The following is a 115,343-nucleotide window of genomic DNA, read 5'->3' as shown; positions in this document are numbered from 1 at the left end:
GCGCTTGGTAAGAACAAACCCGCTTTGTGGTTCGTTAAAAGCAATGTTCGGATTCATCAACTGCTTTTGAAAGGGAACTACTGCTAATCAAATGAACAGTACTGGGACAAAAGTATTTTCATAAGTGAGATACCGAACAAATCTAGAGTGGAGCACATTCACCGCTCCTGAAATATACTTCGCTACGTTATCTAAATGTTCAGATTCTCAGCTAAACACTTTTGTTTTGTCCCAGCCTCTTCACCATAAGTAAAGGATCTCTAACGTTTCATTAACGTAAGGGATCCTTTACTCATTTTACTGCCCGTATAATTGACGTAACACATCTTCTCTTTGACGAAACATTCGCTCTAGAAAGACGTTAACAATCGTCTTCGATAAAACCGACTGATAGATAACTGTATCAACCATCTTCGTCCTATCACCATCACGTATAAACTGATGCTCATGGCGCCAATCGGTAAATAGAAATGGTAATGTTGTCGCGTGATCAATGAAACAAATAGGCTCTTCAACTTTTTCGAATAAAACACCCCACCTGAACGGAAAGCCGCACACACGTATTTTCAACGTCATAGAGCCACCTTCAACCATCTTTGTTGCTGAATCGACCTCAAGCTTTGGAAATTTACTTAATTTGGCTAAATTAATCGGCTCAGAAAAGAACTCCCAGACTACTTGAATTGGTGCATCTATTACCGTTTCATACGTAAAGACGTTCCCTCGTTCATTTTCAGGCATAAATATTCACGAGTAAGCCTTTAATTTCACCAACCATATTCAATATATCTAATCCTTTTTTTTGTTTATCAAGAACGGCATCTGTTAAATCAAGGAGCTTTCGATCAACTTCCTTAACGATTTTATAAATCTTCGTCCGACCTCGACGATTAAAGCCCCGTCGTTCCTCTAAACTTAAACCAAACTCCACAGCATCTTCCATAAATTCTTTCACAAGCTTTTTATATTTTCGTAATTCGTCAACTGTACGTGTTTCCGACAATACTTTCCCTTGGTCATCAATCTTTTGCATTAATGCCGAAAGTCGAGCATAGGCCTTTTCATTACGCTGCTTACCGATTACTTCCTTAAATGATACACTCGCTTCCGGTCCTTTAGGCTTCATGTCTGTTTTATTGATACCTGCTTTGCTGACTCGTTGAACATCCACGCTGTCCACCACCTTGTTCCCTTTTCATTAGTACGATTATACCAAATGATTCGTTATTCGTCTGTATATTAGAAAAACGCGATATTATCTTTTCTAAAAAGCGTTGCGCGGAGCCGTTAAAACGGTTTGAAGTTTTTATGAAAGTGGAGTTCTTTCATAAAACTTGCGAAGCCAACGCCACTTGCGAATTCGCCTACATCTTCCTCAAATCTTTCCTAACTTACTTCTGTGACATTTATAAAATCTGATTCTACGAAAAAGAAAGAGACATTCCTAGAACTTGACTCTAGGAGATGCCTCCTTTACTCGTTGTATTATTGTAAAAGCTGAAGTACACCTTGTGGTAATTGGTTCGCTTGTGCTAACATCGCTGTCGCAGATTGGTTCAAAATATTATTACGTGTGAATTCTGTCATTTCAAGCGCCATATCCGCATCACGAATACGAGACTCAGATGCTGTTAAATTCTCATGAGTGACTTGTAAATTGTTAATGGTATGCTCAAGACGGTTTTGAACAGCACCAAGCTTAGCACGTGCATCAGACAAGCGATTCACAGCTTGGTCTAATGCAAAAATCGCTTGATTAGCTGCTTCGTTCGTTAATACATTAACGTTTTCGATATTTAATGTAACAACATCCATTTTTGGAATATCAATCATAACGTTTTGATTCGTATTCGGGCCAATTTGGAATGATAAGGCATTGTTTGTAATCGTGAATTCAAGTGTTTCATTTTCTACGATAGACGTGTTAAATTGATATTCAACCCCACCATGCTTAAACAATCCATTCGTAGATGTTAATTCACGTGGTGATTTAATCGGATTACCATCCGCATCATTTAATGTAATCGTCGCCGTAGCCTCCATTTTTACTTTTACCGTTCCAGCAGAATCGATTTTTTCAGTGTTGATCGTGATACCGAAAATGTCCATTTCTTCATCGCCAGAATCTCCAATACCGACTACCTTCGTTCCGATTGGTAAGCCATCTGGATCAAGAATTTCAATCTCCGCATCTTCATTTGGACGAACGTCTCGAATACGAATCGTATACTCACCGAACTTCATTTCTTCATCAGCATCTGTAGCAGGAAAGTTTGTAAACTTAATGTCAGGCTGCGGGGCTGTTGTCCCTAAACCTGCTGCTGGTTGAGTAATTTCATAATACTCTTCAACATCTCCTACTGCCACTTGGTAATTTCCTGATTTAAAATTAGCATCTGTCACGACCGGATAACCTTGTAAATTAATATTGTTTCCTGTTTGGTCATACGTCGTCATTACCGCACTATAACCATTCAATAGCTTTCTCGTATTAAACTCTGTCTTCTCAGAAATATCATCAATCTCTAGCTTCAATTGATCGATTTCCTTTTGGATCTGCTCGCGATCGTATTCCGTATTTGTGTCGTTTGCTGCTTGTACCGCTAGTTCACGCATGCGTTGTAACATTGTATGTACTTCTTGCATCGCACCTTCAGACGTTTGCATTAAAGAAATCCCGTCCATCGCATTACGCTCAGCCATTTTTAAACCACGAATTTGTGAACGCATTTTTTCGGAAATCGCTAGCCCTGCCGCATCGTCAGCAGCACGGTTAATTCGTAGGCCGGAAGATAGCTTTTCTAAGTTTTTCGATGTGCTAAATTGGTTTGCATGAAGATTACGATACGCATTTAACGCTTGAATATTGTTGTTAATTTTCATTGTCCATTCTCCTTTTTATGACTCATACATCGAAGTCGATTCATAGGCTTGAGCTTTTTGCTTAACAAGTGATGATTGTGGATCTTTCTTCACCTTCATCGCCTCATTCCAAGCTGACATAATCGATTCCACAATTTGGATCACTTCACGTATGATTTCATTGTCTTTTTTATAATTGGCTTCTATAATCTTGTCTGCAATATAATTGTAAACTTGATCAAGTTGATCGGCTACGATTCCAGCCTCATAGTTTAAGCCTGCTCCTAACCGATAGACGATATCGCCTGCTTTTTTTAATTTTTCATTTGCTTCAATAAATTCTTTCCGTTCATTATGTGCAAGCGCCTCTTCTAAGTTCGTTAAAGCCGCTTCATATAATAAGGCCGTAATTTGCTCCGGTGACTTTTGATGAAGCGCTTCGTTCGTGAGGAATGCAGTCAATGTTTCCACCTCCGCTCTCTCATTATTACTATCGGTAAGTTTTTTCATAATGTTTAATAGTTTTTCTCCATTTCTTCTATTAATAATAAAACCTCTGCCATAATCGAATAGAGTTGTGGAGGAATATTATCTCCTAGATCCATATCTAGTAAATTTTCAACTAGTAATGGGTCCTCTTGCATATGAATGTCGTTTTGCTTAGCAATATCAATTATTTGACTGGCGACTTGACCTTTCCCATGAGCGACAACCTTTGGTGTATCCTCATCATGATCGTAGCGAATCACTGCTGCTGAAGGTCCATTTATCAGCTTTCGTTGCTTATGATTAATATGCTTGGAAATAATCATACTTTATAATCAAATCCTTTCTCCGTAAATGTCGCTCTTTGCTGTGGTTCATCGACTTCTTTGTTTTTTTCTTTGTCCTTTTCCTCTTGTAAATGCGAAAAGTGTATCCCCTTAATATTAAAACCAAGCTCCCCAAGCTTATCAATCGATTGTTGGACAAAAGGCTCCATTCTCGCCTGAAAGTCCTGTTGATCATTTTTTAACGTGACAGATAATTGACGATCCTTTACCGAAACGAGAATACCAATATCCCCCATCTTAGGTGTTTGCATTAAGAAATAGATACTACAATTCTCCCAATCTACTTGCTCGCCTTCATTACGAGAGTTAACAAATACTTTTAAGTTCTCCACTTTCTCTTCCAATAAAAAGGGTAACTGAAAGAATAAGCTTTGCATATTCTGCTGATCAGACCGACTTAATAGCTGTTGTCCAGTAAGGTTATTTAACGCTTGGCTTGCAAGCTGATTGGCACGTGTCCCCTCTTCTTCTCCACGCGCAAGCTGCATTAACAATGATTTGAGATTCTGTTGTTGTTCATGCGTATGCTCACGGTTACCTGAGGCAAATTGTTGTGCTAATTCACTATCACGATTTAAACCAAGACTACGAATTAATTCAAGCATAGCTCGAGGTGATGGTTCAGTCGGTATCGGCCTTATCGTTTCAGAGAGCTGCCTCGGGCCGTTTTGCTCAGGCAATTGCATATTTCGAATCGCTTCTTCCCTAGCAGCCGTATAATGCTTAACCTTTGTTTCAGAAGGTTGAAAATGAACTTTTTCAATGAGCTGACTTACTTCTCTAACGATTTGATTTGCTTCTCGATAAGAGCCTTTCGCTAATAATTGCTTGGCTTCGGCTAAACGATTACTCGCTTGCATTAATTCTCTTTCTGTTTTCATATCTGTAAAGAGCATCATTTCACTTTTTAAGATCGCATTGTCTAACCTTTTAATCGTCTTTTCAAGCATTGGTTTCGCCTGTTGCTGTGCTTGGCTGCGAAACTGTTCAATCAATCTAGCTGTTTGATCTAACGTTCGATGTAGGTCTCTTTGAAATTGTTTAAAATCTGCCGTTAATTGCGCCATTCTTTCTGTCACTGTCGTAACTGCTATCATTTTGTTTGCAAATTGCTGACTCGTTTGAAATTGCTCATTTTGAACATAGATCGATTCTCTACTCGACGGTGTTGGTTGAGATGGTTGTTCGAGTTGCTGCAAAGACTGAGCGACCTCTTGCCTTGCCTTCATCTCTCTTCCTAACTGTTCTGTTTGTTGCGCTGCAACTATTTGTTGCTTAATATCATTCTTTACCGCTTCGGGTAACGGGTTATTTTCTACCTGAGTCTGGATTTGCTCAATCGCTCGTTGAAAATTCGGTTCTGTTTGCAATGAACGTAACGCTTGCTCAACAAATTGCTGAATGACATTGGATAATGTTCCTTGCGAGTTCATTTGAGTATTCAACATCGCCGCTTCAGCAGCATTTGATTGTGAGAGGATCATCGCAATTTGCTGGATCGCTTGTTCAGGTCTTCCTTGACTCAAATAATGACGTACACCTTCAACTAATTGCTGCACTTGTTGTATCGTGAATGAGGTACGATTCTCGTTCGTGAGTAAAGCGTGTAATCTTTCTCCAGCTCGACCTGTATCCGATGTCGATTCGATCAATCGCAATACTTGTTGGGTAATATCTTGGTTTGTTGCTGCATGAGATTGATTATGAGAACTAGATCGATCCGCTTGAGACAAAGCTTGCATGACACGTTCATTTGCTACCTGCTGTAGCTGTATGGATTGTCGAATATCTCGATTAAGTTGATCACGATTTGGTAACTCCATTTGAGTTAGCCTCTGACGTACTTCCTCGGTTATGCCACGTTCTTGTATTTGTTGTCGTATTGAACTAAATTCCTTTGATTGTGGCAAGGCTTGAAGAATTCGATCGATTGCAGCTTGCTGCAGCTGTCTTGCTTCTTTCGATAAACGCTCCGCTGCTTGTGAACCTTCAGAAGATTGACTCGTTTGTTGTTGCATTCGTATAAGTCTTTCAATCGCTTGTCTAGGATCAGATTGAAGGAGTTGACGTATTTCTTCAACGTGAGCTCTCTGCCCTTGTACTGATTGTGAAGAATGCTCTCTAGCAGGAGGTTTCATTTCTTGGTTTAGTTCTCGCGCAAGATCGGTTAAGACTTGGTTTAAAGGTCTCCCGTGTAGAGCTTCATCAACAGCACGCAAATGACTTGGCGTTATGTCAAGCCTTTTATTTGCTATAGCTTGAATCGTTTGCAAGCGGTCATCCGCATTCCCTGTTTGTATAAATTGTTGTAAGTCACGAACAGCAGTTCTATTTAACGAAGCACCTTGTTCATGTAAAATCATAGCAGCCCTTGTCAATTCGCGACTAGGTTGCTGTACACCTAATTGCTGCAACCTTTGTTGCATTTCACCTTGTCTACTTGTTAATGGACGATTTTGTCCCGATTGTCTAGTTTGCTCTTCTGCAACCTTCACCCGAATCGATTCTCCTCGATTCTCCGTTACCTGCACATGAACACGCTCTTTTGCCGGAAAGGAGCCTTCAAATGTTACAGAAACATCACGTCCTCTAATGGAAACAATGGCGTCACGTTCTCCTGTTCGCTCCTTTATTGTTGCTCTATAAACATCTCCCTCTCTTAATTGATTTTGACTTTCAAACTGTTTCGAAGAAGACGTCATTTGCTGTTGAATTTGCATGTGCTTTCACCTCCGCACTCTTTCCTACTTACTATATCGGCAGATGTTAAGAAACTATTAATGCTTATCGTCATCATTCACTTTCTTCCTATATCCCTTTTGAACACTTGCATCTCCAAATTTTTTCTGAAGATCGATTAAGGTTTGCTGTAACCTTTCCTTTTTTTCGTCTTCCTTATAAGAGAATAAATCGAGTTGTTTATACGCATATTGTTGATCGATTAAATCATACGTACTAATGCCTAATAATCGAACTCGTTCCCCATTCCAAGCTTGCTCAAACATCCGTTTAGCTTCTTTTAATAGATCTTGCTCACTATGAATAGGGTCATCAAGCTTTTTACTCCTTGTAATCATTTTCCAATCAAAATAGCGAATTGTAATTTGAACTCCGTATGCACACACTTTTTTCTCATGTAATCTATGTTGTACTCGAACAGCTAATGTTGAAAATGTATCATGAATCACTTCACGATTTGCGGTATCGACGTGTAAGGTTTTAGAATGTCCAATTGATTTAAAGCGGCTATACGCATTAGGATCTACTTTTCGGTGATCAATCCCATTGGCCCTCTCCTGAAGCTTCAAACCGCGATCACCAAATTTTTTTAACAACAACTCTTTATCAGCCATTGCTAAATCACCGATTGTATAAATCGAAGTCTTTTTCCATTTTTCAACTGTTCGTCGTCCGATTCCGTGCATCTCCTCGATCGGCATTGGCCAAAGCACCTGAGGAACATCGCGTTTTCGTACGATCGTTATGCCATTTGGCTTCTTCATATCACTGGCCATCTTCGCTAGAAATTTATTTGGAGCGATTCCAATACTACAAGGTAATCTTAGCTCTTCGAATATTCGTTTTTGAATTTGTTTAGCTAAATGAACAGGGTGAATATCAGTCATATCCGTTACATCCATATATCCTTCGTCTATAGAAACTTGCTGTACGTTTGGTGTATACGATAATAAAATATCAAAAATCGCCTGTGATGCTTTGCGATAGGAATCACCATTTGGCGGGAGAACAATGAGCTCTGGACAAAGCTTCTTCGCCTGCCAAATCGGCATCGTTGTTTTTATTCCTTTAGCACGTGCTTCATATGTACTCGTCACAATAATTCCTTTACGCTCTTTTGGATTTCCAGCAATGGCTAACGGTTTTCCTGACAGCGATGGATCTTTAGCAACTTCAACAGATGCAAAGAAGCTGTTCATGTCTAAGTGAAAAATGACTCTAGCAAGCAAATCGTTCTCCTCCTTTCTTTTTCAATAACGAATGATATTCAAAAAGTTGATGTTTTCCTTAAACTTCTATAAGCTGAGAAAAGAGAGTATGTTTATACAAATTGAGAGGTGAGTGTTCACATGACGAAACAAACTTCATACAATCATCTTTTTCAACAAGTATATCAAATCCAAACTCATTCAGCCTCAAAGCAAAAAAAATCACCAACAATAGCTGAACTAGCTGCGATTGTCGGTGATACTGAAGAACATATATTAGAATGCCTTGAGTTTGGGAAAGACGTTCTTTATCATTAATTCTTGCTTGTATTCGTTGCAACTTCTTTAATAATAGCCACTACAGCTTCTGATAATTTTACTAACTCACCGATCGGCATTCGTTCATTCTTTGTATGTATTTCTTCATAGCCGACAGCTAAATTAACCGTTGGGACGCCATGACCAGCAAAAACATTCGCGTCGCTACCACCACCACTTTGTAACAAATGAACGTCTCTACCTATTTCAGCCATCGCTTTTTTGGCAACCTTTACGACTATGTCATCGTCACTAAGCTTAAACCCTGGATACATTACGTCTATATCTACTTCAGCCTTAGCACCGTATTTTGCAGCCGTTTCTTCAAATGCCTGCTTCATTTTTTCAACTTGCTTTTCCATTTTTTCTTGAATGAGCGAACGTGCTTCTGCCACAATTGTTACGTGATCACATACAATGTTTGTTTGCGTACCACCTTCAAACCGACCAATATTAGCTGTCGTCTCTTCATCTATTCTGCCCAGTGGCATTTTTGAAATAGCTTTTGCAGCAACCGTTATAGCTGATATCCCTTTTTCTGGTGCTACCCCGGCATGAGCGGTTTTCCCTAAAATCGTTGCACTTATTTTTGCTTGCGTAGGAGCTGCCACAATAATGTTTCCTACTTGACCATCACTATCTAGAGCAAACCCAAACTTTGCCTTCATATCGTTTGGATTCATTTCCTTCGCTCCAACTAGACCTGATTCTTCTCCAGCAGTAATGATAAATTGAATAAGTCCATGTTCAATTTTATGTTCCTTTAGTACTCGTAACGCCTCAAACATAGCCGCAATACCCGCTTTATCATCTGCCCCTAAAATTGTCGTCCCATCAGTGACAACATACCCATTTTCTATTTTAGGCTTAATTCCTTTACCGGGCACAACGGTGTCCATATGAGAGGTAAAATAGATCGGTGTCGCTTCCTTTTTTGAGCCTCTAGTGTGCAAATTAAGTTACCAGCTCCATGCCCCGTTCTACTTGCTGAGTCATCCTCCACGACAGAGACACCTAATTGTTGAAATTTCTTTTTTAATACTGGTGCAATGAATTGTTCCTCTTTTGTTTCTGAATCAATTTGAACAAGCTCTAAAAACTCTTTAACTAATCGTTGTTCATTTACCATAGGTCGTGAACCTCCTTTTTTTCCTTTATTATCGTAACGCTGTCGCTTTAAAACAGCAAGTTATAACCGTTTTTCTCCATTTCCAACAGCTACTACTTTAAACCCTCTTGTCCTTTCAACGAGTAACAAGTAAAATAGACGTATAGACTTGATAGCGATTATGCCATAAGTATGTTTAAGAGGAGGGGTCAGTATGCCACGTAAATTCCAGAAGCTCATTATATATATTATGATCATTACGATGGTTCTAGGAACACTTTTAATGGGAGTATCGATCTTCTAATTATTATCATCATATCGCAAAAGGGGGAGTCCTTATTAGGGCATCCCCTTTTCCATTGTTGAGTATTAAATAGCTCCATGCTCTTTCGCTAATTCCACTACTTCTATCCCTCGTTGATCGGTAATTAACAACTTGGTTCCTAATGGTATTTGTTGAAATAGTTCCTCTACATGTTCATTGGCCATTCTAATACAACCTGCAGTAACAGCCTGTCCAATTAGATCAGGTCGATTTGTACCGTGAATGCCAAATATACGTCCATCCGTATCATTCGCATCAAAACCGATCCAGCGTGATCCTAGTGGATTTTCAGGTGACCCACCTTCTATATTTAACTTACGATAATACGGATCTTTCGCTTTTACAATAATTTGAAAAAGGCCAATGGGTGTCTCATCGCCATCTTTTCCAATTGCAATTGGGTACGTTGACTGAACTTTACTTTCATGTATATAAGAAATTTCCTTCTCTGAAATATTCACTACTAAAAACGGGTCTCCCACTGTCGGATTCTCTCCTAAAGGCCATATAGGCGAAACTGCAAGTACCGTTAAGAAAAAGAAGCAAAATGATCTCACTATAAACAACCCCTTTTTTTCTATAGTGTAATCATTACAGTTTCTTCTTATCCAACTCATTCCACAAACGATCTTTAATATGCAAATATTCAGCTAGTTCATTCATAATATAAAATAACGATGCGCGAATTTCGAATTCCTCACGCGTTTTTGGGAGATCTGTTTTTTGAAATCCTTTCTTAATGTCCTCAAGCCTATCTAAGAAATAAGGAACTTGATTAGCTGGACTAATTGCTGCACCTAATTCCTCCAGAAAATCTGCAAGTACGACATTTTGTTCATACGTCTGATCAATAGAGGATATATAAGGCATAAGCCTCTCAAGTAACTCAAATTGCTTTTCCCTCATTTTAAAATAATAGTAATAACGATCTTCATATCGAAGGAAATGGTTATGTATATTAACAAGTGCTTCATTTTGTCCTGCTTTTAATAATTCATCAGTTTCGTATATTTCTTTCCCGTCCCAGTCACTCTCCCCATATCTTAAATAAACAGCCAATTCAAAAAAGATTTTCTTAAAGTGCGTTTCGATTTCTTTATGATAATGACGAAGCTTCCTTTCACTACTTGGCATATAAGCATTCATAATTAAAGCGACCCCAACACCGATTATAATTAGTAGCAATTCATTTATAATTAAAGAAACCGTTACTTCTTGAGCTGTATACATATGCAAAATAATGACGGCGCTCGTGACAATCCCTTCTTCTACTTTCCACATGACTGCTAATGGGATAAACAGTACTAATACAACAGCTAAAGCCCACGGCGCGTAACCAATGAAACTAAAAACGATTGAGCTAACAACAAGCCCAATTAAACAAGCTGCAATTCGATACCATGATGCCTTTACAGAATCACGTTTCGTTGTCGAAATACAAAGTAAAGTCAAAATCGCCGCAGATCCATAAAAGTCTAAATTCAGCATTTGTGCTATGGCTACAGCTACTCCAGCTCCAATAGCCGTCTTTAATGTACGATATCCAATTCGGAATGGCATTCATTCGACTCCTTTACTGTTCAAACATGTGTCTCTATTATTACTTATATTTTATCATACGAAGCCATGATACATTCCAGCATGTATATATAATTTACGAAAACCGTACAACGATCTTTTTTTAATTCAATGAAAAAACTCGAATAATACGGTCTTTTAAAGACCTTTATTCGAGTTTTTATAATGATTCACAAAACTTTATCAAGGAATTCCTTTGCTCGATCGGAAGTAGGCGCTTCAAAAAACTGTTTTGGCGGTGTATCTTCAACTAGCATTCCTTGGTCAAGAAAGAGAACTCGATCGGCAACTTCTCGAGCAAAGCCCATTTCATGTGTAACAATAACCATCGTCATACCAGATTGAGCTAGCTGTTTCATGACATTCAGCACTTCCTTAACCATCTCAGGATCTAATGCAGACGTCGGCTCATCGAATAACATCACTTCAGGCTCCATCGCTAATGCCCGTGCAATCGCTACTCTCTGCTTCTGACCACCAGACAAACGACTAGGATATTCGCCACTTTTCTCCAATAACCCTACATCCTGAAGTAATTGTTTTGCTCTAGTTACAGCACTTTCTTTTTTTTCACCTTTTACGTTTTGAGGAGCATACGTAATGTTCTCAAGAACGGTCATATGAGGAAAAAGATGAAAATGCTGAAACACCATTCCGATTTGCTGTCTAACGATTCGGACGTCCGCTTTAGGGTTTGTCAATTCCATTTCTCCGATCCAAACTTGACCTGAGGTAGGCTTTTCTAATAAATTCAAGCAACGCAAAAAGGTAGACTTCCCTGAGCCTGAAGGACCAATCACAGCAACGACATCACCTTGTTCTATTTCTGTTGAGATCCCTTTTAACACTTCCATTTGCTGAAACGATTTATATAAATTCTCAACTTTAATCACTGCGTTGCAACCTCCTCTCAATAAACCGGCCAATTAAAGTCAATCCCATCACAAGAATGTAATAGACTAGTCCAATTAATAGGAACGTTTCGAAATACGTATAGAGTTGAGCATTTACAATTTGAGCTCTTCTCATGAGGTCCATAACCCCAATAACAGACACAATGGCGGATTCCTTCGTTAAATTAATAAACTCATTAAAGAGAGCAGGTAATATGTTACGAAAGGCTTGAGGTAAAATAATGTGAAGCATCGTTTGTCTATAAGGAACGCCTAATGCATCAGCTGCTTCTTGCTGTCCCTTATCAACCGCTTGAATTCCTGCACGAATAATTTCTGAAACGTACGCAGCCGAATTTAAACCAAAAGCAAGAACTCCTGCTACATATGCACTAATATCAATTCCGAATTGAGGGACACCAAAATAAATGATTGACAACTGTAATATAAGAGGAGTACCACGAAAAATAGATGTATAAGCATTTGCTAAAAAGCGTAAAATCCCAAAACGTCCAATCTTAAAAATAGCTAATATGATTCCTAGCAATAAACCAATAATCAATGAAACACTAACAAATTGTAGTGTAACCCATATCCCTTCTAGGATAAAAGGAATATGGGGCACGATTCGATCAAAGCTCAAATCCATGCCCTCACCCCTTCCTTTAATCAATAATTGGTTTATTCATCTTCTGCATCAAACCATTCTAAAATAAGTTCATCCATCTTGCCATTTTCCATCATTTCAATTAGTTTTTCATTAAAAGGTTCTACTAATTCACTTTCTTTCGGAAAAGCAATAGCAGCTCCTAATTCCTCATCATCTTCTACTGGCACTTCAAAACTCATTAATCCTTCTTGAGCTCCTAGAAATCCTTCTGCAACTTTATCTTCCATTAGAATGGCATCAATACGTCCAGCTAATAACTCTTGAACAATTTCTGGAATACGATTTAATTTAACCACTTCAAACCCAAAATCATCAGCAATCGTTTCTGCTTCTTGCTCTTGAATTGACCCGAGCTGTACTGCCACAGTCTTTCCTTCTAAATCTTCCATCGTATGAATATCAGAATCTTCTGTTGTGACAATTAAATTTTTCGCTAAATAATAAATATCAGAGAAGTCAACACTTTGACTACGTTCATCATCTGGAGTCATCCCCGCCAATACAAAATCAATTCTTCCTGATTCTAAAGCTGGAATTAACGAATTAAAATCCATATCTTCAATTTCAAGTTCATATCCAAGCTCATCTGTAATATAACGAGCAATATCAATATCAAACCCAACAATTTCTCCTGTTGATGTATCAAACGATTCATATGGTGGATAATCAGCTGACGTTCCCATTACTAATGTTTCTGAATCATCCGAGCCACATGCAACTAACGCAAAACTAACGATCATTGTCATAACTAAGTACATGAATATTTTTTTCACTTTAAATCCCCCAACTTTTTCAATATAATAATTATACTTGTATATGCATATTAACACACAGCCTTTCAATTGCAAATACTTTTATAAACTCTTAATAAATACACGAAATATTTTATACTATTTTTATTTTCGGAATAATCAATTTAATTATTTTAATATATTTTTAACTATGTAAAAAGATGCTAATCTAAAACAAAAAAAGGTTGGGACAAAAGTATTTTCATAAATGAGAAACCGAACAAACACACAGTGGAGCACATTCACCGCTCCTGCAATATACTTCGCTTCATTTGCATATTGTTCAGATTCTCAGCTAAACACTTTGTTATGTCCCAACCTCTTATCTTATACAATCATGATGAAAACTATTATCTTCTATTCTAATCCACCTTCATCCATTGGCTCTTCCATTCCTGGGTCATTCATCCCTGGGTCATCTACTCCTGGCTCTCCTTCTACATCTCCACATGCTGCTAATACACTTACAGCTAACGCTCCTGCCGCTAATCCTGATAATAACTTTTTCATTATTTTTCTCCTCCTTTATATTCATCCATTTTGACTATAAGACTTCCTACTTTTACTCTAATCCACCTTCATCCATCGGCTCTTCCATTCCTGGATCATTCATCCCTGGGTCATCTACTCCTGGCTCTCCTTCTACATCTCCACATGCTGCCAATACACTTACAGCTAACGCTCCTGCCGCTAATCCTGATAATAACTTTTTCATATTCATCATGATTTCCTCCTTAAAATTTTATTTAATTGATTTGTGTTCATCTATCTATACCCACTATTTAATATTTAAAACAAAAGCTACCTAAAAAGTTAAGAATAAACTTATTAGGTAGCTTTTCTAGTTACTAGATTGGTAACATTCGATTATATTATTCTAATTCTAAATCTTCATCACCAATCGGCTCTTCATCTAGTCCTGGCTCTTCATCTAGTCCTGGCTCTTCATCTAGTCCTGGCTCTTCATCTAGTGCTGGTTCTTCACCTAAAGGATCTTCACCAACTGGATCTTCAATAGGCTCTTCATCTCCTACTGGATCGCCACCATCTACATCTTCTGGTGCTGGCTCGTCTCCACAAGCTGCTAAAACGCTAACTGAAAGCGCCCCCGCTAATAGTGTATAAAGAAATTTCTTGCTCATCTAAAATTCCTCCTTAAAATTGTTCGTGTTGGAATTTAATTTGATGTGCTTCCAACTAGTGCTCATTGTACAGAACAAATTTCTCGCTTTAAAGGGAATTGGGTCTATTTACAACCTTTCCCTTTTTCATTTGATATTTTTTCAATTTCTATCATGATTTTATAGGCAGATATGTAATTATGCCATTTTATACTTCTCTTTGGCGCTCAAACATAAAAAAGATACCACGCTGAGGTGATATCTTTTTGACTTATTCATCATCACAGCAACTTTTAAACACCTTTTAGAACATAGGTGGAAGGTGAGGTGGATTCGGTAAAGCCGTATTGTGCATATACGGTGGAGCTGGTTGTAGCCTCGGTTTCTTGCCAAGTGGCTTAGGGTTAGCAATATACGTAAACTCACCCAATCCATCCATACTTGGCCCTTGCGCCCAACGACCATGCTTACTTTCTGTTCCTCCTGATAAATCATAATAATCATATGCAACTTCATGCTTTTCTAACGAACGCGGAAACGTACTTGGTACAACAATGTTTTCTTTTTCTTCTAATTCGCATATTGCAGCATACCATTGGTTTTGATGCATCGTATCTCGTGCAATAAGCCATGATAGCATATCTTTGACACCATCATCGGTTGTCATCTCATATAATCGAACTGCTTGAAGACGCCCTTGAGATTCAGCTGTTAAATTCAGACGAAAATCAGCTAGTAAATTTCCACTTGCATTGATGTAACTAGCTGTCCAAGGATTCCCAACACTATCTACAGGCATAGCTCCAAGTCCAGCAACAATAGCGTGCTGAGGATTCATTCCGCCTAATATTGCTCCAACAACAGGGTCTTTAGCTGCTACTTCTTGATCTCCGACAGGAGCATTGTCTAACAAACGCGCGATCATCGTTGCTAACATTTCAACATGCGCTAGCTCCTCTGTACCTGTCGCAAGTAACAAATCTCTATATTTTTCTTCTCCTCTTGTATTCCATCCTTGAAATAAGTATTGTAAAGCAACGGAAATTTCACCAAATTGCCCTCCAAGTATTTCTTGCAACTTTTTTGCAAATATAGGGTCTGGCCTTATAGGCTTTGCATGATATTGAAGATTCTTTACATGATAAAACATTGTATCGACTCCTCTTCTTATTAGTCCCCTTTACACTATTCATACAAACGCCTATAGGTTACAACGTAGACTCTTACTGTATAACATACTAAGATCCTTGCAGTGTGCAAGGATCTTTTCGTATTTAATCATTGTATCGTTTTTGAACATATTAACACCGTATTCCTATTTAAAAATCTTTACTTTATTAATATCATTTTTGCTTTCGACAAAAGGTTGTGTTAAATGTGAGTCCGTTTGTAAAGAATCTTCAGGAGAATTAGTCTTTCTTAATGCATCAACTTTTCTATTTATATGATTATGAGATTCTTTGTACCGCTTCTCCTCTTCTTCAATAAATTTTTCTACTACCTTTTTAAATTTCGTGACCAATTCCTTGATTGCCTCCTTATCATTTTTTATAAATTGAAAAGGATACTTTTTTACCACCTTCTTAATAAACTTATCCACTACTTCTTGTTCAACTTTCATTTGATCACCTTCAATCAAGTTTTATGTTATCTTATTTTAGCTTATGTTATAGGTTAATAAACCGTATAGTCATATGACTTACCTGCTCTAATAATGTTTATACTTAATAAAGAAAACAACTGATTAGCATTAAGGGCTTAATCAGTTGTCTTCTTTATTTCATTGAATCCGAATCTTCATTTAATTCTTCATATAGCTCTTCTTTCACTTGTTCGTAAATATCCTCACGAACTTCTTCCTTCACCTGCTCATAAACATCTTCTCTTACTTCTTCCTTTACTTGTTCATATACATCTTCTTTTAAGTCATCATACAAATCATCTTTAATTTCCTCACTCATTTTCTTTTGACGCCGTCTTCTTCTCTTAACATTTTCCTTACTATAATCACGACCTATCATAATCAATACGGAAATAATCATGAATGCCATAATAATAGCAAATGGTAATGCAGCAATAATCGATGCTGTTTGTAAAGCCCCTAGTCCCCCATCTCCACTAATCAATAGGACGCTTGCTGTACCAGCAATTAAAATCCCCCACAACATTTTCACCATTAACCCTGGGTTAAGGCTACCTTTAGAAGTCATTGTTCCTAACACATAAGAGGCAGAATCAGCAGAAGTAATAAAGAAAATTAATATTAATATAACAGCTAGAAAGCTTGTAATCATACTTAATGGTAGTTCACCTAATGTAGCAAATAAGGCAATTTCGACATTATCCGTGACCATTTCCCCAATTGGAACCGATCCAGCAATTTCAATATTTAATGCCGTGCCTCCAAATGAAGTGAACCAAATAACAGCTAATAAGGAAGGGACTAAGAGAACTCCTGCCATAAATTCACGAATCGTACGTCCACGAGAAATACGCGCTATAAATATTCCCATAAATGGCGCCCACGCAATATGCCATGCCCAGAAAAATATCGTATTTCTTCCTAACCAACCACTCTCCGCAAAAGGGGTCATCGTCAAGCTCATCTCTGCGACATTCGTAATATAACCTCCCAATGTAGTGACAATGCTTTCTGCAATAAATAACGTTGGCCCTACAACTATGACAAATAGTAGTAACAAGCCAGCAACTGCTAAATTAATATTACTAAGTCTTTTAATTCCTTTATCTAAACCTTTCGCAGCAGAGAACATAAATAGAACCGTTACGATTGCAATGATTGTAATTTGCGTCCATACATTGTTTGGAATAGCTGAAATGTAAGACAAACCACCTGTAATTTGCAAGGCACTTAAGCCAAATGTAGTCGCAACTCCAGTACATGTCGCAATCACTGCCAGTATATCAATAGAACGACCAAACCACCCATTCACTCGATCTCCAATTAATGGATAGAAAGCAGAGCTAATAAGCGCAGGCCGATTCTTTCGAAATTGAACGTAAGCAAGTGTTAACCCTACAATTGAAAAAATAGCCCATGGATGTAACGCCCAGTGATAAACTGCATAACGTAAGCCAGCCACAGCTGCAGCAGATGTTTCTGCTGTATACCCCATAGGTGGATCTAAATAATATAAAACTGGTTCAGCCACTCCCCAGAAGACAAACCCTACTCCAATTCCAGCCGCAAATAACATGCCAATCCATGAATACCAGGAATACTCTGGTTTCTCATTCGGGTCTCCTAAACGAACCTTCCCGTATGGACTAATAGCTAATATTATGACAAACACAACAAAGAAAGCTGTAACAAGCATATAAAACCAACCAAAATTAACGAGCATCCAATCTAAACCCTCATTAGCAGCCCTATTTAGGGTATTTGGGGATAATGCTCCCCATAGTACAAATAAACCAACGATAATAGCTGAAATAAGTAAGACACTGCTAACCTTTTCTTTATCGACTATTCTTTGATCATTCATTGCCAAACCTCATTTCTATTCAAATTATAAGTCCATTTCCAATGATGAAGGAACAACCTTAATTGAAAAATAAAGACAAAGAAGTATACCCGCAACAAATTACATTCAAACGTTTATTATTACTTTCTCAATGATCACTAAAAAGTATGCAACAAATCGATATAGAGTATGAAGGAGGTGATCATATGAATGAACAACAAAACAGCCGTTTATCGATTCTATTTATTGTCGGTGTTGATGATGAAGGAGCTAACGTGACAAAGGCGAAAACATTCTCGAATATTAAAGGCACAACAACAGATGAAAGCTTGCTTCAGTTCACTAACGCTATCGTATCATTGCAGCAGTACCCTGTTGCCGATTCCATTCGAAACAATCAATATTCTATTATGTAACATTAGGAGGATAAAAGAATGAGTAAACGATTAGAATTACAATTTGAAAATGAAGAAGGACGTCTTGTCACCATTTCTGTTGATGATCCAATTGAACCAGTTGATGGTGAATTAATTTCACAATCGATGAATCAAATTTTAGCAGAAGATGCAATCGAATCTAATGGTGGTAACCTTGTCGCAATCCGTGGAGCACGAATTGTCGAACGCAACGTTACTGACATTGAATTGCCTTAATGGATTCGACCATTGATCTTTTCGTTCCTCTTATTGGTGAATATGGATTTCCACTTGTTATTACACTCTATCTTCTGCATCGATTAGAACAAAAAATCGATCGAGTTACAATGGCGGTGGAACGTTTGCCAGAACAGTTAGAACAAAACAGATCACCTGCTCGACTCGCTAAATAAAGCAGTTAATCTTCCTACTTATGTCGTGAGGAGTTGTCTATCAGAATGGGCAGCTCTTCTTTTCATTTTGGGAATTCTCCAATTTCAAACTTTTTATATTCTTGGTTAAAAATTGGAAATGAGGAAACACTAACAAAACCCTATAGGATATAGGTACATCATAATTATTAGGTTAGCGCAGGTGGAGAACATGGGAATTGAAAAACGTGCAGAGGTATTATTTTGGAGCATTGCCTTCCCCGGTTTTGGACAGTTTCTCAATAAAAAGTATGTAAAAGGATTCTTTTTTATTATTTTAGAATTCACCATTAATGTTCAAGCTAGATTAAATTTTGCTATTATTCCTAGCTTTTACGGAAAAGGAGAACTTGCTAATGCTAGTGTTGATTATCAATGGATTATGTTCTATCCTTGTGTCTATATATTTTCCATGTATGATGCATATCGTGATGCAGGTGGAAAAGCTATCCGTTATGCTTTCATCCCATTTGTCACATCAGCATATTTCGGTACCGTAGGAATCATTTTTTCTCAAAGTATAACAATCTCTAATCATTTGATCGGAGTCATTTGGTCTCCTATTCTCTTTCACCTAAGTGGATATGTAGTCGGACTATTCATTAGAAAATTAATTATGATTATTTTTCGTAAGCAAGTACACAGTCAATAAATGAAAATCATGGTATACTTCTTTACAGAAGGAGGGAGCAATCATGGTAGCTAATTCCGTTGAAACAGCAACATTTGCTGGTGGATGTTTTTGGTGTATGGTTAAGCCTTTTGACCAATTTGAAGGAATCGAACGTGTTATATCTGGCTATACAGGTGGGCATACAGAAAATCCAACATACGAAGAAGTTTGTTCAGAAACAACTGGACATTTTGAAGCTGTTCAAATTACGTATGACCCAATGATTATTTCCTACGACCAGCTGCTTACTATCTTTTGGTCTCAAATTGATCCAACTGATCCAGGAGGACAATTTTACGATCGCGGTGATTCGTATCGTACCGCTATTTTCTATCACAATGAAACACAAAAACAAAAAGCAGAATTCTCTAAGCAGGAATTAGAGAAAAGCAATCGCTTTTCCAAAACGGTTGCCACACATATCTTACCTGCAAAAACCTTTTATCCTGCTGAAGATTATCACCAAGACTATTACAAAAAAAACCCAGCTCATTATACAAGGTATCAAATCGGTTCAGGGCGAAAAGCATTTATTGAACGCCACTGGTATGGAGGAGAGAAATAATGACTAACGATCGTAAAAAATCATTAAAAGAACGACTATCACCCATTCAGTTTCATGTTACACAGGAAAATGGAACCGAGCCTCCGTTTCAAAATGAGTATTACAATCATGAGGAAGAAGGAATTTATGTCGATCTTATTTCAGGTGAAGCTCTGTTTAGCTCGAAGGATAAATTTGACGCCGGTTGTGGATGGCCAAGCTTCACAAAACCAATTAATGAGAATGAAATTAAAGAAAAAAAGGATATGAGTCACGGGATGATTCGAACCGAAGTTAGAAGTACAAAGGCGGACTCTCATCTCGGTCACATTTTCCCAGACGGCCCCGCACCAACTGGGCTTCGATACTGTATCAATTCAGCTGCACTACGTTTTATTCCGAAAAAGGATTTAGAAAAAGAAGGATACGGTAAATATTTACAGATTTTCTCTTAATAACTGTTCTCTAAAGACTCTCCTTTGATAATGGCAGGAGATTTGAGGCCACTGAAAAAGTATAAATCAACTTTTTCAGTGGCCTTCATTTGATTAGCAACTGCTTCACTCAAATTAAGATTATTACATAAGAAACGGTTCAAACATTGCTTAAAGGGCCCAAAAAAGTTAGAACTCATACTTTTTCGTTTTGATTTAACTTTCATCATATGTATACCTCACAACATATCGCTTGGATTTTAATCGCTTGATTTCGACAATTGGACCAATTTCATGACCATTGATCCAATTATCTTCTATTTTGGCTTTAACGCAGCCAGCTTGAAATTTTGAATAAAAAACTTTACTATAATAAATCCATTTTGGTGGTTGCTTCAATTTAAACACCTGCTTTTCATGTTTTATTTATTTTACATAATCATTTTAAAATACACAAAGACTTCTTCTTGGCATTCATTATAGTATTTTTGTACACTAGTATAAGTATACATAGAAAGGAACTTAACTTATGGCAAAGAAACCGTTACAAGGAACGATTCGTGATGATCGTATTACAAGTAAAGAATTAAAAGAGGATATTCCACTTATCATTTATACCCCTCCTGATTACACCCCTCTCCAATCTTACGAAGTTCTTATTTGTCAGGATGGAAGCGACTATTTTCAAATCGGCCGAATTCCACGAGTCGTTGAGAAACTTTTAGATGATGGAGAAATCAGTGAAACGATTATTGTCGGAATTCCTTATCCTTCTGTCGACATTAGAAGAGAGCGATACTACCCAAAGGACGTGCAAAATGAAGCATATATTCGCTTTTTAGCAAACGAGCTTCTTCCTTATTTAGACGAACACTATCCGCTTGAACCACTTGCACATGCAAGAACATTAGCAGGTGATTCACTAGGAGGAACAGTTTCGTTAGTAACAGCTGTTCGATACCCAAGTCTATTTGGGAAAGTGATGATGCACTCTCCATTTGTGAACGATGAAGTGATGAATGAAGTGAAAAAATGTAAACAGCCAGAGGAACTCTCCGTCTATCATGTCATCGGACTACAGGAGACTGCTGTCAACACAACTGACGGTAACATTGTTAATTTTCTCCCTCCTAACCGAGAATTACGAAAAGTTATGGAGCAAATGTCATTCACTTATGAATACCATGAATTTGATGGTGATCATAAGTGGGTTCATTGGCAAAAAGACTTGCCTAGAGGAATAAAACATTTATTGTCATAGAATAAACATCTTGAGAAGGAGAAACGATTATGGAAATAATTCAAGTAACGAATAAAGACCAACGACAAGATGCCTACGATGTACGTACTAAGGTATTTGTCTCGGAACAACAAGTTCCTCTTAATGAGGAAATTGATCAATACGAAGAGGAAGCCATTCATTTTGTCATGTACAACAACGGTTTACCGGTAGGTGCAGGTCGCCTACGTTTCATTGAAGACTTCGGTAAAATAGAACGTATTTGTCTTCTCAAGGAAGCTCGTGGAACGGGAGCCGGACAGGCTTTAATGAAAAAAATTCAAGAAACAGCCTACTCAAATGGTTACAATAAACTAAAATTAAATGCTCAATGTCAGGCTGAAGGCTTTTATAAAAAGCTCGGATATGTGACCGTATCCAATGAGCCTTTTCTAGATGCAGGAATACCTCACGTTACGATGGAGAAGAACCTTTAAGAAGTATTTATTAAAACGCTTGTCTTTCAATCGACACCACCGGGATCGCGGCACGCTCCTGTAGGAATACGCTGAACTAACTTGCTACATCAGCAAATTTCAGCTTGCCCTATCCTCCTGCGGAAATCTGCCACACCAAAGTATGTCACGTAAAGCAACCTGCGCAGACAACGCTTCAATGGGAAATTTCTTTGGGATTTTAAAGCAAGAAATGTACTATGGGGAAGAATTAGTAAGCTATGAAGAATTAAAAAGACGGATTGAAGAATATATCTATTGGTACAACCATGAAAGATCAAAAGACAAACTAGCTGGATTGAGCCCAGTTGAATATCGAACTCAATCCAGCCAATCAGCTGCATAATAAAACTCTAACTTTTAGGGGTAAACAACTAAGCACCTTTTCAGTGGCCTCTTTTTATCCAATCTTTTTTCAAAACACGTTCTTTCTTTTTGTTCGTTTATCAAAAGTTTCCACAAATAGTGTTAATCTCACTCCCACTTAAATACCCAACTAGCCACGGCAAACCCACCAACTAGCCATGCACCTAGGATAAGTGTCTCCATCTTTAACTCCAAAAACGGAGTCCCAATATTCATCGTTTCCCTTAAAGCCGAACTCAAATGAGCAATCGGCAATACCTTCACAATCAGCTGAATGGGATCCGGCATATTGCTGATGGGGAAGAATACTCCCCCTAGAAACAGCATCGGAAACGTGACAAATCCTGCAATCGGACCTGCGCTTTCCGGGTTTTTCGCAAGTCCGGCGATGATGAAGCCGAGTGCCATGAAGGCAAGGGTTCCAAGTACGATGAAGAAGATCATGGCAAGCCAGGAACCGACAACGTTAATGTCAAAGATGAGATCGGCGATCAGTACGACGAGTAGTGCCTGGGTTCCGTTGAGCAGTAGTCGAGCCGTAATCTGGGCCGCTATGAATGTTGAGGCTTTCAGTCTCGTCCCTTGCATTCTACGGAGGATCCCCCGCTCACGCCAGGCTGAGATTTGACCAGCAACTCCATTCATGTTGTTGCTCATGATCATCATGGCGACGATGCCTGGTACAAGGAAATCAACATATCGAAGGTTTAGAGTCTCGATTCCTACCCTCTCAATCGTCACTAGTGGCTTGTAGTCAACAAGGTCCTTGCTATATTCATCGATGATTCCGTTCACTACCGTCAATCCAAGCTCTGACGTAGTCAGGTTTTTTTCGTTATAGTATACTGGTAGTGAGAAAGCTTGGTTCTCCCCCTTCAAGTTTTCTTCATATCCTTTGGGGATTTCGATGAGAAGCTGGATATCTCCATTTTTGACGGCTTCTTTTCCCGTTTTGATGTTCTCATATTTAGTTGTCTCGATTCCCTCATTTTTATTAAACAATTCCTTTAAGTCCTTCGAGGCATCGGTTTGGTCCACATCGATCATCCCTACTGTTAAAGAGAGTGAATCTCCCCCACCTGCAAAAGATCCAATGGCCACCATAAGGATAACCGGGAAAAGTAACGTGAAGAATAATACTTGCTTGTTACGGGCAAAGATACGTAATTGTGCTAGGGTTAACTGCCAATAAGCTTTCATGATTCACGCAGCCTCCTTCCTGTCATATGGATGAATACATCCTCTAAAGTCGACTGGCGCGTTTGGAGATCGCTGATGTTTAGATTGTGCTCTTCCGACACACCGATAAGGGATGTCAGGGCCAGCTTAAGGTCGTCTGTATAAAGCTGGATGAAGGTATCCTTGATGGACACTTCTTCGACACCGTTCATCTTCATGAACCATTCCTTTTCAGGCGGGTTATTCAAATGGAATTCGATGGTGCTCGTGGACTGTAATGTTTTCACAAGGTTCGCTGGCGTGTCGAGGGCGATCAGGTCCCCTTGGTCCATGATGCCGATGCGGTCGCAGAGCACATGTGCTTCATCCATATAATGAGTGGAGAGGAGCACCGTCTTCCCCTGTTCCTTCAAGCGCAGGATAATGTCCCACAGTGTCCTTCTCGCCTGCGGATCGAGTCCTGTCGTCGGCTCATCCAGAAACACGATATCCGGATCGTGAATCAATGCTAGTGCAATAGACAGCCGCTGCTTTTGTCCACCCGAGAGCCCCTTGATCCGGTCCTTCCGCTTCTCAGTCAGGAGCATCTCCTCGATCAACCTCTCAATGTCCACATGACTAGGATAAAAACTCGCATATAAATGAAGGATCTCTTCTACCTTCAACAGCTCAAACAGCGAAGTCGACTGAAGCTGCACCCCGATCACTTCTTTGACCTTATTCACTTCCTTTTTCACATCATGGTGCGCAAGCGTCGCCGTCCCTTTATCCGGCCTCCGGAGCGACTAGCATTTCGATCGTCGTCGTCTTTCCGGCTCCATTCGGACCAAGCAAACCGAAGATTTCTCCCTTTTCCACTTGAAATACGACTCCTTTAACTGCAGTAACCGAGCCGTACTTTTTCTCAAGACCTTTTACATCTACCATTATTTCATTAGGCATAACGAGCCTCCTTTTCTAAAAAAGTAACCTCCCTGGGTGAGTTGGTCCGTTCTGTGTTGTTTATACTCGATGATGATCTGCACGCCAGTTTTGTACTGCTTTTTTAATGTCTTGTGGTGATAGATTTTCTGATAGTGTCCGTTCCACTAAACCTGGAAATTCTTCATCAGACGAAAACCGGAGAGCAATGATTTGTTTTAATGATAATGTGGAATCTAACTGCTTCCCCGTTAATCGATAGCAACGGAAATTTTCTTCATTACGGATAATCCGATCCTGAAGTTGGAGGGCATATCCTCTTAGTTTTAGGATTATAAATAAAAATTTGAACGAGGCGAATAATACCACAAAACTAAGCACCGTCTGTGTATCCACATTTTTAAAGAAGAATACAACCGATAAAATCAATGTGACCAGAGATAACAGTGTAATTCCAAAGTGAAAAACCGGGTCGACCTTACTGTGATTTTCGTAGTTTTGTTGTTTCATATGTACCTCCTAAGGTTTATAGGTTTATTATATACCAGAAGTTGGGTAGTTGGGGTTATAGGATAAAAAACACACTTAAGATTGTATTCCTAAGTGTGTTGTCTTTTGTGACTCCTGATTTAATCAATTGCCTCAATTTTTAAAGAAAGCTTTTCTTGGTGATAAAGAAATAACCGTAAAAGCAGCATAAGCATTTCAGTGTTCTTCAAGCATATCAAGGGTTGAGTGCTATTTTGAAGGTGCGAAAGTTGAGAAATAATAACTTGTATTCCGAAAAGAGCTAATTAATGAAGCCAGCTGATAGAAGCTCCTTTGATATTCCGTTATAGGGCGTGATTGTTGAGCAACACTAGTAAAAAATGATCAAACTTTTTTATAACCCAACACCCTCTCTTCGCATTCCTATTCTTTTTCTTTTAGCTTTGTTTGTACAGATGCTAGCTTACTAGACATAGTTGCTATTTTATCTCTTCGATCATCGATGCGAATATTGGTTGCTACTCGATTGATTCCTTGATTAAATGGTGCTTCGTGAATCGCTTGAATGACTTCAAACAAAATCGATAGCTCCCCTTCGATAATCGTATTCATTGGCGTCAATTGAAAATTGATTTTCCCTTCCTGCTTATAAGATTGAAGGATCGTATGTATGTCTGCTACATACTGACTAACGCTAGCTGTCTCCGTTCCGATCGGTATAACTGTAACATCTACAATCGCCATACGTCTCACCTCACTTTGAACCGGATTTCTTTTCACTTTCAATTTATCAGGAAATTCTTTTACTGCAAGCTTTCGATAGGATTGAATGGAGGCAACTAAGTGTATACGCTCAGGATCAGTTGTGGTCACATATTTCTGTAGCCAATAAGAAATCGCTAAGATCGGCTTGCGGACCAATAAGAAAGCTTTTATTCTCATCAAACGAATCACAACAGGAACTACAATGACACTTGTATATGATGCGAACATTAATGACTGATTCCACTCATTGAAAACAAGCCAAAAACAAACCGTCATGATGATCACGCTTAAAAAATACACAACAACACTATTTGTTGAACAGTTACGATTCGTAATAGCAGCTTTTTCGATCAGCTTTAACCTTCCACGACTAATAAGCCCTTTATGACTAAACACTTTATGCTCAGCCCCGTGGTATTTTTTTAATTGTGTTGGAAAGATAAAGTGAGTTCCGAATAAACAATAAAATAACGCATAATAAGGTAACCCATTCCACTGAACATTTGGTATCACTTTTGGAACTATGATCAGGGCAACAACAAGCATGATAAGCCCTTTGAACCATAGTGGCATAGATACAATCACTTGTGCAATCATTTTCATTAGTGTTTGACCGTTTATTGGTTTAACCCAACTCCGTAATCTGCCTTTTTCATGATAAGCACATGAAACATGATTCTTGCCTATATAAAATATCCCATTTTGAAAAGACATCCCTCGAATGCGCACCGAGCATCACCTAATCTATTGATTTATCATTTGCTCTCCGTTCACTTTTCGTGAAATCATCCAGTATGGTACTTCCAATGCTTCTCCAAAAGTTGGAGACTCAAAAGCTGCATCTTCAAGATCCATAGGTACGTGGTTGGTCCACGTATGTAAATAATGCACATTTAGTTCTTTGTCTACTATTTCATTGTGTTCCAACTCAATTTGAAAACGTCCGCTATTTCCATAGCTTACTTGTTCAACTAGCTCATTAGGAAACACAAAGATAATGCCATTTTCAACATCGACACCTTCGATTTGTTCAATCACTTGGTCTCCATATGTCAGTTCAAGTATCGCATTCGTATAATTTAATTGATCATTAGAAACTGAAACACCAATATAATCATTACCATATAAGCCTTCAGAAGGCATAACATTCCAATTCCATTCACCATTTATAACGATAGAAGTCTCTTGTGCAGTATACTCAATATCGAAGTCAATATGATCTTCTAATTGTTCATTCGTAATGGATTCTACCCCATTTAAAAAATAATATCCACCTACAAACATAATCACCATTAGTAAAATAGGTAAAATCAATACGGTTTTATTACTGTTTAACATTTACGATAATCCTTTTCTTTCTCGCATTTGTCGGTAAGCTGCATGGTTCGTTGGTCCGATACCTCTTCCTATTTCCAATGAATACGTAATAGCTGCTGTTATATAAGCCTTAGCCTCTTCAACAGCCTTAACAATCTCTCTTCCTTTTGCAAGCTCTGCTGCGATTGCCGCTGCAAATGTACAACCCGTTCCATGCGTATGTTTCGTATCCACACGTTCAGTTGTAAGCTCGTGCATCTTGTGACCATCATAAAGAAGGTCGGTTGCTGAATGGTCTACAAGATGTCCACCTTTCAATACAACATACTTCGGACCTAATTGGTACAGCGCTTCAGCTGCCTCTTTCATCTCATTCACTGTCTTAATATCATCTAGCCGTAACAATTTCGCAGCTTCTGGGAGGTTAGGCGTAATCACAGTTGAAATAGGTAACAACTCCTCTACTACTGCTTGAACGGCTTCATTTTGAAGAAGAGTTGCACCACCTTTAGCAACCATAACTGGGTCTACAACGATGTTCTGCACATCATACTCTTTCAGCTTATGAGCGACAAGCTTAATAATATCAGCAGAAAAAAGCATCCCTGTTTTGACAGCATCGGCTCCAATATCAGACAATACTGCATCCATTTGTGCTTCAATCGCTTCAAGTGTTTGCGGGTATACTCCGTGAACGCCTAATGTATTCTGAGCAGTTAAAGCTGTAATCACACTCATGCCAAACGTTTCTCTCTCTTGAAACGTTTTTAAATCAGCCTGAATACCTGCGCCACCACCACTATCTGAACCAGCAATTGTTAATGCTTTTGCAATTGACATATTTCTCTCCTCCTATGAAAATCGTTCAGGTATACACGATTGTAACGGTGAATAAATTGACTTATGACCATCTAACAAATCAGCTACTGCAACGGCAGTTATTGGGCTTAACAATATTCCATTGCGATAATGTCCTGTTGCAAAGGTAATATGTTCGGCTTCTTGTAGCTTCCCAATCAATGGGAAACCATCCTGCGTTGCCGGCCTTAAACCGGCCCACGTATGAAAGGGGTTCTTTTGCGATAAATGCGGAAATACTCGCTTATTCCAATTCGTTAGTCGTTCAATCCCTTTTTCGGTTACAGATGTTTGAAATCCAGCTATATCTTCTGATGCCCCATTCACTAATGTCCCATTTGCCTTTGGAACAAAGTATCCTTGACTTGTATAAATAATATGATTCACCGCATTCTCTTGCATGTCATACGCACAAATTTGTCCTCTAATTGGATAGACAGGTATGCGAATATGAAAAACATGCTCAAGCTCACTAGCCCACGCTCCAGAGCAAATAATCAGTTGATCTGCACGGAAATCCTTGCCTGACTTAGAACGTAGATGAATCGCTTCCTTCCATTCAATAATCTCAACGGATTCTAATTGGTCACAAATGATTACACCATTTTCACGACAGGCTTGTTCTAAAGCGAGAACATAATCAGGAGCAAAGACATGACTTTCTTCTGGATAATACATAGCCGCTTTTAAATCCTTTGACAGCAACGGTTCCATCTTTCTTAGCTGATCACCAGTAAGAAGCTCAGCTTCTGTCCCCCATTGCTCCTGCCATGACTTACGTGTTTCAAGTGCCAGCACATCTGCGTCATGATACACAGCATGCAAACTACCACTTTCGCTATATTCAAAATCTAGCTTTGAAACTCGCTTTACTTCTTGCTGCCATTTCTTGTACATTCGTAAACTATCTAAACATAATTGAAAAAAATCATCAGGATCCTCTCCAATTTCTGAAAAGGGAGCAAGCATTCCTGCTGCTGCACCCGATGCTTGCCCTCCACATACTGTCTTCTCAAGAATTGTTACGGCATAGCCTCTTTGACTTAATTCAAAGGCAGTAGCTAGACCTATAACGCCTCCTCCTAAGACTAGAACACGTTCCCCCAAAGTTGTTCCTCCTTAAATCAATTCGAAATAAAAGATGGTAGTCCACTACTAGCAGTAGCATACTTTTTCTTTTGAATTCGACCTGCTTCATATGAAAGTCTTCCTGCATCTATTGCATACTTCATCGCCTGTGCCATTTTGACTGGATCCTTTGCCTTTGCCACTGGTGTATTCATTAGAACTCCGTCCGCACCTAATTCCATTGCTTGTGCTACGTCCATCGCTGAGCCTAAACCTGCATCGACAATGATCGGTACTTCCGCTTGCTCAACAATAAGCTGAAGGTTATAAGCATTCAAAATCCCAAGACCCGTTCCTATCGGGGCACCACCAGGCATGACTGCTGCAGCTCCTGCTTGCTCTAACTTCTTACACAAAACGGGATCATCTGACGTATATGGTAATACGACAAACCCTTCATCAACAAGGATTTCTGTTGCTTTTAACGTTTCAATCGGATCAGGTAATAAAGTCTTCTCATCTACACTAATTTCAACTTTAATCCAATCACTTAAACCAGATGCTTTAGCAAGACGAGCAATTCGTACAGCCTCCTCCGCTGTTTTCGCACCAGATGTGTTAGGCAAATACGTAAAAGTCATTCCTTCTAAATGCTGCAAAATCGCATCTTCAGAAGGAGCTTCTAAATTAACACGTCGTATCGCGAACGTTAAAACTTCAGCCTCTGACGCTTTAATCGCTTCATTCTGGACATAAGGGTTTGGGTACCTACCTGTCCCTAAGAAAAACCGTGATGATAATTCCTTTCCTGCAATTGTAAGACGTTTATTCATCGAGATCATCCTCCTCCAACAAATTGAACGAGTTCAATTTTCATTCCTTCTTTTATCGTTGTCGTTGTCCAATTCGAACGGTCAATAATCTCACCGTCAACTTCTGTTACAACTAATTGTGATTCCAATTCAAAATGTGATACCACTTCATCTAGTGTACTAACGTTTAACTGATGTTCCTCACCATTAATTAGCAGTTGCATCACACACACTCCCCTTTACTTCGATAGTTTCCTTACAAATTGTTGACAAACTGACTGAATATCCTCAGCTCCAACAATTTCACTAATCATACAAATTCTAGTTGCTCCGGCCTCTAACACTTGATCTACATTATGCAACTTAATCCCGCCGATTGCGACAAAAGGAATCTTTATTTCCGCTACAACCTGTTTAATGTATTCAGTTGTGACAGGATCAACGACATCAACCTTGCTTTTAGTGGGAAATATCGGACCGACACCAATATAATCAGCGCCAGCCTTCACAGCTGCACGAGCCTCTTCGATATGATGGGTCGATAATCCAATAATTTTGTCACCGACGATTTTCCTTGCTTCTTCAATTGGCAAATCGTCTTGACCAATGTGAATACCGTCAGCATCAACAGCTAATGCCACATCGATATGATCATTCACTATAAAAGGCACATTATATTGCCATGTTAATTGACGTAGTTTTTTCGCTTTTTCAAAAACCTCTTTTTTACTGCTCGTTTTATCACGAAGTTGAATCATATCAACTCCACCTTTGATCGCTTCTTCCATCACGTCCATTAAATCACGACCTTGATGGAACTCCTCACCCGTAATAGCATATAACTGAAATTCTTTCATTTCTACTCCCACCCTTTAAAAGAAAAAAATAGACACAAAACGCTAAAAACCGTACCCGATCAACGGAATACGGCTACATATGAACATATCATGTGCATCGACTTTCCTACGCTGGTATCAGCCAGATCAGGTACAAGGGTATAAGATAACATCTTATTCTCAGTCTCTTAAGAGACACCCCTAGTCTTTTTATTACTATTCTTTGACTCCATTATGACAGAGTTCTATTCGAAAATGCAAGCTACTCATCCTCTAATAAATAAATCATATTTCCTCGATCAACATCGTATATGCGCTCATATCGATTACCAATTAACACGGCATCTCCTGATGGTGATACACTTAACGGCTCATGTTGATCAAACGTCGTAATTTTTCTTTCTGAATCTTCTTTTACATCATAAGCTACTAATTCATAGCCATCTTCATAGCTAAAATAATCACTGCTATATTTAGGACGCAAATAATAGAAGACATTATTTACTGAGTCATACGTGTAAAAGGGAACCCACCATTGCTCTGAATACGTATTTAATATCGGCATTTCTATTTTTCGATATGGTTCTTGATTTTGATAGAACGTATACGTTGAGTAGAGTGAATCTGGAGATTGAACCGTAACAGCTAACGACAGCTCATTTGTAAAACTTGCAAAAGCAATAACTTCCTCTTGCCACTCTGTCGTTTCCTTTGTATCAGTATGATAAATGACTAAAGGAGCATGGTAACTTGGTTCAAACTCATCCCAATCCAAATAAGCAAACGTTGATTCAGATAGCCATTGAACATACGGATGTGTCAAATCAACTTCCGTTAACTGATCTTCTGTTACATCTAAATGATAAGCTACAAACTTCCAATCAGGTAAAAAAGAGATGAGAACCATCGACGTTGGATCATAAGAATTCCAAAATACAGAATATTCCTCACCAAGATCTTCTATGATTCTTTTTGTTTGCCCTTCTTCATTAATCACCACTAATGACGTCTTGTTATCAGTACTATATGTTTGAATAGCAAACAACGATTGATCAACATTACTTTTCAAATCAACAATCCATCCATCGGTCTCAAACAGCAACTCAGATGTTCCCGTGAAAAGATGATACATATAGACGTAGGATCGTTCATCAGACTCCTCTAAATAAAGAATATGGTCTTCGTTATACCAATCAATGATTTCAACAAAGGAGAACGATACATTTGGAAAAGGAAGAATGTTAGTCCGCTCTAAAAATGATGGTGGCAACTCTTTGGGTACACTTGAATCCATTGTTCGAGTGGGGTTAGGATTAGCCTCAAGCTCAGCCATAGAACAAGCATTTAATACAAAAACCATAACGAAAAAAAAGAAATATTTCTTCAAAATTCTCCCCCCACTCCATAAGATGTCTCTCACTATCATATACGACTTTTATCCTCTTTACTATATAGACGTTTCAAATTCAAAAAATGTTTCATTATTTTCAAAACAAATATGGAAAACAAGCAATTTCTTTTTTTGGAACGACGTAGATCTCGCATCATTCAGTAGCTAATCATGGTTATCCATATGAAAAAAGGCACTCACCTTAGAAGACGAATACCTTTAAATGTATCATAATTATTGTCCTTCGAAAAACCTCGCTCCAGAAATTCCAGGCTTTGTCATCTCATCAGGGTCTAATATTTCTTTTAATTCCTCTTCAGACAAAATGCCACGTTCCAGACAAATATCTCTCACTGATGCCCCGGTCTTAATTGCCTCCTGTGCGATTTTTGATGCCATTTCATAGCCAACGTGTGGTTGATAGCAGTTATGACACCAACGCTCTTTTCAACTAATTCACGACAACGTTCAATATTCGCTGCCATATCTTGAATCGCATATTCTCTAAATACTCGAATGCCATTTTCTAAAATAGAAAAAGATTGTAGCAAGTTAAACACAAGGACCGGCCCCATCACATTTAATTCTAATTGTCCAGCTTCTGAGGCTAAAGAAATCGTATGATCATTGCCCATTACTTGAAAGGCTACTTGATTAACGACCTCACACATGACTGGATTCACTTTACCCGGCATAATGGATGAACCAGGTTGCTAGGTGGCAAATTAATCTCATGAAATCCCGTACGTGGACCCGAGCTCATTAAACGTAAATCATTGGACATTTTCGACAAATTCACAGCTAAAATTTTTAATGCACTCGAAATTTCCGTATACGCATCTGTATTTTGTGTGGCATCAATTAAATCTTCTGCTGTTTTGAATGGATAGCCAGTACTTTTAGCTAAATGGTAAGAAACCTTTTTAATGTAATCGATTCTTGCATTTAAGCCCGTACCAATTGCCGTTGCTCCCATATTGATTGCATATAAATGTTGCAATGAGCGTTTGATTCTAGTTAAATCTCGTGTTAGCACTCGTTGATAAGCACCAAATTCCTGCCCTAGCTTAATCGGAACTGCATCCTGCAGGTGAGTACGTCCCATTTTTAACACAGAATCAAATTCATGCTCCTTGTCTTTCAACGCTTCAATCAGCAAATTCAATTCTTCTAAAAGCGAGTCTGCTAACCGTAAGCAAGCAATTCGAATCGCGGTCGGAAACGTATCGTTTGTTGATTGTGCCATATTAACGTGAGTATTAGGGCTTACACGAATGTAAGCCCCTTTTTCCCCACCTAACAGTTCAATGGCACGATTCGCGATAACTTCATTTGCATTCATATTAAAAGATGTACCCGCTCCACCTTGAATCGCATCAACAATAAAAGAGTCATTTAACTTACCAGCTATGACCTCGTCTGAAGCTTTGACAATCGACTCTGCGATTTCCTTCGTCAAGGTACCTGCTTCCAAATTAGCTAATGCGGCAGCCTTTTTTATAAAACCAAATGCTTTAATAAGCTCAGGGTGGGGTGGATAGCCTGTAATAGGAAAATTTTCAACAGCTCTCATTGTTTGAATCCCATAATAAGCCGCTTTCGGCACTTTTTTTTCTCCGAGAAGGTCTCGTTCTATGCGATATTGTGCCATGTAACAATCCCCTTTGTAAAAGACATTATAATTGCATTCGTATACTAGTATATGAATTGTAAGGGGAAGCTAACACTCCATTTACCCTTGCTTAGCTAACCAAGCACCACCAATAATTCCAGCGTCATTACCTAATGATGCAATTTTGAATTCCGCTCCTGAGGCAACTCGTCCGAGTGCAAAACGATTAAACTCTCTTGCTAAAGGATTTAACAAATGATCACCAGCTTTTGATACCCCACCACCAATAACTATTTTCGCTGGATTTACCGTATTGGCTATATTGGCAAGCGCTAAACCAAGATGGAAACAGACTTCATCAACAACCTCAAGGGCAACCTCATCACCTTCTGCAGCAGCCTCAAACACTTCCTTTGATGTCACTTCAGCCTTATTAGCTAACGTTGTTTGAGGGTTTTTGTCGATGGCTTCTTTTGCTAAGCGGGCAATTCCAGTTGCTGATGCAATGGTTTCTAAGCAGCCTGTTTTTCCACAATTACAAGGCGCCCCACCTTCTGGGATCGATGTCAGATGACCAATCTCGCCTGCCATCCCATTTACTCCATGGAGGATTTGTCCATTCGTTACGAGTCCTCCACCTACACCTGTACCTAGTGTGACACAGAGTAAATCAGCAGCTCCATCTCCTGCACCTTTCCACATTTCACCTAGGGCGGCAATGTTTGCATCATTATCAACTGTTACCTGTAAGCCCGTTTCCTTTTCAAGCTCATCCTTTAACGCAAAGTCTTTCCAGCCAATGTTTACGGCTTGATAAATAAACCCCGTCTTCATTTCAATAAACCCTGGAGCTCCAACTCCAATTGCTTGAAGACGATCATAAGATTCATTTAATTCAGAGCACTTGCTCTTAATTGCCTGACCGATATGAATCGTAATATTTCGTCCACCATTATTTGTATCAGTCGGAATTTCCCATTTCGTAACGATCTCACCTGCTTCCGTTACAAAGCCTAACTTAATTGTTGTCCCACCAATGTCGACACCTACATACCATTTGTCCATAATTATTCACCCTCTACTCTTTCTACAGTTCGCTGTTCTTGCCGAATGATGTGAAGAGCTTGCATATATAACGTCGTCTCTATCATCTTCCATTCATGCAATTCTCGTAATTCATCGACCATTAATGACAGATCAAGAGAACGTTCACCTGTATAAATAATCGTTCCGTACTTCTTTAACAGCTGACGAACATCATACATCGACTTCATCACATTCACCTCATATCTATTATAACAGCTTCAACATACCTACGAAAAGAAGCCAAATGAGAGGGGTGTACACATGATAAGAATATCTCCATAAAAATTGTCTTATTTGTATTTGAATCACAATACCAAATGCCATTGCAAAAAAGAATAAAAGACCCGCAAATAACGTAAAAAACGTTCTCATTTCAAGAATGCCCCATTCAAAGCCCATTAAGAAAAAGAGTAGTGCAAGTAAAGCGGGTAGTACTCGATCCTCTGGATGAAAAAATCCTAAAGTTGGATGATAGCGAGTAACTGCTGCAATAATAATCAATAATGAAACAATCGAAATTAATATTTCAACAAACCGAAACGCAAACCAGCTAGGCATAAACATGCCAAAGATCATGCCAACATAACAAAAAAGGCTAAAGGCAAGCGCAAATAAAATGACTTGTAATGGGCGGGGGGGATATTTAGGTGCTGCTAGTAAACCTCCCATTGTTAAACCGATTGTTGCAACGAACATCACGACGATGATAAGAAACCACATACTCTCTCCTCCTTCACCAAATAGACTCTTTATATCCTATGAAGAAAAAGGTAAGATAAGAAGGACAAACATAAGAAAGAGGGATCAGCATGGATCAAAAAATGAAGGATATTCTTGATCGTGGTGTATTCGGTTCACCAGAGATAAAAGCTGAAGAACGAAATGTTTTTCTTTCTACAATCATTGAACGTATTTACATAGCACTCACTAAACGACAAGTATACAAAAAAGGCACCTATCCTGAAGTCAGTGCACTTATGAAGAAGTATCCAAATGCACACCTCTACGTAAATAGTGATCTAAACTATCAGCATTACTCAAATTATCTTCAGGAGGCTACCAAGCACCAAATTTCGTATACCATTGTTAATTCAACCAAACCAACTGCTATCGGAATCGTATTAGCACATCCAGCGCAAGTTTCTCCAGAGAAAGACATCTTCCTCAAGGACGACTTGTACAAAAAAGACATGAAAGAAGAATAAGAAAAAAACGCAGAGCATTTCAGTCTGTCGACCGTCTCGCTTTTGCGAGACGGTCGACAGTTTTTTTATAAGTTAAGTGAAACTAGTGGGTATGGCACTGGAGGAACACCAAACCGACAGTGCCAGCTCCAGAAAATCACTATTCAACTACAAAAACACCATTGAGAATCATTTCTCAATGGTGCTTTATCCGCGGTCTGAAACTCAGTGCGTCTTTTCTTATTCTTCTTTTCATCGATCAGGATCACCAGGATGTAAGATGCTCGGTCGTTGATGTTTATAAGGCATCGCTTTACGCACTAATACATCCGAAAACGCTTTAGCATCAAAAGGTAAAAATGGCCATAAATAGGGAATACCTAGCCCTTTGTAATGAACTAATAGTAAAAACCATAATGTAGTCCCTACCGTGAAACCTGTTAACCCAAAGGCTGCAGTCAAAATAAGTAGCGATAATCTTACTAAGCGATTGGCTAAGCTCAATTCATAACTTGGTGTTGCATAAGATCCTATCGCAACAGCCGCTAAATATAGAACGACTTCAGGTGAAAATAAACCAACTTCTATCGCCACTTCACCAATTAAAATCGCTGCAACAAGGCCTAATGCAGTAGCTAAAGCATTAGGTGTATGGATAGCGGCCATCCGAAGCATTTCAATCCCAATTTCAGCTATGAGAAATTGGACAAATAAAGAAATAACTCCTGTTTCCTGTTCACCAATAAACCCAAATGCTGCAGGTACGAATTGTTCATGTGTCGCTAATAAATACCAAATCGGCAAAAGAAATAAAGATGCCCAAACAGCAATGTAACGAATAAACCTATGAACAGCTCCTACAAGTGGTTTTTGCCGATATTCCTCAGCATGCTGTAAATGATGCCAAAAGGAAGCAGGTGTAATCATGACACTTGGTGAACCATCTACCATAATTAAAACATGACCTTCCAACAGATGAGTCGCAGCAACATCGGGTCTTTCTGTATACCGTACAAGCGGATAAGGGTTGAGAGAGTGCCCATAAATATACTCCTCAACCGTCTTGTCAGCCATCGGAAAGCCATCTGTATCAATTTTCTTTAACTCTCGCTTTAGTTTTTTGACAAAACGTTGATCGGCAATGTCAGCCACGTATGTAATGGCCATATCTGATTTTGAACGCCTACCTACTTGGACGTATTCTACTCTCATCGTTCGGTCTCGAACTCGTCTACGTACAAGAGCAGCATTCAAAACTAACGTCTCGACAAAACCATCTCTAGCACCTCTGATCACTTTTTCCGTATCAGGTTCTTCAGGTCCACGAACAGGATATTCGCGCGTATCAATTAAAATCACTTGATCAATTCCATCAACAACGAGAGCAGCTGGTCCTGATAAGACTTGATCAATTACTTCATCAAGATCATCACTTTTCTCAATCTCTACATATGGAATTTGATGCTTCATTAGTTTTTCCAATGGGTCAATTTGTAAATCTTCATCTGACAGTTTAATCAATTGCTTCTGGATCTCCGTTAGTGCCTGATCCTTTCCAAAGCCATCGACTAGAAACAGGCTCATTTGCCGCCCACCATATTCGAGCTCCAAATGAATTAAGTCAAAGTTATCATCAATAGCCAATTCTTTTTTTAAATAAGAAATCGTCTGATGATAATCTGCGATTGTTGGATAGGTTTGTTCTTCTTTCATTTGATTCCACCTCACTTATGTAAATTATTTGCACAAGCAAGCAATTCCATACAACTAGATATATTCGTTGCATATCGCCATAGGGTGAGACATATACATGACAAAAACGGTTGTCCTATAGGTGGAGGAACAAATTATGAACAAATGGAAATATGCAATCGCTCTATTATGTTTATCCTTTCTCGTCGGCTTATTTCTCGTCTTTTCACTAAGGCCCGAGCCATTACGCGAAACCTTAATCTTCTTTCCGATTGATGAGAATGCTCAATTTCTTGAATCTCGATCTGCTATTACCATTTTGTCTTCTAAAGATGAAGATGAATACATATTGAATTGGGAAACCTCTTCAGTACTTGACCAAGAAGCCTATTTGCGACAAGATGTATCGTTATTATTTGAAGATGGATTACTTAAAGACATTCAATCAACATGGAAGAAACAAACAGACACGATAACAATGAACAAACATGTTCCTTCAGATGATAGCGGTCATTATCGCGTCGTCACATTTCACCATGCCGAAATCCATTATCCTAATGATCATATACGTAGCGCCCAAGCACTTAGCTTTGACCGTCTATATGTGATCGATTCTCCGCTCTCGCCATTGGAGGCCTTTCGAATTCCAGAAACAGAAGAGCAATGGGAGAGCAAACGAGTATTAGATTACATTTTGCAACAACAGCAACAATATGATTGGGAAGATTTATTTGAATATTATCATTTACCTGAGGATGAATATACCAAAATACCTTTAACTGATTTCATTCAATATGAACAGCTACCGGGATTAACAAGAGAAGAATCACAACGGTTTCTAGGAGGGTTATGGGAAGGATTGTACAAACACTATGTACTCGGCATAGCACAAGAAGACGGAACGGTTTCTAGTCCAATTGGAAGTACCGTCCCGCTCATATTATTACCGAAAACGACTGATCACTTTTTTATTCTATTCCGCACACCAGATGGAAATCCGGTTCAATTTATTCAAACGATAAGCTCTTAATCTAATGTTAGACTTCTTTCTAATTCCACATATTCTTCTTTCGCTTCAATCTCAATTGCACGGGCAACTGCTGTCCGTGCTTGTTCATATTCACCAAGCTCGGTATAAACAACAGCCATATTGTAATGGGCTTCGTGGAAATCTTCTCGCAATTCTATCGTCTTCTCTAGCAAAGGCAAAGCCTCCGCATAGTTACCGTTCATTGCTTGAGCAACAGACAATAAAAATGTCGCTTCAGGCATAGTAGGCTCCATCTCATATGCCCGCTTTACATGTGGATACGCTGATTCGACCTCATCATCTTGTAAATACATCTGACCAATTATGAGCTCTGTTGTCACATCGGTCATCTTCGCTTCATTTACCCAACCAAATGCGAGTAAACTAGCAATTACTGATGGCGTGATGATGGCAAATACAAATGCTCTCCACGTTCGTTGTTGCTTTGGTAATTGAACGATAGCGGCAGCAAGAAATCCACCGACCAATCCTCCGATATGTGCACCGTTATCGACTACTGGCACAACAAAGCCGAATACGAGGTTAATAGCCAAAATAACAAGTACGTTCATTCCCATTGTCCGAAAGAATAAAGACGGATGAACAATGCCGAAATAGAGCAACGCACCAAAGCAGCCAAATATGGCTCCAGATGCACCAGCAGACACACTAGCGTTAAAGGCAAAGCTTGCGATTGAACCTAACAGTCCAGCAATGAGATATATGGATACGAAGCGAGTGGTCCCGTACATTCGCTCAACGACTCCACCTAAAAAGAACAATGCTAAAGAATTCATAAACAGGTGAATAAGCCCAATATGTAAAAACATTGCACTAATGAAGCGCCACCATTCCCCATCAATGATGAGTGGATTGTACTTTGCACCAAAATCAATGAGCGTCATAATGTCTGTACTACTACCAGCCCACTCCGTAATGATAAACATCATCACAATACTCACAATCAAAAAATAAGTCGCGTAAGGTTTTCCATACTGGAACATCGATGTTTCTTTTTCTTTCTCTAGCTCGTGGACATGTTGAATTTGTTGCTTTAATAAATAAGTGTGTAGCTCAAGCTGCTCCACTTGCTCCGAATAATATATATCACTTAAATTCCGTTTCTCGATATCCTCTTTTGTTAGAACAGCCGTATAGACGCGGCTCTTCTTTTTATTATTTGCAGCAAGCGGCTTTTGCAAATCCTCCCATTCATCTACGGGCGGATATAACGATACATAAATATTCTTTCCTTCAACCTCTCGATAGTGAAGACTTGTTCGAATATTCTCAAAGAGCATAACGGTTTTTGCAACATCACGTCTTAATTCCCCTGCCCAATCCAAATCACGGCGAACGAATCGAACGATCTGGCGCGGCTTCGTTTCTTCATTAACAAGCCAAACTTCATGGTCACGCATAGAGATTATTCTCCATTTTTTCTTCGTCACATAATCATGTACAAGCATCCAATACAAATAATTTAACCGAATCTGATCCATACCGCACCCTCACTTTAAATCCAAATCGACTATGCTCACTATCATTATACTAAAAGATAGACGTAGTACGTTATATTATGCCTGAAAATGAAGAAAAAGCGGCGTTTCTCACACCGCTTTTTAAACATAAGATGTTGTTAGGACATTTGAGGACGATTGAATTGTAGTACTGAACCAACAATTTTATCACGTATAAAGGGGATTTGCATCGCAAAGCTAACAGCTAGCTTACGTAACAAACGCTTACTTAACAGTAAGTTCATCACGCGATAACGATACTTATACACAAAATAAACCGTCATAATAATTGAAAATAGTGAAATGAGACGTTGTAACATAAAAAAGCCCTCCTTTTAAGGTCACTGAAAAAGGGCAAATCAACTTTTTCAGTCCCTTTGATTAGACTAGCAATGGCTTCACTCGTTGCTCGCTTGATATGAGAAAGCCGCTCGTATCAAGCTTTTTAAAATAGCTAACGGTTTCGCTCATTACTTAAAGGTCACCATATAAGTTAAAGACCAAACTTTTTCAGTGCCCTCCTCCTTTTGCTTTTAATGTGCAACGAATTCAACATTTTATCCTTTTCAATCGTTTACATTATCCTCCAATATATTGGTTGAAAATGGATTTCGCTCTTGAAACATCTTCTGTGCCTTGAACGAGCACACGTCCATCAGGAAAAAGAACTAGTTTTTCTTCACTTGATAAGTGAGCTCGGAGTAAAAATGGCGTCTTTTTCACTTCTGCTACTTTTGATAGCCGTTCTGACCACGTTTCTAAGTTCAGCTCTTGTCCCGTATGAATTTGAACCGTTTCTCGACCACATAACGTCGTAATATGATCCTCTTCATCAGATAATGCGGGATATTCTCTCTTCTGACAAGTTGGACAATTTTCTTTCGGCCGATCCATTTTCAAATCAAATTGATGATTGCCCCAGATATCAAAGCTTTTCAATGTACGACGCAACGCTTTACGATCATCGACTAAATATTTCAATACTTCTACGACTTGATATGATGCAACAATATCAACGACAGGACTAATGACGCCAATCGTATCGCATGTTTGTCCATCGCCTGCACCTTGGTTAATGAAGCACCGTAAGCAAGGAGTTTGTCCCGGTATAAAGAGTGCAGACATTCCTCTTGAACTAACAGCTCCTCCATAAGCAAAAGGAACTCGTGCTTGAAACGCCATATCATTTAATAGAAAACGAGTGCGAAAGTTATCTGTACCATCCAGCACGATATCAATTCCATCCATTAAAGCAGGAAGAGTATCCTTCGTAACATCTGTCACATATGCCTCTATTTCAATTGAGGAATTAATGCGTTCAAGTTTTTGTTTTGCTGCAATTGCTTTTGGAGTTGCAGCAAGCACATCATCCTCATCAAAAAGCATTTGACGTTGAAGATTACTCTTCTCGACATAATCGCGATCCGCTAAACGGACGAGCCCAACTCCTGCGCGAACAAGATGGTTTGCTAACACCGTACCAAGTGCTCCAACTCCGACAATTAGAACTGACTTTTTCGAAAGAGCCTCTTGCCCTTCTTTCCCAATTGGAGCAAAAAGCATTTGACGTGAATAACGCTCTAATTGTTCTTCTTGATTCATTTCGATTACCTCCTATACAATAAACCAAGCGATGATCATCGCTATAATGGCAGCACTAATCGTACAGCTCATATTTACGATATCATTATTCACCCACTTTAAGCCTTTTATTTGCTCAGTCTTACTTCCGCAATGCATTCTTCTCTCCGTATTCATTCCGCAACAATTGCAACGATAAAGAACTTGACTGTATGCTCCAACTAATGTATCAATCAGATTTCCAACAAAACCAGAAACCGTGATAATAATCACTATTAGAAAACTATTCGTGACGTCGTATAGTAGCCCTATACATGCGATTACGAAGCTACCGACTAAAGCAGCACAAGTGCCCATTATAGAAATGGCCCCAGATGTGCCTTGATCAACTCGTTTGCACGTTGCAATATGTATAGGTCTCCTTTTACTAAGTGGACCTATTTCTGATGCCCAAGTGTCCGCATTGGCCGCCGCTAAGCTAGCAAAGAAACCGATCGCATAAAGCGGGGAAAGGAATAATCCATAAAGGACAGACATGATTGCAGCCACTCCACCGTTAGCCAACACTTGCATGCCATCTCTTGTACTTCCTTTTTCATTAATGTCCTCTTCTTTAAGCTGTTGCTTAAATGAACTTAAAAAGCTAGAACTAAAAAAGAACAGCCCTAATGTGAGAAGTCCTATCCAGCCCAACCCCCATGTAATCGCAAACCCTACGAAAATAGCGGCTATCGTTCCCGATGCCGTCAATTTCTTCGCAAGCTTGGCGTATATAGCTAGCAGTAAAACACCGACATAAGGAAGTGCTGCTAACATGTCAAACACCTGCTCTCAGTGATGACGTAATCAACTGGTCGATCATGAGGCTCAACAGGTAGCTCAGGTTGAATTTGTACCTCTGTTGCTAGCGCGACTGTTTGACCTTTATAATTCGCTAAATAACGATCATAAAAGCCGCCACCATAACCAATTCGAAATCCATTTTGATCAAATGCTACACCAGGAACAACAACCAAATCAATGTCTTCACTTAAGTACGCCGTCGCCTTTTGCGCAGCCGGCTCAAAAAGATTTATGGGGGTTTGGACGACATCATTCCAATCATCAATTTGATGAAAAGTCATTGCTTTTGATTGAAAATCAGTTCGTGGAACGACGATCTGTTTGTTTTCCTTCCAGCCTTGTTCAATGATAGGGTATGTATTTACTTCACGCTTAGTTGAAACCGTCATCGCAACAACCTGTGACCTTTTCCAAAGTGTCGATTGAAGGAAGCGTGAAGCAATGAATTGACACTTCTTATTGAAATGCTGCTCTGACATGCTCTCAAGCTTATTCAAGATGTTTCTGCGAATCAGTTGCTTACTTTCCACTAAAGTCATCCTCTCCCACTTGTGTCAAGGTTGCCCCTATATCTGTCTATAAGAAAAAAGAAGCAGTGGAAAATCCAGCTGCTTACTTTGTTTCGCGGTGTAGCGTATGACGCTTTAATCTTGGGCTATATTTCTTAAATTCGATACGCTCAGGATTTGTACGTTTATTTTTAGTCGTAATATAATTGCGATCGCCTGTCTCAGTGCAAGCAAGAGTAACTTGTACACGCATGTGATATCCCTCCAAACTGTGCTTAGTTCATACTTGAATATAATAGCAAAACTTTCAACAAGGATCAAGTTCTTTTTCGTTAAAGGAGTTAGGATAGTTGCTGCTTCGATGGTGTGTCGTGCTGCTCCATCCATTTCTCCATGTGACGAATATATAACTCCTCCTCACAATGTCCAGTAATATACCAAATTCGACCAATCCTCTCCGCGTAGCCTTCAAGATCGATATTAATCACTGCCATTCGTAAATGCTCCCCACGCCAAATCGGGGATAACGTTAATACACCGAGCGTTTCATTCCATATCGATTTCTCATTTCCAACTGCTAATTGATACCGATGGTCTTGAAAGAAAGACGTTGACAAAAGCGTTACACGATCTCGTTCATACGTGACAATGGATTGCTTCGTTCGAGAGACCATCGAAACCGGGATTCCCTCTGTTACATATTGCTCCTTTTTTACAATAACGCGAACATGCTGTGATTTCTTTGTGCCGTTTTTCACAATGAACGTTAATTCAGACAGTTCCCATGAGCTTGAAAGATCTTTTACGATCGTAACTTGTATGTGCCAAAAACGATGGTAGGCATTTAATACTGGACTTTCCGTTCCTTTTCCTTGTTGCAACGAAACATTCCACTCTTTCGACTTCAACCATGATACTTGTCCATCTAACCAAATTCCTAATGATCGAATAATAGTAAACCATTCCATATTCATTGTCGTTACCTCCCGCTTTTATTTGTCATTAACACACTCGATCTGAAAACTCGTTGTACATTAGATCTTTTTGTGCTTGCCTGTAATGATGAATCGCTTTAATCGGTCGCCAATAGCCCGCAACGTAACAACCATAAATCGGACTCTCCACCTTGTTAAAGCCATTCAAAATCAATGTTTTTAAGGAATCTATCCAATTGGACTCTATGATGTAGATGTCCGTATTTATCGTATGAATAGGGACACGTTGATTGGTCATCCCATCATCGTGCACCTGTACAATTTGACCAGTATTTGTCGTTGTCATAACCGGCTTCTCTTTCACTTTCACAGACTCTTTTGTTAATAGGGTGCATGAGCTTTTGCGAATCATATGAACTTGAATAGCTTCTTTCAGGTTCATATCAGTCAGACAAACATCATTTAAAAACACAATGGGTTCTCCCGTTATCTTCCTCAACCATTCGAAGGAATCGACACGTTTGAATTCAGGATCAACCTCCAAATAAGTTAAATCGCAATCCATTTTTCTTCCATCTCCAAAGTACTCATACAAATGGGATAAGCGATCAAAACCGATGATAACCATTTCATAGATATGATGTTGCTTTAACCAAGATAGCATATATTCTAATATGGGCTTTTGTAATAATGGGAGCATTGATTTAGGAACTGAGCTTGTAAATGGATGCAATTCGTTCATCCGACCATCTGTCATAATCACTGCTTTCATAAGAAGCCTCCTCTAGTTATTTGTCATTCATTTACGATGTATATTTATCATACCGTCCACTAGGTAGAGGAACAAGGAGGTCAATCTGTCTTTTTTTGTCATATGCTTAATAGAACGATGCACGCAAACGAAAAAAAAAATTATTCGTCATCATTCGCATGCAACCTCTTGTCAAAAAACGAAGTCGTTTCAGCAAGAGAATCGACGAAAGCGAGAATTTTGTTCATGAAAAACGGGGTTTCTCGTCATAGGCTAATAGATGTATAATGATAGAAGTGTGAACAGAAAGAGAGGACAACAAAAAGTTATGGTAGAAATGATGATCATTGTATTATTTAGCTGCTCATTCCTCCTTTTTATCCTATCATTCATCAAGAAGGATCGAACAGTCGAATTAGAGCAGCAAATAGAAGAGCTTTCCATTCGTCATATGCAGGAATTGTACAAGCTTAAGAAAAGAGTCGATGAATTAGAAAGTCAAACTCGATTAAATGAGCAGCAGTCAGCTTTTGTCCAAAAAGCAAAATCAAGCTCACAGCAACAACTTCTCCGTGAGGTCATAGGTTTATTTAATCAAGATTTAGAATTGGAAAGCATCGCAGAGGAAACAGGCTTAACCGTTATCGAAGTCGAACGCTTATTACGTCCTTATATTACTGAACTACAGGAGAAGGAGGAATTGTAATGGCCGCAAAAGGGTTACAGCAGTTTGCTGGTGGATTATTTCTAGCAACAGCACTTATCGGTGGCGCTCTGTACTTTTCTCATAGTCAAGAGGAAGTGATAGATGCTGAAGAAGAAGACCGTGAAGCACCACTAACTTCTCATGAAGAACTTTCAACGGCACAATTAATTGAGCAGCTCGAGCAAGAGCAATATGTGGTCATATCTGAAAATGAGTATGCTGAGCTATCTGCTGCTCAGTTAGAAGAACAAGAAGAAGGAAATGAGGAGAATGTTCATGAAAGACAAACTACCTACGTCATGATTCTGGAGATATCTCAAGGGATGACGAGCTACGATGTCGCTGAGCAATTAGTACGTGGGCGTATTATTAATAACGAGCAAGACTTACTTTCCTATGTACAATCCGAACAGCTATCTCACCGTCTACGAACGGGACAGTATGAGGTAACGAGTGACATGACGATTGAGGAAATTGTCGAGTTAATGACATAGAATGAGTATAAGTACTAATAACGTAGTAAAAAGAAGAATGCTGATTAAGGAGAGAACTGAAAAAGTCCTTTCTAGTAACTCAAAGAAGAGTAATAGCTTCGCTCGTTGCGCGCCTTGCTATGAGAAACCCACTCATAACAAGGCTTTCAAAATCAGGCAACGGCTACGCACATTACTTAAAGACCGCTAAAAAAGTGAAAATCGCACTTTTTCAGCGGCCTCCGATTAAGGCACTCTTCTTTTTACTCTTTTACACTATTCAATAACATCCGGTGCTTCCTCGTCACTATCGACATCCTCTAATAGAGGAGTGTCTGGTTTGACTGGACCATTACGCATCGAGTCCTCACGTTCAAAGTACCAATCTAAAACATCTTCCGCAATCCTTTGTGCCATTCTCCCCCGACCACCTTGATTATCAAGCTTGACTTGTGGCACAACAATCGCAAAGGCAATTTCCGGATCATCATATGGCGCATAGCCGACTAACGTTTGGTTGTTAGCTTCTACCACTCGGCGATTACCAGGCTCTCCGACTGCGACACGGACTTGTGCCGTACCAGTCTTAGCAGCTAGATCATAGGATTTACTACGAAAAACCTCACTAGCCGTACCCCCTGTTACAACATCACGAAACCCACGTTGTACTTGCGCAATTTCGTCGTCTGTATTGTTAATTCGATTTAATAATTTCGGTTCAAACTGTTGAACAATCGCCCCTAGTTCATTTCGATCCGCGACAGGCTCTCTTATTTCACTGACGAGTCTTGGCTGCATCCGATAGCCGTCATGAGCAATCGTTGAAACATACTGCGCTAATTGTAAGGTCGTATACGTATCAAATTGACCAATCATTAAATCAGCTAAATTACCAGGATTTAATTCTGATCCAAGGAACCCATTTGACGCAGACGGTAAATCTATCCCCGTCTCTGTCCCTAATCCAAATTGACTGAAATTATAGCGCGCACGGTCAAACGCTTCATGAGTCGTTGCTGTCGCAAACGTGCAGCTTGCCGTATTAGAATTATAGCAGCCAGCCATTCGAAGGCCAATTTCAAACATATAAACGTTTGACGACACTTCAAGTGCACGGCGATCATTAATCCACCCATACGTTCTCCGGCCAATTGAACTCTTCTCGATAAAACCACCTAGACCATCATTGAGACGAATAATTCGGTCATGCAATTGACTACCAGGTGAGATAATCCCTTCTTGATACCCTGTTAGTACACTAGCTCCTTTAATAGATGACCCCATCTCAAATACTTTGTTCACCGTGCCGAGATGATCGGCATACGTCGAGCGCTCCATATCATGGGGATCGAAATAACCTGCCATTGATAAGATATCACCCGTTTTCGGGTCCATAAAGATCGCATACGCGGAACGATCTAACAGAAATGGATTACCATTTGTCACTTCTTTCTCAATCGCTTGCTCGACGACTTGCTGTAGCTCCATATCTAGCGTAAGAACAAGGTCGTTCCCTCTTTGCCCTTCTCGTTCGTCAATATCGCGATTGACAGTTTGACTTCCTGATTGGGTCATCACACTTTCGACAACCGCTTTCTGTCCACGGAGTACATCCTCGTATTGCGCTTCGATAAAGCTCGTTCCAACAATATCAGAACGATCATACCCACGTGCAAGGAAAGCATCTAATCGCTCTCGCGGAATTTGACCTGTTGAACCAAAGAAGCTCCGGAATGATTCTCCATACACATAGGAACGTCGTGAATCTCGTAAAATATCAACTCCATCCAAACGGTAAAGATTTTCACTAATAACATGTGCCTCTTCTTCGGATATATCTCGTTTAATTCGCTGTGGTGTATTCGCATATCCACGTACCATTTCACGAAACACAGCGACTGTTTGCAGCTCATCCTCAGAAACGGCTTCCACCATTTCATCGGTGATCGCTTCAATTTCCAATAAATATTCTTCCGTATTATCTAAATCTCTACGCTCTTCTGCTGGAACTAGCTCCAATCGATCTTCCTGACTCATATTAATAAGAATATAATCACGTATATCACGATCGGTTACACGACTTGTATCCATTTCTAGCAATGGAGAAAGCTCAGTCGCTACTCTCATTAACTCTGCATTACTAGTTCCTTCAGATGGGTTCGTATAAGTGATAGATAGCTCTAATTCATTGTCTACAACAACATGACCATAACGATCAAACATAACCCCTCTAGGTGCATCAATACGGGCTGTCGCATTGCTCGTTCTTTGCAATTCCTTCACATACTCTTCCCCTTCAACGATTTGCACCATTCCTAATCGCAAGATTAATGCTGCAAATAGAATGAACACAGCGAAGAAGAGTACATTTAAGCGTGCAGGAACATGATGCTTTTTCTTGCCCTTTTTCATTCTCCCCACATCCCGTTCCTCCTTGCATAACAGAATAGACACCCACTTAAGGTGTCTATTCTATTTCATAAAGTGTGACCCGCGTATGCCGTTGCTTCAATTGTTTCATGAACCTACACTCGTAGGTGGGTGTTCGCAGAATCTCTTCCAGTGTCCAAGTCACGTTGGCTTACTGTCTAACATTCAATATAGAACTCCCTTTTTTCAATCAAGGTTCGAAACAAGGAGAAGCTGACTAACACGGCAGGCGTTGTTATTTGTTTTGTTTGATTATATTATACCACTCGATTGACGATTGTCAAATGGAAACGCTATCATTGTATAGCTATTTTTTATACCGTTGTACTACCTGAATCACCCTCACCTTTATCCTGTCTTGAGAAGGCATAATTGTCTCCGCCTTTGTTCGGATTGAAATCAACCTTCCGGATAAAGAAGTATATGACCGCATGACCAGCTCCTAAAATAAGGAGCAATATCGGAATCCCTCTTTCTTCAGAAAAGAAGGTAACCGTCGCAATAAACGTTAACACTGATACAATTCGACCTGTATTTAGAAATAATTCTCTTACAACAATGTATTCAACTCTCATCTCTGCCGCCTTCCAGCCCTTCCCAATGACATCATACGTAAGTGAGACATATGGAACTAGAAGGAGTGGATAAGCCATTGAAATAATAACCCCATATGTGATTAATTTCGTAAATGTTAACTCTCCAAAGACGATAATGAAGATAGCTAAATATAAAATAGTCCCACCAATGAAAATAAACCTTTTTCTACGTGTTGACTTAATCACTCTTGTTACAACATAATATGCAAGAAATTGCACCCCTGATGCAACGAGCCCGTATGTACCAATCGCTAGTTCACTTCCCGTTGCAATGTACACCCAAACAACAATGACGAACATAAATGTCCCTTCACGTAGCCCTTGAAAAAAATGAGCATGTAATATTTGCTTCCAATTGCGATTCTTTTTTCGTTCAGCCAAAATCCGTTTGAAAAAAAAACGACCTTCTGCAGAGCGTCGCTTTAGCATAAAACTCATTAATACTGCAATGACAAATAAAATTAATGATATTGTGAAAATGACCGTATAACCGGTGAATTTATTCATTTTCGTAATAATAATACCTGACATAATCGGTCCAATCATACCAGCAAATGATGTTAAAAGGCCTAAAAAGCCATTAAAAAAATCCCTCGTTTCAGGCTCTGTAATTTCAAAGGTTAGCACATTAAAGGCTAGCCAATAAAATCCAAACCCCATCCCTAATAGTATACCTAGCACGATTAAATACGAATTGGCTCGATCCCCTAGCAGGAGCACGGTTGTGAAAAAGACCGCTAATGTTATAACTCCAGCTCTTAACACGATCACTCGATCTATTTTCTTTGCGACTTTCCCAGCAAAAATGAAGGCAATAGGCTGCATCACGACCGAGCCTAAATTATATAAAGCCAAATCAATAAATTCACCGGACTGCTTCCATAAATAAACGTTCACAAATGTATTTGATAAGGCTACACTTAAAGCGTATAAACCGCCTATTATTAATAACAAAACTAAATCGCGTGTTACTTCTATATCTCCAATGACCTTCTTAATGAACGATACCTTCACGAATCTCCACCACCCTCACAGATAGTGTGTCACGTAAGAAAGTCGTTATACACACGAAAAATACAAAGAAGCATTACGATAAAGAAAGGATTCCCAACACAAAGAAAGAGCTTAAGCCAAAGGCTCAAGCTCTTAAAACATTCTTATTTTGCTGCACTATAAAGCTTTGCAACCTCGTCCCAGTTCACTACATTCCAAAATGCATTTATGTAGTCTGGACGACGATTTTGATAATTTAAATAGTAGGCGTGCTCCCAAACATCTAATCCAAGAACTGGTGTCTTACCTTCCATTAATGGTGTATCTTGATTTGGAGTACTTGTAATCGCTAGCTTACCGCCATCAACAATTAACCAAGCCCATCCTGAACCAAAACGAGTCGCACCAGCATTTGCAAATTCTTCTTTGAATTTGTCAAAGCTTCCGAACGCTTCGTCAATTGCTGCTGCTAGCTCACCTGTTGGCGCGCCTCCACCATTTGGGCTTAGAAGCTTCCAGAATAATGTATGGTTAGCGTGACCACCACCATTATTACGAACTGCCGTACGGATGCTTTCTGGAACAGCATCAAGGTTAGATACTAGCTCCTCTACACTTTTACTTGCAAGCTCATCATGTCCTTTAAGGGCATCATTTAGCTTCGTTACATAAGTGTTATGATGCTTTCCGTGGTGAATGTTCATTGTCGCTTCATCAATGTGTGGCTCTAATGCATTTGCTGCGTAAGGTAATTGTGGTAATTCGTATGCCATTTAAATCTCCTCCTACAAACTAGTTTTTTAAGGTTAACTTAATAAACAAAAATGTTTAAAAAGTCTTTCCATCACTTACATTACCAAAATTTAAATATCGTTGCAACAAATAATGCTTACGAATCTAAAAAGAGGTCATGCATACTTGAAAACCTTTTTTACTATACCCATGAACGTCTATCATTAAACAAATAAAAAAAGCCCCTTTAAAAGGCGCCTTATCATTTCTTATGTATGGCGGAGGAAGAGGGATTCGAACCCCCGCGCGGTTTAACCCGCCTGTCGGTTTTCAAGACCGATCCCTTCAGCCGGACTTGGGTATTCCTCCATAAATAAGTTGGTGGACCCTGTAGGACTCGAACCTACGACCGATCGGTTATGAGCCGACTGCTCTGACCAACTGAGCTAAGGGTCCTTTATGTATAATGGTAGCGGCGGAGGGGATCGAACCCCCGACCTCACGGGTATGAACCGTACGCTCTAGCCAGCTGAGCTACACCGCCATGGCTCCACAGGTAGGATTCGAACCTACGACCGATCGGTTAACAGCCGATAGCTCTACCACTGAGCTATTGTGGAACATTTTCAGAAAGACAAGAATTATAATAACATGGGCTAATTATAGTGTCAATCATTTTTTCAAAACTCATTTAACACTGCTTTCATAAAGTACCATAAATGCATCAAAGTGACAACCACTTTCAAAAAAATCGTTATGCTTTCATATTAGAGGCGTCCAAAATAACTCTTTATAGACGCCTCCCCATTCATTGAAGTCATTAATGATGATCGTCTGCGATAACTGCTTCGGCAATATTAACTGAATGATCACCAATCCGCTCTAAATTACTAACAATATCAACAAAGACAATTCCGGCAGACCCTGTACATTTCCCTTCATTGACACGTTGAATATGTTTCTTTCTAAGCTTTCTTTCCATTTTGTCAATTTTCTCTTCCTTTTCAATGACTGAATTCGCCATATCATGATCAAGGAGCTCTAATGACTGAATCGCTTCTTTTAGAGTAGACAAAGTTAGATCACACATTTCCTTTAAATCATCTACTGCACTTTCCGTTAAATTGACCTTATTGGCTTTTTGATAATCTTTAAGCTCGACAATGTTTTCAATGTGATCGCCAATCCGTTCAATATCTCGAACCGTATCCATCAAAACCGAATGTAGCTTCGAATCTTGATCAGATAATGATCTTGAGGAAATTTGAATTAAATAATCGGTAATTTTTCGGTCTAAATTATTTATCGCTTCTTCAAATTGAACCGCAATCTCAGCATGACGTTTTTGACCGTTCACCAAATATTGGCTGACTTCATGAAGACCTTTTTCCGAAAATTCAGCCATCCGTAACACTTCCTGCTTCGCTTGTCCTAAAGCAATCGCTGGTGAACTTCCGATGAAACGAGGATCAAGATGCTTTGCTTTATACTCAATGCTGATCTCATCACCTGGTATAAGCTTCGTCACAATCATCGCCAATACGGCTACGAATGGGAGCTGAATTAATGTATTTGACACATTAAAAATACCGTGTGCAAAAGCAATTTGCATTCGTTCATTTAAGCCTAGTTCTACTGATAAATACGTAACAAAATGTAAGAAAGGATAAAACACTAATAAAACGATAATCGTTCCAATTAAGTTAAATATGACATGAGTTAACGCAGCACGTTTCGCTGCAATCGACGCTCCAATTGAGGCTAATATCGCTGTAATCGTCGTTCCTATATTATCACCAAATAAGACTGGCAATGCCGCATCTAATCCCATAGCCCCTTGTTCATATAACTGCTGTAATAACCCAATTGAGGCACTTGAGCTTTGGACAGCGACTGTAAATATTGTACCGATCAAAACACCTAAAAGAGGCATAGCACTCATACTAACCGTTAAATCAGCAAACATTTGTAAATCACGAATTGGGCGCAAGCCATCTCCCATTAATTCAAGACCATAGAATAAAGCCCCAAAGCCAAATATGACTTGTCCAAAGTTGTTTACTTTTTTATTTTTAAAGAAGAAAATAAGCGCTGCACCGAATGCGATAATCGGCAATGCGTAAGCGGAAATTTTAATTCCAATAATGAAGGCCGTAACGGTTGTCCCTACATTAGCCCCCCATAATAACACCAATCGCTTGCTTTAATGTCATAAAGCCGGCGTTCACTAATCCAATCGTTAAAACAGTCGTTCCTGTACTTGTTTGCAACAAAACTGTTACAAATATTCCTGCAAAAACCCCCATAACAGGATTTGTTGTGAATTTGTCTAGAATATCACGTAATCTCTCCCCAGCTACCTTCTGTAGACCATCCCCCATAAATTTAATACCGAATAAGAAAATGCCTAGACCACCAAAAAACATGAACAAGAGCGTCTGTAAATCCAAAATCCTCATCCCTTCATTTGAAAGTCATGTCGCTTCTTTTTTTATCTATATATTCGACAAAGCTCAACATGGACACCTAGTCTATTATTAAGTATTTCGTCACCGTTTGTAAACACAAAAGTGAGAAATAATTTAAATTACTTTTACCATTTTATAAGAAGTTACATAAAAGGCTTATTTCAAGCTCGACTTTGATCAAAAAGATCACATTTTTACTAACTAAAAACTGACTCTATGTTAAAGTTTTGATAATATATATTCGTATCGTTAATTCGGAAAGGAATGTCGTATGAACTTTTTCAGTTGGTTTTATAAATGTCTGACTCAATTTAAAGTAATCGCTTATAGCCGTTTTCGTCCTATCACTTCAACCATTGGTCATGTGTTTTTATTCGTGCTCTTAGCAAGTCTTCCATATTTCTTTATGATGAATACGTCGATCTATCATTCCGCGCAACAACTAAAAGATACGATCCATTTAGGACTACCATCCTTTTCTATTGAGAATGGCGAACTATTACTAGAAGAAGATATACCCTATTTCCAATTAAAGAACGATCAGCTCGGGACGCTTCTTTTTGACCCACATCGATCTTTTTCAGAGGATAACTTAGACGACAGTCGCGGAATTGTATTCTCTCAGCACTCTTTGCATATCATTAATTATGACGAGTCATTTACTGTCTCTTACTCTCTATTAGGTTTAAATGGTGTAAATGAAGGAGACATCATCGATCATGTAGAACAGCTGCATAGTTTTATACCGCTGTTATTAGTCATTATCACTCTATTCCTTTATGCTATTCTATCTGGCTTTGCTTATTTAGGAATCACTCTATTAGCGTTTCTTGCTCTATCTATTCGGCAAAAACGCAACCTTGAATATCGCCATCTTTGGAGTATAACCGCACATGCGATCACATTGCCGACCCTTGTCTTTTTTTGGTAGATACGTTAATAATCGATCTTCATATTATTTGGTATGTCATTGTTAGTATGAGTATGATTGCTCTTAGTATTCGTCAAATTCCTCTAGCTCGCAAAAGGAATTAAAAAATACTCGTTAAAGTAATCGGGACAAGAATTTTTGATAACGTTTTTCATTTTGACTAAAAAAAGTCGCAACAGCTATATTCTAGCTGTTGCGACTTTTTTAATCTTTCTCTTCGTTCTCATCAATCTGTTTCACGACAATTCGGGTTCCATCAACTGATACGACAATGATATCTACATTGGCCTCCAGCCACTGTCCGCCGCTTGTTGCACTGTACTGACGTCCTTCGATGGCAATTGAACCAGTAGGGCGAAATGGACTTAATGTTCGACCTTTCTTTCCTACAAGCTCTTTATATTCATCGTTAATTGAATTATACCCTAAGTCACTGGTTAGTCGATCCTTTAAGGTCATCCTTGCCCATAAATTCCTTGAAGGAAATACTTTTAAGAAGAGCAACGAGCTGAACCCACCAAGGATAAACCCCATCGAAACAAATACACCATAGAGAAAGGTCGGTGAAGGAATTGCTAGACCTACAATCATTAAGACAACACCTATAAGTGCAACCGTACCATCAGTAATAACCTTCCCGTCTATAATAATGAGTAATAATCCTACAACATATAAAATAACGACCCACATACCTGCATCTACTGAAACATGATAAGAGAAAAAAGTCGCCATAATCGCAACACCAAGAATGGCAAAAATCCCTTTCGCCTTCACAAACAATTCACCAATCAAAAATAACGTACCTAAAAATACAAATAAAAAGCCAATTGTTTCAGAATCTAACCATTGCATCATTCCACCTCCTATTCTCACTACACTATTATTTACGTTCATCACATTAATTGGTTTCACTTACGTTCAAATCTAATTATAACAATTCATATTCAATCAAAAAAGAGTCTCGCACATATTAAAAGGTTGTCCAAAGGAGCTATTTGCCCCTTTAAGAACAACCTCTAACAATGTCTTCCACATCAATCGTAATGATTAACTAAACCAGCCTTTTATCACATCAATAAGACGACTAAAGAAATCCAATACACTACGAATAAAGCTTTGCGTTTCTTCACGGTTCAAATAATCCCCTAAGTTATCACGCACTTTATTAATTTGGTTTTGTACTTGGTTCCAGTCAATATTTAAATCCTTCATTCGCATAAACAACGAAATAAGCCCATTAAGCTCTTCATCTGTTAGTGTAATACCCATTTCATTAGCAATACGTTGTATGAGCGCACGAAGATCCTCTTCTGATTCAATCGGCTGATCTCCTATTTCCTCTTTAATTCGGTTCATTAATTCCGTCGCATTTTCAGCACCGATCGTATGACTGAGCTCCCCAGTCTTCACCATCTCTTCATTGGCAATTTGCTTCTGCTCTTCAGGTATTTCAATCTCCATTGCTACTTCGTACGCTTTTAATAGTCCCGTTAGAGCAGCTGTACCCGAAACATCAATTGGAGCTGTTACATAAATTTCTGCATCCTCTACACCTGCTGTAATTAAGGCATTCATGTACATTTCATCAGAAATCCAATCAATTCGATTCGTCTCGACCGAAAGACCTTCTCCACTTTCCAACAACGTAATCTTTGATGAAGAAAGAGCGTTCGTCCCAATTCTACTAGCACTAATGTAGCTTCCTAAATATTGATGCTCCTCCTCATTGGAGACATAGACAATGAGGTTGTCTTCTGTCACGCCCATTTCATTCATTAGCTGCTGCCGTTGTGACTCACTTAAATCCTCACCTAACGTGACAATCACATCACCAGGCATTGCATCTGCCAACGCAACAGCAGGTAGAATCGTTGGTAGAAGAAGAAGTCCTATTAAAAAGAACAAAAAGCTTTTTGTTATCATTCGTTTCATCATTTTCACTACTCCTCTGCATTCATACTTCCATCATAGATCAATAATCCATGATCTATTCTTTAAAGAAACACCTTTTTCACAAATAAAAAAAGGGACTTAAGACTTATTTTCAACTTATATATGTGACATTTTCTCGTGATCACAATCATGTCCAAGCGGAAAACAGCGCCAGCTCATCATCATAAACAAAGCTAGTCCACTTATAAAAAAGAAAGCATTAAAAATAAGTTGCTCGACATTTGTCATCCAAATACCAAACATAACAGGCCCTAAAGCGACACCTAAAAATCGTATCATTGAATAGCTTGCAAAGACCGTACCTCTCGTTTCATTTGACACAATAGCTGCTAGTGCCGCATTAGCAGCAGGCAAGAAGATACCAAGACCAGCTGCAAAGAAAAACATCGCTAGTACGATTAATGAAAAGCTTTCACGAGCAAACAGTCCTAATGTTCCAGCAATCATCAGCATCACACCATAAATCATCATCTGTTTGTACATATCCGTACTATTTTTCAAAAATCGCCCTGTTACATAGGAACATACCGTTAGCCCTATAAGAGGACAGGCAATTACGGCTCCATTCCATTCACTAGGAAAAGGCGAAGCTTGTTCTGATACATACGATAAAAAAAATAAATAACCAAACAACAAAAACATTCCGACTCCCCCACCATACGTAATTGGAAGAAGCCAACGCCAGTGCTCTCGCCACAATTGCTTTTGCGAGTGAACGACCTTTTTCAGTGAAAGCGACGAGTTCGTTATTGATTCTTTTCGTATCGAAATAAAAAGGCCTGCTAATGCAAGTAGTGAAATAGCCAAATATAAAATAAAGCTTATATTCCACGTTAAGAGTAATATAAAACCTCCTATAATAGGACTGATCAATTTCCCAACTCCATTATACACTTCAATTGTACCAAACGCTTTTAACCGTTCTTTCCCTCTATATAATTCAGCAATAAAAGCCATCGCCAATGGGCTTACGATTCCAGCACCGATCCCTTGGATGATACGTCCAGCAATAAGAACGTTCCATGAAGTACTCACATGAAATAATGCAATCGTTGAGAGGATGCACCCACCTATAATGAGAAGCAAGCCAATAGCGCAAATCCGCTTCCGACCAAAACGGTCTGAAACGACTCCCCCAATTAGAACAAAAAAAGCAGCAGGAACCGAGAAGCTCGTTAAAAACCAACCACTTTCAACGGTTGTTAACTGAAATGATTGTTGAATAAATGGCACTTGTGGAATGAATAAAGAATTTCCCATTACCATGATAAAAGGCAATAAGCCAATGAAAAATAGTGTATATGACATTTTGGAAACCTTATTAATCACTTTATTCACCACCTTATTCATTATACGAAGAATTTTTTTCCATAATAAGCATAAATCATTCATTGCAATCATATACTTCTTTAGTAAGAGAATACCGAGGAGGACAAGCATATGAAAAGGCTGTTGGCATTTATTTTTATTTTCATTTTTTTATACAGCACTTATTATGATCTAACGATTGGTACATTACCCAACGGACTTTCTCAAAGAGATCAACTAGAAGAACTTTCGACAGAAACAAAAAACAATGAAGTGCCTACAAAAGAAGTCATTACATCAAACGATGAACCATACGAAGTTATTCAAGTAGAGCATGGACAAACCGTTCTTTCTATCGTCGAGCATTTACATACAGGACCGATTCCAGCAACGATCCAAGAAATTATTTTTGATTTTAAACAATTAAATGGTATTGAACCTGAAGAAATGCAAGTTGGACACGAATATTTGTTTCCAATCTATCCTTAACCACTTATCTATACATGTCATAACCAATCTACTCGCACCCTTTTTGTACAACCTCATAAAGACCATTTATTTTGGAAATTTTTAAGTCAGTTAGTTTTATCCTTGCCAAATGAAACAAGTCATTGATAAAATGAATAAGACTGTCTTAGGAATTTGTGAAGGTTTCCCTTCAAAACAAAGGAGCGATTGGTCAATGACCGAAATAATTCATCGTACAAAAACTCGTCCCGTAAAGGTCGGAAATTTGACGATTGGTGGAAATAATGAAGTTGTCATTCAAAGTATGACAACCACGAAAACACATGATGTAGACGCGACGGTTGCAGAAATTAATCGACTTGAAGAAGCCGGCTGTCAAGTCGTCCGAGTGGCATGCCCGGATATGCGAGCAGCCGAAGCGATCGCCGACATTAAAGCGAGAATTAACATTCCGCTCGTAGTGGATATTCATTTTGATTATAAGCTAGCCCTAAAAGCCATTGAAGGCGGAGCTGACAAAATTCGAATTAATCCAGGAAATATTGGTAGACGTCATAAAGTAGAAGCTGTCGTAAAAGCAGCAAAAGAAAAAGGAATCCCTATTCGAATTGGTGTCAATGCAGGCTCTTTAGAAAAACGTATTTTAGACAAGTATGGTTATCCAACGGCAGATGGAATGGTTGAAAGTGCCCTCCATCATATTAAGATTCTAGAGGATCTTGATTTTCATGACATTATCGTTTCGATGAAAGCATCCGATGTGAATTTAGCGATAGAAGCATATGAAAAAGCAGCAAAATCATTTGATTATCCTCTTCATCTCGGTATTACTGAATCTGGAACACTCTTTGCTGGTACTGTAAAAAGCGCTGCCGGTCTAGGTGCTATTCTAAACTTAGGCATTGGTAATACGGTTCGAATTTCGTTAAGTGCCGACCCTGTAGAGGAAGTGAAAGTCGCTAGAGAATTATTAAAATCATTTGGATTAGCAGCCAATGCAGCAACTCTTATATCTTGCCCTACATGTGGTCGAATCGAAATTGACCTAATAAGCATTGCCAATGATGTTGAAGAGTATATCTCTACCATTAAAGCTCCAATTAAAGTAGCCGTTCTCGGATGTGCTGTAAATGGACCAGGAGAAGCACGTGAAGCCGACATCGGTATCGCTGGTGCTCGTGGAGAAGGATTGCTTTTCCGTAAAGGTGAAATTGTTCGTAAAGTACCAGAAGAAACAATGGTTGATGAGCTTAAAAAAGAAGTCGATAAAATAGCAGAAGAATACTTTGCCAAAAAAGCGGAAGAAGAAACGACCGTCTAACTCAATGCGAAAGGGAGTGCTGATGCACTCCCTTTCTTCATGATCTCCCGCTAGAAAAATGGTGAAAAGAATACGGTCATAATAATGGAAACCGCACCAATACCAATTGCCCAATTCCCCATTGCATTTGATCCAACTCTTCGTGAAATAAACCCAACAACAATACCTGCTGCTCCAAGCAATACCGGTAAGAAAAACAATGACAAGATCGAAAGTACGATCGCAAATGTACCGACGCCACGCCCCGCAGCTGCATCATTAGGATTAGCTTCATCTGTTTCTACATCTTCAGAGCGTCTATCTATTCCAATCCCATTTGCATATTCCATCGCTGTTTCCTCATCGTAATCCTCATCATACGTATATTCAGGAGCATACTCTTCCTCGTAGTTTGCTTCTGAATTATATTCATCATTCGGTTCTGAGCTCAAACCTTGTCCGTTGTCTCGACCTTCAACATGGTTATTGACCAGTGTTAATGAGCGATCATTATCATCAACTAAGCGAACAGGCTCATTTTGATTTGGCCCTTTATTTTCTGCCATAAGGAGTCCCTCCTTTTTGAGATATGTTCGGGGAACAGTTTTAGTATGACTCATTCTCTTCAAAATTATCGTTGTTAAACATTAGAAATTGATGACTAGACCTTGCTGCAAAATTACTGTAAGGTAAATAGTGTTGAGGTGATAAATATGAACAAGAAAATGCGTATGGGATTTGACATTGACGGGACAGTTACTGATCCAAATACATTTATTCCCTACCTAAATAAACATTTCAAAAAAAATTTAACGCTAGATCATTTAATTGAATATGACTTAACGTCAATATTAGGCATTACGGAAGAACAATTTTGGGATTGGATGGGACAATTTGAAGGAACGATCTATTCAGAAGCTCCGATTGCAATGAATGCAAAACAGATTTTACACGAATGGGACAAACAACATGACCTTATTTACATTACAGCAAGAAGGAAGTATTTAACTAGTATTACCCATCAATGGTTTACCGAAAAACAACTACCATTTGATCACATTGAATTAGTCGGCAAACACGATAAACTCGACGCCATTAAAGAACATCGAATAGATATCTTTTTTGAAGACAAGCATGATAATGCAGTCGCGATCGCTGAAGAGTTTCAAATTCCAGTCATCTTATTAGATACCCCCTACAATCGCCTACCAGCACCTGAACTCGTCATTCGTGCTACAAATTGGCTAGAGGCAAAGGCATGGGTGGAAAAGTGGTTAGCCGAGCAAGCGCTACAGCGACAATAAATAGCTAACCGTCAGTGGAGAAACACACATCCTCCAGTGTCAACAAAAAACAGACGAAATAACGTAGAGACGCCTTTGAGAAATGATTCTCAAAGGCGTTTTGTCTACAGTCTGGAGTGTGGCTAAGAAAAAGCCTCACATAATGTTAACATTTCGGTTGAAACGTATGACAGCACGTTTGGGCAGGTTCCTCTGCATGATTTGTTTGCTCACTTAATTCTTCACTGAACTCTGAAGAATAGTCACGTTGTGCATGCGCATCCATTTCCACTAAAATTGCTTCCGCTTGACAGCGGTTTCCATCTCCCCAATAAGAGCAGTTTGATACATGACACTTCACAACCGGTTTGGCCATTTGTATCCCCCTCCTAATTCTTAGCTTGTACAAGCGAAGGGAAATCTCTCGTGTGAAGAGATGGAATTATGACTTACAATCTTCACACTTACCATAAATTTCGAATTTATGTCCTGTCACCTCAAAATCTGGATATGAACTTGAAATGGAATCCATTGGACAGTTATCAATATGCTTCGTTTTGCCACATTCTAAACAGATTAAATGGTGATGGTGAGAGTTCGTAGAACATGTAAAACGAAATCGTTTTTCACCTTCTAATTCTGTTGTTTCCAATATTCCTAATTCTGAAAACAAAGCTAAATTGCGATAAATCGTGTCAAAGCTCATACCTGGGTAATCAGGCTGTAAGAACTCTAACACATCCTTTGCCGATAAATACCTTTTTTCATTCGCAAATAAATGTAGCATGTCCTCACGTTTACCTGTATGCTTATATCCACGTTCCTTTAGACAATTCATTGCTTCAGTTACATTCATTCCTTATCACTCCTCTTACCGATGTAGCCTGTATATAAATGACGATTTATTTAACTAGTACCTGCTTTCCTTTCTTATATACTAACACCAAAGTAAGAATAAACAAAGCAACAATCACGATCATCCCACCTGTAGCAATCATAAACTGATAAGAAAGGTACATTCCCATTAATACCGCAAGTTCAGCAAAGATAATCCCAAGAATCATTAGTTGCTTAAAGCTTTTCGCTAATTGAATACTCGTTGCGACGGGAATGACAATTAAAGCACCTATTAACAAAATACCGACGACTTTAATCGACATCGAAATCATAAATGCTGTTAAAATGGCAAAAATTAAATTGATTGCTCGCACAGGAATCCCTGATGTTTTCGCAAACTCATGATCAAATGATACGGAGATAAACTCTTTGTATAAAAATAAAACAACCAATAGAATGACAAATGTCGTTGCTAAAATAAAATAGATGTCACCCATTGTTACACTGACAATGCTTCCAAACAAATACGAATACCATTCCTGATAGCCTGTCCTTGCCAAGCTAATAAAAATCGCACTTAATCCAATCCCTGTAGACAAAATAATCGGAACTGCTAATTCCTGAAAATCCTTATAAATCGTTCGGAGACGTTCTGTCAACAGAGCGCCTACTATCGCAAACAATAAACCGAAGAAAATAGGACTAACAGATGAAAACCAGTGGCTCATCGTTCCTAACAAAACACCTGCTGATATTCCCGTTAACGTAATATGTGAGATCGATTCTGAAATAACAGACACTCTTCGAACGAGTAAAAACGAACCAATAATAGGAGCTATCAAGCCAATAATCACTCCTGCAACGATCCCACGTTCAATAAATGATAATTCAATCATATAATTCGACCTTCTTTCTCTTGATTGTCGTCTTTATCGTTAGTGAAAGAAGTAAGATACAAACCGCTACCATCACAATCATCCCACCAGGTACAACATCGAGATAAAAGGCAGAAATAAGACCAACAATGACTGAAAGCTCACCAAATACGATCGAATAAATAAATAATTGCTTAAAGCCTTTGGCAAATCGCATCGCTGCAGCTACAGGTAACGTCATAAGCGCTGATACGAGTAAAATTCCAACAATCCTCATCGAAACAACAATGACTAAAGCCACCAGCACAATAAAAATAAAATGAACGAGCTTTCGATTAACTCCTGACACAATGGCTTGATCTTCATCAAAGGATAAAAAGAATAATTCCTTGAAAAATAATATAATCACAATTAAGACAGCGCCTGTAATGACACTTATCGTCCAAACATCTTGTCTACTAACAGCCATCACAGTTCCAAATAAATATTGAAACAAATCATTATTAAATCCATTTGCCAATGAAAGAAAAACAACACTTAACCCAATACCACCTGACAAAATAATCGGTATCGCAATTTCTTTATAATACGTATAAGCGGTTCTTAGCTTCTCAATGAGCAACGAACCGATAACCGAAAAGAACATCCCCATCGAATAAGGCCAGCAATGGGAAGCTGAGGCCATGTCTTACCGATAAATAAACTTGCAGCAATTCCAGCTAACGCAATATGACTCAAGGCATCTGCAATTAGAGATAGTCGCCTCACGACAAGGAAGACACCTAATAGCGGAGCCAAAAAGCCAATCAATATTCCTGCATATAGTGCATTTTGTAAAAACTCGTACCGTAAAAACAATTCAATCATTTCGTTAATGCCCTCCATGATTATGAGTGAGCAAATGTACGTCATGACCGTAAAAGGCCGATAAGTCTTGATTGGCTTCAAATTCGGCTGTGTTGCCATGAAAATGAAGAGACTTATTAAGACAGGCGACATCTGTTACATGATCCGTCATTGCCCCAATATCATGAGTCACCATAATCAAAGTAATCCCTTTTTCACGATTTAATTGATCAAGCAAGGAATAAAACTGCTGGACACTATTCACATCAACACCAACTGTCGGTTCGTCAAGGATAAGAAGCTCAGGGTCACTTACTAAGGCACGAGCGATGAAGACACGCTGCTGCTGACCACCAGAAAGCTCGCCAATATTTTGGTGAAGATACTCACTCATCCCTACTAATTCTACCGTCTCTCTAACTTTTTGCTTATGCGCTTTTGTTAAAAAACGAAACATCCCCACTTTTCCATACAATCCCATTGATACGACCTCAAATACAGTAGCAGGAAAACCACTATTAAAACTGTTAGCCTTTTGTGAAACAAACCCAATTTTATCCCACATACGAAATTTAGACACTTTCGTACCAAACAATTCTATTTGACCTTGTTGCATCGGTAATAAGCCAAGCATTAATTTAATAAGTGTAGATTTACCAGAGCCATTTGGTCCAACTAACCCTAAAAAGGCTCCCTTCCGTACAGTAAAAGATATATCCTCAAGGACATTTCGATGATCGTAACGAAAAGAAACTTGATTCATTTTAATGGCTACATTTAATTGCTGTTTCGTCATCTTTGTCCACCTTCTTTTTTCATATAATTGAGTAAGAATAATTACGATTTAATTTGTATCCTTTCCTATTATAGACCTTTTTTGTCATCTGTCCACCCATAAGCTATACTAATGAAAAGTTCCCTCATAAATTTTTTTTAAAACTGATTTGGTTAGGAGTGCTAGCATGTCTACTTTATTTGCAATCGTTGATATGGGCTCGAATTCGATACGTCTTGTCATCAATGAAATAGAAAAAAATGGTCGTTATAAGGAGCTATATAATTTTAAAACCGTTGCACGATTAAGCTCTCACCTCGATGATCAAGGGGTTTTATTAGAAAATGGCATTCAATTGATTCTTGATACATTATCTCGCTTCCAAACCATATTGAACGCCCACAACATTAAAAATGTCCAGATCATTGCTACTGCAGCAATGCGTAAAGCTGAAAATAAACAAGACATTATCAAATTAATAAAAAAGAAACTAAACCTCGACATTCAAATTTTATCTGAATATGAAGAGGCTTTTTATGGTTACTTAGCAGTCGTTAATTCGATGTCAATTGAAACCGGACTTACGATTGATATCGGTGGCGGAAGTACAGAAATAACCTATTTCAACAACAGAAAGCTCATTCACTATCACAGCTTTCCATTTGGCGCCGTTACATTACAAAAGCAGTTTTTTTCATCTGATCAGTCGCAATCGAAACAAATTCAGTTATTGCGGAAATTTATTTTAAATGAGCTCAAGACTTTATCATGGTTAAAAAAGCTCACTGTACAATCCGTTATTGGCATTGGTGGAAGCGCTCGTAATATATCTTTGATACATCAAAGACAGTCACAGTATCCACTGACAGGGATCCATCAGTATGAATACCCAACAAGTGATCTCATGCAAATGAATCAGCAGCTTCAACGAACCAATTATGTTGAGCGTTTAACAATTGATGGTTTATCAAAAGATCGAGCTGACATTATTATACCTGCAGCTGAAGTAATCGCATCTATAGTTCATTATGTGAAAGCCGAAACATTTATTATGAGTCGTAAAGGATTAAGAGATGGTGTCTTTTATGAAGAATTACTACGTAAAATGGAGACAACCTTTTTTCCTAATGTTGCTGAGGAAAGTTTTTTTCAATTAGCACAATCCTATGAAATACCATTGGATCAAGCTAATCAAATTCATTTTATTGCAAAGAAATTATATGAACAACTCTCACCTCTTATAGTAAAGCATAATGAAGATGAAACGTTACGTATCCTTCGCTATGGAGCGAATGTTTTTTACATGGGGAAATACATTAATCAGGAAGCGAGTAGTCAAAATACGTTTTACTTACTAACAAACATGACGATTGATGGTTTAAGTCATCAAGAACGGCTCGCAATCGCTTTACTTGCTTCCTTCAAATCAAAATCTCAGTTACAAACATATGCGAAGCCTTTCAAAAAGCTTTTATCTAAAATGGATATGAAATTATATGAAACATTAGGTGCTATATTAAAAATCGCTTATGTCCTTAACTGTTCCCATCAAAAAGCTATTATCGATATCGGAAAAATAAAAAAAGGGAAAACAAGCTACGTCATTCCTATTTTTTATAAGAATGATCCTTACTTTGAACAATTTTATGCAGACAAAAATATAAAACATTTAGAAAAAGCTTTAAAACAATCCTTTGTCTTACATTTCCAAGAGGCTACCGTTCTATCTCGCTAATCTTTACATAAAATTTACAATCAAATGTTAAAATGAAGTAATGAACTGTAGAGGAAGGTTGAGTTACATGGTGCAAAGTCAAAATAATACTAAAAAAACAATGATAGACCTTGAAAACCCGGCTTATTATAACAATCGAGAATTAAGTTGGCTTGCATTTAATGAACGTGTATTAGAAGAAGCTATTGATGAGCGAAATCCTCTGTTAGAACGACTTAAATTTTTAGCCATATTTAGCTCAAATCTTGATGAATTTTTTATGGTCAGAGTGGCTGGACTCCAAGACCAAGTAAAGGCAGGATTTAATAAACCTGAAAACAAAGCTGGACTAACACCTAAGCAGCAGCTTGCTCGCATCTCGAAAAAAAATCACGCTTTAGTGCAATTACAAGATAATGTGTTTACTGAAACATTGCTACCAATGCTTTACCATGAAGGGTTTCAATTCTTATCTATTGATGAATGTGATGTCAAACAACTTTCCTTCTTAGAGGATAAGTTTCAGCACTACATTTTCCCAGTTTTAACACCAATGGCTATAGACGCCTATCGACCTTTTCCAATGCTTCTTAATAAGAGCTTAAACCTCGCTGTCTTATTATCAAAGCATGGGCAATCAGACCGTGACCAGCTCGCTATCGTTCAAGTGCCAGCTGTACTTACAAGATATATAAAGCTACCTGAATCAAATGGTAAGGAACAATATATACTACTTGAACATGTCATTAGCCATTTTATCTATCAATTATTCAAAGGATATACTGTGAAATCTGTTTCACCTTTTCGAATAACAAGAAATGCCGATTTAACGATTCATGAAGAGGGTGCACGAGACTTATTAAGTGAAATTGAAAAGGAATTAAAAAAACGAAAATGGGGCGAGGCAGTCCGTCTTGAAATGCAAGACGGACTGATGGATCAAAATGTTCTCCATTTACTACAAGATGTACTTGAATTGCACGAGAACGATATTTATTCGTTACAAGGACCTTTAGATCTAACCTTTTTATTTAAGCTTTATAAAAAGCTCGCTAAAGAACATGAACATTTGGCCAATGAAACATGGATTCCACAACCACCAGAGGATTTAATTGGTGAAGAAGATATTTTTGATGCTATCTCAAAAAAGATATTTTCTTACATCATCCTTATGAGTCCTTTCAACCTGTCGTTGATTTCATGACTAAAGCGGCTGATGATCCAAATGTATTAGCTATTAAACAAACACTCTATCGTGTGAGTGGCGATTCACCGATTATTCATGCATTAGCACTCGCTGCTGAGAACGGAAAACAAGTGACCGTCCTCGTCGAATTAAAAGCTCGCTTTGATGAAGAGAATAATATTCAATGGGCAAAGAAACTAGAGAAAGCTGGCGTTCATGTCATATATGGCATAACCGGCTTAAAGACACACAGTAAAATTACGCTCGTCGTACGTCATGATCACGGTCAAATTCAACGCTTCGTTCATTTAGGTACAGGAAATTATAATGATTCGACTGCCAAACTGTATACGGACATGGGTCTTTTAACTTCAAATGAAAAAATCGGCATTGATGCTACGAACTTTTTCAATCATTTAAGCGGCTATAGTGAAAAGCCTAATTGGCACTTCCTATCTACTGCTCCACTTGATATTCGCGATACGTTCGTTATGCTTATAGAACAAGAGGTTCAAGCTCATCTCGAATCAGGAAATGGACGAATCATCGCCAAAATGAATTCACTTACTGATAAACCGTTAATTTTAAAACTATATGAGGCCTCTCAAGCCGGGGTGAAAATAGATTTAATTGTTAGAGGAACTTGCTGTCTTCGCCCAGGTATCGACGGTGTAAGTGAAAACATTCGCGTGATTAGCATCGTTGACCGCTTTCTTGAACATAGCCGCATTTTTTATTTTCATCATGGTGGAAAGGAAAAGTTCTACCTATCTTCAGCAGATTGGATGACGCGCAATATGGAAAAAAGAATCGAAATTCTCTTTCCGATTATCTCACCTGCCATTCAATCGCGAATTAAAGATATTTTGGAACTCACCTTAATGGATAATATGAAAGCACGTGAACAAAAACCCGATGGAGATTATCAATACATCGAACGCCCCGCTCAAAAACAGCCAATACAAAGTCAACTGTACTTCTATGAAATGGCTTCCCGTTTTTTTATAAGTGACGCTGAATAGGCAAAGACGGTTCCTCCGTCTTTGCTTCCTTTTTTCATTGGCTTTCCCTTTCCATATGGGTAGGTAACGTAATCGTCACCGTGGTACCTACATTATACGTACTTTTAATTTGAAAGCTCCCCCCATGATCCTCAACTATTTTTTTACAAAGTGCCACTCCAATACCTGTTCCACTCTTTTTCGTAGTGAAAAAAGGGCGACCAATTTGGGCAAGAACGTCCTCAGGAATGCCTTTTCCATTATCTTCAACTGATATCGTATAGAATTCGTTATTTAAAGTTGTCTGAATATGCAACCGGCGTTCTACGTGCTCCTGTCCAAAAGCTTCAATTGCATTCCGTAATAGGTTTAACATGACTTGCTTAATCATTGACTCATTAACAAGAACTTTAACCTCTGTCTCAATAAATTGATACGATAAATGTACGTTATGCAATAAACATTCTGATTTCATAATCTCGACTAACGACTGCATAATATCCAATGGTGAATGGATATTCCTTCCACTCTTCTTCTTTGATACCGAAAGAAAATCTTCTATAATCGCATTCATGCGATCAAGTTCAGATAAAATAGTGGCATAATATTTTTCGTAATCATTAGTTAAATTCGATAGCTGCATAAATCCTTTGATGACCGATAATGGATTACGTAATTCGTGAGCAACACCTGCGGCAATATGTGACACCGCTTCCATTTGATGATGAAAGGTTAATAAATTTTGAAACTGCTTTTGTAAGCTTTTGTCTTCTATACAAATGATCACACGATCCATTGAGTAAGGTAATGCTTTCACAGAGTAAAGATTTTCTTCTAGTTCACACTCTACTGTCACACGTTCTCCACTCAACAATACTTTTTTTGTAGCAGTTTTCATACCTGAAAAAATCGGATGACTCAATTCCATTTCAGTTAATGATTTGTTTACAACATTATTTTCTTCAAGACGTAACGATTCTAAAACCGAATCATGACATTTAACAATATACAACTGGTTATTTACTTCAAGATAAGGAATGCCAAGATACTCCATCAGCTTGTAGTCTTTTTCATTCGAATGATCTTTTTTTATGGATATGATCGAATTCATTTGAGATGCATCCATTAAATATCGCACTCCTTTTTTTACCTTTGTAAAACTCCTATCACATTCCACAAATTAACAAGGCTATACATGCACATGTATTCATTAATAAACTTTCGACTAACTTTCTAGAAAACCCTTTTTTTCACTTAAATTATTTCTAGTTTTTCGAATTATACTTTTTGATTGAATCACCATTTATGATCGTTTTCATATGCTAAACACATAAAGAGTAGCCCATTTTATCATTACGTATGTTGAAAGAGGTGTCCTGATGAATAGTATTATGCAACAGCTTGTTAATCAGAAGGTTAATTCAATCACATCGCCTGAGCTTGTTCAATTAGCAAAGCAATATAACGTTGCTTTAAGTAAATCACAGGCCGATAAGGTTATCTCTATTTTACGTTCAGAACATATTAATGTCGCTGATCAAGCACAACTCGAACGCTTGTTACACCGTCTCCAAACAGAGGTTGATCCATATGTCACATCCGTAATCCAGCAACTTTTGAAGCAATTTTTATAAGCGTTGAGTGGAGCCGTTACAACGGTTTCAGTTATTATGATATTGGAATTCTTTCATAATAACGTGTAACGAGCGGAGCTGACGCCCCGCGAATTCCCTTACCCCTTCCTCGATTCTCCCTAATTTATACATTCTTAAATTATAAGAAAACGTTTAGTCCGCTTCCTCGCATAGACTAAACGTTTCTTATTTAAAATAGGATGCTACTATCCATTTGCACTGATAATCTTTTCAAGCAAATTATCTTCAAATTCCCCTTTTGCTAACATCTCTATTTCATGCTTATATGGTGGTTTTTTATTTTTCTTATCTTCACCAACATAAGGCGTTTCTAAAATTTTGGGAACGTCTTTTAATTGTGGGTGATGCACAATGTAATGAAGTGCTTTATAACCAATATGACCAAAACCAATATTTTCGTGGCGATCTTTCGCTGCGCCTTTTTCGTTCTTACTATCATTTACATGTAATACTTTTAATCGATCTAATCCAATAATACGGTCAAACTGATCTAATACACCATCAAAATCGTCTACAATGTTATATCCCGCATCGTGTGTGTGACATGTATCAAAACAAACAGATAACCTCTCATTATGAGTAACACCATCAATGATAGCAGCTAACTCTTCAAATGAGCGCCCACATTCGGAACCTTTTCCTGCCATTGTTTCTAACGCAATTTGGACATCACGCTTCTCTTCAAACACTTCATTTAACCCTGAGATAATCTTTTCAATCCCTGCTTCTGCACCTGCGCCAACATGCGCGCCTGGATGAAGTACAATTTGCTTTGAGCCTAACGCTTCTGTTCGTTCAATTTCAGAGCGCAAAAAGCGAACACCTAATTCAAATGTTTCTGGCTTGGTTGTATTTGCAATATTAATAATGTAAGGTGCATGAACGACAATGTCAGACATTCCGTTTTGTTCCATATGCTCTTGCCCTGCTTCAATATTTAATTCATCAATGGCTTTCCTTCTTGTATTTTGAGGAGCACCTGTATAGATCATAAATGTTGTAGCACCATAGGAGGCAGCTTCTTCACTTGCACCTAATAGCATTTTCTTGCCATTCATTGATACGTGCGAACCAATTTTCAATGTCATCATTTCTCTCTCCCTTTAAGCATTTCTATTTTTTCTGTCTTCTTTGTCGTTTTGCTTGTTCATCCTGTAATCGTTTTGCTTTTTTCTTATATCCTGGTTTTACTTTTTTAGGCTTAGCAACAGCTTTCCCACCTGTATTTACCTTCGCCACCTTCTTATGTGGACGGCTATCTACTGTTTGACGATTGACACCTTTTCTCTTTCCTGGAACCCCTAATGGTGGTCGATCGAGCATGATCCATTTACCTTGCTTATAATCAGCGTACGTAAATGAAATCCCTCTCTTTATTAACTTTTCAATCGCCTGTTGATCCTCTGGTTCAAAAATAGTAAAAGCAATGCCATCTGCGCCTGCACGTGCCGTTCGGCCAACACGATGAATATAAAAATCTAAGTCCTGAGGCAAATTATAATTAATGATATGACTAACTCCTTTAATATCAATCCCTCTAGCTGCTAGATCTGTTGCAACTAAATATTGAACCTTCACCTCATTAACAAGTCTCATCACTTGTTTACGTGCTCTCGGTTGTAATCCACCATGCAACCTTTCTACATTTAGGCCCTCATGAAGCAACTTATTTGCAACCTCATCAGCCTGCTCCTTCGTATTTGTAAATATAATCGCTAAATATGGATTAATTGACTTTGCTAACTCCGCAACAAAATCTAATTTTGCCCGATGACGTAACGGTACAATTCGATGTTCTATTTTCTTTGCTGCTACTTGATTAGGTTGAACTTGTACATGACGTGGATCATTCATATACTTTTTCAAGAAAGGCTGTAGCTTTTCAGGAATCGTCGCAGAAAACACCATCATTTGCAGCTGTTCATCCATCCTAGATGCAATTCGATCCACATCATCAATAAAGCCCATATCGAGCATTTGATCAGCTTCATCGACAACAAGCATTTTTGCTGTATGAACATGAAGAACTTGATCTTGCACTAAATCCGCTAATCGACCTGTCGTCCCTACGACTATTTGAGGCTGTACTTTCATCCCTTCAACAATTCGTTGTCGATCCGTCCCACCGACTAATAACTTTACATGTACACGTTGTTCCTCGTTTGCGACATCAACAAGCTTCTTTAATTCATTAAAAAGCTGAGATGCTAACTCCCTTGTAGGCGCTGTAATGACAGCTTGCACCTCATGTTTTGATAGATCAATCTTATCAATAATCGGTAATAGAAAAGCCAACGTCTTTCCCGTTCCAGTTTGAGATTGTCCAATCACGTCTTTTCCATTCTTTATTGCCGGAATAAGACGCTCTTGAATATCCGTTGGAAGCTGAAACCCTTGTTCACTTAACGCTTCAATTAAATATGATTTTAGGTTAAATCGTTTAAAATTATCTGCTTTCATATCAATTCCCACTTTCTCCTGCATCATCGCAATAGTTCATTTTACCATACTCTTTTATAGCTTGGCTATAATCACAGCAAGTATCACATATGCATATAACTATTTATAAGGAATCTTATAAGAAAATTGCGTAGCAGCTTTTCTCACTTGCATCGCACGCAATCACTACTATGATTTTGAGTTGACCTGAACGTAACCTTACTTCAGGTCAATGTACAACGTACGAAGCCGACACTATTCACCTGAATAACTTACATCCCGTTTATTTAATACATGTCTTTTGAAAGGAGTTTCGATTATGCATCAATTTGGACCACCATTTGGCTCAATTCCTATGCAATCAGCAATGACAGGTAATATGATTCCACCAACGCCTCCTTCAACTTTCCCTGGGTCAGCAGCAGGATCTCTTTTTTCCGGTGGAGGTGGTGGCGGGTTTGGTGGTGGGTTATTATCCCGCCTTTTCGGTTTAGGTGGCGGAGCTTCTCAAACAATGGGGGGCTTAATGGGGAGTGGCCTTTCATCTGCCACAGGTAGTGGAATGAATTTAACAACGATGCTTACAAATGCTCAACGAATAGTCGGTCTAACACAACAAGTCATGCCAATGGTTCAACAGTATGGCCCTTTAATCCGCAATATGCCGATGATATGGAAGATTATGCGAAGTCTGATAGTTCAGATGACAGCGAAATAGCAGTCAGCAACGAAGGTATCGAGGATGAGAACAGCTCTACTTCCGAGTCAGAAACAACCATGCCTATTACGATAAAAGAAGAAGTTACCTCTAAACGATCTAATCAATCAAACAATCAAACGACAATCAATGGAATTCCTGCTCCAAAATTGTATATTTAAATGATTTTTGCATAGGATTAGAATAGACTTTTTAAAATTTAGTAATTGACAAACAAACCCTATCAGTAGTAAAATTTACTTTTTGTATTTTTTTTGGTATAATAAAGATAATACTTGATTGGAGGAATGCCCATGTTTAATGTCGGTGACCATGTTGTCTACCCTTTCCACGGAGCTGGAACAATAAAGGATATTGAAGAGAAAGACGTATTAGGTGAAATCCTTTCCTACTACATTCTTCATTTTCCACTTGTTGATGTGACGTTAATGCTCCCTGAAAACCGTATTAATGATTCTGGTTTACGAAAGGTGATTGATCAATCCGAACTAGATTCACTTATAGAAGCCTTACAAAATGGACCAGACTTACCGCCAACTACAAGTCATTTCTCTCGCGAAACCGAAAATTTATTAAAAAGTGGAAGTATCATCGATGCTGCACACTTAATATCATCTCTTTCACGTAAACAGACAGAAAGAGCAAACGGTCTCCACATTCAAGATCGCAACCACCTGCAAAAAGCCCGTCAAATGATCGCTAGTGAGCTTGTTCTCGTCAATGATATGTCTGAAGAGCAAGCATACGAATTTATTGATGATGCTTTACTTGAAATGAAACAAGCGTAAGGATTGTCACATTCGATAAACTCCTTTATACTAAAAGAATAAATAAGCATAGAGATGTTTCAACTAATCATTGGAGCATCTCTATTGTCTTTGTATACCGTTGGAATTCAACGAGGAGGCCAAAAACTATGAATGTTAAGAAAATATCTCCAAGAGGCTACTGTTACGGCGTTGTCGATGCAATGGTACTTGCTCGCCAAGCAGCAGCAAACCTTGATTTACCTCGACCTATTTATATTCTTGGAATGATTGTCCATAATAAGCATGTAACAGATGCATTTTCTGAGGAAGGAATCATCTCTTTAGATGGGCCAAACCGTTTAGACATTTTACAAAAAGTCGATAAAGGTACAGTCATCTTTACGGCTCATGGTGTTTCTCCAGAAGTCCGTAAGCTCGCAAAAGAAAAAGGATTAACCATTGTAGATGCAACGTGCCCTGATGTTACTCGTACTCATGATCTCATTAAAGATAAGCAAGCTGAAGGATATGAGTTCATTTATGTTGGAAAAAAAGGCCACCCTGAACCTGAAGGCGCCATAGGCGTTGCTCCACAAGCAGTCCATTTAGTAGAATCTGTGGAAGATGTAGAAACATTGCAACTAACCGCTTCTAAAATTATCATTACAAATCAAACGACCATGAGTCAATGGGATGTAAGTGACATTATGAAAAAGGCAATGGAGCTATACCCCCATGCTGAAGTTCATAATGAAATTTGTTTAGCGACTCAAGTTCGTCAAGAAGCAGTTGCCGAACAAGCAAAGGAGTGCGACCTTGTTATAGTAGTAGGTGATCCTAAAAGTAACAATTCAAATCGTTTAGCTCAAGTCTCGGAACAAATTGCTGGTACGAAGGCTTATCGAATTGGAGATCTATCTGAATTGAAATTGGAGTGGCTTTCAAACGTCGAGACTGTTGGAGTTACTTCAGGAGCTTCTACACCTACACCTATCACGAAAGCAGTTATTACCTTTTTAGAGCAATATGATACCAATCAAGAAGCGACATGGGAAATACAACGAGAAATTAATCTCAAGAAAATTCTGCCTAAGGTAAAAGTGAAATAAGCATTGACTATTGATGGTTTGTCTTGGACAAACCCATTTTTCAACTATCTAATCCATTTTACACAAATGTGAAAGGATCTGTATGTATCTTTGATGCGATTACTTCCGTTGAAGCTTTTTTCTGATGAATGACATTTTCAAAGAAGTTCTTAACAGACTCCTTCATAATTTTCTCTACATTATGACCAGGATCTACAACGGATAAACCAGCCATCATAGCATCATGGGCGACGTGATAGTATACATCACCCGTTACGATCACATCTGCCCCTTTAAATATTGCATGATTCATATATTTATTTCCATCTCCACCTAAAACAGCTACTTTCTTGATTGGCGTTTGAAGATGACCAACGACACGTGCACCCTTCACACTAAATACACGCTTAACATGTTCAGCAAAGTCTTTCAAAGAGGTTTCCTTCTCCAATACTCCAACTCGCCCTAACCCTAATACATCACCTGTGTTCTCAAGTGGATAAATATCATAAGCAGGTTCTTCATACGGATGAGCTTTGATCATTGCATTGATCACCCTCCTCTTCATAGACACTGGAAGAATCGTTTCAATTTTCACCTCTATCACTTCCTCTAGCTTTCCGCGCTCACCAATATGCGGGTTCGTTCTTTCACCAGGTAAGAAACGACCGATCCCTTTAGAGGAGTAACTACAATGACTATAATCGCCGATGTTCCCCGCTCCTGCATCCCCTAAAGCCTTGCGAAGTGCCTCTTCATGGCTTTCTGGAACAAAAACAGCTAACTTGACTAAATGAACGGACTCCGTTGCTGCCAATACTTCTATATTTTGCAATCCTAGCGCCTCTGCCATCATATCATTCACCCCACCTGGAGCCACATCTAGATTTGTATGAGCTGCATAAACCGTAATATCATGCTTAATCGCTTTCTCAACAATTCGGCCATGAGGAGTATCTGTATCAATTTTCTTTAATGGTCTAAACAATAGGGGATGATGCGCAACAATTAAATCAACCTTTTCATTAATCGCTTCATCGATTACTTCTTCAAGTACGTCTAGTGCCACCATAACCTTGCGTATCGGCTTGTTTAATGTGCCGATCATTAATCCATTTTTGTCCCCTTCAACTGCATAGGATTTAGGTGACCACGCCTCAAATTCTTGAATGAGCACTTGTCCATTTAACGGTTTCATTGAATGACCTCCTCTACCATCTCAATTGTTTTCTTTAGTTCCATTTTCTTTCGTAGTATTTCCTTTTCTTCCTGCTTTGCTTTTTCAAGTGATCGTATAATACGTTTCCAGCCTTCTATTTCAAGCTCCCACTTCTTCCTGAAGACTGTTGATTTTTCTTTCATTAAATACGGACCTACTAGCATTTTCACTTCTTCATTGTCTAAATATACCTCTTGATCATCTCCTCGTTCAGCTACAAGGATTTCATAAATCTTGCCATCCTCTTCTAAAATCGACTCATCAATAAGCTTCCAATTTCGTCTTCTTAGCCAGTTACGAATTAAATGTGCTGTTACATTTGGTTGTAAAATAAGTCTTGTGATCCCTTCAAGCTTATCCTTTCCTTCTTCTAAAATCGTTGAAATGAGTCCTCCTCCCATTCCGCAAATCGTAATGACATCAACTTCACCTGGCATCATTACGTGTAAGCCATCGCCCTTTCGTACAGAGATATCTCCTTCCAAACGTAAACGTTTCACTTGAGCTTTAGCTGATTGATAAGGACCTTCATTCACTTCTCCTGCAACTGCAAATTGAACTTTGTTCTGTAAACTTAAATAACACGGTAAATAAGCATGATCTGAACCAATGTCTGCTAACTTGGCACCTTCTGGAACTTGCTCAGCAACTGCCAACAACCGTTCTGACAATTGGACTTCATTCACGGCATATCCCTCCTTTTCTCTTAATAGGAAAAAGAAAAGGTATTTCAAAAAGGATTCCCTCCCTTTTAAAATACCCCCTTCTCATTATTCAGACTCTGATAATAAATATTGCGCAATCGCATCTGCTTCTAAATCACTCAAATTATCAAATGCAGGCATCGTACCAGGTCCTGTATGAATAATATTAACAATTTCTTCGGCTGTTAAATGTCCTTCAAGAGCATTTAATGCAGGACCAGATGTCCCACTTAAATCTCCACCATGACAGGAAATACATGAACGTGAATATAATTCTTCCCCTGCTACGATCGGGTCGTCAATGACAATTTCTTCTTCTGCTTCTTCATCTGAATCCATTTGTGCCCGTTGATCCATCGCCCAAAATGATAGGGCTACCATTAATAAAATTCCAACAATGGCTGTTACAGCAAAAGGTAATAGTGGTTTTCCTTTCAATGTCATATCCTCCTTCAGTTGTAATGAAAGCTCGTCAAGTTATGTAGACGTTAATAATTCCCTATATCATTCTACTGTAAAATGAAATGAAAGAAAAGGGATTGTCTTTAGTTTTGCGTTTTTTGTCACTCTTTTATCGAATAAAGATGACAATCGCTAAAATGAAAGCCATGACTCCAGAAAGGAAAAATAATTTTGTTTTCCATTTCCAGCCTATTAATGTCCAGAGTAGCCCATTTATGAGTGTTGCAAAACCTAAAACAAGCGTATGATTTCCCATTATCGCAAAGCCTATTTGCATCGTCAACAAATAAACGATCATCGCAGCCATTAATTGATATAGGCGGGCGAGTAGTAATGAGTGCTGTTCGACTTGCTTAGCAATCATAAAAATAGCTACAGCAAAAATAATTGCAATTCCAATTTGCAATAATAATGGAAATTGAGTAAAATAAAAGATAAGAACTGTTAACAAAAACATTGCGTACACCATTATTAATGGAATCAGAGTGAATTTTTTAAAGAAGCTTGTTTCTTCTGCTCCTTCTCCTTCCATATATAAGGTCAATAAAAAATCACAATAATGCTCTGGTAACAGCTTAGACTTTCGCCAATGCTTGATTTCTCGAATAACGATTTCTTTTCGTTCTTTCCTCATGTTCTCCTCCTGGATTTAAAAGAAAAGGACTGTTCTTTTGTTTAAAAGAGAACAGCCACTTGTGATCTACCTATTACTCCTTTTAACCTAGAGCTTATTCTAAGAAATCCTTTAATCGTTTACTACGACTAGGGTGGCGAAGCTTTCGAAGTGCTTTCGCTTCAATTTGTCTAATTCTTTCACGAGTAACCCCGAACACTTTCCCCACTTCCTCTAGTGTACGTGTTCGACCGTCATCTAAACCGAAACGCAGACGAAGCACATTTTCTTCACGATCAGTTAATGTATCTAATACATCCTCTAATTGTTCTTTCAAAAGTTCATATGCTGCTGCATCTGACGGAGCTAAAGCCTCTTGGTCTTCAATGAAATCACCTAAGTGTGAATCATCTTCTTCACCAATTGGTGTTTCCAATGATACAGGCTCTTGAGCTATTTTTAGAATTTCACGAACTTTTTCAGGAGTTAATTCCATCTCCTCAGCCACTTCTTCAGGGGTAGGCTCGCGACCAAAATCTTGTAACAACTGCCGTTGCACACGAATAAGCTTATTAATGGTTCAACCATATGAACAGGAATTCGAATTGTTCTTGCTTGATCTGCGATCGCACGAGTAATCGCTTGGCGAATCCACCATGTCGCGTACGTACTAAATTTAAACCCTTTATCATAGTCAAATTTCTCAACTGCCTTAATTAAGCCCATGTTGCCTTCTTGTATTAAGTCAAGGAACAGCATACCACGACCAACATAACGCTTCGCAATTGAAACAACAAGACGTAGATTAGCTTCAGCTAATCGACGCTTCGCTTCTTCATCTCCTTGCTCAATTCTCTTTGCAAGTTCAATTTCTTCTTCTGCTGACAAAAGCGGCACTCGACCGATTTCTTTTAAATACATACGAACAGGATCATTAATTTTTATACCTGGAGGTACACTTAGATCATTAAGATCAAATTCCTCCTCCTTTTCAGTCTGTTGCAGACTTGGCACAACATCATCAGAATCATTGGAAATTTCAACACCTTGCTCTCCAAGGTATTCAAAAAATTCATCCATTTGTTCAGAATCCTGGTCAAAAGCGGCTAATTTCTCTGTAATTTCGGTATATGTTAACACACCGCGCTTTTTCCCTAGCTCTACTAATTGTTCTTTCACTTGATCGATTGATAATTCACCTTCCGCTAACGGGCGTAATGGCTTATCAGTCATTCGATCCCCTCCTTCCATTGTTCCAACCAACGCAATAATTAAACTTTTTTACAGCATCTGCTTCAGTCGTTGAATTTCTGTTAGCATCATCGCTGCTTTTATTGGATCCTTTTCTTTCTTCACTTCAAGTTCCTTCTGGTGTATCTCTACCCGTTTTGGATAAGTTTCAATCAATCTCATGTAATCATCAAGCTCTCGTTCGTCGTAATCATCATTGACACTAAGCATCGTAAGCTCTGTTGCTAATCTTGTCAGTTGTTCATCCGGCAATTGCTGAATAAACAAACTAGGGTCAGCCTCATAGCCTTTAGCATAATAAGCAAATAAATAAGCAGCTAAAGCTTGATGATCATCAACATTAAAAGCACCACCGAGTCGGCTTTGGACAACTTCAGCAACATGTTCGTCTCTTATCATGTGTGCTAACAATATCCGCTCTGCATTTTGATATGCCGGCAAAAGTTTCTTTGTTTCAAACACTTGCTTTCTAACATTGATAACATCTTTCTTCTCTCTTTTTGATTGATCCTTTTTTCGCGAAAAGTCGATATTGCTCTTGTTTCAATGCCTCTAATGATAAAGAAAATTCATCGGCTAGCTGACGAATATAATGATCTCGTTCAACCTGCTTTTTTCAAGCTTGCAATTTCACTTAGAACCGCTTCAATATAACTCATTCGCTCAGACTCATCTTGAAGGTTTCGACCTTGCCGTAAGTACAACATTTTAAATGCCATTAACGTAAGACTTGACCCTATTACATCCGTTTTAAAACGTTCTGCACCGAACGCTTGAATGTAGTCATCGGGATCATAACTGTCAGGCATTTTGGCAACCTTGACGATACAACCTTCGTTCTGTAAGATTGAAGCATTCTTATAAGCTGCTTCTAACCCCGCCGAATCAGAATCATAACAGAGAGTCACTGTTTCTGCATTACGGCGCATCATTCGAGCTTGTTCTTCTGTTAGAGCTGTCCCTAGTGTTGCTACACCATTCGTTACACCAGCAGACCAAGCAGCTATGACGTCCACATACCCTTCAAACAAAACAATAGAGCTTTGCTTTCGGATAGAAGACCGGGCTAAATGAAGTCCATACAATGTTTGACTCTTATGAAAGATAGCTGAATCTGAGCTGTTTAAATATTTGGGCTTCTCATCTGATATCGTTCGCCCACCAAACGCGATAACTTGACCTTTAGCATCCCAAATTGGGAACATGAGCCTATTACGAAATCGATCATATGTCCCACCGTCTGACTCACGCTCGCCTAACAAACTAGCTTCAACCATCTCAGCCTGCTTAAACTCTCTCTTAGCCAATACCGTCGATAACGCATCCCACCGATCTGGTGAAAAGCCAATTTGAAAGTGTTCAACCTGCTCTCTAGTGAATCCTCTTTCGTCCAAGTATTCTCGACCTAGTTTTCCTTCTTCAGTCAGCATCAGTACATGATGATACATTTTTGCAGCTATGCTATGGGCCTTTTTCATATTCTGCTGAGGCTTAGAAACATTCGTAGAAGGAGTTCCTTCAATAGAAACGTCGATATTTGCTCGTTTCCCAAGTTGAACAGCAGCTTCAACAAATGACAAATTTTCAAGCTCCATTAAAAAGGTAAAAACATTCCCTCCAGCACCACATCCAAAGCAATGATACAGTTGCTTATCAGGTGATACAGAAAAAGAAGGAGTATTCTCTCCATGGAATGGGCATAATCCACTATATTGTCGACCTTGCTTTTTCAATTGAACATGATCACTGATTACATCGACAATATCAGTAGAACGTCTGATTTGTTCAATGACTGAATCTGGAATACGAGTAGTCATTTAATTCATCTCCAACATGCATTAATTCGAGCTTTTTTGCGATAATCCTGCTTTTTTTTCTAGAATTTTTTTCAGATTCGCCTTAAACTGTTCCCGATCCTCCTGATTATAAGGTTTTGGTCCTTTCGTACGCTTTCCCATTCTCCTTTGTTTCTGAGACAGAAAGCGCACATCTAACAATTGATCCATGTCTTTCTCCGTGAATTCTTTACCTCGTGGCGACAACACATACATCCCTTTAGCTAGCAATAATGATGCTAGAGCATGGTCTTGCGTCACACATATGTCGCCTTTTTTTGCATGGTTAGCTACATATAAATCGACCGCTTCTTTTTCTTCGTCGACCGTAACTATTTTAGCTGGTTTTGGTAAAGACAAAAAATGCGCATAAGAGGATACAAATACCATATCTACTTCATACGTTCTGCACAAATCAACGATTTCATTTTTCACTGGACATGCATCAGCATCAACATATACTACGATTGGTGAAATGTTCATATTACTATCATTCAACATCCCTTTCAAATTTCCTGCTTCAATCGTAAAGAAATTAGTTGATTTTTGTCGATTGTAAAATATAATCTCTTCCCCGCTCGTTATCCTTTACTATCTTTACCAAAAAACGAAGAATAAGTCTTGACTTTTTAAATTTATTTGATCTTTTTGCAAATATGCCATATTAAAGACGAAAAATTTAGTTTCATTTTTCTTCACATGTTATTGTCTAAACATATTCGAAATTAAATTAGCTGTTTCTTCAACTGCTTTATTAGATACATCAATAACAGGACAACCAATACGCTTCATAATCGTATCGGAATAGGCTAGTTCTTCTTTAATTCGAATCAAATTAGCATAATGTGCGTCTTCCTTTAATCCAAGCGCTTTTAACCGTTCGGCACGTATACCGTTCAGCTTTTCTGGGCTTATCTTTAACCCTATACACTTTTTAGGAGAAACCTCAAACAATTCCCTCGGAGGTTCAACTTCTGGTACTAGAGGCACATTCGCCACTTTTAATTGTTTATGAGCTAAATATTGAGATAATGGTGTTTTTGAAGTTCTCGAGACACCAATTAGGACGACATCCGCTCGCATAATCCCCCTCGGATCACGACCATCATCATATTTCACCGCAAATTCAATTGCTTCTACTTTGCGAAAGTAATCTGCATCTAGTTTATAAATAAGACCAGGTTCAGAACGAGGATGTACATTAGTTAATAATTTTAATTGTTGTAACATTGGCCCGATAATATCAACAGCTTGTACATGTTCCTCCTGCGCCTTCAAAATAAGGTAATCTCGAACCTCAGGAACAACAAGTGTGAAAGCGATCAGCGCATGTGTCTTTTTAGCCAATTGAATAATTTCAACAATGGTTTCCTCATCATCGACAAACGGAATTCTTCTTACTTCAATTCCAGCCCCATTAAATTGACTTGCCGCCGCTTTTACGACGAGCTCAGCAGTTTCCCCTACTGAATCCGAGACAACGTAAACAATTGGCTTAATTTCATGTCCTTCCACCACTTATCCCCCTTCCTTTTTCCGATATTTACGAAGCAAATACTAACTCCTGAAAATTGGCAACAGATTGAATAACGGAGGCAAGTGCCGCCATCTGATTCAACCGATTCTCTCGAATATCTTGAACTTCAGACATAACCATAATATTGTCAAAGTATGCATTAATCGTTGGGATAATACTGCTTAATGCATCTATAGCCTGCTTCACTTCACCAGCTGACAATGCTTCATTTACCTTTTGCTCCAATGTTACAAATGCCTCATATAAATGCTTTTCTTCTTCCTTCTCAAATAAATCTGTTGAAACTGAACCAGTTTGTGTTGCTTTCTTAGAAATATTCGTCACCCGACTTAATGCATCAACCATATTTTTAAATTCAGTTGTTTGACGTCGTTCTGAAATGACTTGAGCCTTCTTTACAACTGTTGGAATGTGTCCTATTGCTTGTGACAACACAGCATCAATCACATCATACGTCATTCCACCTTCTTGTAACGCTGCTTTTACCCGTAGCTGGAAGAAATGCTGCAGTTCACGTTCAACCTCTTCACGATCCCTTTTTAAAACCTTCTTTTCTTCAGCAATGTTAAGAACTTGAACTAACAATTGTTCTAACGTTACATTCAACTCATAATCTTGCAGTATTTGCACGACACCTGCAGCTTGGCGACGAAGCGCATACGGGTCTTGTGATCCAGTCGGAATAAGACCAATTGCAAAGCACGTGACAATTGTGTCAAGCTTATCAGCCATACTAACAATAGCACTAGCAATCGTATCCGGACTATTATCACCCGCAAAGCGAGGTTTATAATGTTCGAAAATTCCGTGAGCAACAGCCGTTTCTTCACCTGCTAACTCAGCATACACTTCTCCCATTCGCCCTTGTAATTCGGTAAACTCTCCGACCATTTGTGTAACAAGATCAAATTTAGCAATAGATGAAATACGTTCGGCTACTTGCTTCGTTTTATCGTCGACCGCTACTAACCGACTTATGATCGTAGTCCCTTGTTGAACACGTCGAACCTTGTCTGCAATCGAGCCTAATTCTTCATGATAAACAATTTGCTCAAGTTGTGCGAGAGCATCGTCGATCGCTAGCTTTTGATCTTCTGCATAAAAGAATGCCGCATCCGATAGTCGTGCCCGAAGTACTTTTTCATTACCTTTAGCTACATTCTCTAAATGATCTCGATTACCATTACGAACAGTGACAAAATAAGGCAGCAATTGTCCACCTTTGTCTTCTACAGGAAAATACCTTTGATGCTCACGCATTGACGTAATCAACACCTCTTTAGGTAATGTAAGAAACTCTTCATCAAAGCTTCCAAACAAAGCTGTTGGGTACTCAACTAAATGATGGACCTCGTCTAACAAATCGTCATCCACTGGTATAACCCAATTATGTTCATTTTCAATTTCCTCAAGTTGTTGACGAATAACTGCTTTCCTTTCATCCGCATCCACAATGACAAATTGTTCTAATAACGAATTTTTATAGTCTTCTGGCCTCTCAATTGTTACTGGCCGACCAAGAAAGCGATGTCCGTAAGTTATGTTATTCGTTGCAATATCCGTAATCGAGAACTTCACGGTTTCATGTCCGTATAGGGCAACGAGCCACTGGATTGGCCGAGCATACTTTAATGAATGTGACCCCCATCGCATATTTTTAGGAAAATGAAGAGACGTAATAATTTCCTTTAACTCTGGTAATAGTTCTATCGTTTGTTTACCTGCAATAAATTTATGAGCATAAATATACTCGACACCCTTTAGCTCTTTAAAGAACAAATCATCAACACTGACCCCTTGTCCTCTAGCAAATCCCTGTGCCGCTTTACTCCAATTACCTTCTTTATCATACGCAATTTTCTTTGCTGGCCCTTTTGCCTCTTCTTCAATGTTAGGCTGTAATTCATCTAAATTTGAAATCAAAATCGCTAAACGACGAGGAGTTGCATATGCTTGAAGATGGCTATACTGTAAACGTTTTTCTTCTAGCCACGCAACTACTTTTTCCTCTAATTGGTTAATGGAAGGTGTAACAAATCGTGCAGGCAACTCCTCCAAACCAATTTCTAATAAAAAACTCTTACTCATCATTTACTCTCCTCCTTCCTTCAACATCGGGAACCCAAGACGTTCACGCTCGTCGTAATAGAGCTTCGCCGCCGTCCTTGCTAGGTTTCGCACACGACCAATATAACCTGTACGTTCCGTTACTGAAATCGCACCGCGAGCATCTAACAAATTAAACGTATGTGAGCACTTTAAAATATAATCGTAAGCCGGAAAAACAAGCTTCTCATCAAGCGCCCTTTTCGCCTCTTGCTCATATGTTGAAAATAAAGAGAATAGCATGTTTGTATCAGAAACTTCAAACGTATAGGTTGAGTGTTCAAATTCAGGTTGCTTAAAAATATCACCATATGTAAAGCCTTCTACCCATTCAAGGTCAAATACATTTTCTTTATCTTGAATGTAGGATGCTAGACGCTCAATCCCATACGTAATCTCAGCAGATACAGGACTTGCTTCAAGCCCACCCACTTGTTGAAAATAGGTAAACTGTGTGATTTCCATCCCATCTAACCATACTTCCCAACCTAAACCCGCACAGCCTAATGTGGGATTTTCCCAATTATCTTCTACAAAGCGAATATCATGTTCGAGCGGATTAATACCGAGTGCCTTTAAACTATCAAGATACAATTCTTGAATGTTTAACGGTGATGGCTTCATAATAACTTGGAATTGGTGATGCTGATAAAGACGGTTAGGATTTTCGCCATAACGTCCATCAGCCGGACGTCTTGACGGTTCAACATACGCTACATTCCATGGTTCAGGGCCAATTGTCCGCAGTAATGTGAACGGACTCATCGTCCCTGCACCCTTTTCTGTATCATACGCTTGCATGATCATACAATTTTGCTTTGACCAAAATTCTTGCAGTGTTAAAATCATTGTTTGAACATTCATTATGCTCACTCCTCTTGCATTCTTCATTAATCGTGTACACATGTTTCAAAAGGCTTTCGAACAACAAAAAAACCCTCGTCCTATGCCTTCATTTGACATAGGGACGAGAGCTATTTCCCGCGGTTCCACCCTATTTATTAACGTAATAATTTACATTAATCCCTTTCATCGTTATGCTCCAGAATGCCTTCCTTACCGTCTTAAGCCCTAGCTCACACCATCCTAGGTTCGCTTTCTTAAGATAAAGTAAATACTACTTTCCTTCAACGCATCATATTCATATAATATGCATCATACTCAACTTCTAGCCTGCTGTCAATAATATTTCAAAACTAATGGACGTCATTTTACTTAATTTAAATCAAATCGCTCTAATTGTTCCAAAAATCGTTTTGATTTTAACCTTAGACCTGAGTACTCTTGATAATAAGAATCAATAATCATTTGAATATACTTCTTCGTCTCATTTTTCAGTGAGATGTGACCAAGTCGCTCTACATCTACATAATAGAATAAACGCAAAAGCTTCACATGCTGTGGATTTAGTTGGAACGCATGAGCATCTTTATTTCTGCAATTTGGACAAAGAAATCCAGCATTCTTTATTGAAAAGGCAATCGGCTGATTTATTGATCCGCAGCTTGCACATTGATCTAACTCCGGTTTTACACCGGCAACCGCAAGCATCTTTGTCTCAAAAATCATCTTTAGGACCTCTACATCTATACCTTCATCGATATAAATCAATATTTGATAGAGCAGCTTAAATATCTCTGAATACCTTTTCTTTTCATCTGTTAGTTTATCCGTTAACTCCAGGATGTAGGATGCATGAGCGGCACGAACAAGATCATTCCTAATATCACGAAATGAGCTTGTAATATCAGCTTGGTGTAGAACACCTAGCCCACTACTCGTTTGAATCACAAAAACACCATACATAAACAATTGAGAAGCGGCTGACAGTCGACTTTTAGGCTTTTTCGCTCCACGAGCCATCACGCCGATTTTCCCTAATTCTTTCGTAAATAACGTCACCACTTTATTTGTCTCTCCGTAATCAATCGTACGAATGATGATCCCTTCGACCTTTTGCATCGTCATAACATAAGCACACCTTTATCTCAGGTGTCAATCATACTTAATGGGTAGGTGAATCGAATGTTTCACTTTGTTCCACGTCATCTTGTCCAAATTGTTCATCTGAATCTCGCTCTAATTCCTTCAGTAACAAATACGTGTCTACGTTGCCTGTCATTGAAAAGACTTTCCATGAAAAATCGAGCATATCAGACTCCACCTTTCTAAAAGATTAACGTTCTATACTAGTATGATGACCGCTATTTTCTATATCATGTTAAGGAAAAATTGTTAATTTAAATAGCTTGACAAAGCCAATTCTCCTTATTTTTCTAATCTCATTCCTTACTACAATGATAATCGACTAAACTAAAAAAAACAATGGCTAGCAGCCTAGCCATTGTTAAACTCTCATTACAAAGAGAAGACAACTTTTAGTATTCGTCCTCTTTAAAACCATACTCCTGCAAGTGACTGGCTTTATTACGCCAGTCCTTTTGAACCTTTACCCATAATTCTAAGAACACCTTTGATCCAAGTAATGATTCAATATCCGCACGAGCTCGCTTTCCTACTTCCTTTAGCATCGAACCATGCTTTCCGATAATAATCCCTTTTTGTGAAGAACGTTCTACGATGACCGTCGCTCCAATATAAACAGTCTCATTGCTCTCCCTCTTCTTCATTTGCTCAATGTTAACAGCGACAGAATGAGGAATCTCTTCGCGAGTTAAATGTAAAACCTTCTCACGAATTAGTTCTGCAACGACAAACCTTTCTGGATGATCTGTCACTTGATCACTAGGGTAATATTGCGGACCCTCATCTAAATATTTTGTAATTTGTTCGAGTAAAGTTGGAACATTGTTCCCTTCTAACGCTGAAATAGGAATGACTTCTTCGAATGGATATTTCGTATGATATTCATCGATCACACGCATGACCTTTTCAGGCTCAATTTGATCAATTTTATTTATAACAAGAAAGACCTTCGCAGAAGCTTCCTTTAATCGTTCAATAATATACTCTTCACCTGGGCCGAAACGTTCAGTGGCATCAATGACATAAAGAACAAGATCGACTTCTCGCAACGTATTTTGTGCAACTTTCATCATGAAGTCGCCAAGCTTATGTTTCGGTTTGTGAATACCTGGCGTATCGATAAATACAATTTGTGAATCATTACTCGTATAAACACCTTGAATTTTATTACGTGTAGTCTGTGCCTTATCAGACATGATTGCAATCTTTTGTCCAATCACATGATTAATAAGTGTCGATTTTCCAACATTAGGGCGTCCTATTATTGAGACAAAACCTGATTTAAATACATTTGCTTGATTATTCATTCATATCCTCCGCTTTAAATGCTCCTGGTAATAAATCTGCTACAGTTGTTTCTTCGATATCACCCTTCAAATTTGTCAAAATAACGGTTGTATACGGGTGACACAATTCTGCCATCACCTGACGACAAGCTCCACATGGTGATACAGGTGCATCTGTATCAGCTACAATTGCAATCCGCTTCACACCACGTTTCCCATCAGAAACAGCCTTGAACAACGCAGTTCTTTCGGCACAATTCGTCAATCCATACGAAGCATTTTCAATATTTGCACCTCTAACAATTGAACCGTCCTCTAACTCTAAAGCTGCTCCAACTGGAAATTTGGAATAGGGCGTATATGAATATGCTCTAGCTTCCATTGCTTCTTTGATTAACTGCTGTTTGTTCATATCCTGTCATCCTTTCGTTTCCTCACTCTAACAACCATTTGGCCTTCTTCATATTCTCCTTCTAATGATTCACCTTGACCTTCGTCATCAGGTGGGACAACTACTCCTCCTGAAATAATAAATTTAAGCCCTTGCTCCACTGTCATATTCAAGAAAACAACATCTTCACGAGGAATTAAGACAAGCCAACCAGATGTAGGATTCGGAGTAGTCGGCAAAAAGACATTGATACAGCTTTTTGATGTCAACCTTTGCACCTCACCACGCGTTTCACCGGTCTGAAAACCAACTGTGTACAGCCCTTTTCGGGGATATTCAACAAGTACCACATTTTTAAAAGATGACCTTTCCTGAGCAAAAGCGTGAATAATTTGCTCAACAGAGGTATAGATGGAATTAGCTATTGGTATCTTTCGAAATGTATGATCAATGGAATGAAATACTTTCGATCCCTTTCCTTGGAGGCGCATCGCACCAACCCATGTCACTAGAAGAATCGTAAGTACAAACCCAATGCCTAGCAACCGCTCTGAAAAAGGGGTGTACACCCCGAGAAAATAAATACGATCATCCACGCTTGTAATCACATTTAACCCTTTTAAAACGTCCGTTATAAATGAACCTAAAAAAGCGTCCACTAAACTAAACAATAGTTGCAATACATAAATAGTTGCAATCGCAGGTAATAGAAAAATGATCCCTGCTATAATGTTTTTTTGGAACCTTTTCCACATGACTGAAAGTACCCCTCTCCCAACCATAAGAAACATAAAGCAAACTTTTTCTTAATGGTACTTATACTAAGCCTTACAGACATTACTCGTTAATCCGAATGACCCATACCATTAAGATAGACGTTTTTCACTAAACATAAACCATTCCATTATGACAATAGCTCCAATAACGGAGGTAGAAATATAAGTATACCTATTACAACGGCAAAGAAGCAATAAATAAACACGCCCGCAGCAGCAATATCCTTTGCACGTTTAGCTAATGGATGATACTCATTTGTCACTAAGTCAACCGTACGTTCAATAGCCGTGTTCATAATTTCTAAAGCAAACATGCCGGCTATGACTAGTAATAGAATGAGCCAGTGGATCAACGGAACACTTAAAAAGTACGCGCCCAATAGAGTAATTACGGCAACAATAAAATGAATATTCATATTTTGTTCATGCTTAAGCACATAAACAAGCCCTTGTGATGCATAATAAAATGATTTAAGCAGTCGTTTAAAGCCGCGTCTATTTCTATCTTGTAAGCCCATAATCCATCAATATGTTCTCTTGCCTCGAGAACATTTCCTTCTCTTCGGCTTCTGTTAAATGATCATAACCTAGTAAATGTAACATACCATGAACCGTTAAAAAACCGAGCTCTCGTTCAAACGAATGATTGTATTCATCTGCCTGCCTTTGAATATGGACAACCGAAATAATAATATCACCTAACATATTTGGCAAATCATCACTTATGACACGAACTTCTTCCTCTGATTCTTCATTTAATGCAAAAGAGATCACATCTGTAGGATGGTCCTTATTACGGTATTGTGCATTGATTTGTTGAATTTGCTTTTCGTCAACAAAAGTAACAGACACTTCGACCTCTCCTTCTATCTGTTCATATTCAATAGTCTTTACTATCATTTGTTCAACAAGGAGTTTATGTGACTCCTGTAAAGTCTCTGTTTCATCAATAAGGTCAATAATGACACTCATTTTTTATCTCCCTTTCCTTTTAGATCTTCTGGGTACTCAATTCGCTGATGAAATGTTCCCTTTAACGTTTCACACATTGATAATGCAACTTGATCCAATTCTTTTAATGTCAAATCTGACTCATCAAACTGACCATCTTCTAGCTTGTCCCTAATAATCTTACGTACTAGAGATTCAATTTTATCTAGTGTTGGCTTTTGCATCGAACGAACAGCTGCTTCTACACTGTCTGCAATAGCCACAATAGCTGATACCTTTGTTTGCGGCTTCGGACCTGGATAGCGGAACTGGGATTCAGGAATCTCCTGTTCACTTTCTTGGTTTGCCTTATGATAGAAATACTTCAACAATGATGTTCCATGATGTTGCTCCGCAATATCAATGATTTCCTTAGGCATTTTATATTCTCTAAGCATTTCTGCCCCATCATAAGGGTGTGCCGTTATAATGGTTCGACTTAACTGTGGTGATATTTTATCATGTGGATTTTCCATTTTCATTTGATTTTCGATAAAGAAATGAGGACGCTTCGTCTTTCCTAAATCATGATAATAAGAAGCAACACGGGCGAGTAAACCATTTTCACCAATTACCTCACAAGCCCCCTCTGATAAGTTTCCAACGACCACACTGTGATGGTACGTACCTGGAGCTTCGACTAAAATTTTTCTTAGCAGTGGATGATTCGGGCTTGACAATTCTATTAGTCGTGTAGAGATAATATTCCAAACCCTGCTTCTAAAAACGGTAATAGCCCAATTGTTAAAACAGACGCTACAAAACCCGATAAAAAGGCGAAACCAAGATGCATACCTAACTCAATCCAAGAAGGCTGAACAGATTTTAGGAAGAGCAACGTTACGACAACGACGATATTAATACCTGAAACGAACAAGCCTGCACGAAGTATTCGAGATACTCGATTCGACTTCTCGAGGAAATAAGCGCCTGCAAATCCACTAAACAGCATATAAAATCCATACGTGAAATTAAATGTACCTACCGTATCATTATTAAAGAAGACACTACCCATTATCGCGAACATGACACTTGTAAACAAAGCAATTCGAGTATGAATCAATAGCGTAATCAGCATCGCTCCGAGTGAAACAGGTACAGCATAGGCTAATCCGATAATTTCTATTACTTCTAATAAACTAACGACTTTCATTAAAATAACCGTAATTAAGAAAATGATAATAAACATGAGTAGATGGCTGTTATTCGTTTGAACAGACGTCTTAGCTTGGCTTAAATAGTAAGATAACATCGCCATCATTAAAATAACTAACATGGCGAGTCCGATATAAGGTAGAAAATGCACTTGATCATCTAATAAACCAACTAGTCGCAATTGTTCATAAACCTCATGGTTGATCATTTCACCTTCACGAACGAGAAGCTCTCCTTCACGAATAAGAACTGGCTCGACATTTTCAGCAGCTTCCTCACGAAGTTGCTGGGTCGCATCGGCATCATAAATATAATTCGGTATAATCGCAAATTGTGCCACTTCGACCATTGCGTCCAATAATCGATTACTTACGGTAGAAATCGCAATTTGGTTCTCAACTTCTCGCTTGGCATCAGATACATCACGCGTCGAAATCGATTCACTCATAATTTCATAAACCGCATTGGTAGTCGATTCTCGCGCTATTTGCAATTGTGAATCAGTCGCTTGTAAAAAAGTTAACAGTGTATCATCAGACAGATCATTGCTTGTCCCAGGAGAGAGTACCTCCTTTATATACACAAGACGATCTTCAAGTAATTCCTCTTCTGTACTTAAAGGAAGTTCATCCTCCTCAAGCTCCTCTTCTTCAAGCTCTTCTTCCTCTTCATTACGAACTTGAGTAATAAGATCAAATATATCATGCACTTTGCGTACCTGGTTCTCGGCATATTCGCGCTTTAATTCATAAACAGGGGCGATGGAATCTCGAGCTTCTGCTCGTCTCTCATCAGTTTCAGACCTATGCTCAACTGTAATGGGCGCACGGATATCTCGGTCAGCCATTTCAGAAAGTCTGACATCTAACGTATCATGTATAATATTCCCAACCATCAAAAAGTATAAAATTATGCTCACAATCATGAATAATATAATACGTATGTAACGATGATCCCTTAGGCGTTGCCACCATTTTAATTGATCAATCGGTGATTGTTTTTTCATCAATTTCACCCCAACTTTTAAGAAAAGCGATCAAAAATTGTTCATTCTCTAAGCACTGACAGTATTCACGTATGATCTATGTGTATGTTGGTTAAATAAAAGCCCAGCCATAATAGCAGCTTATAGCAGGACTTTTCAAATAAATGCAACGTCACTTATTTAATACTTTTACTAGATTAAACGTTTCAACGCCTAGTATGGTTTCATTCACTGTGCTGGTCATAGGCATTTACTATTTGTTGAACAAGCGTATGCCTAACAACGTCTGCTTGTTGCAAGAAAATAAACCCAATTGCAGAAACATTTTGCAGGATGTCCATAGCAACTCTCAAACCTGATTTTTTCCCACGTGGTAGATCAACCTGTGTTAAGTCGCCATTGATAACCATTTTTGATCCAAAACCAAGTCGTGTAAGAAACATTTTCATTTGTTCTGGTGTCGTATTTTGGGCTTCATCTAAAATAACAAATGCATCATCAAGAGTACGACCTCTCATATAAGCAAGTGGCGCAACTTCAATTGTTCCTCTTTCCATCAGACGTGTCGTATGCTCTGTTCCTAATACATCGTGTAATGCATCATATAACGGTCTCAAATAAGGGTCAACTTTTTCTTTTAAATCACCTGGTAAGAACCCTAGACTTTCTCCAGCCTCTACTGCCGGTCTTGTCAATACAATTCGTTTCACATGACCAGCCTTTAGCGACGCAACAGCCATTACTACAGCTAAATAAGTCTTTCCTGTTCCAGCAGGCCCTATTCCAAAAACCATATCCCGTTGCCTTAATGCTGTTACATAATGGCGCTGCCCTAACGTTTTCGCCATTATCGGTTTACCTTTAATCGTTGTAGCAACAGGCTCATCATATAAATCCACCAATTCATCGAGACGATTTGATTCAGCTAGTTTGATTGCATATACAACATCACGCTCAGAAATCGTAATACCTTTTCGAATAAGTTGTGTAAGAGTCATTAATATATGTTGAACGAGCTCAGCTTGAGAATCGTTCCCTGTAACGAGTACTTCTTCACCTCTCGTTACAAGTGTAACACCCAATTGCTCCTCAATTCTTTGTAGGTGACGATCATTTGGTCCAATGAGCGCTTGTGTCTCGTTGGCATTTTTGACTTCTAACGTAATTGTTTTCACTTCTGACAATAGACTCAATCTCCTTGAATAATCGGCTGCTCCGATGTAATATCTTCTATTACTTGGTAATGTATTTGTAACTTAACTTTACCATTCTCAAGTGCTTCGTGCAAAACTTTTTCTCCAATCACTTGGGCATCATTCGGCAAATGCTGTATAAGTTCCGCTTTCGCTCTTTTTTTTGCGGCAGCAACCGCTTCGTCTTTTGTATATGTCCGTTCATAATCAGCTGATTCGTAATAGGTTACACGTTCATATGAAATCGGCAATGTCCATTGAAAAAAGCGAATGGGCTTCACATGATTATCTTGTTCTACCTGCTCAAATGAATGGTTCCCAAACCCCCAAATAGGTAATGATTTTCCACCAATCTCCAAATGGTGTTTAACCTTTCGCTCCCCAGTTAATGTTGTAAACAATGCTTCTAATGGTACTTCCACCTCAGACTTGTACCAAATTTCACCAAGTATCTCTGCTTGTGCAGCAACAATTTGCTGTTCTTCTTCTCCCTCTTTACCGATGTACCCTGATACTAGAAGGTCTCCTTCACGAACAAAATCATTTTTTTTCACTACTGATTGTCCATGTTCAACAAAAACTTTATAAATAATCGCTTCCTTAGTCGCTACTAAATGTCGAGGACTATAACGCTCCGCCTCTTCAGGTAATTGCTGTTCAACGACTTCAAACTCATAAGTTGTCCCTTTTTGACGTACACCAATCCATGTTGCATCTTCAACTCGTTCACTTACTTCACGTTGTATATATTCTACATTCGGTATTGAAAATTGAAACACACCTCGTTTCACTCCGAGTTCCTGAATGACTTGACGCAATTCATTCTCAACCTTCGGGGATGCTCCCTTCACCTCAATATTCCAAACGATATTAGATAACAAAAGAATAAGAACAAAGAATACAGCTAAACCTGCAACGAATCCCAGTCTACTTCTCATGCTCTTTAATAGAAATGGCCATCCTATTCGATGGGTAAACACTATTTTACACTGAGATTGTCTTAGCAACGGCCTTAACCGCTTAACATCCTCTAAATGGAGAGATGCAGTGATTGCGCCATCATTCACCCGTTTAACATTCCATATCGTAACACCATCATTTATACAGCGATTTAAAAATTGTTCCACATATCTCCCAGTTACTCGAATGCGGACAACTCCTGAGATATTAGACAGCCATTGATTCCTCAATAACAACCCCTCCTTAACAATAAACAATTTTTATGTACTTTTTTTCTCATCAACATAAATCACTTGGTCTATTCTTCCTTCTAACAGTAATTCTTCAGGCAGGATCGTTTTAATAACAAATTGATCTCCTTTTATCAAAAGCTGACCCTGTTTCAATAACAACCGTAATTCTTGATTGGAAAACCGTAAAACACCTCGATGATTCTCTATATAAATATGAAGTTGGCCAATCATTGTAATCCGCGGCAGGTCCATCATTACATCAGCGGGTAGGCCCATCTTCTTACTCATCCAGCTTCGCACTTGTTGACGCCACTTCTTCATATCGAGACCCCCCTCTCTTATATAAGGGCACTGAAAAAGTTTGTTTTTTTAACCTTTTTAGTGCCCTTTAAGCAATGAGCGAAGCCGTTGCCTGATTTGGACGCTTGATACGAGAGGGTTTCTCATATCAAGTGAGCAACGAGTGAAGCCATTGCTAATCAAATTAAAGGTACTGAAAAAGTTGATTTTCAGTGGCCTCTTATATCTCTATGTTGCAAAACAAAAGAGAAGAACTATTCTTGGGCTGGTTTTTCCAAGAGTCATTCTTCTCCTAGCTCACTTATTTTTTTGCAATTCGTTCCTTATTTATTTCTCATATTTAGACCATTTCACCTAATATATACTATAAAGCAAGAAAAAAGAGCACAGGATTGAACCCCATGCTCTTTTTCATTATCCATTTCTTCGATTTCGCACAAATGTTTGATGAGGCTGTCTTGCGCGTGGTCGCCCAAGCACCTCAGCCCAAACAACACCCTTCATCGCTTCTTTATTCGAAATTTGATCAAATTGTAAGTTCAATCCATTCGACTCAGATGCGACAGGTTGTTCAGACTGAGCACTAGAACGTTTTCGAATTTCTTTTAATCGCTCATCAAGTTTGCGTTTTTTCTCACGTTGTTTTTCTTGCTCTTGCTTAAGATCTGAATTCTGTTGTTCAACTTCACTTGCTTTTACAGGTTCAGAACCAGGCCATGATGTCTTTTGTTCAAATTCATCTGTGTTAAAGAGGTCTCGCCAATCGATTTGTTTTTCATTGGTCGTTTCAGCTTTCGTCTCTTCTTGCTGTTGACCAGCAGGCATTTGCTGACGTTGCTGTTTCTCATTGTTTTCCTTCGTCATCCGACCAAAAAAGCTAATCAACCCACCAACAATAATAATAAATGGCAGTAAGTTCGACATGATTAATTCAATAATATTCATCATGTTCCTCCTTTCCTATTTTGGGAGGATTGTCATTTTTCATTTTTATTAATCTTTGTTTTTACCGTTTGTGTCATCAGAAGCTTTGCTAATAGAATCACGCATATCAGTATCTGCCATTACATTTTGATAGTTCATGTAATCCATGACACCCATATTTCCTTGGCGTAATGCCTCTGAAAGCGCCATAGGTACTTCCGCTTCCGCTTCAACAACCTTCGCACGCATTTCTTCAACTCGAGCCTTCATCTCTTGCTCATGAGCAACGGCCATAGCACGACGCTCTTCTGCTTTCGCTTGAGCAATTTTCTTATCAGCTTCTGCTTGGTCTGTTTGTAATTCTGCCCCAATATTTTTACCAATATCAATATCGGCAATATCAATTGACAAAATTTCAAACGCTGTACCAGCATCAAGACCCTTACCTAATACCGTTTGTGAAATCATATCTGGATTTTCAAGAACTTTCTTGTGGTTATCCGCAGAACCGATTGTCGAAACAATCCCTTCACCTACACGGGCAATAACCGTATCTTCTCCAGCACCACCGACTAATCGATCGATGTTGGCACGTACCGTAATACGAGCCTTCGCTTTCACTTCAATCCCATCCATCGCTACACCGGCAATAAATGGTGTTTCAATGACTTTCGGGTTAACACTCATTTGAACTGCTTCTAATACATCACGTCCAGCTAAATCAATCGCTGCTGCACGCTCAAAGCTAAGATCAATGTTGGCACGCTGCGCCGCGATTAGTGCATTAACAACACGGTCAACATTACCACCAGCTAAGTAGTGTCCTTCTAACTTTGATGTACTTAGGTCAAGACCTGCCTTAACCGCTTTAATTAATGGATTAACAACACGCGCCGGAATAACTCGACGTAACCGCATTCCAACTAATTCAAAAATTCCAATTTTCACCCCAGCTGCTAACGCCGAAATCCAAAGCATGACTGGAACAAACGTAAATAATACAGCCAACAAAATTAAAATAATCGCAAGACCAACGAGCACCGTAATATTTCCTGCATCTAATGGCATTTTCCATTCCTCCTACAAAAATTATTTACTTTCTCTGACAACAATTCTTGAGCCTGCCGTATAGACAATCTCAATTTTGCTTCCTTGTTCAATATATCCTCCCTCACTGACAACGTCAAGCCGTTCATTATCAAAAACGGCTGAACCCGCAGGACGAAGGGGGGTTAATGTTTCACCAATTTGTCCAACTAGCTCTTTTCTCGTTTCATTTGTAATGTACCCTTTTTCATTGCTAGTTGAATCAGTTAAGACCATTTTCTTCATCGGCCCTCTGAACCCAAAATATTTAAAGATCAATACAGCTGCAACAGCTGTCACAATAACCGCAATCGCAATGTAGATCAACATACTTGTCATTGAAAATGAAGCTAACAACATTCCACCGATAACTGAACCAATGCCAAGTAAACCAAATATTCCAAATCCAGGAATAAATATTTCAATTAAAATTAACGTGAAACCGACTCCTAATAAGATAAACGATTCCCAGCCAGCAAAGCCTGCAATCATATGACCAAAAAAGAAAAGCAATAAAGCAGAGGCTCCCATAATGCCAGGTACGCCAAAACCAGGTGAGTACAGCTCTAATACTAGACCTAAACTGCCAATAGACAGTAAGATTGGAATCACAATTGGATTTGTCACAAAACGTGCTAATTGCTCCGCAAAACTAACTTCCATATCTTCTATAATTGCATTATCTAATCCAATAAACTCAAGTAATTCCGAACGGTCACTTGCAATAGCTTCTGCATAATTTACTTCCAGAGCTTGATTAGCACCTAATGTTAATAGCTCTCCTTCAGGCGCTCTCACTTCAGGTAGGTCAATATTTCGATCGGCCATAGCTAACGCATAGATAGGATCACGACCATTTAATTGTGCTGCCGCCTCCATTCGACTCAACCAATAAGATTGTGTTTTTTCATCTGCTGCATTTCCCGCTCCATCAATAACAGCTGCAGAGCCCATACTCGCATTTGGATGCATAACAATCTGATCTGTATTTAGCGCAATATAGGCACCTGCTGAAATCGCGTCAGGGTTCACAAACGTTGTAATCGGGATATCTGTATCTTGAATAAGCTTCGCAATATTTCCTGCCGCATCCACTGCTCCACCTGGTGTATTCATCTCTAATACGATATGATCTGCTCCAGCTTCAAAAGCTGCTTCAAATGAACGATTCATAAATGCTTCAAGGCCACGTTCAACCGTTTGCTCAACAGGAATAAAAAAGATAACTGGACGTCCTGCTTCCTCATTGTTGCTGTGAACAAGAGCTTGCACTGGTATTAAGAACAAGGCCATCATGATACAAACGAACGAAAAACGTAACATGTGCTTTCTCATGAATTAAACCCTCCCTTCTTTGATGTCATAATAACGTATACGAATGCTCCCTACTATAGGTTTCACAAAAATGATAAATATGATTAAATATTCTCAACTTTCTTCATTTCATTAATTATACTTAAAATAACCTCAAACGAACATCGACTAATACTAAGAAAAAGGTGTCACCAAGCAACTCGGTGACACCTTCTTCTTAAGCTCATCATTAATTAAGAGCCTACATGTTCTATAAGATAGCCTCTATTGCGTCATGTTAAGACAAATGTTGTTGAACTAGACGATTCACAAGGCCACCATCAGCTTTCCCTTTAACCTTAGGCATAATTGCTCCCATAACCTTACCCATATCTGCCTTCGAAGAAGCCCCTACTTCAGCTATCGTATCTTTCACAATAGTCGCAAGCTCGTCTTCTGATAATTGCTCAGGCATATACTCTTCAAGTATGGAAATCTCTGCACGAAGCTTAACAGCTAAATCTTCACGATCTGCTTTTTCAAACTCATGGAGGGAATCCTTGCGTTGTTTCAGTTCGCGATTCAGCACCGTTAGGCTATCATCGTCTGTCAATTCGCGTCCGAGCTTAATTTGCTCATTCTGTAAAGACGATTTCACCATACGGATTACAGAGAGTTTATCTTTTTCTTTGTTCTTCATCGCAGTCTTCATATCTTGATTTAATTGTTCAAGAAGATTCAATGAATACACCTCTCTTAGAACTTACGCTTTCTTGCTGCTTCAGATTTCTTCTTGCGTTTTACACTAGGCTTTTCATAGTGCTTACGCTTTTTAACCTCAGCCAACGTTCCTTCTTTAGAGAGTGATCTCTTGAAGCGACGAAGTGCAGCATCAATCGATTCGTTTTTGCGAACACGAGTCTCTGCCATTGTATATCCCTCCCTCCGAAACAAACCAACATCAACACGTACCTCTTAAATAGAATGCACGTCTTATAGAATTATAATATATAGCCAACTTTTGGTCAACTCAAACTTTACGCGTACATCGTATGAAGATTTTACTGTCATGCTTGTTCATTTTTGTCCATAAGTTGTTAATAGAGGTGATGACATGATTAAAGAACTCGTTTCCCTTTTAGCTGTATACATAACTCTTTTTCTTTTTGGAATGATTGTACTGCGAACTGGCCTCTTCCAACTAGGTGGACAATCGTTCCAGCGTTGGCTCCATCAAATGACCGATTCACCTTGGAAAGGCTTAATCGTTGGAATGGTCGCTACAGCTGTTTTGCAAAGCAGTTCAGCCATCATTGTGATGACTGTTGGACTAGTAGCAACAGGCTTTATACAATTTCGCCATTCTATTGGTATCATATTAGGAGCTAATATTGGTACGACAGTTACAACAGAATTACTCACATTAGATGTGTCTGCAATGATCATCCCGTTATTGATCATGGGATTCCTATCACTGCTCATTCCAAAAAAAATCACTTTTTCTTTCGGTTGCTCTACCTTTGGATTAGCATGTATTTTCATAGCGATGAATGGTCTAGAATCACTTGCCTATCCTCTATCTTCTATCCCAAATATTCATTCCTTCTTCCACATAACGAATGAACATCTCTCTTTCGGTATCGGTTTAGGAACGATTATGACGGCATTTATACAATCGAGTACAGCGACGACAGCTATCGCGATGGGCTTCATGAATGATCATATACTAGACTTACCTGCTGGTATTGCGATTATGCTTGGTGCCAATATCGGTACTTGCATTACCGCATACCTTGCTAGCTTAGGTTCTGGGAAAAGCGCACGATTAGTAGCCTTTGCAAATATTTGGTTAAACGTCATTGGTGTTCTTCTTTTCTTACCATTCATCCATGCTTTGAGCTATATTTCACAAATACTGACACCCGACCCTATGACACAACTTGCCCATGCTAGCTTGTTATTTAATTCAATTTGTTCCTTTCTGTTATTACCGTTAGCAAACTACTTTGCAACATTGATTAATCGTATTCACTCATAACAAGAAGAGCACTTCTCTTTCACATATAGGAAGGGAAGTGCTCTTTTTGATTAGTTAGATGATTCACTAGAAGGTTGTTGTAATTGTTGCTCCGTTTGCTCTAACTGCTCTGTTAATGTCGATAAGACATCCATCGATTGAACCGATTCATCAATTGAATTCAATAGCTGAGTCGTCTGTTGAACGGTTTTTTGTAGTTGACTATACAATTGCTGTTGCTGTTGCTTAGCTTGTTGATTCATCTGTTTCACCTGTTGTAACAACATCTGCTGATCCTGTTGATTAGATGGAGAAACGGTTGTTGGTTGTTGATATGATTTCATTTTCACTTGCTGTAAAGTCGTTTGCATTGATTGAATTTGATCGTTCACATCGGTTGTTAACTCTTCACCTGCTTCCATCTCATTTTGCATCTGATTATATTGCTGCTTCGCTTCTAAATCATTCATCTTCACCGCATAAGCCCCTTCCAGCTGTCGATCTGTTTGATTTGTTTGAACTGGAATAGTTGCCACTGTAGGATTCTTCTTCGAAAAGTAAGCAAGCATCCCAATAGCTGCAACTAGAATGGCGACGATGCCTACAAGCCATAATTCCATGTCATCACTCCCTTATATCGATTAGCTACCTTTAAGTAGTATGAACGACTTAATTCAGAACTATGAATAGAATATGAATGACAACAGGAATTATAAAACAATTACCTAATTTTAGAAAAGTCTTGATCTTATTTCTTAACTAGAATATTATCTCTGTATAAGGGATACAGAAAGGTGTGAAGTTCAATTAATACTGAATCAATAAACAATCACGAAAATTCTTTAAAGCTCTTTATCGTGCTTTCAAGAGCTTCTATATGGTTAAGTAAGCATTCTGATAGACAAATTAGTAAACACGGCTTAACAACAACTGAATTTGCCGTACTAGAACTCCTTTATCATAAGGGAACCAAGCCTCTCCAGCAAATCGGTGAAAAAATCCTTACATCGAATGCCAATACAACCTATGTTATTGATAAGTTAGAAAAGAAACAGTTCCTAAAAAGAAATCGTTGTTCAACAGATAGAAGAACGATTTATGCACAATTAACCGATGCAGGCCGTTCATTTATTGAAGAAATCTTTCCCGAACATGAACAAGTCATTAAAGAGGCCACAGCAGGACTATCTGAAGAAGAAAAGCTTCAAGCCATTGAATTATTAAAGAAAATTGGCTTATACGCAAAAGAGCATTATTAAATGGAACCCTACATACGTTTTTACACGTAAAAGGCGATTAGAAGACTACTACATCTTCTAATCGCCTTTTTCTTAGTAAGCTGATTCGCCTTTTTCACCGTTCACGATTGCTACGCCAGCACTAGCACCTATTCTTGTTGCTCCTGCTTCAATCAACTTTTTCGCACCTTCTAAATCTCGTACACCGCCAGATGCTTTTACTCCTTTTTCTGGTCCGACCGTTTGACGCATTAATTGGATATCTTCAACTGTCGCACCACCTGTTGAAAAGCCCGTAGATGTTTTCACAAAATCCGCACCAGCTTTCACCGCTAATTCACACGCACGACGCTTCTCCTCATCTGATAATAAACATGTTTCGATAATAACTTTTGTCAAAGCATGTCCACCTGTAGCATGAACGACAGCTCTAATGTCCCGTTCAACTAAATCATTATCTTTTCTTTTTAAAGCTGCGACATTTATAACCATGTCGACCTCTGTTGCTCCATTTTCAACTGCATTTTTCGTTTCGAACGCTTTTACTTCTGTCGTATTTGCCCCTAGTGGGAAGCCAATCACTGTGCAAACCTTTACGTCCTCCGCATCTTGCAACAACTGAGCAGCTAGCTTCACCCAGGTTGGATTCACACAAACGGAAGCAAAAGAATATTCCTTTGCTTCTTTGCAAAGCTGAATAATGTCCTTCTCGCATACATCGGCCTTTAAAGCTGTATGGTCAATATATCGCGCAATTGATTGATCCAATTCCATTCGTCCTCTCTATGTATAGTCTTTCATCTCATCATACCACAAAGTTGCTTGTAGTATTTGTAAAAAATACTGTAACATACGCAATTACTTCTCTAATAATAAATACGAGACATGAAACATAAAAAAAGAGAGGTTGAAGTGTTTAGCAAAAAATGCGGACATCTTAAGGACATAGCGAATGACATATACGTAGGGCACCAAAAAAGTTGAAAACCAAACTTTTTCAGTGCCCTTGCGTAGCACGAGGTGGCTCAGCAGCTTCCCGCGGAAAGCGAAGTATATTTCAGGAGCAGATTCTTGCACCGCCGTATTGGTTCGAATTCTCATTCATTAACGTTGTTCTCCGTACACAATTAGCTTCTCTCCACCACATTAATAAGCTTGAACGCTCTCTTTACTCTTAGTCTCCTTTTGAATATTTCGCTCACTGACCACTCGAAAGACAATATTCGCTATTTTCGTCAACATAAATCCAATTAAACTGCACGTAAAAAACGGAATTAACCCAGGAATATACATAACTAAATATTGCACAGCGACAACCGTAACTGCCATTAAGATCATATATTGCGGATATGATAAAGTAAGCATTAGCGCCACTTTTAATTTATCTATTGGTTTCACATCAAAATGGACGTATACCGAAAAGAACATTAATAAAGAAAGCAAATAGATAATCGTTATAACAAGTAAGACATACCTAATAGCTTGCATCCAGATGATTTGATCAGACAAAATAACAAAGTTCGCATAAATGATATAACCGATAAATACGAAAAATACTCCAAACAAATTGGCTTGCACAAACTCTTTTTTATAATAGTGCCAATAGGTCCGCGAGACTGAAAAATCACTCGATCCATTTATCCACTTTCTCATTACAGCAAACATAGCTACTGTTGCCGGCATGAACCCAAAGACAACAAGACCAAGAAGTGTGAAGGCTATCCATAGTATATTTATATATGCGAGGCGTGAGATGAAGACACTGATCCGAAAAAAACCGCCCCATTAAACCGCTCATTTCCATATCACACTACTCCTTTATTATAAATCTTTTAATTGCAAACTCGCTAAAATAAAGGTCCCAACACCATGTAAATCATTTACACTTGTTTTTCGATTTACATAATATTCATACACTCCAATGGAAGTCCCGATACATATACCCGTTAATGAAACGTTTCCACTCGGTTCTTCTTGAATATAAGTAGTCACGATGCCCTCATAACCTCTTTTTGCATTTTCTGCATAAGCTCTATCAATATATCCGCATTTAACCGCTTTAGCAATCGTGTAGACAAACAAGCTAGAGCAAGAACTTTCAAGCCAGTTATCCTCCAGATGACCTTTATTAATAATTTGATACCACATGCCTGTACCTTCATCTTGATAACGAACAAGGTTGACAATTAAATTTTGCAAGACTCGGATTAAATCTCCCCTCTTTTCATGGTTCTCTGGTAATAAGCTGATGAGATCGACTATTGCTAACCCATACCACCCTAATGAACGTCCCCATATCTCAGGAGCTGTATTCGTTTCTGGTACACTCCAAGCTGTTTCTCCACTTTCGTCCCAACCATGAAAATATAGTCCTGTCTCTCGGTCGTACGTATTCTTTCTCATTAACGCTTCCTGCTGCAACACTAGATCCACAAGCTCAGGCTCATTAAATAGTTGGCCATACTGCATTGTGAAAGGACCTGCCATATACAAGCCATCTAACCACATTTGATACGGGTATTTATCCTTATGCCAAAAGCCTCCCTCTGACGTTTTGTTAATCGTTTTTAATAAATTACGCAATTTAGACGCAGCTATCTTATAACGTACTTCGCCTGTTTGTTCATATAACGGTAATAGCAGCAGGCCAGGTTGAATGGCGTCTAATTGGTCACGTTCAAAATAAAAATTACCTTGCTCATCAACCAATTTATCAACGTATTCCTTCACATAATGAAAATAAGCATCGTCACCTGTTTCTAAGTAAAGCTGATATACCCCACAGAGAAAGACACCTTGATGATAATGCCAACGATTAGCAGGTGGTAGCATAATCGGCTCATATTCACTCATGACACTCTTACTCGCTTTTACGGCCCATTCTAGTGCATTTTTACCTTTTACTATTTGACTCATCATTCTACCTCCTTATTTTGATCAGTTTGAAGTAAATCCTCACGTAATGGTGTGAATGTATCAAGCAATAAGCCATTTTCTAGTGCTACAACACTATGAACAGCGTTACTAGGTATCGTTAATGTTTCACCTTTTTTCAGTAGGATTGTTTGATCATCCACCTTGAATTCAAACAATCCTTCTAACAATACGTTAACTGTTCATGTGGATGGGCATGCTCATCACCAATTCCACCTTTTTGAAAATGCACTTCCATAACCATCAAATTTTCCCCTGGTTGATGAATCTTTCTTTTCACTAGTTGATTCACTTCTTCCCATTGACCAATTGCCATATGAATCATCCCCTTTTCACTTTTTAATTAAATAAGGAACCCCCAATTGTAGTACTAATACAAATGAAAGGACGAGCGGAACTGTTGTCGGATTTAATTCCTTCGCAAATAGCATAAAAATAATGACTCCTAAACCTCTACCACCATTAATAATCGCTTCACGTAAAACAACCGTCTCCACTCGAAAATGTGTTTTCAAAGGTATTCGATCAAGCCAAGTGAAATAATAAACTCCATACGTATTCGCTTGTAAAGGTCTAAAGAGTGAATAGATAGACATGAATAGTAAAACCGTCCATATACTAATTTCCCAAAATAAGAAGCTAGCTGCCAGGAGCATTCCAACGGCTGAGACGAATAAATACGTTCGAGTTTGATCTAACCTTCCAAAGCGAGCTATTACATAACTAGCTAGAATGGATAATGATAGAAACAACGCGTTTATCGTACCGATAAAGCTTTCATTAGGAAAAATCACAAATAACAAAATCGGTGGGACATACATCATGATCCCTTGTGGAAATCCTAATAAAAACCAACCAACAAGCGCATAGCCAAACCTTTTTTCTCTCTTTAAAATAAGAGGTAACAATTTCATATAATATTGTGTGTGATGCGACTCTTCTTTTTTTATTTGAAAGCTTCCGATTGTTGCAAGAATAAACATGACAAATGCGAATGTGAACACAATCGTATAGCCTAGCAAGCCATCTTGAAAACTTATCACATATCCTGCAGCTGCCGGACCAATTAAATTAGCGACACCCATAAGCGCCTGATTCCATCCTAAATATCGGTGACGATTCTCATTATTGGATACTTCATGAGCCAATGTAAAATAACTTAACCAATAGGTCGATTGTGCCATTCCGCGAATCAATGCAAACCATATGAAATATTCGACCATACTTTCCCTTGTTGCGATCACACATAAATAGAAAGCAGCTGTTAAAAAGATGCCATATCGATACATCACAAGGTGGCCTTTTCTTTTTGCTAGACTTCCTATTAAAAGGGTCGTCACAGCTTGTGCCATAATCGCCGTGACATTAAATAAACCATTAACCAATAAGCTTTCAGTTAAGCGCCATAAATATAAATTAATAAATATTAATGACAGTGAATTCCCAAATTGAAAAATAGTATGATTGACTAATGTTAAGACAGCTTGTTTTGAGAGTCTTGTTTCTTTACGTATTTGAAAAAATGACATACCTCTACAACACTTCTCTCTGCTCTATAAAATGGCTTCTACATATTTAAAGAATTCCCGAGTCTCCTGTAAAGGCAACACCTTTTTCTTAGCTAGTCGATAGCATTGCATTCGAATAAGCGTTGCTTGTGTACTTGCATTCATATCACCTTCCACTAATCCTTCCCCTAAGAATACCGGTTCAGGCATATGAGGGTAATACTCTCCTTCTTTCACTTGCGCAACATTAGGCGCCTTTGGTGAATGATCGATTTCCCTTGAAAATCCTCCATCTATTCGCTTTAATCGACTCATGTTTTTAGTCGTTATTTGAATAATTTCTACCAATTCCTCATCAGTAAGATCTAAATCAAGATAAACAAGGAGATCTATAGGGTTGCGAATATAGCACATGTCAATAGCCTTCTCCGTCCTTAAGCACGTTAAAATGCTTTTATAAACCTTGTCACGATTCGGTAATGGGATATAGAATTTACTGTAAAAGGTATGGAGCTTAAATGTTCCTGAAATTCGAACATATAAGCTTCCATCTCCCCATAACCCAGTTTGTTGATCTTGAATTGATGCTAAATAATCAGTCGCAGCCTTCACAAATGGTATTCTTTCCGCCTCATTCATCTCCTGTAGGTAAATACAAGATGTAGCTAATAAGTCACAACCGCGCCAACTGTTGCTTAAATCAATACTTTTCCACTTTTCAATATAGGCTTCTACTGATTTTGTAAAAGCTGGAGCAGCCTTTGCTTTCAAAGGAAGTGGATACAACGGCTCGCTTCCTAGCCTCTTTAAAGCATTGACAGAATAACCGAGTGCACGTTGTACCATCACTTCATCTTTCTCCATCTTTGGATCATTATCAAGAAAATAGCCTGTTTCCTTGACTTGTTTACGTTGAAAAAATTGAATCAGTTTTCTTTTGATTTCCTCCGGTAAAAAGGAGAGCGCATCGTTTCGAATGAGTATATTAATGGCTTGAGCCGTTGATTCGATATCTGGCTTAAAACGAGCACTCTCCTTAGAGCTTCTAGCGTAATAAAACCCTCCTGATAACGGATCATATTGATGTGCTAGCCATTTAAATAACCCGCTATATTGCTCATCTAATTGCTCTAAGACTTCTGTTAATTGCTTCTCCATCACTGACATGCACTCACGACCTTTTCATTGAATTAACCTTTCATCGAACCGAGTAATGCTCCCTTGGCAAAATACTTTTGTAAAAATGGATAAACAGCTAGAACAGGTATCGTAGCTACAACTATGACAGCCATCTTCACCGTAATTTCTGGTGGTGGTACACTCGTAAATTCAGCGCCGTCATAATTCAAGCCACTAGCCAAAACGACGACCTGTCTTAAAAGAACTTGCACCGGCCATTTTGATGAATCGCTTAAATAAAGGATGGCATGCATATACGTATTCCAATACGTTACTGCATAAAAAAGTGATATTGTCGCAATGGCTGGCATCGAACAAGGAATGACAATTCGAAACAATATTCCAAAGTCACTACAGCCATCAATTTTCGCTGACTCTTCAAGCCCCGCCGGAAGATTTTGAAAAAAGCTTTTCAAAATAATCATGTTAAAAGCATTGATCGCTACAGGTACAATAAGTGCTGCTAATGAATTTAACAAACCGGTATATTGAACAACGAGAAATGTAGGAATCATCCCACCGTTAAATAACAATGTGAACACAATGAAAAACATTAAAAACCTTCTACCGACTAAATCCTTTCGAGACAATCCATACGCTGTTAACGTCGATAAAAACATACTAAATATCGTACCACCAACTGTAACTCCTATTGATACCATCATCGCTGTCATAATCGTATCAGTCGAAAAAATATAACGATACGCATCTAAGCTCCATACTGTAGGAATTAAAACGAATCGTTTATCCGCTAATTCCGCACTCGTTGTAAATGAAGCTGCGACAACATGTAAAAATGGTAATATACATAATAAAGCGATGATCGTTAATAACGTTATATTTGTCGCATCGAAAATTTTACTTCCTATAGATCGATCCTTAACCATTTTCAGCCCTCCTCTTAATAAACGCCTTCTTCTCCAGCTTTTTTCGATAACCAGTTAGCAAACATTACTAGAATTAAACCAATAATCCCTTTGAAAAAGCCTACCGCCGTACTATAACTAAACTGACCTTGCTTTAAACCAGCTGTATACACATACGTATCGAATATTTCCCCTACTTCACGGTTCGATGCATTTAATAACAGATATACATGTTCAAACCCAAGCTCGAGAACATCTCCAATCTTTAATATTAATAGGACAATAATGACACTTCGAATAGCAGGTAATGTGATGTGCCATATTTGTCTGATGCGATTTGCGCCATCAATTTTCGCTGCTTCATATTGTTCAGGATCAACTGCTGCCACTGCTGCTAAGAAGATAATCGTTCCCCATCCAGCCTCTCGCCATATGACTTGCAGAATATACATTGGTCTAAACGTATCTGGATTCATTAAAAAGTTAATCTTCTGAAAACCCATTGCCTCGATAATTGAATTAATAATTCCTCCATCTAATGTCAGCATGACAAAGCTAATGGAAACAATAACTACCCAAGACATAAAGTGTGGAATGTAAATTAACGTTTGTACACTTCGCTTAAAAAATTGATTACGTACCTCATTAAGCATTAAAGCCACAATGATTGGAATCGGAAAAAACACAAAAAGCTGAAGAGCAAATAAAATAAGTGTATTTCGAAAAATCATCCAAAAATCAGGACTTGAAAATAAACGTTCAAAATGTTGAAGACCAACCCACTCACTTCCCATAATACCTAAATAAGGCTTGTAATCTTGAAAGGCAATAATAAGACCATACATCGGAATATACTTGTAAATAAAAAAGTAAAGAATACCTGGAGCAATCATTAAATAAATCCATTTATTCTTTCTTATATTCTTCATCATTTCTTCACGTCTGTTGTATGGTGGCAACGGCGCTTTCGCTTTCTCAACAACCACTTGATTTTCCATAGCTATCTTCCTTTCGTAACAAAATGGTGTAAACGCTTTCTTGAATGTAATCTTAATCGCAAAATAAGATTACAGCTATAATCATTTCACCATAATCGTGAGAAAATCGTCGTTTTATCAGGGTTTTCGACTAAATCGAAGATAAAGATTATTCGCATCTTTTGGTAATTAATTCAAGTGCAAAAATTTATAAGACGAACTACTCTTTTCTTAGATTCATTTTTTCTATAAAAAGAGAATTGACTCTTATCGAATCAATTCTCTTAAAATGTTCGGTACATGTTAGTTAATAGCTTGATAGGAATCATTTATTTCTTCAATAATCGCATCTCCACCTTGCGCTCGCCAATCTTCAACTACTGAATCAAACCCTTCTCGATCAGTCTGACCTAAAATATAACGAACTGTAGCATCTTCAATCATTTGAGTTAAACGTTCACCATCACGTATAAACGTTTCTGAATCTAGAGTAACAGCAGGGTTATGGATGAGATAATTGTTGTTGTCTAACACTAACTCATCTGCCTTTTGTCTCACTTCATAATCTGTGTATCCCTCGTAACGTCCAGTGGTTTCAGGTTCACCAATCTCTAATGTTAAATACGGTCTTACTTCTGTATCAATGATACGCTGTTCAGCAATCGTATTATCAGCTCGGCCGTCCTTTAACTCATAGTGCTCACCTTCAACACCCCAATAGAGAGTATTAATGACCTCTGAACTTGCTAACTTATCATAGAATCCTAGAATATTTAATAAGTCTTCTTCCGTCTCGATCGATGATTTAGAGAAAATAATGATTTCTCCAAAGCCTGGTATTGCCCAAACACCAAATTCACCGTGTGGACCTTCTACATAATTTTGAACATCAAATTTAATGTCAGGATTAAGTGCCGTAGCATCATTATTCATCGATGTTACATCAGGAAGTGATCCGACGTATACTCCTGCTGTCCCATTAGTGACAAGCGCGATTTGGTCGTCTTTACTTGTAACAGGAAAATCTTGATTAATATATCCATTAGAATGCATCTCTTTATAGAAGTCTAACGTATCCATATACTCATCAAACATAAACTCTGGGAGCAATTGCCCATCTTTTTCTCCCCACTCATTTGGTGTCCCAAACCACGAAGCAATTGTCTTGAAGCCACCATAGATTAAGTCACTACGATCAGCAATTCCGATCGTATCATTATTACCCGATCCATTCGGATCATCTTCAGTAAAAGCACGAACCATTTCAAAAAATTCATCTGTCGTTGTCGGCGCATCTAACCCAAGATTATCAGCCCAATCTTTACGGTAAATGATTCCTTGTCTTGAAAGTGGCCGCCCTTGATAAATCCCATAAATTTTCCCATCGATCATCGTGTTAGCCATAATATCTTCATTTAAATTACTTAAATTTTCAAATTGATCTAAATAAGGTCCGATTTCCCAAAACTGATCATTACGTATGGCGTCTTTAAATTGATTTACTTGATTAAAACCTATTCTAACAACGTCTGGTAGTGATCCAGTCGCAAAAGCTGTATTTAAGCGCTCATCATAGTTGCTATCAGGAACCCATTGAATATCAAGCTTATAGCCAGTCATTTCCTCAATTAATTCCTGTATTTTAGGATCAGGCGTCTCAGCTGTGTGTAAGTTCGTCATAATTGAAAACTCATATGGCTCTCCAGAATCTTCACCTTCATTATTCGTAGCTTCATCTTCCGTATTATCAGAAGGCGTCGCATCCTCATTTGAAGCGCTTTCATTATTACATGCACCAAGCAGCATTAGTAAAAGAGCAAACGTACAAATCATTACGATATACTTCATAGATAACTTCATTCGTATACCCCCAATTAATATTCTTTTTTGATCATATCACACATCTAACCCTGTTTTCCGTAAACGTATTACCTGAGCGTGACTTCTTTCATAAGCACCAAATTCTTATTTCTCTATACACCTCCAGCCAATCATTTTAACAACGTTGTAATGATGATCCATCACTTTCCGTTTAGATCATGAAATCATCATACGCTACATGCTGTTACTGATGATCATAGTCGATAACGAAGATGATTCATATAATCACCATCTCATTATGTAAGCACTTACAACACTGTGACACTAGTCCTTTCCGTCTATCTGATCTAATGATTATGGAGGATATATAAATCGTAACAAAGATATTCCTTATGACCGGATACCTTTATAATATACGTTCTTACTACGACGAAAAAGCCCAATGAAAGGTAACACTCAACCTTTACATTGGACTCATATTTCTCCTTAAGAAATATTTTGATACTTCTTACGATATTGCCCTGGTGTCATATCTTCTTGTTTTTTAAAGGACCGGATAAAGTTTTGTGAATTTTTATACTGTAATTGATCAGCAATCTCTTTAACTGTCATCGATGTTTCCACTAGCCACCTTTTAGCCATTTTAAATCGGTACATTGATAAATATTCACTAAATGTATGATTCGTTTCTTGCTTAAACACACTACTTAAATAATTGGCATTATAATGCAGCTTCGATGCACATTCTTCCAACGTTATTTCCTCATCATAACGCTGGTGGATCATATCAATCATTTTCTCAGAAAGATTATGAAACTGCGATTCCTTTCGCTTTTGGAAAATTTGAATCAAAGGTTGAATCAACCTATCTTGGAACCAACCTTCAATCTCGACCCTCATATTCAATTGTAGTAACTCTTCATATAAAGATACATGATATATTTCCAATTGCTCAAAGCTGACTTGACTTTCTTGCTTAAGCAATAATAAATTATTTAGAAGTTCCATCATATATATTTGGTATTCTCTTGGAGATTGAGCATTTTTAAATACTTTTTCCATCCATATTCGGAGCTGTTCATGTGCTTTCTTCTCTTCACCTAATTTAATCGCTATGAGTAACTCATCTTCAACCCTTTTAGGATAATCGAAAATGGTTGCCTGCTTTCCAGAATACATCGACGAGAAGTGTACAATGACACCTGTTCCAAGCGTCATTCTATGCTTTAACGCTTCTATCCCTTCTTTATACCCTCTCTTCGCTGCCTTAATATCAGAAAATGAGCGACTCACACCTATACTAATACATACTTTTAACGTTTGATGGATATTCGTTTGAATCGTTTCAGTTAAATTATATATTTGATCTTTATGAACTTGCTCGTCTGAAAACCCTAATAATAAGATAAGCACTTGATCCATCCAAACCGTTGGTAACCGGTTATCTGCTGGAATCGTTTCTTCTACAATATTCTTCACTGCAAATGAGATCTTTTCCACATCATGAGACTGATAATCTTTTTTTTCAAGGTTATCAATATGAATCGTACAAACGACCATGTGATCCCAAGATTGAACTAAATCTTCTAATTCAAAGCTTATCAATTTCTCATTAATTTCACTCGTTTTATAATGCCCCGTGAACAATTGATTAATAAAGACCGATTTCATTTGTTGTGAATGTTCTTTTAGCTCAGCTTCCAAATTCGTTTTAGATGAAAATAATTCACTAATATGATCTTCAATCAATTCTAACTCATTTCGTTTATTGTTCGTACGCTCTGGCAAGTGTTCTTCAATATAGGATACAAGGTTATTAACTGGAGAGTATAATTTTTTGCTAATGATGTATATATACAAACTACAAGTTAAAATAATAAACGTAATCATGAAGAACGTAATCCAGCCAATCGTTTTACTTTCTTCTGTTAAATCATCGATCGAGTTGAAAGAAATATAATTCCAATCATTAAAATCAGACTTATTATATGTAACCGTATATGATTCATCATGGTTAGAAACATCAAATTGACCTGATCGCTCATTAAATCCTTCTAGCGAACCCATATAATGAGTATCGACTAACGATTGTCCAACCAAATTGGGATCACGATGCACGATAATCGTATAATCTTCATCTGTAATCATGACTTCATCTGACAGTTCATCGACATTAATCATTTCTGCTAAACTACAAGAAGGAATATTCGTAAAAGCCAACCCGTATTTTTCACTTAATTTAGGTGGAAGCTTCTTCACTAAACTTATCGTATATGGACATTCCCCAACTAATATAGGTTCAACAAATTCTTCATTCTCCAACAAAATCCAAGTTGTATTATGTTCTAAGTCCAAATAGGAAAGAAATTGTTCATGATCAGGGTGCTCATTCAACCTAGAAATTCCTGTATAATCAACAATCCAATCTTCTTGTAAATTTAATAGAATCACTTCATCTACTTTCGTATCATACGACCTTAAATTGCTCAATTCCTGTCGTAATTCGCGATAGATCGAAAAGTCTTCAGCCAATAATGGCCGCCTAATAACAGATTCCATTAAGGGGGAATCAATTGACCTGCTAACACTATGATGAACGGTTACTAATACTTGCTCAATATTAGATTGGATTTGCCGGATTACTTGTACCTTTTCATGATTTACTTTTTCTTGAATATGTTTTGATGACTGCACATACGAAAAAACACCTACTATAATAACAGGAATGACACTAACGATACTTGCAAATACGATAAGCTTTGTTAATAAGCTTTGGTTTTTCAACTGCTTCCCTCCCTTCACTTTTTGTAAGGGTTTACATTTCTAAAAACGACGAATCTTTTACATAATATGTAGATTATTATAACACATTCCAACCAATTGGATGATAGATGTTTTTGAACTGATTAGTAGAAGAAGGAAAGCCTACTCCTAGGATTAACTAGAAATAGACTTAACATAATTATTTCGCAAACTGAGCTCGCTTTTGTTCGATAAATTGAACCGCTCTATTCATATCCTCTGGCTCTGTATGCTCAATAACAATATGACATTCTGGCTTATATTGATGCAATCGTTGCAAAAATAAATCATAATTTAGCAATCCTAATCCTGGTGATGTTTCTCGTAAAATCCCTTGCTCATCTAGGAAGCGGTCCTTCGCATGACACGCAACAATATGCTTTCCTAATAATTCAAACGCTTCTTCAATCACTTCATCTTGTTGTTGATAGTTTTCTTGTGTTAATAAGTTCCCAAGGTCAAGAACAACACCAACTTGAGAACTATTTAAATCATCTAGCATTTGTTTTAATGTTCGTGCTGACCCTATTAAATGACCATGTGCAGCTTCAAGCCCTACAATGATTCCCCACTGCTCAGCTTCTTTAACTAATTCAACTAACGAATGATAGAGCTTATCCCAATCCTTTTCATAATCCCCATTCGATTGAGGTCTTCCCACTTCAGTCGCAATCATTGGTGCACCAAACATTGATGCATAGCGAATTAATTCTTTATATCGTTGTAAAAAGGTTCGATGAGCGTCTTCATTTTCATCAAATAAGTGTAAATAGGATGCAATAATCGAGATGTCCACTTCGTTTTTGTCAAATTCTTTTTTTATATTTCGAACGAGTCCGGGATTTAATAGTCCAGGTTTTGTGAAATCATAGTCATTAAATGCTTTCCAAATGGCTAATTGCACATGCTTAATCCTGTACTCCCCTAATGTTTGAGCCAATTCTTTATACGTGTGTGTTCCAAATAAATGAGCTAGTGCTCCTACCGTCATCTCAATTCCTCCTCATTCTAAACTAACAACGTTGTTAGTTTTATAGTAAGCGCTATCTCATTTGTTTGTCAATCTATCATACTTTAAACATTTAATTGAAAGGATAATGATCTTTTCTTTATAATAAATATTATTTTAAAGTTCCAAAACTTTAACTGAGGTGAGAAATTGAAAAAGAATCGAATGTTTATATTTTTTCTTATCATTAGCCTTCTTTGTTTATTCATTATTTTCTTTCATGTTCAAAACAACTCCCTTGTCGTTACTCAAATCCAGGTTCAGTCCGAAAAAATTCCGATCGGCTTTAACGAATTCACCATTGTCCAATTATCAGATCTTCACAATAAAAGCTTTTCAAATGACCAACAAGTTTTACTCGAAAAAGTCAATAATGCGAATCCAGATTTAATTGTATTTACAGGAGATTTAGTTGATTCAAAAAAGGATAATAACACACCTAGCCTTCTATTAATAGAGGGATTAGTGCAAATAGCTCCTACTTATTTTGTAACAGGGAACCATGAATGGTGGGCTGGTAATTTTGAATCATTGGAGAATTCATTAGTCAATATAGGTGTTCATGTAATGAGAAATTCAGTTGTTGAGCTAATGAACAATCAGGATATTATTCAAATTATTGGTATTGATGATCCAGCACACACAAAGGGGAATGATTCAGAGCGTACTATCACAGAAATGTTTATTTTAGAAGCCATTAATGAACTCGAAGCTAAGCATTTTCAAATTTTATTAGCTCATCGTCCAGAAATGATACCGCTTTATTCAACATATGATTTTGATTTAGTTTTCTCTGGACATGCACATGGTGGACAAATGAGAATTCCTTTTATTGGGGGACTGGTTGCTCCTAATCAAGGCTTTTTACCGAAATATACTTCTGGAGAACATGTACTAGACGATACGACCATGATTGTCAATAGAGGTCTTGGAAATAGTGTGATTCCATTTCGTCTATTTAATCGACCAGAAATCGTAGTCGTTACACTGAAATCTATTACGAACTAGAATATAGCTGTAGAGCTTGGTTTTTATTCCAAGCTCTACTCTTAAACATTAGGCGCGTGACCTTAATCTTTATTGCTCTTGTTTTCTTCTTTTAAATAAGTAGACAATACCACCAACGAACAATAAAGAGATTCCAATTAATAGGAACTGATATAGATTAGTTGCCGTATCAGGTAGAGGATCTTTACTATCTCCTAATGGCGGCTCTTCTCCTCCTGGTGGCGGCTCCTCTCCTCCTGGTGGCGGCTCTTCTCCTCCTGGTGGCGGC

Annotated in this window: 120 protein-coding genes, 4 tRNA genes, 1 other RNA gene, 11 pseudogenes and 1 riboswitch (1 of these 137 running past the window's edge); of the genes and pseudogenes, 28 read left to right on the top strand and 108 right to left on the bottom strand. The window is 38.4% G+C overall.

Annotation, left to right across the window (positions count from 1 at the left end; all coding sequences use genetic code 11):
- Window positions 1–11 carry the 3' portion of an NADPH dehydrogenase NamA gene (gene namA, locus JCM9152_RS09955; protein WP_035343726.1) on the top strand. 1,006 nt of this gene lie to the left of the window's left edge, so the window shows 11 of its 1,017 coding nt (coding positions 1,007–1,017); the start codon falls outside the window, past its left edge; it ends in the stop codon at window positions 9–11.
- Window positions 12–297: 286 nt separating this feature from the next.
- Here the strand turns inward: namA and JCM9152_RS09950 are convergent, their stop codons facing one another.
- From JCM9152_RS09950 to JCM9152_RS09920, 7 genes are all read right to left on the bottom strand, one after another.
- Entirely contained in the window at window positions 298–741 is a 444-nt protein-coding gene (locus JCM9152_RS09950) for an SRPBCC family protein (protein ID WP_035343724.1), read from the bottom strand.
- Window positions 734–1,171, bottom strand: a complete 438-nt coding sequence (locus tag JCM9152_RS09945) for a YaaR family protein (protein ID WP_035343722.1) — start codon at window positions 1,169–1,171, stop codon at window positions 734–736. Before JCM9152_RS09945 ends, JCM9152_RS09950 begins: the two co-directional genes overlap by 8 nt.
- A 314-nt stretch (window positions 1,172–1,485) precedes the next feature.
- Complete coding sequence (locus JCM9152_RS09940) at window positions 1,486–2,883, bottom strand: flagellin N-terminal helical domain-containing protein (RefSeq protein WP_035343720.1); 1,398 nt, start codon at window positions 2,881–2,883, stop codon at window positions 1,486–1,488.
- A gap of 15 nt (window positions 2,884–2,898) precedes the next feature.
- Window positions 2,899–3,333, bottom strand: coding sequence for a flagellar export chaperone FliS (locus tag JCM9152_RS09935; protein ID WP_439644200.1), 435 nt, complete (start codon window positions 3,331–3,333; stop codon window positions 2,899–2,901).
- A gap of 44 nt (window positions 3,334–3,377) precedes the next feature.
- Window positions 3,378–3,674, bottom strand: a complete 297-nt coding sequence (locus JCM9152_RS09930; RefSeq protein WP_035343718.1) for an EscU/YscU/HrcU family type III secretion system export apparatus switch protein — start codon at window positions 3,672–3,674, stop codon at window positions 3,378–3,380.
- Complete coding sequence (locus JCM9152_RS09925; protein ID WP_052015822.1) at window positions 3,671–6,415, bottom strand: hypothetical protein; 2,745 nt, start codon at window positions 6,413–6,415, stop codon at window positions 3,671–3,673. The genes JCM9152_RS09930 and JCM9152_RS09925 overlap by 4 nt, the downstream gene beginning before the upstream one ends.
- A 57-nt stretch (window positions 6,416–6,472) precedes the next feature.
- Window positions 6,473–7,663, bottom strand: coding sequence for a DNA polymerase IV (locus JCM9152_RS09920; protein ID WP_235715682.1), 1,191 nt, complete (start codon window positions 7,661–7,663; stop codon window positions 6,473–6,475).
- Between the two features lie 120 nt (window positions 7,664–7,783).
- Between JCM9152_RS09920 and JCM9152_RS22620 the strand changes: the two genes are divergently transcribed.
- Complete coding sequence (locus tag JCM9152_RS22620; RefSeq protein WP_156314988.1) at window positions 7,784–7,960, top strand: hypothetical protein; 177 nt, start codon at window positions 7,784–7,786, stop codon at window positions 7,958–7,960.
- On the opposite strand, the pseudogene JCM9152_RS09915 reads toward JCM9152_RS22620, so the two are convergent.
- Window positions 7,957–9,089: pseudogene (locus JCM9152_RS09915) on the bottom strand (M20/M25/M40 family metallo-hydrolase). The gene JCM9152_RS22620 and the pseudogene JCM9152_RS09915 sit on opposite strands and share 4 nt — an antisense overlap.
- Before the next feature lie 193 nt (window positions 9,090–9,282).
- On the opposite strand from JCM9152_RS09915, the gene prli42 reads away from it, so the two are divergent.
- Entirely contained in the window at window positions 9,283–9,372 is a 90-nt protein-coding gene (gene prli42 / locus JCM9152_RS22615) for a stressosome-associated protein Prli42 (RefSeq protein WP_156314987.1), read from the top strand.
- A gap of 65 nt (window positions 9,373–9,437) precedes the next feature.
- Here prli42 and JCM9152_RS09910 read toward each other — a convergent pair whose 3' ends face one another.
- The 11 genes from JCM9152_RS09910 to JCM9152_RS09870 all read right to left on the bottom strand — a co-directional run bounded on the left by JCM9152_RS09910 (window position 9,438) and on the right by JCM9152_RS09870 (window position 17,952).
- The gene (locus tag JCM9152_RS09910; RefSeq protein ID WP_035343716.1) at window positions 9,438–9,950 is read right to left on the bottom strand and encodes a L,D-transpeptidase; all 513 of its coding nucleotides are present in this window, start codon (window positions 9,948–9,950) and stop codon (window positions 9,438–9,440) included.
- A gap of 34 nt (window positions 9,951–9,984) precedes the next feature.
- Window positions 9,985–10,953 carry an aromatic acid exporter family protein gene (locus JCM9152_RS09905; protein ID WP_035343714.1) on the bottom strand — a complete coding sequence of 323 codons (969 nt, stop codon included), beginning with the start codon at window positions 10,951–10,953 and terminating at the stop codon, window positions 9,985–9,987.
- Between the two features lie 188 nt (window positions 10,954–11,141).
- A complete protein-coding gene (locus JCM9152_RS09900) occupies window positions 11,142–11,864 on the bottom strand; it encodes an amino acid ABC transporter ATP-binding protein (protein WP_035343712.1) in 723 nt (240 codons plus the stop codon).
- A complete protein-coding gene (locus JCM9152_RS09895; RefSeq protein WP_035343710.1) occupies window positions 11,857–12,513 on the bottom strand; it encodes an amino acid ABC transporter permease in 657 nt (218 codons plus the stop codon). The genes JCM9152_RS09900 and JCM9152_RS09895 overlap by 8 nt, the downstream gene beginning before the upstream one ends.
- 32 nt (window positions 12,514–12,545) lie before the next feature.
- On the bottom strand, window positions 12,546–13,292 hold the full coding sequence (locus JCM9152_RS09890; protein WP_173402069.1) for a transporter substrate-binding domain-containing protein: 747 nt from the start codon (window positions 13,290–13,292) through the stop codon (window positions 12,546–12,548).
- Between the two features lie 390 nt (window positions 13,293–13,682).
- A complete protein-coding gene (locus tag JCM9152_RS22610) occupies window positions 13,683–13,835 on the bottom strand; it encodes a hypothetical protein (protein ID WP_158318431.1) in 153 nt (50 codons plus the stop codon).
- Window positions 13,836–13,887: 52 nt separating this feature from the next.
- Entirely contained in the window at window positions 13,888–14,046 is a 159-nt protein-coding gene (locus JCM9152_RS22605) for a hypothetical protein (protein WP_156314986.1), read from the bottom strand.
- Between the two features lie 151 nt (window positions 14,047–14,197).
- Window positions 14,198–14,467, bottom strand: coding sequence for a hypothetical protein (locus JCM9152_RS09885; RefSeq protein ID WP_035343706.1), 270 nt, complete (start codon window positions 14,465–14,467; stop codon window positions 14,198–14,200).
- A gap of 283 nt (window positions 14,468–14,750) precedes the next feature.
- Complete coding sequence (locus tag JCM9152_RS09880; RefSeq protein ID WP_035343704.1) at window positions 14,751–15,596, bottom strand: manganese catalase; 846 nt, start codon at window positions 15,594–15,596, stop codon at window positions 14,751–14,753.
- A 165-nt stretch (window positions 15,597–15,761) separates the two neighbouring features.
- Window positions 15,762–16,067: a hypothetical protein gene (locus JCM9152_RS09875; RefSeq protein ID WP_148296469.1), complete on the bottom strand. Its 306-nt coding sequence runs from the start codon at window positions 16,065–16,067 to the stop codon at window positions 15,762–15,764.
- Between the two features lie 154 nt (window positions 16,068–16,221).
- Complete coding sequence (locus JCM9152_RS09870; protein ID WP_035343700.1) at window positions 16,222–17,952, bottom strand: BCCT family transporter; 1,731 nt, start codon at window positions 17,950–17,952, stop codon at window positions 16,222–16,224.
- A gap of 185 nt (window positions 17,953–18,137) precedes the next feature.
- Between JCM9152_RS09870 and JCM9152_RS09865 the strand changes: the two genes are divergently transcribed.
- The 5 genes and pseudogenes from JCM9152_RS09865 (at window position 18,138) to msrB (ending at window position 20,450) form a co-directional block, all read left to right on the top strand.
- Window positions 18,138–18,347 (top strand): DUF1659 domain-containing protein, encoded by a 210-nt coding sequence (locus JCM9152_RS09865; protein WP_035343698.1) that lies wholly within the window; start codon window positions 18,138–18,140, stop codon window positions 18,345–18,347.
- Between the two features lie 18 nt (window positions 18,348–18,365).
- Window positions 18,366–18,584 (top strand): DUF2922 domain-containing protein, encoded by a 219-nt coding sequence (locus tag JCM9152_RS09860; protein WP_035343696.1) that lies wholly within the window; start codon window positions 18,366–18,368, stop codon window positions 18,582–18,584.
- Complete coding sequence (locus tag JCM9152_RS21850) at window positions 18,584–18,760, top strand: YvrJ family protein (protein WP_439644199.1); 177 nt, start codon at window positions 18,584–18,586, stop codon at window positions 18,758–18,760. The genes JCM9152_RS09860 and JCM9152_RS21850 overlap by 1 nt, the downstream gene beginning before the upstream one ends.
- Window positions 18,761–18,950: 190 nt before the next feature.
- Window positions 18,951–19,430, top strand: a complete 480-nt coding sequence (locus JCM9152_RS09855) for a hypothetical protein (protein WP_035343694.1) — start codon at window positions 18,951–18,953, stop codon at window positions 19,428–19,430.
- 43 nt (window positions 19,431–19,473) lie between these two features.
- A pseudogene (msrB, locus tag JCM9152_RS24050) lies at window positions 19,474–20,450 on the top strand (peptide-methionine (R)-S-oxide reductase MsrB).
- On the opposite strand, the gene JCM9152_RS09840 reads toward msrB, so the two are convergent.
- Together JCM9152_RS09840 and JCM9152_RS09835 are read right to left on the bottom strand one after the other, a co-directional pair.
- A complete protein-coding gene (locus JCM9152_RS09840) occupies window positions 20,447–20,659 on the bottom strand; it encodes a hypothetical protein (protein WP_035343688.1) in 213 nt (70 codons plus the stop codon). The pseudogene msrB and the gene JCM9152_RS09840 sit on opposite strands and share 4 nt — an antisense overlap.
- Entirely contained in the window at window positions 20,646–20,828 is a 183-nt protein-coding gene (locus JCM9152_RS09835) for a hypothetical protein (protein ID WP_035343686.1), read from the bottom strand. The genes JCM9152_RS09840 and JCM9152_RS09835 overlap by 14 nt, the downstream gene beginning before the upstream one ends.
- A gap of 130 nt (window positions 20,829–20,958) precedes the next feature.
- On the opposite strand from JCM9152_RS09835, the gene JCM9152_RS09830 reads away from it, so the two are divergent.
- The 3 genes and pseudogenes from JCM9152_RS09830 to JCM9152_RS09820 form a co-directional block, all read left to right on the top strand.
- Complete coding sequence (locus JCM9152_RS09830; protein ID WP_052015820.1) at window positions 20,959–21,690, top strand: alpha/beta hydrolase; 732 nt, start codon at window positions 20,959–20,961, stop codon at window positions 21,688–21,690.
- Between the two features lie 29 nt (window positions 21,691–21,719).
- The gene (locus tag JCM9152_RS09825; RefSeq protein ID WP_035343684.1) at window positions 21,720–22,145 is read left to right on the top strand and encodes a GNAT family N-acetyltransferase; all 426 of its coding nucleotides are present in this window, start codon (window positions 21,720–21,722) and stop codon (window positions 22,143–22,145) included.
- A gap of 136 nt (window positions 22,146–22,281) precedes the next feature.
- Window positions 22,282–22,509: pseudogene (locus tag JCM9152_RS09820) on the top strand (IS3 family transposase); the annotation flags it as partial.
- 128 nt (window positions 22,510–22,637) lie between these two features.
- Here the strand turns inward: JCM9152_RS09820 and JCM9152_RS09815 are convergent.
- The 16 genes and pseudogenes from JCM9152_RS09815 to JCM9152_RS09745 form a co-directional block, all read right to left on the bottom strand.
- Complete coding sequence (locus JCM9152_RS09815; protein WP_035343680.1) at window positions 22,638–23,729, bottom strand: ABC transporter permease; 1,092 nt, start codon at window positions 23,727–23,729, stop codon at window positions 22,638–22,640.
- Window positions 23,726–24,650, bottom strand: a pseudogene (locus JCM9152_RS09810) (ABC transporter ATP-binding protein). The gene JCM9152_RS09815 and the pseudogene JCM9152_RS09810 overlap by 4 nt, the downstream one beginning before the upstream one ends.
- A gap of 60 nt (window positions 24,651–24,710) precedes the next feature.
- Window positions 24,711–25,139 carry a DUF6526 family protein gene (locus JCM9152_RS09805; protein WP_035343678.1) on the bottom strand — a complete coding sequence of 143 codons (429 nt, stop codon included), beginning with the start codon at window positions 25,137–25,139 and terminating at the stop codon, window positions 24,711–24,713.
- A 402-nt stretch (window positions 25,140–25,541) separates the two neighbouring features.
- Complete coding sequence (locus JCM9152_RS24045; protein ID WP_035343793.1) at window positions 25,542–25,862, bottom strand: MTH1187 family thiamine-binding protein; 321 nt, start codon at window positions 25,860–25,862, stop codon at window positions 25,542–25,544.
- A 78-nt stretch (window positions 25,863–25,940) separates the two neighbouring features.
- A pseudogene (locus JCM9152_RS24040) lies at window positions 25,941–26,597 on the bottom strand (DUF1385 domain-containing protein); the annotation flags it as partial.
- A 30-nt stretch (window positions 26,598–26,627) separates the two neighbouring features.
- Complete coding sequence (locus JCM9152_RS09795; protein ID WP_035343676.1) at window positions 26,628–27,221, bottom strand: hypothetical protein; 594 nt, start codon at window positions 27,219–27,221, stop codon at window positions 26,628–26,630.
- Complete coding sequence (thiD, locus tag JCM9152_RS09790; protein ID WP_035343674.1) at window positions 27,222–28,040, bottom strand: bifunctional hydroxymethylpyrimidine kinase/phosphomethylpyrimidine kinase; 819 nt, start codon at window positions 28,038–28,040, stop codon at window positions 27,222–27,224.
- Window positions 28,041–28,052: 12 nt separating this feature from the next.
- Window positions 28,053–29,165, bottom strand: a complete 1,113-nt coding sequence (thiO, locus tag JCM9152_RS09785) for a glycine oxidase ThiO (protein WP_035343672.1) — start codon at window positions 29,163–29,165, stop codon at window positions 28,053–28,055.
- Between the two features lie 17 nt (window positions 29,166–29,182).
- The gene (locus JCM9152_RS09780) at window positions 29,183–29,959 is read right to left on the bottom strand and encodes a thiazole synthase (RefSeq protein ID WP_148296468.1); all 777 of its coding nucleotides are present in this window, start codon (window positions 29,957–29,959) and stop codon (window positions 29,183–29,185) included.
- A gap of 5 nt (window positions 29,960–29,964) precedes the next feature.
- The gene (gene thiS, locus JCM9152_RS09775; protein WP_035343668.1) at window positions 29,965–30,162 is read right to left on the bottom strand and encodes a sulfur carrier protein ThiS; all 198 of its coding nucleotides are present in this window, start codon (window positions 30,160–30,162) and stop codon (window positions 29,965–29,967) included.
- Window positions 30,163–30,177: 15 nt separating this feature from the next.
- Entirely contained in the window at window positions 30,178–30,795 is a 618-nt protein-coding gene (thiE, locus tag JCM9152_RS09770) for a thiamine phosphate synthase (protein WP_035343666.1), read from the bottom strand.
- An 86-nt stretch (window positions 30,796–30,881) separates the two neighbouring features.
- Window positions 30,882–30,987, bottom strand: a riboswitch (TPP riboswitch).
- A 49-nt stretch (window positions 30,988–31,036) separates the two neighbouring features.
- Window positions 31,037–32,161 (bottom strand): YqgU-like beta propeller domain-containing protein, encoded by a 1,125-nt coding sequence (locus JCM9152_RS09765; RefSeq protein ID WP_035343664.1) that lies wholly within the window; start codon window positions 32,159–32,161, stop codon window positions 31,037–31,039.
- A gap of 237 nt (window positions 32,162–32,398) precedes the next feature.
- Window positions 32,399–33,815, bottom strand: a pseudogene (locus JCM9152_RS09760) (aspartate ammonia-lyase).
- A gap of 81 nt (window positions 33,816–33,896) precedes the next feature.
- Entirely contained in the window at window positions 33,897–34,841 is a 945-nt protein-coding gene (locus tag JCM9152_RS09755) for an ROK family glucokinase (RefSeq protein ID WP_035343662.1), read from the bottom strand.
- Between the two features lie 2 nt (window positions 34,842–34,843).
- Complete coding sequence (locus JCM9152_RS09750) at window positions 34,844–35,050, bottom strand: YqgQ family protein (protein ID WP_035343661.1); 207 nt, start codon at window positions 35,048–35,050, stop codon at window positions 34,844–34,846.
- Window positions 35,051–35,069: 19 nt separating this feature from the next.
- Window positions 35,070–35,582: a hypothetical protein gene (locus JCM9152_RS09745; protein WP_035343659.1), complete on the bottom strand. Its 513-nt coding sequence runs from the start codon at window positions 35,580–35,582 to the stop codon at window positions 35,070–35,072.
- A gap of 89 nt (window positions 35,583–35,671) precedes the next feature.
- On the opposite strand from JCM9152_RS09745, the gene JCM9152_RS09740 reads away from it, so the two are divergent.
- Window positions 35,672–36,067, top strand: coding sequence for a YueI family protein (locus tag JCM9152_RS09740; RefSeq protein WP_035343657.1), 396 nt, complete (start codon window positions 35,672–35,674; stop codon window positions 36,065–36,067).
- 231 nt (window positions 36,068–36,298) lie between these two features.
- Here the strand turns inward: JCM9152_RS09740 and JCM9152_RS09735 are convergent, their stop codons facing one another.
- Window positions 36,299–37,759, bottom strand: a complete 1,461-nt coding sequence (locus JCM9152_RS09735) for a spore germination protein (RefSeq protein WP_035343655.1) — start codon at window positions 37,757–37,759, stop codon at window positions 36,299–36,301.
- 136 nt (window positions 37,760–37,895) lie between these two features.
- Between JCM9152_RS09735 and JCM9152_RS09730 the strand changes: the two genes are divergently transcribed.
- Complete coding sequence (locus JCM9152_RS09730) at window positions 37,896–38,768, top strand: hypothetical protein (RefSeq protein WP_035343653.1); 873 nt, start codon at window positions 37,896–37,898, stop codon at window positions 38,766–38,768.
- On the opposite strand, the gene JCM9152_RS09725 is transcribed toward JCM9152_RS09730, so the two are convergent.
- The 8 genes from JCM9152_RS09725 to JCM9152_RS09690 all read right to left on the bottom strand — a co-directional run bounded on the left by JCM9152_RS09725 (window position 38,765) and on the right by JCM9152_RS09690 (window position 44,928).
- Entirely contained in the window at window positions 38,765–40,270 is a 1,506-nt protein-coding gene (locus tag JCM9152_RS09725) for a rhomboid family intramembrane serine protease (protein WP_035343651.1), read from the bottom strand. The two genes, JCM9152_RS09730 and JCM9152_RS09725, sit on opposite strands and share 4 nt — an antisense overlap.
- A gap of 137 nt (window positions 40,271–40,407) precedes the next feature.
- Window positions 40,408–40,608, bottom strand: a complete 201-nt coding sequence (gene yqgO / locus JCM9152_RS09720) for a protein YqgO (protein ID WP_035343649.1) — start codon at window positions 40,606–40,608, stop codon at window positions 40,408–40,410.
- A gap of 259 nt (window positions 40,609–40,867) precedes the next feature.
- The gene (locus JCM9152_RS09715; protein WP_035343646.1) at window positions 40,868–41,890 is read right to left on the bottom strand and encodes a ThiF family adenylyltransferase; all 1,023 of its coding nucleotides are present in this window, start codon (window positions 41,888–41,890) and stop codon (window positions 40,868–40,870) included.
- Window positions 41,891–41,902: 12 nt separating this feature from the next.
- A complete protein-coding gene (locus tag JCM9152_RS09710; RefSeq protein WP_035343645.1) occupies window positions 41,903–42,685 on the bottom strand; it encodes a DUF92 domain-containing protein in 783 nt (260 codons plus the stop codon).
- The gene (locus JCM9152_RS09705) at window positions 42,679–43,242 is read right to left on the bottom strand and encodes a 5-formyltetrahydrofolate cyclo-ligase (RefSeq protein ID WP_052015818.1); all 564 of its coding nucleotides are present in this window, start codon (window positions 43,240–43,242) and stop codon (window positions 42,679–42,681) included. Before JCM9152_RS09705 ends, JCM9152_RS09710 begins: the two co-directional genes overlap by 7 nt.
- A gap of 82 nt (window positions 43,243–43,324) precedes the next feature.
- Window positions 43,325–43,474: a 50S ribosomal protein L33 gene (gene rpmG, locus JCM9152_RS09700; RefSeq protein ID WP_034624960.1), complete on the bottom strand. Its 150-nt coding sequence runs from the start codon at window positions 43,472–43,474 to the stop codon at window positions 43,325–43,327.
- An 88-nt stretch (window positions 43,475–43,562) separates the two neighbouring features.
- Window positions 43,563–44,195 (bottom strand): hypothetical protein, encoded by a 633-nt coding sequence (locus tag JCM9152_RS09695; protein WP_035343640.1) that lies wholly within the window; start codon window positions 44,193–44,195, stop codon window positions 43,563–43,565.
- Between the two features lie 28 nt (window positions 44,196–44,223).
- Window positions 44,224–44,928, bottom strand: coding sequence for a nucleotidyltransferase family protein (locus tag JCM9152_RS09690; protein ID WP_035343638.1), 705 nt, complete (start codon window positions 44,926–44,928; stop codon window positions 44,224–44,226).
- Between the two features lie 307 nt (window positions 44,929–45,235).
- On the opposite strand from JCM9152_RS09690, the gene JCM9152_RS09685 reads away from it, so the two are divergent.
- Both JCM9152_RS09685 and JCM9152_RS09680 read left to right on the top strand, forming a co-directional pair.
- Window positions 45,236–45,613, top strand: coding sequence for a hypothetical protein (locus tag JCM9152_RS09685; RefSeq protein WP_035343635.1), 378 nt, complete (start codon window positions 45,236–45,238; stop codon window positions 45,611–45,613).
- Window positions 45,613–46,107: a hypothetical protein gene (locus JCM9152_RS09680; protein ID WP_035343632.1), complete on the top strand. Its 495-nt coding sequence runs from the start codon at window positions 45,613–45,615 to the stop codon at window positions 46,105–46,107. The genes JCM9152_RS09685 and JCM9152_RS09680 overlap by 1 nt, the downstream gene beginning before the upstream one ends.
- Window positions 46,108–46,362: 255 nt before the next feature.
- Here JCM9152_RS09680 and JCM9152_RS09675 read toward each other — a convergent pair whose 3' ends face one another.
- From JCM9152_RS09675 to JCM9152_RS09640, 9 genes and pseudogenes are all read right to left on the bottom strand, one after another.
- Complete coding sequence (locus JCM9152_RS09675) at window positions 46,363–48,498, bottom strand: peptidoglycan D,D-transpeptidase FtsI family protein (protein ID WP_035343791.1); 2,136 nt, start codon at window positions 48,496–48,498, stop codon at window positions 46,363–46,365.
- A 72-nt stretch (window positions 48,499–48,570) separates the two neighbouring features.
- Window positions 48,571–48,751: non-coding RNA, 6S RNA (gene ssrS / locus JCM9152_RS21840), on the bottom strand.
- 79 nt (window positions 48,752–48,830) lie between these two features.
- Window positions 48,831–50,126, bottom strand: coding sequence for an MFS transporter (locus JCM9152_RS09670; RefSeq protein ID WP_035343630.1), 1,296 nt, complete (start codon window positions 50,124–50,126; stop codon window positions 48,831–48,833).
- Window positions 50,127–50,269: 143 nt separating this feature from the next.
- Window positions 50,270–50,878, bottom strand: coding sequence for a superoxide dismutase (locus JCM9152_RS09665; RefSeq protein ID WP_035343628.1), 609 nt, complete (start codon window positions 50,876–50,878; stop codon window positions 50,270–50,272).
- A gap of 235 nt (window positions 50,879–51,113) precedes the next feature.
- Window positions 51,114–51,206: transfer RNA gene (locus JCM9152_RS09660), tRNA-Ser, on the bottom strand.
- 10 nt (window positions 51,207–51,216) lie between these two features.
- Window positions 51,217–51,293, bottom strand: a tRNA-Ile gene (locus tag JCM9152_RS09655).
- 11 nt (window positions 51,294–51,304) lie between these two features.
- Window positions 51,305–51,381 (bottom strand) — tRNA-Met (locus JCM9152_RS09650).
- Between the two features lies 1 nt (window position 51,382).
- Window positions 51,383–51,457 (bottom strand) — tRNA-Asn (locus JCM9152_RS09645).
- 200 nt (window positions 51,458–51,657) lie between these two features.
- Window positions 51,658–53,296, bottom strand: a pseudogene (locus JCM9152_RS09640) (Na/Pi cotransporter family protein).
- Window positions 53,297–53,576: 280 nt separating this feature from the next.
- Between JCM9152_RS09640 and JCM9152_RS09635 the strand changes: the two are divergent.
- A complete protein-coding gene (locus JCM9152_RS09635) occupies window positions 53,577–54,236 on the top strand; it encodes a DUF1189 domain-containing protein (RefSeq protein ID WP_035343626.1) in 660 nt (219 codons plus the stop codon).
- Window positions 54,237–54,440: 204 nt separating this feature from the next.
- Here JCM9152_RS09635 and JCM9152_RS09630 read toward each other — a convergent pair whose 3' ends face one another.
- The 3 genes from JCM9152_RS09630 to JCM9152_RS09620 all read right to left on the bottom strand — a co-directional run bounded on the left by JCM9152_RS09630 (window position 54,441) and on the right by JCM9152_RS09620 (window position 57,518).
- Window positions 54,441–55,088: an NfeD family protein gene (locus JCM9152_RS09630; protein ID WP_035343624.1), complete on the bottom strand. Its 648-nt coding sequence runs from the start codon at window positions 55,086–55,088 to the stop codon at window positions 54,441–54,443.
- A gap of 195 nt (window positions 55,089–55,283) precedes the next feature.
- Complete coding sequence (locus JCM9152_RS09625) at window positions 55,284–56,168, bottom strand: DUF1002 domain-containing protein (RefSeq protein WP_035343789.1); 885 nt, start codon at window positions 56,166–56,168, stop codon at window positions 55,284–55,286.
- A gap of 117 nt (window positions 56,169–56,285) precedes the next feature.
- Window positions 56,286–57,518, bottom strand: a complete 1,233-nt coding sequence (locus tag JCM9152_RS09620; RefSeq protein WP_035343622.1) for an MFS transporter — start codon at window positions 57,516–57,518, stop codon at window positions 56,286–56,288.
- Between the two features lie 111 nt (window positions 57,519–57,629).
- Here JCM9152_RS09620 and yqfZ point away from each other — a divergent pair, with 111 nt between their 5' ends.
- Together yqfZ and ispG are read left to right on the top strand one after the other, a co-directional pair.
- On the top strand, window positions 57,630–57,986 hold the full coding sequence (gene yqfZ / locus JCM9152_RS09615) for a protein YqfZ (protein ID WP_035343620.1): 357 nt from the start codon (window positions 57,630–57,632) through the stop codon (window positions 57,984–57,986).
- Between the two features lie 202 nt (window positions 57,987–58,188).
- Entirely contained in the window at window positions 58,189–59,286 is a 1,098-nt protein-coding gene (gene ispG, locus JCM9152_RS09610; protein ID WP_201768792.1) for a flavodoxin-dependent (E)-4-hydroxy-3-methylbut-2-enyl-diphosphate synthase, read from the top strand.
- 50 nt (window positions 59,287–59,336) lie between these two features.
- On the opposite strand, the gene JCM9152_RS09605 is transcribed toward ispG, so the two are convergent.
- On the bottom strand, window positions 59,337–59,831 hold the full coding sequence (locus JCM9152_RS09605) for a DUF4190 domain-containing protein (RefSeq protein WP_035343616.1): 495 nt from the start codon (window positions 59,829–59,831) through the stop codon (window positions 59,337–59,339).
- A 147-nt stretch (window positions 59,832–59,978) separates the two neighbouring features.
- Here JCM9152_RS09605 and JCM9152_RS09600 point away from each other — a divergent pair, with 147 nt between their 5' ends.
- Window positions 59,979–60,569, top strand: a complete 591-nt coding sequence (locus JCM9152_RS09600) for a nucleotidase (protein WP_035343614.1) — start codon at window positions 59,979–59,981, stop codon at window positions 60,567–60,569.
- 145 nt (window positions 60,570–60,714) lie between these two features.
- On the opposite strand, the gene JCM9152_RS09595 is transcribed toward JCM9152_RS09600, so the two are convergent.
- From JCM9152_RS09595 to JCM9152_RS09575, 5 genes and pseudogenes are all read right to left on the bottom strand, one after another.
- Window positions 60,715–60,924 carry a DUF1540 domain-containing protein gene (locus tag JCM9152_RS09595; RefSeq protein ID WP_035343612.1) on the bottom strand — a complete coding sequence of 70 codons (210 nt, stop codon included), beginning with the start codon at window positions 60,922–60,924 and terminating at the stop codon, window positions 60,715–60,717.
- Between the two features lie 66 nt (window positions 60,925–60,990).
- Window positions 60,991–61,404, bottom strand: coding sequence for a Fur family transcriptional regulator (locus JCM9152_RS09590; protein WP_035343610.1), 414 nt, complete (start codon window positions 61,402–61,404; stop codon window positions 60,991–60,993).
- A 46-nt stretch (window positions 61,405–61,450) separates the two neighbouring features.
- On the bottom strand, window positions 61,451–62,281 hold the full coding sequence (locus JCM9152_RS09585) for a metal ABC transporter permease (RefSeq protein WP_035343608.1): 831 nt from the start codon (window positions 62,279–62,281) through the stop codon (window positions 61,451–61,453).
- A pseudogene (locus tag JCM9152_RS09580) lies at window positions 62,274–63,127 on the bottom strand (metal ABC transporter permease). Before JCM9152_RS09580 ends, JCM9152_RS09585 begins: the two are co-directional and overlap by 8 nt.
- Window positions 63,128–63,131: 4 nt before the next feature.
- Window positions 63,132–63,902: a metal ABC transporter ATP-binding protein gene (locus tag JCM9152_RS09575; RefSeq protein WP_035343606.1), complete on the bottom strand. Its 771-nt coding sequence runs from the start codon at window positions 63,900–63,902 to the stop codon at window positions 63,132–63,134.
- 166 nt (window positions 63,903–64,068) lie between these two features.
- On the opposite strand from JCM9152_RS09575, the gene ppx reads away from it, so the two are divergent.
- Together ppx and JCM9152_RS09565 are read left to right on the top strand one after the other, a co-directional pair.
- The gene (ppx, locus tag JCM9152_RS09570; RefSeq protein ID WP_035343604.1) at window positions 64,069–65,616 is read left to right on the top strand and encodes an exopolyphosphatase; all 1,548 of its coding nucleotides are present in this window, start codon (window positions 64,069–64,071) and stop codon (window positions 65,614–65,616) included.
- Between the two features lie 67 nt (window positions 65,617–65,683).
- Window positions 65,684–67,803, top strand: a pseudogene (locus JCM9152_RS09565) (RNA degradosome polyphosphate kinase).
- 34 nt (window positions 67,804–67,837) lie between these two features.
- Here the strand turns inward: JCM9152_RS09565 and JCM9152_RS09560 are convergent.
- On the bottom strand, window positions 67,838–68,908 hold the full coding sequence (locus tag JCM9152_RS09560) for a two-component system sensor histidine kinase NtrB (RefSeq protein WP_052015816.1): 1,071 nt from the start codon (window positions 68,906–68,908) through the stop codon (window positions 67,838–67,840).
- A 253-nt stretch (window positions 68,909–69,161) separates the two neighbouring features.
- Here JCM9152_RS09560 and JCM9152_RS09555 point away from each other — a divergent pair, with 253 nt between their 5' ends.
- On the top strand, window positions 69,162–69,416 hold the full coding sequence (locus JCM9152_RS09555; protein ID WP_035343602.1) for a DUF2624 domain-containing protein: 255 nt from the start codon (window positions 69,162–69,164) through the stop codon (window positions 69,414–69,416).
- 206 nt (window positions 69,417–69,622) lie between these two features.
- Here JCM9152_RS09555 and JCM9152_RS09550 read toward each other — a convergent pair whose 3' ends face one another.
- Together JCM9152_RS09550 and JCM9152_RS09545 are read right to left on the bottom strand one after the other, a co-directional pair.
- Window positions 69,623–70,525 (bottom strand): deoxyribonuclease IV, encoded by a 903-nt coding sequence (locus JCM9152_RS09550; protein WP_035343599.1) that lies wholly within the window; start codon window positions 70,523–70,525, stop codon window positions 69,623–69,625.
- A 25-nt stretch (window positions 70,526–70,550) separates the two neighbouring features.
- A complete protein-coding gene (locus tag JCM9152_RS09545) occupies window positions 70,551–71,897 on the bottom strand; it encodes a DEAD/DEAH box helicase (RefSeq protein ID WP_035343785.1) in 1,347 nt (448 codons plus the stop codon).
- Window positions 71,898–72,195: 298 nt separating this feature from the next.
- On the opposite strand from JCM9152_RS09545, the gene vrrA reads away from it, so the two are divergent.
- The 3 genes from vrrA (at window position 72,196) to JCM9152_RS09530 (ending at window position 74,452) form a co-directional block, all read left to right on the top strand.
- Window positions 72,196–72,594: a VrrA/YqfQ family protein gene (gene vrrA / locus JCM9152_RS09540; protein WP_052015814.1), complete on the top strand. Its 399-nt coding sequence runs from the start codon at window positions 72,196–72,198 to the stop codon at window positions 72,592–72,594.
- Window positions 72,595–72,887: 293 nt separating this feature from the next.
- Window positions 72,888–73,382, top strand: a complete 495-nt coding sequence (locus JCM9152_RS09535; RefSeq protein ID WP_035343596.1) for a CarD family transcriptional regulator — start codon at window positions 72,888–72,890, stop codon at window positions 73,380–73,382.
- Window positions 73,383–73,510: 128 nt separating this feature from the next.
- Entirely contained in the window at window positions 73,511–74,452 is a 942-nt protein-coding gene (locus JCM9152_RS09530) for a 4-hydroxy-3-methylbut-2-enyl diphosphate reductase (RefSeq protein ID WP_035343593.1), read from the top strand.
- Window positions 74,453–74,510: 58 nt separating this feature from the next.
- Here the strand turns inward: JCM9152_RS09530 and JCM9152_RS09525 are convergent, their stop codons facing one another.
- The 27 genes and pseudogenes from JCM9152_RS09525 to rpsU all read right to left on the bottom strand — a co-directional run bounded on the left by JCM9152_RS09525 (window position 74,511) and on the right by rpsU (window position 98,646).
- Window positions 74,511–75,629 (bottom strand): Nif3-like dinuclear metal center hexameric protein, encoded by a 1,119-nt coding sequence (locus JCM9152_RS09525; RefSeq protein ID WP_035343591.1) that lies wholly within the window; start codon window positions 75,627–75,629, stop codon window positions 74,511–74,513.
- Window positions 75,626–76,336, bottom strand: coding sequence for a tRNA (adenine(22)-N(1))-methyltransferase (locus JCM9152_RS09520; protein WP_035343588.1), 711 nt, complete (start codon window positions 76,334–76,336; stop codon window positions 75,626–75,628). The genes JCM9152_RS09525 and JCM9152_RS09520 overlap by 4 nt, the downstream gene beginning before the upstream one ends.
- Window positions 76,337–76,420: 84 nt before the next feature.
- A complete protein-coding gene (locus JCM9152_RS09515) occupies window positions 76,421–76,798 on the bottom strand; it encodes a c-type cytochrome (protein ID WP_035343586.1) in 378 nt (125 codons plus the stop codon).
- A gap of 127 nt (window positions 76,799–76,925) precedes the next feature.
- Complete coding sequence (locus tag JCM9152_RS09510) at window positions 76,926–77,450, bottom strand: hypothetical protein (RefSeq protein WP_035343583.1); 525 nt, start codon at window positions 77,448–77,450, stop codon at window positions 76,926–76,928.
- A 94-nt stretch (window positions 77,451–77,544) separates the two neighbouring features.
- A pseudogene (rpoD, locus tag JCM9152_RS09505) lies at window positions 77,545–78,662 on the bottom strand (RNA polymerase sigma factor RpoD).
- A gap of 48 nt (window positions 78,663–78,710) precedes the next feature.
- Window positions 78,711–80,497 (bottom strand): annotated as a pseudogene (gene dnaG, locus JCM9152_RS09500) (DNA primase).
- A gap of 21 nt (window positions 80,498–80,518) precedes the next feature.
- Complete coding sequence (locus tag JCM9152_RS09495; RefSeq protein ID WP_235715680.1) at window positions 80,519–81,016, bottom strand: YaiI/YqxD family protein; 498 nt, start codon at window positions 81,014–81,016, stop codon at window positions 80,519–80,521.
- A 201-nt stretch (window positions 81,017–81,217) separates the two neighbouring features.
- A complete protein-coding gene (locus JCM9152_RS09490; protein ID WP_035343781.1) occupies window positions 81,218–82,015 on the bottom strand; it encodes a pyruvate, water dikinase regulatory protein in 798 nt (265 codons plus the stop codon).
- A 43-nt stretch (window positions 82,016–82,058) separates the two neighbouring features.
- Window positions 82,059–84,143 (bottom strand): glycine--tRNA ligase subunit beta, encoded by a 2,085-nt coding sequence (gene glyS, locus JCM9152_RS09485; protein WP_035343581.1) that lies wholly within the window; start codon window positions 84,141–84,143, stop codon window positions 82,059–82,061.
- On the bottom strand, window positions 84,144–85,022 hold the full coding sequence (glyQ, locus tag JCM9152_RS09480; RefSeq protein ID WP_035343580.1) for a glycine--tRNA ligase subunit alpha: 879 nt from the start codon (window positions 85,020–85,022) through the stop codon (window positions 84,144–84,146). It abuts the gene before it with no gap.
- Window positions 85,023–85,373: 351 nt separating this feature from the next.
- A complete protein-coding gene (recO, locus tag JCM9152_RS09475) occupies window positions 85,374–86,120 on the bottom strand; it encodes a DNA repair protein RecO (RefSeq protein WP_035343779.1) in 747 nt (248 codons plus the stop codon).
- Between the two features lie 43 nt (window positions 86,121–86,163).
- Window positions 86,164–86,310, bottom strand: a complete 147-nt coding sequence (locus JCM9152_RS21835; protein ID WP_081727969.1) for a YqzL family protein — start codon at window positions 86,308–86,310, stop codon at window positions 86,164–86,166.
- Between the two features lie 226 nt (window positions 86,311–86,536).
- On the bottom strand, window positions 86,537–87,451 hold the full coding sequence (gene era, locus JCM9152_RS09470; protein WP_035343578.1) for a GTPase Era: 915 nt from the start codon (window positions 87,449–87,451) through the stop codon (window positions 86,537–86,539).
- On the bottom strand, window positions 87,444–87,842 hold the full coding sequence (locus tag JCM9152_RS09465) for a cytidine deaminase (RefSeq protein ID WP_035343575.1): 399 nt from the start codon (window positions 87,840–87,842) through the stop codon (window positions 87,444–87,446). Before JCM9152_RS09465 ends, era begins: the two co-directional genes overlap by 8 nt.
- Complete coding sequence (locus tag JCM9152_RS09460) at window positions 87,839–88,576, bottom strand: DUF502 domain-containing protein (protein WP_035343573.1); 738 nt, start codon at window positions 88,574–88,576, stop codon at window positions 87,839–87,841. The genes JCM9152_RS09465 and JCM9152_RS09460 overlap by 4 nt, the downstream gene beginning before the upstream one ends.
- 149 nt (window positions 88,577–88,725) lie before the next feature.
- Window positions 88,726–89,115, bottom strand: coding sequence for a diacylglycerol kinase family protein (locus JCM9152_RS09455; RefSeq protein ID WP_035343571.1), 390 nt, complete (start codon window positions 89,113–89,115; stop codon window positions 88,726–88,728).
- A complete protein-coding gene (gene ybeY, locus JCM9152_RS09450) occupies window positions 89,099–89,569 on the bottom strand; it encodes an rRNA maturation RNase YbeY (protein WP_035343569.1) in 471 nt (156 codons plus the stop codon). Before ybeY ends, JCM9152_RS09455 begins: the two co-directional genes overlap by 17 nt.
- Window positions 89,566–90,267 carry an HDIG domain-containing metalloprotein gene (locus tag JCM9152_RS24035; RefSeq protein WP_369384552.1) on the bottom strand — a complete coding sequence of 234 codons (702 nt, stop codon included), beginning with the start codon at window positions 90,265–90,267 and terminating at the stop codon, window positions 89,566–89,568. The genes ybeY and JCM9152_RS24035 overlap by 4 nt, the downstream gene beginning before the upstream one ends.
- A 5-nt stretch (window positions 90,268–90,272) precedes the next feature.
- A complete protein-coding gene (locus JCM9152_RS09445; RefSeq protein ID WP_369384551.1) occupies window positions 90,273–91,748 on the bottom strand; it encodes a hypothetical protein in 1,476 nt (491 codons plus the stop codon).
- Between the two features lie 203 nt (window positions 91,749–91,951).
- Window positions 91,952–92,911 carry a PhoH family protein gene (locus tag JCM9152_RS09440; RefSeq protein ID WP_035343567.1) on the bottom strand — a complete coding sequence of 320 codons (960 nt, stop codon included), beginning with the start codon at window positions 92,909–92,911 and terminating at the stop codon, window positions 91,952–91,954.
- A gap of 5 nt (window positions 92,912–92,916) precedes the next feature.
- Window positions 92,917–94,110: a sporulation protein YqfD gene (yqfD, locus tag JCM9152_RS09435; RefSeq protein ID WP_035343565.1), complete on the bottom strand. Its 1,194-nt coding sequence runs from the start codon at window positions 94,108–94,110 to the stop codon at window positions 92,917–92,919.
- A gap of 30 nt (window positions 94,111–94,140) precedes the next feature.
- Complete coding sequence (gene yqfC / locus JCM9152_RS09430) at window positions 94,141–94,434, bottom strand: sporulation protein YqfC (RefSeq protein WP_035343563.1); 294 nt, start codon at window positions 94,432–94,434, stop codon at window positions 94,141–94,143.
- A 393-nt stretch (window positions 94,435–94,827) separates the two neighbouring features.
- Window positions 94,828–95,358 carry a YqfB family membrane protein gene (locus tag JCM9152_RS09425; protein ID WP_035343561.1) on the bottom strand — a complete coding sequence of 177 codons (531 nt, stop codon included), beginning with the start codon at window positions 95,356–95,358 and terminating at the stop codon, window positions 94,828–94,830.
- 48 nt (window positions 95,359–95,406) lie between these two features.
- Window positions 95,407–96,405: a flotillin-like protein FloA gene (gene floA / locus JCM9152_RS09420; RefSeq protein ID WP_035343559.1), complete on the bottom strand. Its 999-nt coding sequence runs from the start codon at window positions 96,403–96,405 to the stop codon at window positions 95,407–95,409.
- Window positions 96,406–96,426: 21 nt separating this feature from the next.
- The gene (locus JCM9152_RS09415; protein WP_035343557.1) at window positions 96,427–97,758 is read right to left on the bottom strand and encodes an NfeD family protein; all 1,332 of its coding nucleotides are present in this window, start codon (window positions 97,756–97,758) and stop codon (window positions 96,427–96,429) included.
- 256 nt (window positions 97,759–98,014) lie between these two features.
- Complete coding sequence (locus tag JCM9152_RS09410; RefSeq protein ID WP_035343555.1) at window positions 98,015–98,458, bottom strand: GatB/YqeY domain-containing protein; 444 nt, start codon at window positions 98,456–98,458, stop codon at window positions 98,015–98,017.
- A gap of 14 nt (window positions 98,459–98,472) precedes the next feature.
- A complete protein-coding gene (rpsU, locus tag JCM9152_RS09405; RefSeq protein ID WP_003323311.1) occupies window positions 98,473–98,646 on the bottom strand; it encodes a 30S ribosomal protein S21 in 174 nt (57 codons plus the stop codon).
- Between the two features lie 184 nt (window positions 98,647–98,830).
- On the opposite strand from rpsU, the gene JCM9152_RS09400 reads away from it, so the two are divergent.
- Window positions 98,831–99,754 carry a Na/Pi symporter gene (locus JCM9152_RS09400; RefSeq protein ID WP_035343552.1) on the top strand — a complete coding sequence of 308 codons (924 nt, stop codon included), beginning with the start codon at window positions 98,831–98,833 and terminating at the stop codon, window positions 99,752–99,754.
- A 50-nt stretch (window positions 99,755–99,804) separates the two neighbouring features.
- Here JCM9152_RS09400 and JCM9152_RS09395 read toward each other — a convergent pair whose 3' ends face one another.
- On the bottom strand, window positions 99,805–100,353 hold the full coding sequence (locus JCM9152_RS09395) for a hypothetical protein (protein WP_035343550.1): 549 nt from the start codon (window positions 100,351–100,353) through the stop codon (window positions 99,805–99,807).
- Between the two features lie 237 nt (window positions 100,354–100,590).
- Between JCM9152_RS09395 and JCM9152_RS09390 the strand changes: the two genes are divergently transcribed.
- Window positions 100,591–100,992, top strand: coding sequence for a MarR family winged helix-turn-helix transcriptional regulator (locus JCM9152_RS09390; protein ID WP_304503390.1), 402 nt, complete (start codon window positions 100,591–100,593; stop codon window positions 100,990–100,992).
- A gap of 72 nt (window positions 100,993–101,064) precedes the next feature.
- Here the strand turns inward: JCM9152_RS09390 and deoC are convergent, their stop codons facing one another.
- From deoC to JCM9152_RS09335, 12 genes are all read right to left on the bottom strand, one after another.
- Window positions 101,065–101,745 carry a deoxyribose-phosphate aldolase gene (gene deoC, locus JCM9152_RS09385; protein WP_035343546.1) on the bottom strand — a complete coding sequence of 227 codons (681 nt, stop codon included), beginning with the start codon at window positions 101,743–101,745 and terminating at the stop codon, window positions 101,065–101,067.
- Between the two features lie 372 nt (window positions 101,746–102,117).
- The gene (locus tag JCM9152_RS09380; RefSeq protein WP_268870718.1) at window positions 102,118–102,708 is read right to left on the bottom strand and encodes a YesL family protein; all 591 of its coding nucleotides are present in this window, start codon (window positions 102,706–102,708) and stop codon (window positions 102,118–102,120) included.
- A gap of 84 nt (window positions 102,709–102,792) precedes the next feature.
- A complete protein-coding gene (locus tag JCM9152_RS09375; RefSeq protein WP_035343542.1) occupies window positions 102,793–103,887 on the bottom strand; it encodes a glycoside hydrolase family 88/105 protein in 1,095 nt (364 codons plus the stop codon).
- Window positions 103,887–104,048 (bottom strand): cupin domain-containing protein, encoded by a 162-nt coding sequence (locus JCM9152_RS24030; protein WP_369384550.1) that lies wholly within the window; start codon window positions 104,046–104,048, stop codon window positions 103,887–103,889. The genes JCM9152_RS09375 and JCM9152_RS24030 overlap by 1 nt, the downstream gene beginning before the upstream one ends.
- Window positions 104,049–104,068: 20 nt before the next feature.
- On the bottom strand, window positions 104,069–104,221 hold the full coding sequence (locus JCM9152_RS24025; RefSeq protein ID WP_369384549.1) for a cupin domain-containing protein: 153 nt from the start codon (window positions 104,219–104,221) through the stop codon (window positions 104,069–104,071).
- A 16-nt stretch (window positions 104,222–104,237) separates the two neighbouring features.
- A complete protein-coding gene (locus JCM9152_RS09365) occupies window positions 104,238–105,434 on the bottom strand; it encodes an MFS transporter (RefSeq protein ID WP_052015810.1) in 1,197 nt (398 codons plus the stop codon).
- 24 nt (window positions 105,435–105,458) lie between these two features.
- Window positions 105,459–106,580 (bottom strand): prenyltransferase/squalene oxidase repeat-containing protein, encoded by a 1,122-nt coding sequence (locus tag JCM9152_RS09360; RefSeq protein ID WP_052015808.1) that lies wholly within the window; start codon window positions 106,578–106,580, stop codon window positions 105,459–105,461.
- A gap of 23 nt (window positions 106,581–106,603) precedes the next feature.
- Window positions 106,604–107,479 carry a carbohydrate ABC transporter permease gene (locus JCM9152_RS09355; protein WP_035343540.1) on the bottom strand — a complete coding sequence of 292 codons (876 nt, stop codon included), beginning with the start codon at window positions 107,477–107,479 and terminating at the stop codon, window positions 106,604–106,606.
- Between the two features lie 14 nt (window positions 107,480–107,493).
- Window positions 107,494–108,390 (bottom strand): ABC transporter permease, encoded by an 897-nt coding sequence (locus JCM9152_RS09350; protein ID WP_439644201.1) that lies wholly within the window; start codon window positions 108,388–108,390, stop codon window positions 107,494–107,496.
- A 348-nt stretch (window positions 108,391–108,738) separates the two neighbouring features.
- Entirely contained in the window at window positions 108,739–110,295 is a 1,557-nt protein-coding gene (locus JCM9152_RS09345; RefSeq protein ID WP_081727967.1) for an extracellular solute-binding protein, read from the bottom strand.
- Between the two features lie 447 nt (window positions 110,296–110,742).
- On the bottom strand, window positions 110,743–113,040 hold the full coding sequence (locus tag JCM9152_RS09340; RefSeq protein ID WP_035343535.1) for an AraC family transcriptional regulator: 2,298 nt from the start codon (window positions 113,038–113,040) through the stop codon (window positions 110,743–110,745).
- Window positions 113,041–113,218: 178 nt separating this feature from the next.
- Window positions 113,219–114,049, bottom strand: a complete 831-nt coding sequence (locus tag JCM9152_RS09335; protein ID WP_035343533.1) for a sugar phosphate isomerase/epimerase family protein — start codon at window positions 114,047–114,049, stop codon at window positions 113,219–113,221.
- A 168-nt stretch (window positions 114,050–114,217) separates the two neighbouring features.
- Between JCM9152_RS09335 and JCM9152_RS09330 the strand changes: the two genes are divergently transcribed.
- Window positions 114,218–115,075: a metallophosphoesterase gene (locus JCM9152_RS09330; protein WP_035343531.1), complete on the top strand. Its 858-nt coding sequence runs from the start codon at window positions 114,218–114,220 to the stop codon at window positions 115,073–115,075.
- 69 nt (window positions 115,076–115,144) lie between these two features.
- On the opposite strand, the gene JCM9152_RS09325 is transcribed toward JCM9152_RS09330, so the two are convergent.
- A partial coding sequence (locus JCM9152_RS09325; protein WP_035343529.1) for an LPXTG cell wall anchor domain-containing protein occupies window positions 115,145–115,343 on the bottom strand: 199 nt, incomplete at its 5' end.

Origin of the sequence: Halalkalibacter hemicellulosilyticusJCM 9152 (assembly GCF_000513115.1) — a bacterium.
Lineage (GTDB): Bacteria > Bacillota > Bacilli > Bacillales > Bacillaceae_D > Halalkalibacter > Halalkalibacter hemicellulosilyticus.
Note: the sequence above shows the minus strand (reverse complement) of the source record. Positions and strands in the feature narration are given on the sequence as shown.

Bases quoted from the DNA above. Each gene is read 5' to 3' on its own strand.
- JCM9152_RS09685 (WP_035343635.1), top strand. From the start codon at position 45,236: ATGGTAGAAATGATGATCATTGTATTATTTAGCTGCTCATTCCTCCTT.
- thiS (WP_035343668.1), bottom strand. From the start codon at position 30,162: ATGCAACTGCTAATTAATGGTGAGGAACATCAGTTAAACGTTAGTACA.
- JCM9152_RS09350 (WP_439644201.1), bottom strand. From the start codon at position 108,390: ATGATGAAGAATATAAGAAAGAATAAATGGATTTATTTAATGATTGCT.
- JCM9152_RS09805 (WP_035343678.1), bottom strand. From the start codon at position 25,139: ATGAAACAACAAAACTACGAAAATCACAGTAAGGTCGACCCGGTTTTT.
- JCM9152_RS09925 (WP_052015822.1), bottom strand. From the start codon at position 6,415: ATGCAAATTCAACAGCAAATGACGTCTTCTTCGAAACAGTTTGAAAGT.
- glyS (WP_035343581.1), bottom strand. From the start codon at position 84,143: ATGATGAGTAAGAGTTTTTTATTAGAAATTGGTTTGGAGGAGTTGCCT.
- JCM9152_RS09510 (WP_035343583.1), bottom strand. From the start codon at position 77,450: ATGAGGAAAGAACGAAAAGAAATCGTTATTCGAGAAATCAAGCATTGG.
- JCM9152_RS09495 (WP_235715680.1), bottom strand. From the start codon at position 81,016: ATGTTGAATGATAGTAATATGAACATTTCACCAATCGTAGTATATGTT.
- JCM9152_RS09575 (WP_035343606.1), bottom strand. From the start codon at position 63,902: ATGACGAAACAGCAATTAAATGTAGCCATTAAAATGAATCAAGTTTCT.
- JCM9152_RS09665 (WP_035343628.1), bottom strand. From the start codon at position 50,878: ATGGCATACGAATTACCACAATTACCTTACGCAGCAAATGCATTAGAG.
- JCM9152_RS09890 (WP_173402069.1), bottom strand. From the start codon at position 13,292: ATGTACTTAGTTATGACAATGATCGTTAGTTTTGCGTTAGTTGCATGT.
- JCM9152_RS09625 (WP_035343789.1), bottom strand. From the start codon at position 56,168: ATGAAACGAATGATAACAAAAAGCTTTTTGTTCTTTTTAATAGGACTT.
- prli42 (WP_156314987.1), top strand. From the start codon at position 9,283: ATGCCACGTAAATTCCAGAAGCTCATTATATATATTATGATCATTACG.
- JCM9152_RS09630 (WP_035343624.1), bottom strand. From the start codon at position 55,088: ATGCAATGGTTAGATTCTGAAACAATTGGCTTTTTATTTGTATTTTTA.
- JCM9152_RS09455 (WP_035343571.1), bottom strand. From the start codon at position 89,115: ATGGGCTTACAAGATAGAAATAGACGCGGCTTTAAACGACTGCTTAAA.
- JCM9152_RS09695 (WP_035343640.1), bottom strand. From the start codon at position 44,195: ATGAATATGGAATGGTTTACTATTATTCGATCATTAGGAATTTGGTTA.
- JCM9152_RS09585 (WP_035343608.1), bottom strand. From the start codon at position 62,281: ATGATTGAATTATCATTTATTGAACGTGGGATCGTTGCAGGAGTGATT.
- rpmG (WP_034624960.1), bottom strand. From the start codon at position 43,474: ATGCGTGTACAAGTTACTCTTGCTTGCACTGAGACAGGCGATCGCAAT.
- JCM9152_RS09460 (WP_035343573.1), bottom strand. From the start codon at position 88,576: ATGTGGAAAAGGTTCCAAAAAAACATTATAGCAGGGATCATTTTTCTA.
- JCM9152_RS09745 (WP_035343659.1), bottom strand. From the start codon at position 35,582: ATGTGGTTTCTTATCATCGTCGTGATGTTCGTTGCAACAATCGGTTTA.
- JCM9152_RS09530 (WP_035343593.1), top strand. From the start codon at position 73,511: ATGAATGTTAAGAAAATATCTCCAAGAGGCTACTGTTACGGCGTTGTC.
- JCM9152_RS24025 (WP_369384549.1), bottom strand. From the start codon at position 104,221: ATGGCAATTGGTCAATGGGAAGAAGTGAATCAACTAGTGAAAAGAAAG.
- JCM9152_RS09555 (WP_035343602.1), top strand. From the start codon at position 69,162: ATGAATAGTATTATGCAACAGCTTGTTAATCAGAAGGTTAATTCAATC.
- JCM9152_RS09895 (WP_035343710.1), bottom strand. From the start codon at position 12,513: ATGGATTTGAGCTTTGATCGAATCGTGCCCCATATTCCTTTTATCCTA.
- JCM9152_RS09345 (WP_081727967.1), bottom strand. From the start codon at position 110,295: ATGAAGTTATCTATGAAGTATATCGTAATGATTTGTACGTTTGCTCTT.
- JCM9152_RS09605 (WP_035343616.1), bottom strand. From the start codon at position 59,831: ATGGCAGAAAATAAAGGGCCAAATCAAAATGAGCCTGTTCGCTTAGTT.
- JCM9152_RS24045 (WP_035343793.1), bottom strand. From the start codon at position 25,862: ATGGCGATTGTAGATGTTACAGTTATACCGATCGGAACGGAGACAGCT.
- JCM9152_RS09885 (WP_035343706.1), bottom strand. From the start codon at position 14,467: ATGAGCAAGAAATTTCTTTATACACTATTAGCGGGGGCGCTTTCAGTT.
- JCM9152_RS09950 (WP_035343724.1), bottom strand. From the start codon at position 741: ATGCCTGAAAATGAACGAGGGAACGTCTTTACGTATGAAACGGTAATA.
- JCM9152_RS09525 (WP_035343591.1), bottom strand. From the start codon at position 75,629: ATGAAACCGTTAAATGGACAAGTGCTCATTCAAGAATTTGAGGCGTGG.
- JCM9152_RS09600 (WP_035343614.1), top strand. From the start codon at position 59,979: ATGAACAAGAAAATGCGTATGGGATTTGACATTGACGGGACAGTTACT.
- JCM9152_RS09335 (WP_035343533.1), bottom strand. From the start codon at position 114,049: ATGACGGTAGGAGCACTAGCTCATTTATTTGGAACACACACGTATAAA.
- JCM9152_RS09365 (WP_052015810.1), bottom strand. From the start codon at position 105,434: ATGTCATTTTTTCAAATACGTAAAGAAACAAGACTCTCAAAACAAGCT.
- deoC (WP_035343546.1), bottom strand. From the start codon at position 101,745: ATGGAATTGGATCAATCAATTGCGCGATATATTGACCATACAGCTTTA.
- JCM9152_RS09425 (WP_035343561.1), bottom strand. From the start codon at position 95,358: ATGAATATTATTGAATTAATCATGTCGAACTTACTGCCATTTATTATT.
- JCM9152_RS09870 (WP_035343700.1), bottom strand. From the start codon at position 17,952: ATGAATGATCAAAGAATAGTCGATAAAGAAAAGGTTAGCAGTGTCTTA.
- floA (WP_035343559.1), bottom strand. From the start codon at position 96,405: ATGCCATTAGATGCAGGAAATATTACGGTGCTCGTTGGTCTTGCGATT.
- JCM9152_RS09930 (WP_035343718.1), bottom strand. From the start codon at position 3,674: ATGATTATTTCCAAGCATATTAATCATAAGCAACGAAAGCTGATAAAT.
- JCM9152_RS09465 (WP_035343575.1), bottom strand. From the start codon at position 87,842: ATGAACAAACAGCAGTTAATCAAAGAAGCAATGGAAGCTAGAGCATAT.
- yqgO (WP_035343649.1), bottom strand. From the start codon at position 40,608: ATGTTACAACGTCTCATTTCACTATTTTCAATTATTATGACGGTTTAT.
- JCM9152_RS09550 (WP_035343599.1), bottom strand. From the start codon at position 70,525: ATGACATTGAAAATTGGTTCGCACGTATCAATGAATGGCAAGAAAATG.
- JCM9152_RS09515 (WP_035343586.1), bottom strand. From the start codon at position 76,798: ATGACATTGAAAGGAAAACCACTATTACCTTTTGCTGTAACAGCCATT.
- JCM9152_RS09415 (WP_035343557.1), bottom strand. From the start codon at position 97,758: ATGAGAAAGCACATGTTACGTTTTTCGTTCGTTTGTATCATGATGGCC.
- JCM9152_RS09690 (WP_035343638.1), bottom strand. From the start codon at position 44,928: ATGAAAGCAGTGATTATGACAGATGGTCGGATGAACGAATTGCATCCA.
- JCM9152_RS09680 (WP_035343632.1), top strand. From the start codon at position 45,613: ATGGCCGCAAAAGGGTTACAGCAGTTTGCTGGTGGATTATTTCTAGCA.
- JCM9152_RS09730 (WP_035343653.1), top strand. From the start codon at position 37,896: ATGAACAAATGGAAATATGCAATCGCTCTATTATGTTTATCCTTTCTC.
- vrrA (WP_052015814.1), top strand. From the start codon at position 72,196: ATGCATCAATTTGGACCACCATTTGGCTCAATTCCTATGCAATCAGCA.
- JCM9152_RS09445 (WP_369384551.1), bottom strand. From the start codon at position 91,748: ATGAAAAAACAATCACCGATTGATCAATTAAAATGGTGGCAACGCCTA.
- JCM9152_RS09635 (WP_035343626.1), top strand. From the start codon at position 53,577: ATGAACTTTTTCAGTTGGTTTTATAAATGTCTGACTCAATTTAAAGTA.
- thiE (WP_035343666.1), bottom strand. From the start codon at position 30,795: ATGAAAGAATTTCAGTTATATGCTATTACGGGTGAGGAGTTCCATCAA.
- JCM9152_RS09825 (WP_035343684.1), top strand. From the start codon at position 21,720: ATGGAAATAATTCAAGTAACGAATAAAGACCAACGACAAGATGCCTAC.
- JCM9152_RS09855 (WP_035343694.1), top strand. From the start codon at position 18,951: ATGGGAATTGAAAAACGTGCAGAGGTATTATTTTGGAGCATTGCCTTC.
- rpsU (WP_003323311.1), bottom strand. From the start codon at position 98,646: ATGGCAGAGACTCGTGTTCGCAAAAACGAATCGATTGATGCTGCACTT.
- JCM9152_RS09740 (WP_035343657.1), top strand. From the start codon at position 35,672: ATGGATCAAAAAATGAAGGATATTCTTGATCGTGGTGTATTCGGTTCA.
- yqfZ (WP_035343620.1), top strand. From the start codon at position 57,630: ATGAAAAGGCTGTTGGCATTTATTTTTATTTTCATTTTTTTATACAGC.
- ppx (WP_035343604.1), top strand. From the start codon at position 64,069: ATGTCTACTTTATTTGCAATCGTTGATATGGGCTCGAATTCGATACGT.
- JCM9152_RS09545 (WP_035343785.1), bottom strand. From the start codon at position 71,897: ATGAAAGCAGATAATTTTAAACGATTTAACCTAAAATCATATTTAATT.
- recO (WP_035343779.1), bottom strand. From the start codon at position 86,120: ATGCAAAAGGTCGAAGGGATCATCATTCGTACGATTGATTACGGAGAG.
- JCM9152_RS09590 (WP_035343610.1), bottom strand. From the start codon at position 61,404: ATGAATGTAACTGAAGCAATGAATTGTCTAAAGGAACGTGGATATAAG.
- glyQ (WP_035343580.1), bottom strand. From the start codon at position 85,022: ATGAATGTTCAAACAATGATTTTAACACTGCAAGAATTTTGGTCAAAG.
- JCM9152_RS09710 (WP_035343645.1), bottom strand. From the start codon at position 42,685: ATGTTAGCAGCACTTCCTTATGTCGGTGTTTTACTGCTAGCTATATAC.
- JCM9152_RS09905 (WP_035343714.1), bottom strand. From the start codon at position 10,953: ATGCCATTCCGAATTGGATATCGTACATTAAAGACGGCTATTGGAGCT.
- thiD (WP_035343674.1), bottom strand. From the start codon at position 28,040: ATGTCAATTGCAAAAGCATTAACAATTGCTGGTTCAGATAGTGGTGGT.
- JCM9152_RS09360 (WP_052015808.1), bottom strand. From the start codon at position 106,580: ATGTCAGTGATGGAGAAGCAATTAACAGAAGTCTTAGAGCAATTAGAT.
- JCM9152_RS09735 (WP_035343655.1), bottom strand. From the start codon at position 37,759: ATGAAAGAAGAACAAACCTATCCAACAATCGCAGATTATCATCAGACG.
- JCM9152_RS09395 (WP_035343550.1), bottom strand. From the start codon at position 100,353: ATGGAATTATGGCTTGTAGGCATCGTCGCCATTCTAGTTGCAGCTATT.
- JCM9152_RS09815 (WP_035343680.1), bottom strand. From the start codon at position 23,729: ATGAAAGCTTATTGGCAGTTAACCCTAGCACAATTACGTATCTTTGCC.
- era (WP_035343578.1), bottom strand. From the start codon at position 87,451: ATGAATAATCAAGCAAATGTATTTAAATCAGGTTTTGTCTCAATAATA.
- JCM9152_RS09840 (WP_035343688.1), bottom strand. From the start codon at position 20,659: ATGATGAAAGTTAAATCAAAACGAAAAAGTATGAGTTCTAACTTTTTT.
- JCM9152_RS09675 (WP_035343791.1), bottom strand. From the start codon at position 48,498: ATGAAAAAGGGCAAGAAAAAGCATCATGTTCCTGCACGCTTAAATGTA.
- JCM9152_RS09795 (WP_035343676.1), bottom strand. From the start codon at position 27,221: ATGTTAAACAGTAATAAAACCGTATTGATTTTACCTATTTTACTAATG.
- JCM9152_RS21850 (WP_439644199.1), top strand. From the start codon at position 18,584: ATGGATTCGACCATTGATCTTTTCGTTCCTCTTATTGGTGAATATGGA.
- JCM9152_RS22610 (WP_158318431.1), bottom strand. From the start codon at position 13,835: ATGAAAAAGTTATTATCAGGATTAGCGGCAGGAGCGTTAGCTGTAAGT.
- JCM9152_RS22620 (WP_156314988.1), top strand. From the start codon at position 7,784: ATGACGAAACAAACTTCATACAATCATCTTTTTCAACAAGTATATCAA.
- yqfC (WP_035343563.1), bottom strand. From the start codon at position 94,434: ATGAAGAAGTGGCGTCAACAAGTGCGAAGCTGGATGAGTAAGAAGATG.
- JCM9152_RS09715 (WP_035343646.1), bottom strand. From the start codon at position 41,890: ATGAATCAAGAAGAACAATTAGAGCGTTATTCACGTCAAATGCTTTTT.
- JCM9152_RS09780 (WP_148296468.1), bottom strand. From the start codon at position 29,959: ATGAATAAACGTCTTACAATTGCAGGAAAGGAATTATCATCACGGTTT.
- JCM9152_RS09875 (WP_148296469.1), bottom strand. From the start codon at position 16,067: ATGAAAGTTGAACAAGAAGTAGTGGATAAGTTTATTAAGAAGGTGGTA.
- JCM9152_RS09865 (WP_035343698.1), top strand. From the start codon at position 18,138: ATGAATGAACAACAAAACAGCCGTTTATCGATTCTATTTATTGTCGGT.
- JCM9152_RS09535 (WP_035343596.1), top strand. From the start codon at position 72,888: ATGTTTAATGTCGGTGACCATGTTGTCTACCCTTTCCACGGAGCTGGA.
- JCM9152_RS09860 (WP_035343696.1), top strand. From the start codon at position 18,366: ATGAGTAAACGATTAGAATTACAATTTGAAAATGAAGAAGGACGTCTT.
- JCM9152_RS09830 (WP_052015820.1), top strand. From the start codon at position 20,959: ATGGCAAAGAAACCGTTACAAGGAACGATTCGTGATGATCGTATTACA.
- JCM9152_RS09355 (WP_035343540.1), bottom strand. From the start codon at position 107,479: ATGGTTAAGGATCGATCTATAGGAAGTAAAATTTTCGATGCGACAAAT.
- ybeY (WP_035343569.1), bottom strand. From the start codon at position 89,569: ATGAGTGTCATTATTGACCTTATTGATGAAACAGAGACTTTACAGGAG.
- JCM9152_RS09595 (WP_035343612.1), bottom strand. From the start codon at position 60,924: ATGGCCAAACCGGTTGTGAAGTGTCATGTATCAAACTGCTCTTATTGG.
- JCM9152_RS09750 (WP_035343661.1), bottom strand. From the start codon at position 35,050: ATGAAGTCGATGTATGATGTTCGTCAGCTGTTAAAGAAGTACGGAACG.
- JCM9152_RS09880 (WP_035343704.1), bottom strand. From the start codon at position 15,596: ATGTTTTATCATGTAAAGAATCTTCAATATCATGCAAAGCCTATAAGG.
- JCM9152_RS09400 (WP_035343552.1), top strand. From the start codon at position 98,831: ATGATTAAAGAACTCGTTTCCCTTTTAGCTGTATACATAACTCTTTTT.
- JCM9152_RS22605 (WP_156314986.1), bottom strand. From the start codon at position 14,046: ATGAATATGAAAAAGTTATTATCAGGATTAGCGGCAGGAGCGTTAGCT.
- JCM9152_RS09725 (WP_035343651.1), bottom strand. From the start codon at position 40,270: ATGGATCAGATTCGGTTAAATTATTTGTATTGGATGCTTGTACATGAT.
- JCM9152_RS09755 (WP_035343662.1), bottom strand. From the start codon at position 34,841: ATGGACAAATGGTATGTAGGTGTCGACATTGGTGGGACAACAATTAAG.
- JCM9152_RS09560 (WP_052015816.1), bottom strand. From the start codon at position 68,908: ATGGATGCATCTCAAATGAATTCGATCATATCCATAAAAAAAGATCAT.
- JCM9152_RS21835 (WP_081727969.1), bottom strand. From the start codon at position 86,310: ATGCTCGATTTTTCATGGAAAGTCTTTTCAATGACAGGCAACGTAGAC.
- JCM9152_RS09375 (WP_035343542.1), bottom strand. From the start codon at position 103,887: ATGAGTCAAATAGTAAAAGGTAAAAATGCACTAGAATGGGCCGTAAAA.
- JCM9152_RS09940 (WP_035343720.1), bottom strand. From the start codon at position 2,883: ATGAAAATTAACAACAATATTCAAGCGTTAAATGCGTATCGTAATCTT.